The sequence below is a fragment of the Streptomyces sp. NPDC037271 genome, from assembly GCF_055603605.1.
The window spans coordinates 1-99,845 of record NZ_JBVJVN010000001.1 but is presented as its reverse complement, the minus strand read 5'-3'; the positions used below and the strand labels follow the sequence as shown (position 1 = coordinate 99,845).

The 99,845-nt window shown below is 71.3% G+C and carries 97 protein-coding genes and 5 pseudogenes; 38 read left to right on the top strand and 64 right to left on the bottom strand.

All coding sequences use genetic code 11. The features are described from left to right. Positions 1-112: 112 nt before the first annotated feature. Genes nuoN through ACZ7G3_RS00445 form a run of 14 tightly spaced genes read right to left on the bottom strand, consistent with a single transcriptional unit; the run spans position 113 to position 16,261 of the window. Positions 113-1,771 (bottom strand): NADH-quinone oxidoreductase subunit NuoN, encoded by a 1,659-nt coding sequence (gene nuoN, locus ACZ7G3_RS00510; RefSeq protein WP_470922662.1) that lies wholly within the window; start codon positions 1,769-1,771, stop codon positions 113-115. Beyond that, positions 1,768-3,339 (bottom strand): NADH-quinone oxidoreductase subunit M, encoded by a 1,572-nt coding sequence (locus ACZ7G3_RS00505; protein WP_470922661.1) that lies wholly within the window; start codon positions 3,337-3,339, stop codon positions 1,768-1,770. Before ACZ7G3_RS00505 ends, nuoN begins: the two co-directional genes overlap by 4 nt. A 5-nt stretch (positions 3,340-3,344) precedes the next feature. Beyond that, a complete protein-coding gene (nuoL, locus tag ACZ7G3_RS00500) occupies positions 3,345-5,318 on the bottom strand; it encodes an NADH-quinone oxidoreductase subunit L (RefSeq protein WP_470922660.1) in 1,974 nt (657 codons plus the stop codon). A 15-nt stretch (positions 5,319-5,333) separates the two neighbouring features. Next, a complete protein-coding gene (gene nuoK, locus ACZ7G3_RS00495) occupies positions 5,334-5,633 on the bottom strand; it encodes an NADH-quinone oxidoreductase subunit NuoK (protein WP_003974374.1) in 300 nt (99 codons plus the stop codon). Continuing rightward, a complete protein-coding gene (locus ACZ7G3_RS00490; RefSeq protein ID WP_426599852.1) occupies positions 5,630-6,487 on the bottom strand; it encodes an NADH-quinone oxidoreductase subunit J in 858 nt (285 codons plus the stop codon). Before ACZ7G3_RS00490 ends, nuoK begins: the two co-directional genes overlap by 4 nt. After that, positions 6,484-7,125, bottom strand: a complete 642-nt coding sequence (nuoI, locus tag ACZ7G3_RS00485; RefSeq protein WP_470922659.1) for an NADH-quinone oxidoreductase subunit NuoI — start codon at positions 7,123-7,125, stop codon at positions 6,484-6,486. Before nuoI ends, ACZ7G3_RS00490 begins: the two co-directional genes overlap by 4 nt. Beyond that, entirely contained in the window at positions 7,118-8,494 is a 1,377-nt protein-coding gene (gene nuoH / locus ACZ7G3_RS00480; RefSeq protein WP_470922658.1) for an NADH-quinone oxidoreductase subunit NuoH, read from the bottom strand. Before nuoH ends, nuoI begins: the two co-directional genes overlap by 8 nt. Further along, on the bottom strand, positions 8,491-10,995 hold the full coding sequence (locus ACZ7G3_RS00475) for an NADH-quinone oxidoreductase subunit G (protein WP_470922657.1): 2,505 nt from the start codon (positions 10,993-10,995) through the stop codon (positions 8,491-8,493). The genes nuoH and ACZ7G3_RS00475 overlap by 4 nt, the downstream gene beginning before the upstream one ends. Continuing rightward, positions 10,992-12,344: an NADH-quinone oxidoreductase subunit NuoF gene (gene nuoF, locus ACZ7G3_RS00470; protein ID WP_426599856.1), complete on the bottom strand. Its 1,353-nt coding sequence runs from the start codon at positions 12,342-12,344 to the stop codon at positions 10,992-10,994. The genes ACZ7G3_RS00475 and nuoF overlap by 4 nt, the downstream gene beginning before the upstream one ends. After that, a complete protein-coding gene (nuoE, locus tag ACZ7G3_RS00465) occupies positions 12,341-13,213 on the bottom strand; it encodes an NADH-quinone oxidoreductase subunit NuoE (protein ID WP_470922656.1) in 873 nt (290 codons plus the stop codon). Before nuoE ends, nuoF begins: the two co-directional genes overlap by 4 nt. After that, a complete protein-coding gene (locus tag ACZ7G3_RS00460; protein WP_426599858.1) occupies positions 13,210-14,544 on the bottom strand; it encodes an NADH-quinone oxidoreductase subunit D in 1,335 nt (444 codons plus the stop codon). Before ACZ7G3_RS00460 ends, nuoE begins: the two co-directional genes overlap by 4 nt. Beyond that, positions 14,541-15,338 (bottom strand): NADH-quinone oxidoreductase subunit C, encoded by a 798-nt coding sequence (locus ACZ7G3_RS00455; protein WP_470922655.1) that lies wholly within the window; start codon positions 15,336-15,338, stop codon positions 14,541-14,543. The genes ACZ7G3_RS00460 and ACZ7G3_RS00455 overlap by 4 nt, the downstream gene beginning before the upstream one ends. After that, positions 15,335-15,889 carry a NuoB/complex I 20 kDa subunit family protein gene (locus ACZ7G3_RS00450; protein WP_018528252.1) on the bottom strand — a complete coding sequence of 185 codons (555 nt, stop codon included), beginning with the start codon at positions 15,887-15,889 and terminating at the stop codon, positions 15,335-15,337. The genes ACZ7G3_RS00455 and ACZ7G3_RS00450 overlap by 4 nt, the downstream gene beginning before the upstream one ends. 12 nt (positions 15,890-15,901) lie before the next feature. Next, positions 15,902-16,261: an NADH-quinone oxidoreductase subunit A gene (locus ACZ7G3_RS00445; protein WP_003974383.1), complete on the bottom strand. Its 360-nt coding sequence runs from the start codon at positions 16,259-16,261 to the stop codon at positions 15,902-15,904. A gap of 788 nt (positions 16,262-17,049) precedes the next feature. On the opposite strand from ACZ7G3_RS00445, the gene ACZ7G3_RS00440 reads away from it, so the two are divergent. Both ACZ7G3_RS00440 and def read left to right on the top strand, forming a co-directional pair. Continuing rightward, complete coding sequence (locus ACZ7G3_RS00440; RefSeq protein ID WP_470922654.1) at positions 17,050-17,892, top strand: C40 family peptidase; 843 nt, start codon at positions 17,050-17,052, stop codon at positions 17,890-17,892. A 155-nt stretch (positions 17,893-18,047) separates the two neighbouring features. Beyond that, the gene (gene def / locus ACZ7G3_RS00435; RefSeq protein WP_470922653.1) at positions 18,048-18,674 is read left to right on the top strand and encodes a peptide deformylase; all 627 of its coding nucleotides are present in this window, start codon (positions 18,048-18,050) and stop codon (positions 18,672-18,674) included. Positions 18,675-18,683: 9 nt separating this feature from the next. On the opposite strand, the gene ACZ7G3_RS00430 is transcribed toward def, so the two are convergent. Beyond that, positions 18,684-20,018, bottom strand: a complete 1,335-nt coding sequence (locus ACZ7G3_RS00430) for a geranylgeranyl reductase family protein (protein WP_426599861.1) — start codon at positions 20,016-20,018, stop codon at positions 18,684-18,686. Positions 20,019-20,065: 47 nt separating this feature from the next. Between ACZ7G3_RS00430 and ACZ7G3_RS00425 the strand changes: the two genes are divergently transcribed. Continuing rightward, positions 20,066-20,584: a GNAT family N-acetyltransferase gene (locus ACZ7G3_RS00425; protein ID WP_470922652.1), complete on the top strand. Its 519-nt coding sequence runs from the start codon at positions 20,066-20,068 to the stop codon at positions 20,582-20,584. Positions 20,585-20,750: 166 nt separating this feature from the next. Here ACZ7G3_RS00425 and ACZ7G3_RS00420 read toward each other — a convergent pair whose 3' ends face one another. From ACZ7G3_RS00420 to ACZ7G3_RS00405, 4 genes are read right to left on the bottom strand one after another with little or no spacing between them, the layout of a single operon-like run. Next, the gene (locus tag ACZ7G3_RS00420; protein WP_470922651.1) at positions 20,751-21,461 is read right to left on the bottom strand and encodes a demethylmenaquinone methyltransferase; all 711 of its coding nucleotides are present in this window, start codon (positions 21,459-21,461) and stop codon (positions 20,751-20,753) included. A 43-nt stretch (positions 21,462-21,504) separates the two neighbouring features. After that, on the bottom strand, positions 21,505-22,623 hold the full coding sequence (locus ACZ7G3_RS00415) for an acyltransferase family protein (protein WP_470922650.1): 1,119 nt from the start codon (positions 22,621-22,623) through the stop codon (positions 21,505-21,507). After that, a complete protein-coding gene (locus tag ACZ7G3_RS00410; protein WP_470922649.1) occupies positions 22,623-25,001 on the bottom strand; it encodes a bifunctional polysaccharide deacetylase/glycosyltransferase family 2 protein in 2,379 nt (792 codons plus the stop codon). Before ACZ7G3_RS00410 ends, ACZ7G3_RS00415 begins: the two co-directional genes overlap by 1 nt. Before the next feature lie 18 nt (positions 25,002-25,019). After that, positions 25,020-25,544 (bottom strand): hypothetical protein, encoded by a 525-nt coding sequence (locus tag ACZ7G3_RS00405; RefSeq protein WP_470922648.1) that lies wholly within the window; start codon positions 25,542-25,544, stop codon positions 25,020-25,022. 184 nt (positions 25,545-25,728) lie between these two features. Between ACZ7G3_RS00405 and ACZ7G3_RS00400 the strand changes: the two genes are divergently transcribed. Then, on the top strand, positions 25,729-26,772 hold the full coding sequence (locus ACZ7G3_RS00400) for a chitinase (protein WP_470922647.1): 1,044 nt from the start codon (positions 25,729-25,731) through the stop codon (positions 26,770-26,772). A gap of 52 nt (positions 26,773-26,824) precedes the next feature. Here ACZ7G3_RS00400 and ACZ7G3_RS00395 read toward each other — a convergent pair whose 3' ends face one another. The 6 genes and pseudogenes from ACZ7G3_RS00395 to ACZ7G3_RS00370 all read right to left on the bottom strand — a co-directional run. Beyond that, positions 26,825-27,280, bottom strand: a complete 456-nt coding sequence (locus ACZ7G3_RS00395; RefSeq protein ID WP_470922646.1) for an imidazolonepropionase-like domain-containing protein — start codon at positions 27,278-27,280, stop codon at positions 26,825-26,827. A 98-nt stretch (positions 27,281-27,378) separates the two neighbouring features. Continuing rightward, the gene (mqnC, locus tag ACZ7G3_RS00390) at positions 27,379-28,578 is read right to left on the bottom strand and encodes a cyclic dehypoxanthinyl futalosine synthase (RefSeq protein ID WP_426599869.1); all 1,200 of its coding nucleotides are present in this window, start codon (positions 28,576-28,578) and stop codon (positions 27,379-27,381) included. Between the two features lie 78 nt (positions 28,579-28,656). Next, positions 28,657-29,526, bottom strand: coding sequence for a prepilin peptidase (locus ACZ7G3_RS00385; protein WP_470922645.1), 870 nt, complete (start codon positions 29,524-29,526; stop codon positions 28,657-28,659). Positions 29,527-29,576: 50 nt separating this feature from the next. Then, positions 29,577-29,804, bottom strand: a pseudogene (locus ACZ7G3_RS00380) (hypothetical protein); the annotation flags it as partial. Positions 29,805-29,916: 112 nt separating this feature from the next. Next, positions 29,917-30,798 carry a hypothetical protein gene (locus tag ACZ7G3_RS00375; RefSeq protein WP_470922644.1) on the bottom strand — a complete coding sequence of 294 codons (882 nt, stop codon included), beginning with the start codon at positions 30,796-30,798 and terminating at the stop codon, positions 29,917-29,919. 33 nt (positions 30,799-30,831) lie between these two features. Further along, positions 30,832-30,960, bottom strand: a pseudogene (locus ACZ7G3_RS00370) (ATP-binding protein); the annotation flags it as partial. 264 nt (positions 30,961-31,224) lie between these two features. Between ACZ7G3_RS00370 and ACZ7G3_RS00365 the strand changes: the two are divergent. Further along, positions 31,225-31,542 carry a hypothetical protein gene (locus ACZ7G3_RS00365; RefSeq protein ID WP_470922643.1) on the top strand — a complete coding sequence of 106 codons (318 nt, stop codon included), beginning with the start codon at positions 31,225-31,227 and terminating at the stop codon, positions 31,540-31,542. Here the strand turns inward: ACZ7G3_RS00365 and ACZ7G3_RS00360 are convergent. The 3 genes from ACZ7G3_RS00360 to ACZ7G3_RS00350 form a co-directional block, all read right to left on the bottom strand. Next, positions 31,521-33,893: a protein kinase domain-containing protein gene (locus ACZ7G3_RS00360; protein ID WP_470922642.1), complete on the bottom strand. Its 2,373-nt coding sequence runs from the start codon at positions 33,891-33,893 to the stop codon at positions 31,521-31,523. The two genes, ACZ7G3_RS00365 and ACZ7G3_RS00360, sit on opposite strands and share 22 nt — an antisense overlap. A gap of 201 nt (positions 33,894-34,094) precedes the next feature. Further along, positions 34,095-35,831 carry a serine/threonine-protein kinase gene (locus ACZ7G3_RS00355; RefSeq protein ID WP_470922641.1) on the bottom strand — a complete coding sequence of 579 codons (1,737 nt, stop codon included), beginning with the start codon at positions 35,829-35,831 and terminating at the stop codon, positions 34,095-34,097. Positions 35,832-35,918: 87 nt separating this feature from the next. Further along, complete coding sequence (locus ACZ7G3_RS00350) at positions 35,919-36,767, bottom strand: menaquinone biosynthetic enzyme MqnA/MqnD family protein (RefSeq protein ID WP_470922640.1); 849 nt, start codon at positions 36,765-36,767, stop codon at positions 35,919-35,921. Between the two features lie 319 nt (positions 36,768-37,086). Here ACZ7G3_RS00350 and ACZ7G3_RS00345 point away from each other — a divergent pair, with 319 nt between their 5' ends. Together ACZ7G3_RS00345 and ACZ7G3_RS00340 are read left to right on the top strand one after the other, a co-directional pair. Beyond that, entirely contained in the window at positions 37,087-37,290 is a 204-nt protein-coding gene (locus tag ACZ7G3_RS00345) for a cold-shock protein (protein WP_003974443.1), read from the top strand. Positions 37,291-37,433: 143 nt separating this feature from the next. Then, complete coding sequence (locus ACZ7G3_RS00340) at positions 37,434-38,078, top strand: class I SAM-dependent methyltransferase (RefSeq protein WP_426599878.1); 645 nt, start codon at positions 37,434-37,436, stop codon at positions 38,076-38,078. Between the two features lie 45 nt (positions 38,079-38,123). Here ACZ7G3_RS00340 and ACZ7G3_RS00335 read toward each other — a convergent pair whose 3' ends face one another. Beyond that, on the bottom strand, positions 38,124-40,052 hold the full coding sequence (locus ACZ7G3_RS00335) for an AMP-dependent synthetase/ligase (protein ID WP_470922639.1): 1,929 nt from the start codon (positions 40,050-40,052) through the stop codon (positions 38,124-38,126). A 480-nt stretch (positions 40,053-40,532) separates the two neighbouring features. On the opposite strand from ACZ7G3_RS00335, the gene ACZ7G3_RS00330 reads away from it, so the two are divergent. After that, the gene (locus tag ACZ7G3_RS00330; protein WP_470923201.1) at positions 40,533-40,727 is read left to right on the top strand and encodes a hypothetical protein; all 195 of its coding nucleotides are present in this window, start codon (positions 40,533-40,535) and stop codon (positions 40,725-40,727) included. Beyond that, positions 40,727-41,596: a MaoC family dehydratase gene (locus tag ACZ7G3_RS00325; RefSeq protein ID WP_470922638.1), complete on the top strand. Its 870-nt coding sequence runs from the start codon at positions 40,727-40,729 to the stop codon at positions 41,594-41,596. The genes ACZ7G3_RS00330 and ACZ7G3_RS00325 overlap by 1 nt, the downstream gene beginning before the upstream one ends. On the opposite strand, the gene ACZ7G3_RS00320 is transcribed toward ACZ7G3_RS00325, so the two are convergent. From ACZ7G3_RS00320 to ACZ7G3_RS00275, 10 genes are all read right to left on the bottom strand, one after another. Further along, positions 41,584-42,348, bottom strand: a complete 765-nt coding sequence (locus ACZ7G3_RS00320) for a TetR/AcrR family transcriptional regulator (RefSeq protein WP_470922637.1) — start codon at positions 42,346-42,348, stop codon at positions 41,584-41,586. The genes ACZ7G3_RS00325 and ACZ7G3_RS00320 overlap by 13 nt on opposite strands. A gap of 97 nt (positions 42,349-42,445) precedes the next feature. Further along, complete coding sequence (locus tag ACZ7G3_RS00315) at positions 42,446-43,759, bottom strand: dicarboxylate/amino acid:cation symporter (protein ID WP_470923172.1); 1,314 nt, start codon at positions 43,757-43,759, stop codon at positions 42,446-42,448. 314 nt (positions 43,760-44,073) lie between these two features. Continuing rightward, on the bottom strand, positions 44,074-44,373 hold the full coding sequence (locus ACZ7G3_RS00310) for a DUF4229 domain-containing protein (protein ID WP_426522278.1): 300 nt from the start codon (positions 44,371-44,373) through the stop codon (positions 44,074-44,076). A gap of 213 nt (positions 44,374-44,586) precedes the next feature. Continuing rightward, positions 44,587-45,111 (bottom strand): GNAT family N-acetyltransferase, encoded by a 525-nt coding sequence (locus ACZ7G3_RS00305; RefSeq protein WP_470922636.1) that lies wholly within the window; start codon positions 45,109-45,111, stop codon positions 44,587-44,589. A gap of 16 nt (positions 45,112-45,127) precedes the next feature. After that, the gene (locus ACZ7G3_RS00300; protein ID WP_470922635.1) at positions 45,128-45,778 is read right to left on the bottom strand and encodes a UdgX family uracil-DNA binding protein; all 651 of its coding nucleotides are present in this window, start codon (positions 45,776-45,778) and stop codon (positions 45,128-45,130) included. Between the two features lie 76 nt (positions 45,779-45,854). Beyond that, entirely contained in the window at positions 45,855-47,018 is a 1,164-nt protein-coding gene (mqnE, locus tag ACZ7G3_RS00295; protein WP_426599883.1) for an aminofutalosine synthase MqnE, read from the bottom strand. 48 nt (positions 47,019-47,066) lie between these two features. Further along, positions 47,067-47,522: an Lrp/AsnC family transcriptional regulator gene (locus ACZ7G3_RS00290; protein WP_426522274.1), complete on the bottom strand. Its 456-nt coding sequence runs from the start codon at positions 47,520-47,522 to the stop codon at positions 47,067-47,069. Positions 47,523-47,725: 203 nt separating this feature from the next. Beyond that, positions 47,726-48,415 carry a UbiX family flavin prenyltransferase gene (locus tag ACZ7G3_RS00285; protein ID WP_426599884.1) on the bottom strand — a complete coding sequence of 230 codons (690 nt, stop codon included), beginning with the start codon at positions 48,413-48,415 and terminating at the stop codon, positions 47,726-47,728. A 199-nt stretch (positions 48,416-48,614) separates the two neighbouring features. Next, entirely contained in the window at positions 48,615-49,607 is a 993-nt protein-coding gene (locus ACZ7G3_RS00280) for a helix-turn-helix domain-containing protein (protein WP_470922634.1), read from the bottom strand. Continuing rightward, complete coding sequence (locus ACZ7G3_RS00275; protein ID WP_470922633.1) at positions 49,604-50,440, bottom strand: peptidoglycan-binding protein; 837 nt, start codon at positions 50,438-50,440, stop codon at positions 49,604-49,606. The genes ACZ7G3_RS00280 and ACZ7G3_RS00275 overlap by 4 nt, the downstream gene beginning before the upstream one ends. Before the next feature lie 389 nt (positions 50,441-50,829). On the opposite strand from ACZ7G3_RS00275, the gene ACZ7G3_RS00270 reads away from it, so the two are divergent. The 3 genes from ACZ7G3_RS00270 (at position 50,830) to ACZ7G3_RS00260 (ending at position 52,785) form a co-directional block, all read left to right on the top strand. After that, positions 50,830-51,264: a peptidoglycan-binding domain-containing protein gene (locus tag ACZ7G3_RS00270; RefSeq protein ID WP_470922632.1), complete on the top strand. Its 435-nt coding sequence runs from the start codon at positions 50,830-50,832 to the stop codon at positions 51,262-51,264. Positions 51,265-51,457: 193 nt separating this feature from the next. Next, positions 51,458-51,724: a twin-arginine translocation signal domain-containing protein gene (locus ACZ7G3_RS00265; RefSeq protein ID WP_345591181.1), complete on the top strand. Its 267-nt coding sequence runs from the start codon at positions 51,458-51,460 to the stop codon at positions 51,722-51,724. Then, on the top strand, positions 51,721-52,785 hold the full coding sequence (locus tag ACZ7G3_RS00260) for a peptidoglycan recognition protein family protein (protein ID WP_426599888.1): 1,065 nt from the start codon (positions 51,721-51,723) through the stop codon (positions 52,783-52,785). Before ACZ7G3_RS00265 ends, ACZ7G3_RS00260 begins: the two co-directional genes overlap by 4 nt. A gap of 109 nt (positions 52,786-52,894) precedes the next feature. Here ACZ7G3_RS00260 and mqnP read toward each other — a convergent pair whose 3' ends face one another. Further along, positions 52,895-53,800 (bottom strand): menaquinone biosynthesis prenyltransferase MqnP, encoded by a 906-nt coding sequence (mqnP, locus tag ACZ7G3_RS00255; protein ID WP_426599889.1) that lies wholly within the window; start codon positions 53,798-53,800, stop codon positions 52,895-52,897. After that, positions 53,797-55,254 carry a menaquinone biosynthesis decarboxylase gene (locus tag ACZ7G3_RS00250; protein ID WP_470922631.1) on the bottom strand — a complete coding sequence of 486 codons (1,458 nt, stop codon included), beginning with the start codon at positions 55,252-55,254 and terminating at the stop codon, positions 53,797-53,799. Before ACZ7G3_RS00250 ends, mqnP begins: the two co-directional genes overlap by 4 nt. 90 nt (positions 55,255-55,344) lie before the next feature. Between ACZ7G3_RS00250 and ACZ7G3_RS00245 the strand changes: the two genes are divergently transcribed. Continuing rightward, positions 55,345-55,737 (top strand): PLD nuclease N-terminal domain-containing protein, encoded by a 393-nt coding sequence (locus ACZ7G3_RS00245; RefSeq protein WP_470922630.1) that lies wholly within the window; start codon positions 55,345-55,347, stop codon positions 55,735-55,737. Positions 55,738-55,770: 33 nt separating this feature from the next. Here the strand turns inward: ACZ7G3_RS00245 and ACZ7G3_RS00240 are convergent, their stop codons facing one another. Next, entirely contained in the window at positions 55,771-57,669 is a 1,899-nt protein-coding gene (locus ACZ7G3_RS00240; protein WP_470922629.1) for a serine/threonine-protein kinase, read from the bottom strand. A 133-nt stretch (positions 57,670-57,802) separates the two neighbouring features. Then, positions 57,803-59,575 (bottom strand): protein kinase domain-containing protein, encoded by a 1,773-nt coding sequence (locus ACZ7G3_RS00235; protein ID WP_470922628.1) that lies wholly within the window; start codon positions 59,573-59,575, stop codon positions 57,803-57,805. Positions 59,576-59,870: 295 nt separating this feature from the next. Between ACZ7G3_RS00235 and ACZ7G3_RS00230 the strand changes: the two genes are divergently transcribed. Continuing rightward, positions 59,871-60,311 (top strand): peptidoglycan-binding domain-containing protein, encoded by a 441-nt coding sequence (locus ACZ7G3_RS00230; protein WP_470922627.1) that lies wholly within the window; start codon positions 59,871-59,873, stop codon positions 60,309-60,311. A 90-nt stretch (positions 60,312-60,401) separates the two neighbouring features. After that, positions 60,402-60,845 (top strand): peptidoglycan-binding domain-containing protein, encoded by a 444-nt coding sequence (locus ACZ7G3_RS00225; RefSeq protein WP_426599895.1) that lies wholly within the window; start codon positions 60,402-60,404, stop codon positions 60,843-60,845. 46 nt (positions 60,846-60,891) lie between these two features. Here the strand turns inward: ACZ7G3_RS00225 and ACZ7G3_RS00220 are convergent, their stop codons facing one another. Beyond that, positions 60,892-61,299 carry a VOC family protein gene (locus tag ACZ7G3_RS00220; protein ID WP_470922626.1) on the bottom strand — a complete coding sequence of 136 codons (408 nt, stop codon included), beginning with the start codon at positions 61,297-61,299 and terminating at the stop codon, positions 60,892-60,894. A gap of 118 nt (positions 61,300-61,417) precedes the next feature. Here ACZ7G3_RS00220 and ACZ7G3_RS00215 point away from each other — a divergent pair, with 118 nt between their 5' ends. Next, positions 61,418-62,470 carry a helix-turn-helix transcriptional regulator gene (locus ACZ7G3_RS00215; RefSeq protein ID WP_470922625.1) on the top strand — a complete coding sequence of 351 codons (1,053 nt, stop codon included), beginning with the start codon at positions 61,418-61,420 and terminating at the stop codon, positions 62,468-62,470. 9 nt (positions 62,471-62,479) lie between these two features. On the opposite strand, the pseudogene ACZ7G3_RS00210 reads toward ACZ7G3_RS00215, so the two are convergent. Beyond that, positions 62,480-62,974: pseudogene (locus ACZ7G3_RS00210) on the bottom strand (hypothetical protein); the annotation flags it as partial. 187 nt (positions 62,975-63,161) lie between these two features. Between ACZ7G3_RS00210 and ACZ7G3_RS00205 the strand changes: the two are divergent. Then, entirely contained in the window at positions 63,162-63,431 is a 270-nt protein-coding gene (locus tag ACZ7G3_RS00205; RefSeq protein ID WP_470922624.1) for a DUF7848 domain-containing protein, read from the top strand. Between the two features lie 45 nt (positions 63,432-63,476). Here ACZ7G3_RS00205 and ACZ7G3_RS00200 read toward each other — a convergent pair whose 3' ends face one another. After that, positions 63,477-63,851: a MerR family transcriptional regulator gene (locus tag ACZ7G3_RS00200; protein WP_470922623.1), complete on the bottom strand. Its 375-nt coding sequence runs from the start codon at positions 63,849-63,851 to the stop codon at positions 63,477-63,479. A 65-nt stretch (positions 63,852-63,916) separates the two neighbouring features. Here ACZ7G3_RS00200 and ACZ7G3_RS00195 point away from each other — a divergent pair, with 65 nt between their 5' ends. From ACZ7G3_RS00195 to ACZ7G3_RS00165, 7 genes are all read left to right on the top strand, one after another. Beyond that, positions 63,917-64,252, top strand: coding sequence for an EthD domain-containing protein (locus tag ACZ7G3_RS00195; RefSeq protein WP_470922622.1), 336 nt, complete (start codon positions 63,917-63,919; stop codon positions 64,250-64,252). Positions 64,253-64,320: 68 nt separating this feature from the next. Continuing rightward, a complete protein-coding gene (locus ACZ7G3_RS00190) occupies positions 64,321-65,043 on the top strand; it encodes a MerR family transcriptional regulator (RefSeq protein WP_470922621.1) in 723 nt (240 codons plus the stop codon). Positions 65,044-65,175: 132 nt separating this feature from the next. Beyond that, complete coding sequence (locus tag ACZ7G3_RS00185; RefSeq protein ID WP_470922620.1) at positions 65,176-66,576, top strand: condensation domain-containing protein; 1,401 nt, start codon at positions 65,176-65,178, stop codon at positions 66,574-66,576. A 108-nt stretch (positions 66,577-66,684) separates the two neighbouring features. Then, positions 66,685-67,401 carry a tRNA-dependent cyclodipeptide synthase gene (locus tag ACZ7G3_RS00180; RefSeq protein WP_470922619.1) on the top strand — a complete coding sequence of 239 codons (717 nt, stop codon included), beginning with the start codon at positions 66,685-66,687 and terminating at the stop codon, positions 67,399-67,401. 12 nt (positions 67,402-67,413) lie between these two features. Next, complete coding sequence (locus tag ACZ7G3_RS00175; RefSeq protein ID WP_470922618.1) at positions 67,414-68,220, top strand: class I SAM-dependent DNA methyltransferase; 807 nt, start codon at positions 67,414-67,416, stop codon at positions 68,218-68,220. Continuing rightward, positions 68,217-69,251: a squalene/phytoene synthase family protein gene (locus ACZ7G3_RS00170; protein ID WP_470922617.1), complete on the top strand. Its 1,035-nt coding sequence runs from the start codon at positions 68,217-68,219 to the stop codon at positions 69,249-69,251. Before ACZ7G3_RS00175 ends, ACZ7G3_RS00170 begins: the two co-directional genes overlap by 4 nt. Next, positions 69,248-70,096, top strand: coding sequence for an SAM-dependent methyltransferase (locus ACZ7G3_RS00165; protein WP_470922616.1), 849 nt, complete (start codon positions 69,248-69,250; stop codon positions 70,094-70,096). The genes ACZ7G3_RS00170 and ACZ7G3_RS00165 overlap by 4 nt, the downstream gene beginning before the upstream one ends. 37 nt (positions 70,097-70,133) lie before the next feature. Here the strand turns inward: ACZ7G3_RS00165 and ccsB are convergent, their stop codons facing one another. The 7 genes from ccsB to hemL all read right to left on the bottom strand — a co-directional run bounded on the left by ccsB (position 70,134) and on the right by hemL (position 78,295). Then, positions 70,134-71,267, bottom strand: a complete 1,134-nt coding sequence (ccsB, locus tag ACZ7G3_RS00160; RefSeq protein WP_426599906.1) for a c-type cytochrome biogenesis protein CcsB — start codon at positions 71,265-71,267, stop codon at positions 70,134-70,136. Then, positions 71,264-73,054, bottom strand: a complete 1,791-nt coding sequence (gene resB, locus ACZ7G3_RS00155) for a cytochrome c biogenesis protein ResB (protein WP_470922615.1) — start codon at positions 73,052-73,054, stop codon at positions 71,264-71,266. The genes ccsB and resB overlap by 4 nt, the downstream gene beginning before the upstream one ends. A gap of 3 nt (positions 73,055-73,057) precedes the next feature. Next, on the bottom strand, positions 73,058-73,828 hold the full coding sequence (locus ACZ7G3_RS00150) for a cytochrome c biogenesis CcdA family protein (RefSeq protein WP_426599908.1): 771 nt from the start codon (positions 73,826-73,828) through the stop codon (positions 73,058-73,060). Position 73,829: 1 nt separating this feature from the next. Continuing rightward, complete coding sequence (locus ACZ7G3_RS00145) at positions 73,830-74,522, bottom strand: TlpA family protein disulfide reductase (protein WP_470922614.1); 693 nt, start codon at positions 74,520-74,522, stop codon at positions 73,830-73,832. 66 nt (positions 74,523-74,588) lie between these two features. Beyond that, entirely contained in the window at positions 74,589-75,896 is a 1,308-nt protein-coding gene (locus tag ACZ7G3_RS00140; protein WP_470922613.1) for a polysaccharide deacetylase family protein, read from the bottom strand. Positions 75,897-76,193: 297 nt separating this feature from the next. Then, the gene (locus ACZ7G3_RS00135) at positions 76,194-76,907 is read right to left on the bottom strand and encodes a histidine phosphatase family protein (RefSeq protein ID WP_470923171.1); all 714 of its coding nucleotides are present in this window, start codon (positions 76,905-76,907) and stop codon (positions 76,194-76,196) included. 71 nt (positions 76,908-76,978) lie between these two features. Beyond that, complete coding sequence (gene hemL, locus ACZ7G3_RS00130) at positions 76,979-78,295, bottom strand: glutamate-1-semialdehyde 2,1-aminomutase (protein ID WP_470922612.1); 1,317 nt, start codon at positions 78,293-78,295, stop codon at positions 76,979-76,981. Between the two features lie 341 nt (positions 78,296-78,636). Here hemL and ACZ7G3_RS00125 point away from each other — a divergent pair, with 341 nt between their 5' ends. From ACZ7G3_RS00125 to ACZ7G3_RS00105, 5 genes are all read left to right on the top strand, one after another. Next, the gene (locus tag ACZ7G3_RS00125; protein WP_426522246.1) at positions 78,637-79,263 is read left to right on the top strand and encodes a hypothetical protein; all 627 of its coding nucleotides are present in this window, start codon (positions 78,637-78,639) and stop codon (positions 79,261-79,263) included. Between the two features lie 297 nt (positions 79,264-79,560). Next, on the top strand, positions 79,561-80,760 hold the full coding sequence (locus ACZ7G3_RS00120; protein ID WP_470922611.1) for a hypothetical protein: 1,200 nt from the start codon (positions 79,561-79,563) through the stop codon (positions 80,758-80,760). Between the two features lie 11 nt (positions 80,761-80,771). Continuing rightward, positions 80,772-81,362, top strand: a complete 591-nt coding sequence (locus ACZ7G3_RS00115) for a hemerythrin domain-containing protein (protein ID WP_470922610.1) — start codon at positions 80,772-80,774, stop codon at positions 81,360-81,362. Positions 81,363-81,474: 112 nt separating this feature from the next. Further along, positions 81,475-82,446, top strand: coding sequence for a Rieske (2Fe-2S) protein (locus tag ACZ7G3_RS00110; RefSeq protein WP_470922609.1), 972 nt, complete (start codon positions 81,475-81,477; stop codon positions 82,444-82,446). Beyond that, entirely contained in the window at positions 82,430-82,972 is a 543-nt protein-coding gene (locus ACZ7G3_RS00105) for a DUF1360 domain-containing protein (RefSeq protein ID WP_470922608.1), read from the top strand. The genes ACZ7G3_RS00110 and ACZ7G3_RS00105 overlap by 17 nt, the downstream gene beginning before the upstream one ends. A gap of 51 nt (positions 82,973-83,023) precedes the next feature. Here the strand turns inward: ACZ7G3_RS00105 and ACZ7G3_RS00100 are convergent, their stop codons facing one another. From ACZ7G3_RS00100 to ctaD, 3 genes are all read right to left on the bottom strand, one after another. After that, positions 83,024-83,545 carry a hypothetical protein gene (locus ACZ7G3_RS00100; RefSeq protein WP_470922607.1) on the bottom strand — a complete coding sequence of 174 codons (522 nt, stop codon included), beginning with the start codon at positions 83,543-83,545 and terminating at the stop codon, positions 83,024-83,026. Positions 83,546-83,644: 99 nt separating this feature from the next. After that, positions 83,645-84,019, bottom strand: a complete 375-nt coding sequence (locus ACZ7G3_RS00095) for a hypothetical protein (protein WP_470922606.1) — start codon at positions 84,017-84,019, stop codon at positions 83,645-83,647. Beyond that, on the bottom strand, positions 84,016-85,728 hold the full coding sequence (gene ctaD / locus ACZ7G3_RS00090) for an aa3-type cytochrome oxidase subunit I (RefSeq protein WP_470922605.1): 1,713 nt from the start codon (positions 85,726-85,728) through the stop codon (positions 84,016-84,018). Before ctaD ends, ACZ7G3_RS00095 begins: the two co-directional genes overlap by 4 nt. Positions 85,729-86,030: 302 nt before the next feature. Between ctaD and ACZ7G3_RS00085 the strand changes: the two genes are divergently transcribed. Genes ACZ7G3_RS00085 through ACZ7G3_RS00075 form a run of 3 tightly spaced genes read left to right on the top strand, consistent with a single transcriptional unit; the run spans position 86,031 to position 88,382 of the window. Then, complete coding sequence (locus ACZ7G3_RS00085) at positions 86,031-86,495, top strand: hypothetical protein (RefSeq protein WP_470922604.1); 465 nt, start codon at positions 86,031-86,033, stop codon at positions 86,493-86,495. After that, a complete protein-coding gene (locus tag ACZ7G3_RS00080) occupies positions 86,492-87,688 on the top strand; it encodes a zinc-dependent alcohol dehydrogenase (protein ID WP_470922603.1) in 1,197 nt (398 codons plus the stop codon). The genes ACZ7G3_RS00085 and ACZ7G3_RS00080 overlap by 4 nt, the downstream gene beginning before the upstream one ends. Continuing rightward, positions 87,675-88,382, top strand: coding sequence for a phosphodiesterase (locus ACZ7G3_RS00075; protein WP_426556341.1), 708 nt, complete (start codon positions 87,675-87,677; stop codon positions 88,380-88,382). Before ACZ7G3_RS00080 ends, ACZ7G3_RS00075 begins: the two co-directional genes overlap by 14 nt. Positions 88,383-88,741: 359 nt before the next feature. Here the strand turns inward: ACZ7G3_RS00075 and ACZ7G3_RS00070 are convergent. Together ACZ7G3_RS00070 and ACZ7G3_RS00065 are read right to left on the bottom strand one after the other, a co-directional pair. Next, positions 88,742-88,939 (bottom strand): annotated as a pseudogene (locus ACZ7G3_RS00070) (site-specific integrase); the annotation flags it as partial. A 108-nt stretch (positions 88,940-89,047) separates the two neighbouring features. Continuing rightward, positions 89,048-89,869, bottom strand: a complete 822-nt coding sequence (locus tag ACZ7G3_RS00065) for an SDR family NAD(P)-dependent oxidoreductase (protein WP_426522235.1) — start codon at positions 89,867-89,869, stop codon at positions 89,048-89,050. A 115-nt stretch (positions 89,870-89,984) separates the two neighbouring features. Here ACZ7G3_RS00065 and ACZ7G3_RS00060 point away from each other — a divergent pair, with 115 nt between their 5' ends. Next, a complete protein-coding gene (locus tag ACZ7G3_RS00060; RefSeq protein ID WP_470922602.1) occupies positions 89,985-90,584 on the top strand; it encodes a TetR/AcrR family transcriptional regulator in 600 nt (199 codons plus the stop codon). A 381-nt stretch (positions 90,585-90,965) separates the two neighbouring features. Continuing rightward, a complete protein-coding gene (locus ACZ7G3_RS00055) occupies positions 90,966-92,669 on the top strand; it encodes a SpoIIE family protein phosphatase (protein ID WP_470922601.1) in 1,704 nt (567 codons plus the stop codon). Between the two features lie 37 nt (positions 92,670-92,706). On the opposite strand, the gene ACZ7G3_RS00050 is transcribed toward ACZ7G3_RS00055, so the two are convergent. After that, complete coding sequence (locus ACZ7G3_RS00050) at positions 92,707-93,213, bottom strand: hypothetical protein (RefSeq protein WP_470922600.1); 507 nt, start codon at positions 93,211-93,213, stop codon at positions 92,707-92,709. Positions 93,214-93,781: 568 nt separating this feature from the next. Here ACZ7G3_RS00050 and ACZ7G3_RS00045 point away from each other — a divergent pair. The 4 genes from ACZ7G3_RS00045 (at position 93,782) to ACZ7G3_RS00030 (ending at position 96,359) form a co-directional block, all read left to right on the top strand. Beyond that, positions 93,782-94,282, top strand: a complete 501-nt coding sequence (locus ACZ7G3_RS00045) for a DUF5994 family protein (protein WP_470922599.1) — start codon at positions 93,782-93,784, stop codon at positions 94,280-94,282. Between the two features lie 151 nt (positions 94,283-94,433). Beyond that, positions 94,434-94,835 (top strand): DUF6153 family protein, encoded by a 402-nt coding sequence (locus ACZ7G3_RS00040; RefSeq protein WP_470922598.1) that lies wholly within the window; start codon positions 94,434-94,436, stop codon positions 94,833-94,835. Between the two features lie 117 nt (positions 94,836-94,952). After that, positions 94,953-95,606 (top strand): DUF305 domain-containing protein, encoded by a 654-nt coding sequence (locus ACZ7G3_RS00035; RefSeq protein ID WP_426556346.1) that lies wholly within the window; start codon positions 94,953-94,955, stop codon positions 95,604-95,606. 228 nt (positions 95,607-95,834) lie between these two features. After that, positions 95,835-96,359 carry a DUF4396 domain-containing protein gene (locus ACZ7G3_RS00030; RefSeq protein ID WP_426522231.1) on the top strand — a complete coding sequence of 175 codons (525 nt, stop codon included), beginning with the start codon at positions 95,835-95,837 and terminating at the stop codon, positions 96,357-96,359. Between the two features lie 227 nt (positions 96,360-96,586). Here ACZ7G3_RS00030 and ACZ7G3_RS00025 read toward each other — a convergent pair whose 3' ends face one another. The 5 genes and pseudogenes from ACZ7G3_RS00025 to ACZ7G3_RS00005 form a co-directional block, all read right to left on the bottom strand. Next, positions 96,587-97,300, bottom strand: coding sequence for a cation efflux transmembrane domain-containing protein (locus ACZ7G3_RS00025; RefSeq protein ID WP_470922597.1), 714 nt, complete (start codon positions 97,298-97,300; stop codon positions 96,587-96,589). Then, positions 97,300-97,635, bottom strand: coding sequence for an ArsR/SmtB family transcription factor (locus tag ACZ7G3_RS00020; RefSeq protein WP_426522229.1), 336 nt, complete (start codon positions 97,633-97,635; stop codon positions 97,300-97,302). Before ACZ7G3_RS00020 ends, ACZ7G3_RS00025 begins: the two co-directional genes overlap by 1 nt. A 160-nt stretch (positions 97,636-97,795) precedes the next feature. Further along, positions 97,796-98,356, bottom strand: a complete 561-nt coding sequence (locus tag ACZ7G3_RS00015; RefSeq protein WP_470922596.1) for a GtrA domain-containing protein — start codon at positions 98,354-98,356, stop codon at positions 97,796-97,798. A gap of 182 nt (positions 98,357-98,538) precedes the next feature. After that, the gene (locus ACZ7G3_RS00010; protein ID WP_470922595.1) at positions 98,539-99,372 is read right to left on the bottom strand and encodes an ABC transporter permease; all 834 of its coding nucleotides are present in this window, start codon (positions 99,370-99,372) and stop codon (positions 98,539-98,541) included. Then, positions 99,369-99,845 (bottom strand): annotated as a pseudogene (locus ACZ7G3_RS00005) (ABC transporter); the annotation flags it as partial. The gene ACZ7G3_RS00010 and the pseudogene ACZ7G3_RS00005, both read right to left, overlap by 4 nt.

Sequence of the window (99,845 nt, the reverse complement as noted above, 5' to 3'; positions counted from 1 at the left end):
GACGGACACCACACCCCCCCCCCCAGCCAACGGGCGACACCAAAAAAACCGCCCCCCCCCCCCCCCCCCACGGACCCCCCCCCCCCGCTGCCACAGAGGCACGAGCGCCGCGTCAGCGCACGAACACCCCCGCCTGTCCCGCCAGGTCCAGGAAGTACTGAGGCGCGACGCCCAGCACCACCGTGACCGCCACACCCACACCGATCGCCGTCATCGTCAGCGGCGACGGCACCGCGACGGTCGGGCCCTCCGGCCGCGGCTCGCTGAAGAACATCAGGACGATCACGCGGATGTAGAAGAACGCCGCGATCGCCGACGAGATCACGCCGATCACGACCAGCGGGGCCGCGCCGCCCTCCGCCGCCGCCTTGAACACGGCGAACTTGCCCGAGAACCCGGAGGTCAGCGGGATGCCCGCGAAGGCCAGCAGGAACACCGCGAACACGGCCGCCACCAGCGGCGACCTGCGCCCGAGCCCGGCCCACTTCGACAGGTGCGTCGCCTCGCCGCCCGCGTCGCGCACCAGCGTGACGACCGCGAAGGCGCCGATCGTGACGAAGGAGTACGCGGCCAGGTAGAAGAGGACGGACGAGATGCCGTCCGGCGTGGTCGCGATGACACCGGCGAGGATGAAGCCCGCGTGCGCGATCGACGAGTACGCCAGCAGCCGCTTGATGTCGGTCTGCGTGATCGCGACGATCGCACCGGCCAGCATGGTGACGATCGCCACGGCCCACATCACCGGCCGCCAGTCCCAGCGCAGGCCGGGCAGGACGACGTAGAGGATGCGGAGCAGCGCGCCGAACGCCGCCACCTTGGTCGCCGCCGCCATGAAGCCGGTCACCGGCGTGGGCGCGCCCTGGTACACGTCCGGCGTCCACATGTGGAACGGCACCGCGCCCACCTTGAACAGCAGGCCCATGACGATCAGCGCGGACCCGACGAGCAGCAGCGCGTCGTTGCCCATGGTGTCGGCGAGTGCCGGGGTGACGTTCTGCACGGTGCCGTCGACGACCTGCGCGATCGTGCCGTACGACATGGAGCCCGCGTAGCCGTAGAGCAGGGCGATGCCGAACAGGGTGAACGCGGAGGCGAACGCGCCGAGCAGGAAGTACTTGACCGCCGCCTCCTGCGACATCAGCCGCTTGCGGCGGGCCAGCGCGCACAGCAGGTACAGCGGGAGGGAGAAGACCTCCAGGGCCACGAACAGCGTCAGCAGGTCGTTGGCCGCCGGGAAGACCAGCATGCCGGCGACGGCGAAGAGCAGCAGCGGGAACACCTCGGTGGTGGTGAACCCGGCCTTCACCGCCTTCTGCTCGCTCTCGCTGCCCGGCACGGACGCGGCCTGCGCGGCGAAGGAGTCGACGCGGTTGCCGTGCGCCTCCGGGTCGAGGCGCCGCTCGGCGAACGTGAACAGGCCGACCAGACTCGCCAGCAGGATCGTGCCCTGCAGGAACAGGGCCGGTCCGTCGACGGCGATGGCGCCCATCGCCGCGATGCCCGCCTTGGTGGTGCCGTAGCCGCCCGCCGCGAGCGCGACGACCGCGGCGAACGCGGCGACGAGCGCGACGGCGGACACGAACATCTGCACGTAGTAGCGGGACCTGCGCGGCACGAAGGCCTCGATCAGGATCCCGATGATCGCCGCGCCGATGACAATGAGGGTGGGCGACAGCTGCCCGTACTCGATCTTCGGCGCGTCGATCTTCGCGATCGGATCGGCCGCCGTAGCCGCCGTTGTCCACAGGCTGTGGACGGCTGTTGCGCTCACTTGGCCGCCTCCACCTCGGGCTGGGGGTCCTTCTTCTGTACGTCGGACATGGTCTGCTCCACGGCGGGGTTGACGATGTCCGTGAGGGGCTTCGGATAGACGCCCAGGAAGATCAGCAGCGCCACCAGCGGCGCCACGACCACCAGCTCGCGCACCCGCAGGTCGGGCATCGCGGACACCTCCGGCTTCACCGGGCCCGTCATCGTCCGCTGGTAGAGGACGAGGGTGTAGAGCGCGGCGAGCACGATGCCGAAGGTGGCGATGATGCCGATCACCGGATAGCGCGTGAACGTCCCGACCAGGACCAGGAACTCACTGACGAAGGGCGCGAGGCCCGGTAGCGACAGGGTAGCCAGGCCGCCGATCAGGAAGGTGCCGGCGAGGACCGGGGCGACCTTCTGCACTCCGCCGTAGTCGGCGATGAGCCGCGAGCCGCGCCGCGAGATCAGGAAACCGGCGATCAGCATCAGGACGGCGGTCGAGATCCCGTGGTTGACCATGTACAGGGTCGCGCCGGACTGGCCCTGGCTGGTCATCGCGAAGATGCCCATGATGATGAAACCGAAGTGGGAGATCGACGCGTAGGCGATCAGCCGCTTGATGTCGCGCTGGCCGACCGCGAGCAGCGCGCCGTAGATGATGCTGATGACCGCCAGGACGAGAATGACCGGCGTCGCCCACTTGCTCGCCTCCGGGAACAGGCCGAGGCAGAAGCGGAGCATCGCGAAGGTGCCGACCTTGTCGACGACCGCCGTGATGAGCACGGCGGTCGGGGCGGTCGACTCCTGCATGGCGTTGGGCAGCCAGGTGTGCAGCGGCCACAGCGGCGCCTTCACCGCGAAGGCGAAGAAGAAGCCGAGGAACAGCCACCGCTCCGTGCTGGTCGCCATGTCCAGTTCGCCGCTCGCCCGGGCCTCGGCGATCTCGGTGAGCGAGAAGTTCCCGGCGACCACGTACAGCCCGATCACCGCGGCCAGCATGATCAGACCGCCGGCCAGGTTGTAGAGGAGGAACTTCACGGCGGCGTACGACCGCTGCGTCGCCGCCGTCTTCTCACCGTGCTCGTGGGCCCGGTCCCCGAAGCCGCCGATGAGGAAGTACATCGGGATCAGCATGGCTTCGAAGAAGATGTAGAAGAGGAAGACGTCGGTGGCCTCGAAGGAGATGATGACCATCGCCTCGACGGCCAGGATCAGGGCGAAGAAGCCCTGCGTCGGCCGCCACCGGCTGCTGCCGGTCTCCAGGGGATCGGCGTCGTGCCACCCCGCGAGGATGATGAACGGGATCAGCAGGGCGGTCAGCGCGATCAGCGCCACCGCGATGCCGTCCACGCCCAGCTCGTACCGGACGCCGAACTCCGCGATCCAGGAGTGGGACTCGGTGAGCTGGTAGCGGTCGCCGTCGGGGTCGAAACGGATGAGGACCGCGATCGCCAGCGCGAGCGTGGCCAGCGAGACCAGCAGCGCCAGCCACTTGGCAGCGGTACGTTTCGCGGCCGGCACCGCGGCCGTGGCGATCGCCCCGACGGCCGGAAGGGCCGCCGTGACTGTGAGCAGGGGAAAGGACATCGGTATCAGACCGCCCTCATCAGCAGGGTCGCGGCGACGAGGACCGCCGCACCGCCGAACATCGAGACCGCGTAACTGCGCGCGAACCCGTTCTGCAGCTTGCGCATCCGCCCGGACAGGCCGCCGACCGAGGCCGCCGTCCCGTTGACGACCCCGTCGACCAGGCTGTGGTCGACGTAGACCAGGGAGCGCGTGAGGTGCTCGCCGCCGCGGACCAGGACGACGTGGTTGAAGTCGTCCTGGAGCAGGTCGCGCCGGGCGGCCCGGGTGAGCAGCGAGCCGCGCGGGGCGACGGCCGGGACCGGGCGGCGGCCGTACTGCGCCCAGGCGACCGCCACGCCGATCACCATCACGGCGACCGTGGAGATCGTGACCGTCAGGGCGCTGATCGGCGCGTGGCCGTGGTCGTGTCCGGTGATGGGCTCCAGCCAGTGCACGAAGCGGTCGCCGATGCTGAAGAACGCGCCGCCGAACACCGAGCCGACGGCCAGCACGATCATCGGGATCGTCATGATCTTCGGCGACTCGTGCGGGTGGGGCGGCGTGTACGCGCCGCGAGTTTCGGCCGCGGGTTCCACGTCGGGCTTCGCGGGTGACGGCGTCGGGGCGTTGCGCCAGCGCTCCTCGCCGAAGAACGTCATCAGCATCACGCGCGTCATGTAGTACGCCGTGATGGCCGCGCCCAGCAGGGCGCAGGCGCCGAGGATCCAGCCCTCGGTGCCGCCCTTGGCGAACGCCGACTCGATGATCTTGTCCTTGGAGAAGAAGCCGGACAGCCCCGGGAAGCCGATGATGGCGAGGTAGCCGAGGCCGAAGGTGACGAAGGTGACCGGCATGTACTTCCGCAGTCCGCCGTAGCGGCGCATGTCGACCTCGTCGTTCATGCCGTGCATGACGGAACCGGCGCCGAGGAAGAGCCCGGCCTTGAAGAAGCCGTGCGTCACCAGGTGCATGATCGCGAAGACGTAGCCGATGGGGCCGAGGCCGGCGGCCAGCACCATGTAGCCGATCTGCGACATGGTCGAGCCGGCCAGTGCCTTCTTGATGTCGTCCTTGGCGCAACCGACGATCGCACCGAACAGCAGCGTGACCGCGCCGACGATGGTGACCACCAGCTGCGCGTCGGGCGCGCCGTTGAAGATGGCGCCGGAGCGGACGATCAGGTACACGCCCGCCGTCACCATGGTCGCGGCGTGGATGAGGGCCGAGACCGGGGTCGGGCCCTCCATCGCGTCCCCGAGCCAGGACTGCAGCGGCACCTGGGCGGACTTGCCGCAGGCGGCGAGCAGCAGCATCAGGGCGATCGCGGTCAACTTGCCCTCGTCGGCTCCGCCTGCGAGTCCGGCCTCCCCGTGGCCGCCGAGCACCGGCCCGAAGGCGAAGGTGCCGAACCACAGGAACATCAGCATGATCGCGATGGACAGGCCCATGTCGCCGACGCGGTTGACCAGGAAGGCCTTCTTCGCGGCGGTGGCGGCGCTGGGCTTGTGCTGCCAGAAGCCGATCAGCAGGTAGGACGCGAGACCGACGCCCTCCCAGCCGACGTACAGCAGCAGGTAGTTGTCGGCGAGGACGAGCAACAGCATCGCCGCGAGGAACAGGTTCAGGTAGCCGAAGAAGCGGCGGCGGCGTTCGTCGTGCTCCATGTACGCGACCGAGTACAGGTGGATGAGCGAGCCGACGCCGGTGATCAGCAGGACGAACGTCATCGACAACTGGTCGAGCCGGAAGGCGACGTCGGCCTGGAAGCCCTCCACCGGGATCCAGCTGAACAGGTGCTGCGTCAGGGTGCGGTCCTCGGCGCCGCTGCCGAGCATGTCGGTGAAGAGGACGACACCGATCACGAAGGACGCTGCCGCCAGCAGCGTGCCGATCCAGTGGCCGACGGCGTCCAGCCGGCGTCCGCCGCACAGCAGGACCACCGCTCCTAGCAGGGGCGCCGCCACCAGCAGCGCAATCAGATTCTCTGCGTTAGTCACGGTTCTAGCGACCCCTCACAGCTTCATCAGGCTGGCGTCGTCGACCGAGGCCGAGTGGCGGGAACGGAACAGGGACACGATGATCGCGAGCCCGACCACGACCTCCGCGGCGGCGACGACCATCGTGAAGAAGGCGATGATCTGGCCGTCGAGGTTGCCGTGCATCCGGGAGAAGGCGACGAACGCGAGGTTGCAGGCGTTGAGCATGAGCTCGATGCACATGAAGACCACGATCGCGTTGCGCCTGATCAGCACACCGGTGGCGCCGATCGTGAACAGCAGGGCCGCGAGGTAGAGGTAGTTGACGGGGTTCACTTCGGCGCCTCCTCGGACCGCTTGGAGTTGCCGGACTCGACCGCCCTGCGCTCGAGGCGCTCCTCGGACCGCTGCTCCAGCGCCTTCAGATCACCCAGCGCCTCCATCGACACGTCGCGGATCTGGCCCCGTTCGCGCAGCGTCTTGCTGACGGTGAGCTCGGACGGGGTGCCGTCGGGCAGCAGGCCCGCGATGTCGACCGCGTTGTGCCGGGCGTACACGCCGGGCGCCGGCAGCGGCGGCAGGTGCTTGCCCTCGCGGACGCGCCGCTCGGCCAGTTCGCGCTGGGTCGCCGCCCGTTCGGTGCGCTCGCGGTGGGTGAGCACCATGGCGCCGACCGCGGCCGTGATGAGCAGGGCGCCGGTGATCTCGAAGGCGAAGACGTACTTGGTGAAGATGAGGGACGCGATGCCCTCCACGTTGCCGTTCGCGTTCGCCTGGGCCAGGCCGCTGAACTCCGTGACGGACGCGTTGCCGATGCCGGCGACGAGCAGGATGCCGAAGCCGAGCCCGGACAGCAGGGCCAGCCAGCGCTGGCCCTTGATGGTCTCCTTCAGGGAGTCCGCCGCGGTGACACCGACGAGCATCACCACGAACAGGAACAGCATCATGATCGCGCCGGTGTAGACGATGATCTGCACCACGCCGAGGAAGTAGGCGCCGTTGGCGAGGTAGAACACCGCCAGGATGATCATGGTCCCGGCGAGGCAGAGCGCACTGTGCACGGCCCTCTTCATGAAGACGGTGCACAGGGCGCCGATCACCGCGACCGTGCCGAGGATCCAGAACTGGACGGCCTCTCCGGTGGAGGTGCCGGCAGCGAGAGTCGCTGCGGCGGCGAGCTGCCCGGTCATCGGCGGATCACCTCCTCCGACGCCGGTTCGGTCCCGCCGAAGGTCGAGTCGGCCTCCTGGACGACCTCTCCCTTGGAGTGGGCGACCTGCTGGACCGTCCCGGGGGCGGCCTCGGTGACCAGGCCCCGGTAGTAGTCCTGCTCGTCCATGCCCGGGTAGATGGCGTGGGGCGAGTCGACCATGCCCTCCTCCAGGCCGGCCAGCAGCTGCTCCTTGGTGAAGATGAGGTTGGCGCGGCTGGAGTCGGCCAGCTCGAACTCGTTGGTCATCGTCAGCGCGCGCGTGGGGCACGCCTCGATGCACAGGCCGCACAGGATGCAGCGGGCGTAGTTGATCTGGTAGACGCGGCCGTACCGCTCACCGGGCGAGTAGCGCTCCTCGTCGGTGTTGTCCGCGCCCTCCACGTAGATGGCGTCGGCGGGACACGCCCAGGCGCACAGCTCGCAGCCGACGCACTTCTCCAGGCCGTCCGGATGGCGGTTGAGCTGATGCCGCCCGTGGAAACGCGGAGCGGTGGTCTTCCGCTGCTCCGGGTACTGCTCGGTCAGCCGCTTCTTGAACATGGCCTTGAAGGTCACACCGAAGCCGGCCACGGGGTTCAGGAAACCGGGGTCGGTCTCCTTGGGTTCCTCAGCCATCGGACGCCTCCTTTCCATCCGTAGATCCGCCCAGAGATCCGTCACTCTGAGTATCGGTCCCACCACTGACAATCAGCTCCCGCTCGCGGCGCGGACGGCGTCGCGGCACCGGCGGCAGCTCCTGGCCGGGCATCGGCGGTACGGGGAACCCGCCGGCCATCGGGTCGAAGGCGGCCGGCTCCTCCACGGGGTGCTCGGCCTGCTTGCCCTTCTCGCGGTACATGTCGACGACGAAGGACAGCACCAGCAGGGCCAGGACACCGCCGGCGACGTAAAGGGCGATGTCGGTGAAGTCGTAGCCCTCGTTCCTGAGGGCCCGCACGGTCGCGACCAGCATCAGCCAGACCAGGGAGACCGGGATGAGGACCTTCCAGCCGAGCTTCATCAGCTGGTCGTAGCGGACCCGGGGGAGCGTGCCGCGCAGCCAGATGAAGAAGAACAGCAGCAACTGGACCTTGACCACGAACCAGAGCAGCGGCCACCAGCCGTGGTTGGCGCCCTCCCAGAAGGTGCTGACCGGCCACGGGGCCCGCCAGCCGCCGAGGAACAGCGTGGTGGCGACCGCCGAGACCGTCACCATGTTCACGTACTCGGCGAGCATGAACATCGCGAACTTGATCGAGGAGTACTCGGTGTTGAACCCGCCCACCAGGTCGCCCTCGGACTCCGGCATGTCGAAGGGGGCGCGGTTGGTCTCGCCGATCATGGTGACGACGTAGAGGATGAAGGAGACCGGCAGCAGCACGATGTACCAGCGGTCGCCCTGCTGGGCGACGATCTCCGAGGTCGACATGGACCCCGAGTAGAGGAACACCGAGGCGAACGCGGCGCCCATCGCGATCTCGTAGGAGATCATCTGCGCGCAGGACCGCAGTCCGCCGAGCAGCGGGTACGTGGAGCCGGAACTCCAGCCCGCGAGCACGATGCCGTAGATGCCGACCGAGGCGACCGCCAGGATGAACAGCATCGCGATCGGCAGGTCGGTGAGCTGCATCGCGGTGCGGTGGCCGAAGATCGAGATCTCGTTGCCAGCCGGTCCGAAGGGGATCACCGCGATCGCCATGAAGGCGGGGATGGCCGCGACGACCGGCGCGAGGACGTACACCGCCTTGTCGGCGCGCTTGACGATGACGTCTTCCTTGAGCATCAGCTTGATGCCGTCGGCGAGCGACTGGAGCATGCCCCAGGGGCCGTGCCGGTTCGGGCCGATGCGCAGCTGCATCCAGGCGACGACCTTACGCTCCCACACGATGGCGAACAGCACGGTCACCATCAGGAAGGCGAAGCAGAACACCGCCTTGATGACGACCAGCCACCAGGGGTCGGTGCCGAACACCGAGAGGTCTTCAGCGGCGAGGTACGGGCTCATGCCTCCACCTCCTTGGGGGCCTCACCGGCGGACGTCGCCGGACCGATGCGGACGAGGGTTCCGGGCAGCACCCCGGCGTCGGAGGCGACGCCGGCGCCGGCCGAGTTCAGCGGGAGCCAGACCACCCGGTCGGGCATCTCGGTGACCTGCAGCGGGAGTTCGACGGCTCCGGCGGGGCCGGTCACGGCCAGGAGGTCGCCGTCCTTGACGCCCGCCTCGGCTGCCGTGGCGGCCGACACGCGCGCGCGTGCGGCGTGCCGGGTGCCGGCGAGCGCCTCGTCGCCCTGCTGGAGGAGGCCCTGGTCGAGCAGCAGCCGGTGCCCGGCCAGTACGGCCTCCCCGGCGGCAGGCCGCGGCAGCGCGCTCGCGCTCCGCAGCGGTTCACCGGCGCACGGCCCGTCCCAGGTGCCGAGCCGGTCGATCTCCGCGCGCGTGGTGCGCAGGTCCGGCAGACCCAGGTGGACGTCCATGGCGTCGGCGAGCATCTGGAGCACGCGGGCGTCGGCGGGCGCGAGGCGGCGGGTCATCTGGTCGGGCTTGAGCGCGGCCTCGAAGAACCGCACCCGGCCCTCCCAGTTCAGGAAGGTCCCGGCCTTCTCGGCGACCGCGGCGACGGGCAGGACGACATCGGCGAGCTCGGTGACCTCGCTGGGCCGCAGCTCCAGCGACACCACGAAGCCGGCCTCGGCGAGTGCCGCACGCGCGCGTGCCGGATCGGGCAGGTCGGCGACCTCCACGCCCGCCACCAGCAGGGCCTGCAGCTCTCCCCGGGCCGCGGCCTCGACGATCTCGCCGGTGTCACGGCCGTAGCGGTGCGGGAGGTCGGCCAGGCCCCAGACCGCGGCGACCTCCTCGCGCGCGCGGGCGTCGGTCGCCGGTCGGCCGCCCGGCAGCAGAGACGGCAGCGCACCGGCTTCGATCGCGCCTCGCTCCCCGGCCCGGCGCGGGATCCACACCAGCCGGGCACCGGTCGCGGTGGCGGTCCGTACGGCGGAGGTGAGGCCGCCGGCCACGGCCGCCAGCCGCTCCCCGACGACGATCACGGCGCCCTCGGCGCTCAGGGCCTCGGCGGCCCGTGCCCCGTCGTCCTCCAGGCCGACTCCGCTCGCGAGGGCGTCCAGCCACTCGGTCTCGGTGCCGGGAGCGGCCGGGAGCAGGGTGCCGCCGGCCTTCTCCAGACCCCGTGTGGTGTGCGTGGCGAGCGAGAAGACCTTCTGCCCGTGCTTGCGCCAGGCCTTGCGCAGCCGCAGGAAGACGCCGGGTGCCTCCTCCTCGGCCTCGAACCCGACCAGCAGGACGGCGGGCGCCTTCTCCAGCGCGGTGTACGTGACGCCCGTACCGTCGAGGTCGCGGCCGCGTCCGGCGATCCGGGAGGCCAGGAAGTCGGCCTCCTCGGCGCTGTGCACGCGCGCGCGGAAGTCGATGTCGTTGGTGTCGAGCGCCACGCGGGCGAACTTGCTGTACGCGTAGGCGTCCTCGACGGTGAGCCGGCCGCCGGTCAGCACACCGGTCCGGCCCCGCGAGGCGAGCAGCCCCTGAGCGGCGATCTGCAGGGCCTCCGGCCAGGAGGCCGGCTCCAGGTCGCCCTCGGCGTTGCGCACCAGCGGCGTCGTCAGCCGGTCCCGCTGCTGCGCGTACCGGAAGGCGAAACGCCCCTTGTCGCAGATCCACTCCTCGTTGACCTCGGGATCGTCGGCCGCGAGACGTCGCATGACCTTGCCGCGCCGGTGGTCGGTGCGGGTCGCGCAGCCGCCGGAGCAGTGCTCGCAGACGGACGGCGAGGAGATCAGGTCGAAGGGGCGGGAGCGGAACCGGTACGCCGCCGAGGTGAGCGCGCCGACCGGGCAGATCTGGATGGTGTTGCCGGAGAAGTACGACTCGAAGGGGTCGCCCTCTCCGGTGCCGACCTGCTGGAGCGCGCCCCGCTCGATCAGTTCGATCATCGGATCGCCCGCGACCTGGTTGGAGAACCGGGTGCAGCGCGCGCACAGCACGCACCGCTCGCGGTCGAGCAGCACCTGTGTGGAGATCGGCACGGGCTTCTCGTAGGTCCGCTTCCTGCCCTCGAAGCGCGACTCGGCCTGGCCGTGCGACATCGCCTGGTTCTGCAGCGGGCACTCGCCGCCCTTGTCGCAGACCGGGCAGTCCAGCGGGTGGTTGATGAGCAGCAGCTCCATCACACCGTGCTGTGCCTTCTCGGCGACGGGCGAGGTGAGGTGGGTCTTCACCACCATCCCGTCGGTGCAGGTGATGGTGCAGGAGGCCATGGGCTTGCGCTGGCCCTCGACCTCGACGATGCACTGGCGGCAGGCGCCGGCCGGGTCGAGGAGGGGGTGGTCGCAGAACCGGGGGATCTCGATGCCGAGCTGCTCGGCGGCCCGGATGACCAGGGTGCCCTTGGGCACGCTGATCTCGACGCCGTCGATCGTCAGCGATACGAGGTCCTCGGGCGGGACCGCCGCCTCTCCCCCGCCGGAGGGAGCGCTGGTGGTCACAGTCATGCGTTCACCTCCGTACGGTGGTCGGCCCAGGCCGTCGACTTGGCCGGGTCGAAGGGACAGCCGCGGCCCGTGATGTGCTGCTCGTACTCCTCGCGGAAGTACTTGAGCGAGGAGAAGATCGGCGAGGCGGCGCCGTCGCCGAGGGCGCAGAAGGACTTGCCGTTGATGTTGTCGGCGATGTCGTTCAGCTTGTCGAGGTCGCTCATCGAGCCCTTGCCGGCCTCGATGTCGCGCAGCAGCTGGACGAGCCAGTACGTTCCCTCGCGGCACGGTGTGCACTTGCCGCAGGACTCGTGGGCGTAGAACTCGGTCCAGCGGGTGACGGCGCGCACGACGCAGGTCGTCTCGTCGAAGCACTGGAGCGCCTTGGTGCCGAGCATGGAACCGGCGGCGCCCACTCCTTCGTAGTCGAGCGGGACGTCGAGGTGCTCGTCGGTGAACATCGGCGTCGAGGAGCCGCCCGGCGTCCAGAACTTCAGCCGGTGGCCGGGGCGCATGCCGCCGCTCATGTCGAGGAGCTGGCGCAGTGTGATGCCGAGCGGGGCCTCGTACTGGCCGGGGCTCGCGACGTGGCCGCTGAGGGAGTAGAGCGTGAAGCCCGGGGACTTCTCGCTGCCCATCGACCTGAACCAGTCCTTGCCCTTGTTCAGGATCGCGGGAACCGACGCGATCGATTCGACGTTATTCACCACAGTCGGGCAGGCATAGAGGCCGGCCACAGCAGGAAAGGGGGGACGGAGCCGCGGTTGACCCCGGCGGCCTTCGAGCGAGTCGAGCAGTGCGGTCTCCTCACCGCAGATGTACGCGCCCGCGCCCGCGTGCACGGTGAGAGTGAGGTCGAGTCCGCTGCCCAGGATGTTCTCGCCGAGGAAGCCGGCCGCGTAGGCCTCGCGCACGGCCTCGTGCAACCGCCGCAGCACCGGGACGACTTCACCACGCAGATAGATGAAGGCATGCGAAGACCTGATGGCGTAACACGCGATGACGATGCCCTCGATGAGGCTGTGCGGGTTCGCGAAGAGGAGCGGGATGTCCTTGCAGGTCCCCGGCTCCGACTCGTCGGCGTTGACAACTAGATAGTGAGGCTTGCCATCTCCCTGGGGAATGAACTGCCACTTCATCCCCGTCGGGAACCCCGCGCCGCCACGTCCGCGCAGACCGGAGTCCTTGACGTACGCGATCAGGTCGTCCGGCGACATCGCCAGCGCCTTGCGGAGCCCCTCGTACCCCTCGTGCCTCCGGTAGACGTCGAGAGTCCAGGACTCGTCCTCGTCCCAGAAGGCCGACAGCACGGGTGCGAGCAGCTTCTCCGGGCTGGTGCCCTTGATCTCGGCTGCCACGGTCATCACTCCCCCTCCTCGGCGGTAGGCCCTGCCGGGTTGGAAGGGTCGGATGCCGATGTGTCCTGCGGCGCGTCGTGCGAGCTCAGGTGTTCCGCCGGGGACGGGTCGTGCACGGCCCGGTCCTGCGGCGCGTCGTGCGGTCCGCCGTCCCGCGGGTGCACCACGCGCGCGGCGGGCGCCTCGCCCTTGGCCAGCTTGAGTCCGGCCAGGGAGGCGGGACCCGCGCTGCCGCCGGCCGCGACGGCGCCGTCCCGCTCGTCGGGGAAGCCCGCCAGGATCCGGGCGGTCTCCTTGAAGGTGCAGATCGGCGCACCGCGCGTGGGCGTCACCGGCCGTCCCGCGCGCAGGTCGTCGACGAGGCGTCGGACGCTCGCCGGGGTCTGGTTGTCGAAGAACTCCCAGTTGACCATCACGACCGGCGCGAAGTCGCAGGCCGCGTTGCACTCGATGTGCTCCAGGGTGACCTTGCCGTCCTCGGTGGTCTCGCCGTTGCCGACGCCGAGATGGTCCTGGAGGGACTCGAAGATCGCGTCGCCGCCCATGACCGCGCACAGCGTGTTGGTGCAGACGCCGACCTGGTAGTCGCCGCTCGGCCCGCGCCGGTACATGGTGTAGAAGGTGGCGACCGCGGTGACCTCGGCCGTGGTCAGGCCCAGCATGTCCGCGCAGAACCGCATCCCGGTGCGCGTGACGTGTCCCTCCTCGGACTGCACGAGGTGCAGCAGGGGCAGGAGGGCGGACCGGGAGTCCGGGTAGCGGGCGATGACCTCGCGCGCGTCGGTCTCCAGCCGGGCCCGGACGTCGTCCGGGTAGGCGGGCGCGGGCAGTTCCGGCATGCCCAGGCTGACGCCCCGCTCCGAAGAAGAGGTGGTCACCGGTCGACGCCTCCCATCACGGGGTCGAGGGACGCCACGGCGACGATGACGTCGGCGACCTGGCCGCCCTCGCACATCGCCGCCATGGCCTGCAGGTTGGTGAAGGACGGGTCGCGGAAGTGGACCCGGAAGGGGCGGGTGCCGCCGTCGGAGACGACGTGCACCCCGAGCTCGCCCTTGGGCGATTCCACCGCCGCGTAGGTCTGGCCCGGAGGCACGCGGAAGCCCTCGGTGACCAGCTTGAAGTGGTGGATCAGGGCCTCCATGGAGGTGCCCATGATCTTCTTGATGTGATCGAGGGAGTTGCCCAGTCCGTCCGGTCCCAGGGCGAGCTGGGCGGGCCAGGCGATCTTCTTGTCGGCGACCATGACCGGGCCGGGCTGGAGCCGGTCCAGGCACTGCTCGACGATCCGGAGCGACTGGCGCATCTCCTCCAGCCGGATCAGGAAGCGGCCGTAGGCGTCGCAGGTGTCGGCGGTCGGGACGTCGAAGTCGTACGTCTCGTAGCCGCAGTACGGCTGGGTCTTGCGCAGGTCGTGCGGCAGCCCGGTGGACCTGAGGACCGGGCCGGTGGCGCCGAGGGCCATGCAGCCGGCCAGGTCGAGGTAGCCGACGTCCTGCATGCGGGCCTTGAAGATGGGGTTCCCGGTGGCGAGCTTGTCGTACTCCGGGAGGTTTTTCTTCATCTTCTTCACGAACTCACGGATGTGGTCCACCGCCCCGGGCGGCAGATCCTGGGCGAGGCCGCCCGGGCGGATGAACGCGTGGTTCATACGCAGGCCGGTGATCAGCTCGTAGATGTCGAGAATCAGCTCACGATCGCGGAAGCCGTAGATCATGATCGTGGTGGCGCCGAGTTCCATGCCGCCGGTGGCGATGCACACCAGGTGCGAGGAGAGCCGGTTCAGCTCCATCAGCAGGACCCGGATGATCGAGGCCCGGTCCGGGATCTCGTCCTCGACGCCGAGGAGCTTCTCGACGCCCAGGCAGTACGCCGTCTCGTTGAAGAACGACGTCAGGTAGTCCATGCGCGTCACGAACGTGGTGCCCTGCGTCCAGGTCCGGTACTCGAGGTTCTTCTCGATGCCGGTGTGCAGGTAGCCGATGCCGCAGCGGGCCTCGGTGACCGTCTCGCCGTCGATCTCCAGGATCAGGCGGAGGACACCGTGGGTGGAGGGGTGCTGCGGGCCCATGTTGACGACGATGCGCTCGTCGTCGGTGCGGGCGGCGGACTGGACGACCTCGTCCCAGTCGCCGCCGGTGACCGTGTAGACGGTGCCTTCGGTGGTCTCGCGCGCGGAGGCCGCGGACGCTGACTGTGTGCTGCTCACGAGTACGACCTCCGCTGGTCCGGAGCCGGGATCTGGGCGCCCTTGTACTCGACGGGGATGCCGCCGAGGGGGTAGTCCTTGCGCTGCGGAAAGCCCTGCCAGTCGTCCGGCATCATGATCCTCGTCAGCGCCGGATGACCGTCGAAGACGAGGCCGAAGAAGTCGTACGTCTCGCGCTCGTGCCAGTCGTTCGTCGGGTAGACGGGGACCAGTGACGGGATGTGCGGATCGCTGTCGGGCGCGCTGACTTCGAGGCGGATCAGCCGGTTGTGGGTGATCGAGCGCAGGTGGTAGACGGCGTGCAGCTCTCGGCCCTTGTCGTGCGGGTAGTGGACGCCGCTGACGCCGGTGCAGAACTCGAACCGCAGGGCCGGGTCGTCGCGCAGCGTGCGGGCGACGCGGACCAGATGCTCGCGCTCGATGTGGAAGGTCAGCTCGTCGCGGTCGACGACCGTCTTCTCGATGGCGTTGTCGGGCAGGAGTCCCTGCTCCTCGAGCGCGCCCTCGAGTTCGTCGGCGACCTCGTCGAACCACCCGCCGTAGGGCCTGCTCGCCGGCCCGGGGAGCCGGACGGAGCGGACCAGCCCGCCGTAGCCGGAGGTGTCGCCGCCGTTGTTGGCGCCGAACATGCCGCGCTGGACGCGGATCTCCTCACCACCCTGGCCGCGCTGGCCGGGGAGGTTCTCCGCGGAGAGGTCCTTCTCCGGGTTCACCCCGTTCGCGCCGCCCGCCGCGTTGTTGGCGCCACCCGCGGCATTGTTCGCGTCACCCGCCGTGTTCTTCGCGTCGCTCACCGCAGCAGCCCCTTCATCTCGATGGTGGGCAGGGCCTTGAGCGCCGCTTCCTCCGCCTCACGGGCCGCTTCCTCGGCGTTCACCCCGAGCTTGGAGCTCTGGATCTTCTGGTGGAGCTTGAGGATGGCGTCCATCAGCATCTCGGGCCGCGGCGGGCAGCCGGGAAGATAGATGTCGACCGGGACGATGTGGTCGACGCCCTGGACGATCGCGTAGTTGTTGAACATGCCGCCCGACGAGGCGCAGACCCCCATGGAGATCACCCACTTCGGGTTCGGCATCTGGTCGTAGACCTGCCGCAGCACCGGCGCCATCTTCTGGCTGACCCGGCCCGCGACGATCATCAGGTCGGCCTGCCGCGGTGACCCGCGGAAGACCTCCATGCCGAAGCGCGCCAGGTCGTAGCGGCCGGCGCCGGTGGTCATCATCTCGATGGCACAGCAGGCGAGGCCGAAGGTGGCGGGGAAGACGGACGACTTGCGTACCCAGCCCGCGGCCTGCTCGACGGTGGTCAGCAGGAAGCCGCTCGGCAGTTTTTCTTCGAGTCCCATGTCAAAGGCCCCTCAGTCCCATTCCAGGCCGCCGCGCCGCCATACGTACGCGTACGCGACGAAGACGGTGAGCACGAAGAGCAGCATCTCCACGAGCCCGAAAATCCCCAGGGCGTCGAAGGTGACGGCCCAGGGGTAGAGGAAGACGATCTCGATATCGAAGATGATGAAGAGCATCGCCGTCAGGTAGTACTTGATGGGGAAGCGCCCGCCGCCGGCCGGCGTGGGGGTCGGCTCGATGCCGCACTCGTAGGCCTCGAGCTTCGCCCGGTTGTACCGCTTCGGACCGATCAGCGTGGCCATGACCACGGAGAAGATCGCAAAGCCTGCCCCGAGGGCTCCCAGTACGAGGATGGGCGCATACGCGTTCACCGCTCCTCGCTCCTCTCAGTCGGCATTGACTGCATGGGCTCCCCCCTGGTCGAGCGAAGCCGAGACCGGGGAGGTTGCATCGGACTCACCACCGCCCCAGCAACCCCACGAGCCCCGCTCGTCCCGGCGAAGATCGCGAACATGTGAAGCAGGTCACAAGCCCAACTGCCTCGCATCCTATGCCCGCCACTCTGTGATCTGCGACACGGGGTATCGCACAAGCTTTGTGATCTCCACCACCTGACGAAGGATCATGAAGTCGGATGAGCGGTGATCTTCACACAGGAAGCGTTCACCTGATCACCAGAGGTGACATTTTCGCTCATCATCGCTGGCCAGAGGTGGTGATCAGGGTGCGTCTCAATATCAAGATGCTTCCCTTGCATGCAAATTGGCGCTGGACTGGATCACTTGATAGAGGGCGCGTTCACACATCGGAGGGAGGCACCGGGTGCGATGTGGACGCGTGCACGCGTTCACGAGCGCGAGTGACCCGGCCTCGCGCCACGGACGCGACCGACAGGGCAACCGTTCCGTGACGTGCGCCACATCCATGAGAGACGTCTGAGAACCGGGCTTGGCCAACTGTCCCAACAAGTGGTAAGCGCGGGGCAATTCGGGCGTAACGATCAAAGACCGTGATCACAGGCCGGTTACGGGCCGCCCGCAATGTCCGCTAGGGCGTCAATAAGGAGCGACACGCCCGGGATTCGACTCCTGATTGAACAACTGTGGCGCAGCACACGTTTCTTGAAGGTATGGAGGAGCTCCTGATACCGGTTGTCCCTATGTCCCACACCGCTCACATACGCAGCCACCGGAAGCCCCGCCGCAGCGCGTCGACCATCGCGATGCGGGCCGGAGTTGCCGGTGGCGTCCTCAGCACCCTGGCAGTGGCCGGGGCGTCGGGTTCGGCCAACGCGGCCGAACCGGTGACGCAGACCCTTGAACTGCCCACCCTGACGGCCGACCTGGCCGCTCAGATCGCCCAGTCCGCGGACGTCACGCAGCAGGCGGCCGCGAGCTACGAGCTGCAGGCCGAGCGTGACGCGGCCGCCGCGCAGGCCGCCAAGAAGGCCGAGGCGGACCTCGCCGAGGCGAAGAAGAAGGCCGCGGCAGCGAAGCAGCAGGCCGCGGAGGCCGCGCGCGAGGCGGCCGCCGAGCGCGCCTCGCGCAGCGCCGAGCGCGCCACTCTGAGCGCTTCGGTGGACACCGGGTCCTCCGACGGCTCGGGCAGCAGCGTCGGCAGCAGCAGCTCGTCCTCGTCCTCGGCCACCGGTTCGGCCGCCGCGGTCGTCTCCTTCGTGCAGTCCCAGGTCGGCGACGCCTACGTCTCCGGCGGTACCGGCCCCAACTCGTGGGACTGCTCCGGTCTGGTGCAGGCCGCCTTCAAGCAGGTCAACATCGACCTGCCGCGCGTCTCCCAGGCCCAGTCGACCGCCGGCACCCAGGTCGGACTGGACAACCTCCAGCCGGGCGACATCCTGTACTGGGGCGGTGCGGGCAGCGCGTACCACGTGGGCGTGTACGTCGGTGACGGCATGTTCGTCGGCGCGCAGAACTCGTCCACCGGTGTCGTCAAGGCGTCGCTGTCGTACGACCCGCCGAGCGGTGCGGTGCGCGTCCTGTAGTCCACGCACGCACACCCGCGCACCTACGGACACATCCGCACGATCCGCACGAAGGGCCGCAGCCACTCAAGGGGCAGCGGCCCTTCGGCCTCTCCTGGCATGCTCGGCGCGGGCCGGTTCCCCGTCGGCCCGTCCACGAGCCGAAGGAGAACGTCATGCCGAGTGTGTTCGTACAGGGCCGGCCCGCCGCCGCTTCCTACCCACCGCTCGCGCCCGAGGCCCGGCGCGGGTCGGTGCGGCGTGTCACCGAGGTCGGCGAAGGAGTGCTGCACAGGCCGTGCCGGGACGTCACCGAGTTCGGACCCGACCTCGCCGCGCTCGTCGACGACATGTTCCGCACGATGTACGTGGCCGAGGGGGCCGGACTGGCGGCGAATCAGGTGGGCGTGGAGCTGCGCGTGTTCGTCTACGACTGCCTCGACGACGACGGTGTCCGACATGTCGGGCACATCGTCAACCCGGTGCTGGAGCCCCTCGCCCCGGCCGCACGCCGGCTGCTCGACGAGGGTGAGGGGTGTCTGTCGGTGCCGGGCGCCGTCATGGCCGTGCCCCGGCCCGACCGGGCCGTCGTACGGGGCCTCGACCGGGACGGCGCCCCGCTCGTCGTCGAGGGCACCGGCTACTTCGCGCGCTGCCTCGCCCACGAGACCGACCACGTGAACGGACGCGTCTATCTGGACCGTCTCTCCGGCCGGGACCGGAGGGCGGCGCTGCGGCAGTCGGCGGACCGGCGGGACGAGGTCCTCGCGCGCCGGGCCGCCAACGCCGCGGCCCTCGGCTGACCCGCCCGATCAGGCCTTCGGTGCGACCTTGCTCAGTCCGTTGATGATGCGGTCCATCGCGTCGCCGCCCGTCGGGTCCGTCAGGTTGGCGAGCATCTTGAGGGTGAACTTCATCAGGATGGGGTGGGTGAGGCCGCGCTGGGTCGCGATCTGCATGACCTTCGGGTTGCCGATGAGCTTCACGAAGGCGCGGCCCAGGTTGTAGTAGCCGCCGTAGGTGTCCTTGAGGACGCGCGGGTAGCGCTGCAGGGCGATCTCGCGCTGGGCCGGCGTGGCCCGCGCGTGCGCCTGGACGATGACGTCGGCGGCGATCTGGCCGGACTCCATGGCGTAGGCGATGCCCTCGCCGTTGAAGGGGTTCACCAGGCCGCCGGCGTCGCCGACGAGGAGGAGGCCCTTGGTGTAGTGGGGCTGGCGGTTGAAGGCCATGGGGAGGGCGGCGCCGCGGATCGGGCCGGTCATGTTGTCCGGGGTGTAGCCCCAGTCCTCCGGCATGGAGGCACACCAGGCCTTGAGGATCTCGCGCCAGTCGAGTTCCTTGAAGGAGGCGGAGGTGTTCAGGACGCCCAGGCCGACGTTCGAGGTGCCGTCGCCCATGCCGAAGATCCAGCCGTAGCCCGGCAGGAGGCGGTCCTGGGCGCCGCGGCGGTCCCAGAGTTCCAGCCAGGACTCCAGGTAGTCGTCGTCGTGGCGCGGCGAGGTGAAGTACGTACGGACCGCGACGCCCATCGGACGGTCCTCGCGGCGGTGCAGGCCCATCGCCAGGGACAGCCGCGTGGAGTTGCCGTCGGCGGCCACGACCAGCGGGGCGTGAAAGGTGACCTCGCGCTTCTCCTCCCCCAGCTTGGCGTGCACGCCGGTGATGCGGCCGGTGCGGTCGTCCACGACCGGGGCGCCGACGTTGCAGCGTTCGTACAGGCGCGCGCCGGCCTTCTGGGCCTGCCGGGCGAGCTGTTCGTCGAAGTCGTCGCGCTTGCGGACGAGTCCGTAGTCGGGGAAGGAGGCGAGATCCGGCCAGTCCAGCTGGAGGCGGGAGCCGCCGCCGATGATGCGCAGGCCCTTGTTGCGCAGCCAGCCGGCCTCCTCGGAGATGTCGATGCCCATGGCGACGAGCTGCTTCACCGCGCGCGGGGTGAGTCCGTCACCGCAGACCTTCTCCCGGGGGAAGGCGGTCTTCTCCAGCAGGAGGACGTCGAGCCCTGCCTTGGCCAGGTGGTAGGCGGTGGTGGAGCCGGCTGGCCCCGCGCCCACGACGATCACATCGGCGGTGTTGTCGGAGAGGGGCTCGGTCACGGCGGGATCTCCCCAGAGTTCGGAATCTGCGTGCCGACGGGCACTGGACATGGGCAGTCTATTCAGCGTCACCGACCACCCGGCTGAAGGGCTGCCCAGTGAAGCGACCTCTCCCCGCTGTACGGTTGCGCGTCCCCACCGACGAGGACGCCGTCGCCTGGCACCGGATCTTCGACGACCCGGACGTCATGGAGTTCCACGGCGGGAGGCCCGCGGAACTGTCCGTCTACGAGGAACTCACCGCCCGCCAGCGCCGGCACGACGCCGAGCGCGGCTTCTGCCTGTGGTCCGTCGTGGACGAGGACGGCCGGGTCATAGGCTTCACCGGCGCCCAGCCGTGGCCGCAGGACTGGGGTCCCCAGGGCGAGATCGAGATCGGCTGGCGCCTCGGGCGGGCGCACTGGGGCAAGGGGTACGTCACTGCGGCGGCCCGGCAGACGCTGGAGCGGGTTCGGGCGGCGGGTGTGGCGGAGGTGGTCGCGATGGTCGACGCCCGCAACGCGCGGTCCATCGCGGTCACGGAGCGGCTGGGCATGCGACTCGCCGAGGTCTTCACCACCCCGCTCTCGCAGCAGCGGGGGCACTGCTACCGGCTCCCTCTGCGCAACGGGTCATAACGGGCGGTAACGGGTTGGCACGGTGATGCTTCCGGGCGGTGCGCGACGGAGCTGCTCCGCCGGGTACCGCTGGGGAGGGGCGATGTCCGTGCGCCCGGTGACCGAGAAATCCGACGTTCGCGTACCGCGCCCGGTCGGCCTGGTGCCCAGCCCGCCGCGAACCTCCTCAGCGCTCCTCGGACCCGCTCTCCTTGTAGCCCCGGTGCAGCGCCACCACGCCGCCCGTCAGGTTCCGGTACGCCACCTTGGTCCAGCCGGCCTTGCCCAGTCGCTGGGCGAGCGCCGGCTGGTCGGGCCAGGCACGGATGGACTCGGCGAGGTAGACGTACGCGTCGGGGTTGGACGACACCGCGCGGGCCACCGGCGGCAGGGCGCGCATCAGGTACTCGGTGTAGACGGTGCGGAACGGCGTCCAGGTGGGGTGCGAGAACTCGCAGATGACGACCCGCCCGCCGGGTCGCGTCACCCGGTACATCTCGCGCAGCGCGGCGTCCGTGTCCTGCACGTTGCGCAGCCCGAAGGAGATGGTGACGGCGTCGAAGGTGTCGTCCCGGAACGGCAGCCGGGTCGCGTCGCCCGCGGTGAACGGCAGCCAGGAGTGCCGCTCCTTGCCGACCTGGAGCATGCCGAGGGAGAAGTCGCAGGGGACGACGTAGGCACCGGTGCGGGCGAAGGGCAGGGAGGAGGTCGCGGTGCCGGCCGCGAGGTCCAGGATCTTCTGCGCGGGGCGGGCGTCGACGGCCCTGGCGACCTCCTTGCGCCAGGCCCGGTCCTGGCCGAGCGACAGCACGGCGTTCGTCAGGTCGTACCGTTCCGCGACGTGGTCGAACATCGAGGCGACTTCGTGCGGCTGCTTGTTCAGGGAAGCGCGGGTCACGGGCCCATTGTTGCAGCACGCGTCCCTTCCGGCGCGGACGGGCTCACGGCAGCAGGCGCGGCCTCCTGCGCGCGGCGACATCCTCCACCCACCCGAACAGGAGCACGAACGCCGCGATCAGGGCCCACCCCACCCCCAGCAGGAACCACTGGCTGTCCAGCGGCAGGTACGCCTCGAACGCCGGCACCTCCCAGAACCGGTCGATCAACGGCACCGCCAGGACGAGGGCGAGCTCGTGCCAGAGGTAGACCGTCACCGCGCGGGCGTTGAGGACGGTCACCAGCCTGTCGGGCCACGGGAACCGGGCGAGCCCCGTGAAGCCGATACCGAGCCGCTCCTTGGCGTACATCAGCAGCGTCACGAACCCGGCCGACCAGAAGGCCTGGGCGAGCGGGATGTCGTCGAGGTCGTACGTGCCGTACTCGGCCTGGTGCGCGAACGCGTACCAGGCGCCGTAGGCGAGTGCGCCGAGCGACAGGGTGACGACCGCGGCCGGCTTCGGTCGCCGCAGCACGCCGTCGCGGTGCGCGAAGCCCAGGAGCCAGCAGAAGAGGTACGTCGCCAGGTCGAGCAGTCCGGCCCCGAAGCGGTTCTCCGGCGGCTGCCAGGCGAACCGGAGGGCCAGGACGGGGGCGAGGGACAGCAGCAGCACCGGCACGGGAGCGAGCCGGAACACGCGCAGCAACAGCGGGGAGAGCAGGACGAACCACAGGTACGTACGCAGGTACCAGAGGACCTCCCAGGCCTGTTCGCCCCAGGCACTGCCGGGCGGATCGCCGAGCGGCACGATCCAGAAGACGAGCTGCCACCCCGGCATCCACCCGCGCACCAGCATCGCGCCCACCACGACGACGCCCCAGCACCAGAACGGTGGGAGCAGGCGGCGCAGCCGGTTCCGGATCACCGTCGGGGCCGGGCGCCCGAGCGACTTGGCCATCAGGGTGCCGGCCAGGCCGAACATGACCCCCATGGAGGGGAAGACCAGCCCGGCCCAGGGCCAGCAGAAGACGTGGTACGCGACGACCCGGACCAGGGCGAGCGCGCGCAGGGTGTCGAAGTACCGGTCGCGCGCCGGCGATACGCCCGCGCCCACCGTGGGAAGCGTGCTCCCGCGGTGCGCCTCGGGAGCACGGCGCACCGCTCCCTTCCGGTGCGCGCCCATCAGCCGGTCCCCGTGGTCTCCGTGGGCCCGAGGGGCCCCGTGGTCTCCGTGGGCCCCGTGGTCTCCGTGGGCCCGGTGGGCCCGCTGGGCTCACTGGGCCCGGTGGGCCCGGTGGTCCCCGTGGTCTTCGTGGACCCCGTGGCCCCCGTCGGCGTCCCCACCTCGCCCGTCCGCTTCAGTTTCTGCCAGCGCAGCCGGCCGCCGGTGAGGGCGGTGACGCAGGAGTGGATGAGGACGAGGTACATCATCTGCCGGTAGGCGAGCTGCTGGAGCGGCATCATCAGCAGGTACCGGTACTTCTCCCGGTCGAGCCGGAAGGCGTAGGCCGCGCACACGAGCTGGACGCCGAGCACCGCCAGCCACGCGAGCAGTGCCGACCGGAAGTCGACGAAGACCATCGAGTAGACGGTGAACACGTCGATGAGCGGGGCGAAGACCGGCGTGACCACCTGGAAGAGCACGACCAGTGGCATGCCGACCCGCCCGAAGCGGCCCGAGGGCCCCTTGTCCGTCAGGGAGCGGCGGTGCTTCCACAGCGCCTGCATGGTGCCGTAGGACCAGCGGTAGCGCTGCGACCAAAGCTGTCCCAGCGAGCCCGGCGCCTCCGTCCAGGCCCGGGCGTGCTCCTCGTACACCACCCGCCATCCGGCCCGGTGCAGGGCGATGGTGATGTCGGTGTCCTCGGCGAGCGTGTCGTCGCTCATGCCGCCGACCTCCAGGACCGCCTCGCGGCGGAACGCGCCGATCGCGCCGGGGATGGTCGGCATGCAGCGCAGCAGGTCGTACATGCGCCGGTCGAGGTTGAAGCCCATCACGTACTCGATGTGCTGCCAGGCGCCGATGAGGGTGCGCCGGTTGCCGACCTTGGCGTTGCCCGCGACGGCGCCGACGCCGGGGCCGGCGAAGGGCTGCACCAGGTGCCGTACGGTGTCCGGTTCGAAGACGGTGTCGCCGTCCATCATCACGACGATGTCGTACCGGGCGTGCCGCACACCGTTGTTGAGGGCGGCGGGCTTGCCCGCGTTGGCCTGCCGGACGACGCGGACGCCCGGCAGGCCGAGGGACTCGGCGATCTCGGCCGTGCCGTCCGTCGAACCGTCGTCCACGACGATGATCTCGATCGGGTGGGTGCTGCGGGCCAGCGACCGGAGCGTGTTGGCGATGCACTCCTTCTCGTTGTACGCCGGGACGATCACGCTCACCGGGCCGGTGACGGGCGGCCCCCAGCTGAAGCGGCGTCTGTTGCGCTGTCGGTGGTGGCGGCGGGCGAGGATCAGCATCATCCCGAAGCGGCCCATGACGGCGACGCCCACGACCATGAGTCCCACCGACAGTGCCGGCACCGTCCACTCGGCGACGGCGACGGCCGCGATGAGTGCCTTGCCCTCGTAGAGGGTCGTGCCGGTGGCCTTGTGGTGGGCGGCCTGGAGCCCGCCGGTTCCGGTGCCGGACGCCTGGGCCGGGGCCCCGGGCCCGTCGGAGGGCTGCTGCTCGGCCATGACGCCGCTGATGGTGGTGAAGGTGTAGCCCTTCGCCTTCATCTTCTCGATGTACTTCGGCAGCGCCTCGATCGTCTGCGACCGCTCGCCACCGGCGTCGTGGAAGAGGACGGAGGCACCCTCGTCGTCCTCCGGCGTGGCCCACTCGACGATGTTCGAGACGCCGGGCCGCTTCCAGTCGTCGCTGTCGGTATCGATGAAGACGCTCGTGTAGCCGTCCTCGCCGAGCTTCTCGTAGACGGGCCAGCTGTAGTTGTCGATGGCGTCCGTCTCGGAGGAGTACGGCGCCCGGAACAGCGTCGTGGTGATGCCGGCCGCGCCCGCGAGGGCGAGCTGCGTCTGTTCGATCTCGCGCGTGACGCGAGCGTCGCTCTGGTAGGAGAGGTCGACGTGGGTGAAGGTGTGGACGCCCACCTCGTTGCCCTGCTCGACCAGGCCCCGAACGATGTCCGGGTAGCGGGAGACCATCGAGCCGACCAGGAAGAACGTGCCGGGCACGTCGTACTCCTCCAGGATCTCCAGCACCTGCGGCGTCCAGGTGGGGTTCGGTCCGTCGTCGAAGGTCAGGGCGATCGTCTTGTCCGGGACGGAGACGGTGGTGGCCTGTCCGCCGCGGAAGGTGAGGATCGGCCCGCCGTCGAGGACCTCGTCGGGTACGTCGCTCGCGCTCGCGCCGGTGCGGACCCGCTGGTCGCCGCCGACCTCCGCGCGCAGGTAGCCGTCGAGGAGCAGCACGCAGGTCAGCGCGAGCAGGAGCAGCAGGGCGAGCAGGACCCGCGGGCGCTGGAGGGCGGCGGCGCGGCCGGCGGCCCGCTCGATGCGGGTGGGGGCTCGGCGGCGTCCGCGGGCGGGCGGGGAGGGGGACGTGGTCGTGGTCATGGAGGTGGGGAAGTCCGGTCAGTCGGTGGTGGCGGCGCTGGGAGCGGTGGCGCCGGAGGAAGCGGTGGGGGCGGGCGTGGAGGGGGCGGCGGAGCCTGCGTCGGAAGGGGCGGCGGCGGGGGCGGTGGAGGCGGGCGCGGAGGGGGCGCCGGACGCTGCGTCGGTGGCGGGCGCGGAGGAGGCGCCGGAGGGCGGGGCGCCCGTGGGCAGGACGCCGCCCTGTGGTCCCGCGCCACCGCCCGGTCCGGGGCCGCCACCGCCCGGTCCGGGGCCGCCGCCGTCCTGTCCGCCTCCGAAGGGCAGCAGCGAGGACGGGTTCAGCGAGGTGCCGACGCCCATGAAGGCCAGGCCCAGGACGGCCGCGTAACCGACGCAGACCGCACCGACCAGGAGGCCCAGGCGGCGCGACAGCCGCGCCCGGCGTCCGGAGTTGTCGACGAACACGGGCCCTTCCGCGGACCCGTTGCCGCGTTTGCGACGCCGTCCGCGCGCGGGCGTCTCGCCGGCGGCGGCGCGGGATTCGAAGGCAGGCTCGGAATGCATTCCCCGGACGTTAGGGACCCTTGCCTGTCGCGAACTCGGACCGCGATGTGAGATTCCGATGAAAGGCACCGCAGCCTGTCCGCGTCCTGTGAGACGAGGGGGACGCGGCCCCTTTCCTCAGGAAAGCCCCAGCAACACGTGAGAGGTTCACTCGTCCGACGACGAGAACGGGAGCGTGCTGCACATGAGGGCTTACCGGAAGGCGGCGGCCGGGTGCGCCCTGCTGCTCGCCCTCGCCCTGGCCACCGCGGGCTGCGCCGGGCAGGACGACGGCACGGGCGACGGCACGGGCGACGCGGGCGGCACGGGGGACAAGGCCACCACGGCACCGTCCGAGTCGTCCGCGCCGGTCACGGCCTACGCCCCCTACGTCAGCGCCACCACGGCCTCCGCGACCGACTCCGGCGGCTCCCCGGCGACGTACAACCTGGCGTTCGTCATCTCCTCCGGCGACGACTGCGTCCCGCGCTGGAACGGCGTCCAGGACATCGACGACGCCTCCGTCGCCTCACGCATCGCGGGACTGAAGGAGTCCGGCGCCACCGTCCGCGTCTCCTTCGGCGGCGCCTCCGGCACGGAACTGGCGGCGGCCTGCGACAGCGCCCCGGACCTGGCCGACGCGTACGGCGCGGCCCTGGACGCGGCCGGTTCCATGCGGGCCGACTTCGACATCGAGGGCGACGAGCTGACGGACGCCGGCTCCGTCGCCCTGCGCTCGGAGGCGATCGCGCTGCTCCAGGAGGAGCGGAGCGACCTGGAGGTCTCCTTCACGCTGCCGGTGATGCCCTCCGGCCTGGACGCCGACTCCCTGGCACTGCTGGCGTCCGCCAACGACCACGGCGTACGGGTCTCCACGGTCAACCTCATGACCATGAACTACGGCGAGTCGTACGACGGTGACATGGGCGACTACGCCCTCGCCTCGGCGAAGGCCGCGCACACCCAGCTGACGGAGACCTTCGGTACCTCGGACGCGGACGCCTGGCGGGGCATGGCGCTGACGTCAATGCTCGGCGTCAACGACGTCGCCGGTGAGACGTTCACGCTCGCGGACGCCGCCGAGGTCCGGGCCTTCGCACAGGAGAAGGGGATCGCCTGGGTGTCGATGTGGGCCGCGTTCCGCGACCGGCAGTGCGAGGACGGCGACGAGGACGCGGACGACGCGGCGACCGACTGCAGCGGCGTGACGCAGGAGGCGGGGGCGTTCGGGGAGGCGTTGGGGGGCTGACGGATGGCGTTCGAGGGCTGACGGGTGGCGTTCGGGAGCTGACGGGCGCTGGTCAGCGGCGCCGGTGCACCAGGCGTCCCGCGCACACGGTGGCGACGCACGCACCGCTGTCGTCGAGTACGGCGAGGTCCGCCCGGCCGAGGCCGACGAGGGCGGTGGGACGGGGCCGGGCGAGGACCACGACGTCGTTGCGCTCGGCCGCCGCCCGCAGTCCGGGCGCGTCGGCGTGCTCCGCCAGGACCGCCACCGCGCCCAGCTTCAGCACGGCGTGGATCCGCTCGCGCGGCGTGGGCGCGTCCGGCAGCGGGCCCTCGTGGACCCGCCCGGGACCGAGGACACCGGGCCAGCGCCGCACCCGCGCGGCCGGGAACCGTTCCGCCAGTTCGGCGAGCGGCCCCACGGCGGCGATCCGGCCGCCCTCGACGGCGACGGCACCGTCCTCGATGTCCTCGGCCGGTGCGGAGCCCCAGGTGTACCGCACCCGGTCGGCGGCGTGAATCGTCAGCACGGTGAAGTCGGTCGCCCGTAGTCGGTCGTCGGTTCTCGGTCGGTTCTCGGTCGGTTCTCGCTGGTCGGCCTGGTCGGTCTCGTCGGTCTGGTCGGTCCTCAGTTGGAGGCGAGCAGCTTCAGTTCCGGGTGGGCGGTGCCGCCCTCGATGGCCGTCGACGAGATGTGGGAGACGACGCGCTCGTCGACGGGGTCGTTCGCCGGGTCGTCGTGCACGACGAGGTGCTCGTACGTCGTGGCGCGCTGCGCCGGTACGCGTCCCGCCTTGCGGATCAGGTCGATGATCTCCAGCCGGTTGGAGCGGTGCTTGGCACCGGCCGACGACACCACGTTCTCCTCCAGCATGATCGAGCCGAGGTCGTCGGCGCCGTAGTGCAGGGAGAGCTGGCCGACCTCCTTGCCCGTCGTGAGCCAGGAGCCCTGGATGTGGGCGACGTTGTCCATGAACAGCCGGGCGATGGCGATCATCCGCAGGTACTCGAAGAGCGTGGCCTGCGTGCGGCCCTTCAGGTGGTTGTTCTCGGGCTGGTAGGTGTACGGGATGAAGGCGCGGAAGCCGCCGGTGCGGTCCTGCACGTCCCGGATCATGCGCAGGTGCTCGATGCGCTCGGCGTTGGTCTCACCGGTGCCCATGAGCATGGTGGAGGTCGACTCGACACCCAGCCGGTGCGCGATCTCCATGATCTCCAGCCAGCGCTCGCCGGACTCCTTCAGCGGCGCGATGGCCTTGCGCGGGCGCTCCGGGAGCAGTTCGGCGCCGGCGCCGGCGAAGGAGTCGAGCCCGGCCTCGTGGATCCGGGTGATGGCCTCCTCGACCGACACCTTCGAGATCCGCGCCATGTGCTCGACCTCGCTCGCCCCCAGGCTGTGGATGACGAGCTGCGGGAACTCCTTCTTGATGGCGGCGAAGTGCTTCTCGTAGTACTCGACGCCGTAGTCCGGGTGGTGGCCGCCCTGGAACATGATCTGCGTGCCGCCCAGTTCGACGGTCTCCGCGCAGCGGCGCAGGATGTCGTCGAGGTCGCGGCTCCAGCCCTTCTTGGTGTCCTTGGGGGCCGCGTAGAAGGCGCAGAACTTGCACGCCGTGACGCACACGTTCGTGTAGTTGATGTTGCGCTCGATGATGTACGTGGCGATGTGCTCGGTGCCGGCGTACCTGCGCCTGCGTACGGCGTCGGCGGCGGCGCCGAGCGCGTGCAGCGGGGCGTCGCGGTAGAGGGCGAGCGCCTCTTCGGGGGTGATCCGCCCACCGGCGGCGGCGCGGTCGAGGATGGGCTGAAGGTCGGCCTTCTCGGTCACCGGCGTCCCTTTCGCAGAGTTCGTAAGGGTTGTGGACGGACCAGGCCAGCCTACGCCAGCCCTTTTCGGCGCTGGTCCTCAGGCCGCGCAGGCGCCCGCGAGGACGCCGAGGAACGCGCCCGCGATCAGGAACGGCCCGAACGGGATGGCCGTCCTGCGCCCCGCCCGCCGGGTGACGACGAGGGCGCCGCCGTAGAGCGCGCCGAGCAGGAACCCGGCGAAGGTGCCGAGCATCACCGTCGGCCAGCCGTACCAGCCGAGGACCGCACCGGCGCCCAGCGCGAGCTTGACGTCGCCGAAGCCCATGCCGGCCGGGTTGATGAGGAACAGCACGAGGTAGCCGGCGCCGAGGGCGAGGGCGCCCAGCAGGGCGGTGGTCCACTCCCCGGCGTGCTCGGGTACGAGGGCGGTGAGACCGAGGAGGACGAGCGCGGCGCCGGCGAGCGGCAGGGTGAGGGGATCGGGCAGGCGCCGTACCCGCAGGTCGACGACGGCCAGCAGCACGCCGGCCGGCGCGAGCAGCAGCCAGACGGCCAGCTCGGGCCGGGTACCGGTGGCGGCGGCGAGGGCGACGCAGACGAGAGCGGTGACGGCGGCGAGGGGTGCGGTACGGGGGCCGTACCGGGCCGGCCCGCCCGACTGCCCGTGCGCGACCGGCCCGCCCGACTGCCCGTGCGCGACCGGCCCGCCCGACTGCCCGTGCGCGGCCGGCCCGCCCGCGACCGCCCCACCCGGCTCCCCGCCCGCGACCGCCTCGGCCGCGCACGGCCCGCACCGCGCCCGCCCGAGCCAGCCCCGGACGGGGTGCGCGCCGGGGCACCGCTCGCGCCACGCCTCTCCCGAGGGGGCGGAGAAGCGGTAGGCGGCCCGCGGCAGCAGCGCTCCCGTCACCGCGCCCCACACCGCGGCGACGACGATGACGATGACGTCGAGGTGATCGAGGCTCATCCGGCGGCTCGGCTCAGCCCGCTGCCGCGACGCCGTCGCGGCAGGTCGCGCAGCAGGGCGGCGACGAGCTGCCGCACCGGCAGCTGACTGGGCCCGGCACCCGGCACCCGCCCCGGCACCCCGACGCCGGACAGCGCGGCCAGGGCGACGAAGGCGAGGAACGCCTTGACGAAGTCCCCGAACGACCGACGCCGCACCCGCACCGGCTGAGGCGTCCGGTTCCTCGGTGCCGGGGCAGCCGTCAAGCTTGCGGAGCTTGAGGTACGGCGTCGCGGCATGGCGATGTCCTGGGTCGTGGGCCGTGTCGGAGAAGACACGGGAGCGTCCGGTATGAGGGATGCGCTGAGCCTACAGAGATCCAGGACATGGAGGTCCAGGAGATCCGGTCCATCAATCGCTGAGCAGGTCCTCGGCCCGCTCCGCGGTCATGGCACGCCGAGCCCAGACTTCGAGCTGGTTCAGATCCGAGCAGGCAAGCACACGCTCCCGCACTGCATCGGACACCGGGATGTCCCGCCACTCCAGGATCCGCAGGGTCATCTCGGCCCGGTCCTCTACGCGCCCCTCCACCCGGCCTTCCTCGCGGACCTTCTCGGCCACCGGGTTGTTGAAGAAGTAGCGGATCTCCGACATCAGGTCCCTCCAGATCTCCTTGGCCCGGGAATCCGCCAGGCACGATTCGATGAGCTGTCCGAACACCGCCGCACTCTCGGCATCGACAGTCCGCAGAGCGAAAGCCAACGGCTCCAGTATGGCGGCGGCCTTGGCGCCCCGCCCATGCGTCATGGCCGACAGGACGGCGAGCGGAATGTCCCTCTCGGCCTCCCGCTCACTCGCGATCACCGGCACGTTGTCCGGGCCGATCACGAGCGGGCGCACCGTCATCGAGTGCCAGCCGGGCAGGCCCCGCCGAATCGGCTGCGCCGCCCAGCGCGCCGTCGCGCTGTTCTGTGTGATCACGACGAGCACAGGCTCCCAGCCGTACTTCGCGTACAAGTACGAGAGGTAGTAGGGCCAGCTGCCGCGCTTGCCCTCGTCCTGCTTCCCCTGCGCCTCGACGACGAGGAGGTACGTGCCTTCGTCCGTGTCGACCCGCATCAGCGTGTCCACACGCCGTTCGACGGGCTCGATCTCGGTGACGTCGGTGTTCAGGACCGCGAAGTCACGCGGTTCCGGGAACGGAACACGCAGCACGCTCTGAAACGCCCGCGTCAGCAGCGCGGGGTCCTTCTGGAAGACCCAGTGCAGCGCCTCGTGCGACGAGCTGACCATCAGCTCTCCTTCCTGTACAACGCGATCAACGCGCTACGCCGCGACGAGGTCACACCACACGTACTTGCCCCGGTTCCCACCCCTGGCCAGCGGCTGCCACCCCCACACGTCGGCACACGCACGCACCAGCGCGAGCCCCCGCCCCTCCTCCGCATCGGCGAGCGACGCCCACCTCCCCGGCGGTTAGCCTTCACCGCACTCGTCCAGAACCTCAAGACGGCAACCCGCTGAACCTCCCCACCCCTGCGACAAGTTCCTACGCACGTTCCAGGCAGTAGGCATCGCTGGTGCACGGGGGAGAACACGGCGTCGCACAGGCCGACCGACTGGCACGTACGCGACCCACCGGGCGACCCGCAACGCGAACTCGCCGGAACCCTGAACGACTTCGCCGGCGATGTCGCGGATGCCCTTCGTGACGGCCGTATGGCGCGCGGCGAACTCACCACCGCACAGACCGCGCTGTCCGGAGCGCACGACTGGGTCCGCACCGCCACCGAGAAGGTGGACTCCCACGACCCGGCCTGGAACGGCGGCAAGGACGTACCCGAGCCCGACGAGGCCGACGTGCGCCGCGCCACCCGCGACGCCCGGCACGCGAAGGCCCGCCGGGCCGCGGCCGAGCGGAACGTCACGTGCGACGCCGATGCGACGGGCATCGGCCGACCGGAAAGGATGACGGGCCGCGGGATTGAGGGGGTTCCCGCGGCCCGTCGCCCTCGTTACACCGCCGGCAGCGCGTAGATCTCGTGGCCGTGCGTCGCCATCAGCCGGTTCCCCGAGCGGGCGACCTGCCACGGCTCGCCGACGGCCTTGCTGTCGGTGTACGTCCAGCGGAGCTTGCCCGTCCGCGTCTCCAGGGCGACGATGCCGCCGTCGAGGGAGCCGGTGGCGCCGTACAGGGCCGAGCCCACGCGGAGGAACGACTCCGGGCCCTCGACGTCCAGTTCGTCGCAGAGCCAGGTCCGCTTGCCGGTCTTGACGTTCACTGCCCATACGCCGTCGTCGTGGTCGCTGACGTAGAGCACGCCGTCGAAGACCGTCGGGTTGTCGAAGCCCCGGCGGCCGGCCGGGTCGAGCGTCCAGACCGTGCGGCCCTTCTCCACGTCGACGGCCTCGAGTGCGTCGCCCGGGAGGAAGACGAGGCCGTTCGCGACCGTGGGCCGCCAGGACCACTCGTCGCCTATCTTCCGGGTCCACACCTGGCCGCCGGTGGCGGTGTCCCGGACGGTGAGGTTGAGGTTCGAGTCGGCGTAGACCAGGTACTTGCCCGAGGCGGTGCCCTGGACGTCGTAGTCCTTCGTGCCCCAGTCCCGGTGCTGGACCCACGCGGTCTTCCCCGTGGTGTGGCTGATGGCCGCGACGGCCGTGCGGTACTCGGTGGCGCTCTTCGACTGACCGTGGTCTTTCGCCGTGACGTAGACGTTCTTGTCGTCGATGGCGATCGTGTCCTCGACGGACAGCTGCTTGCCGAGGCGGCTGCGCCAGGCCTCTTCGCCGGTCTTGACGTCGTAGGCGACCAAGGCGCCCTCGTAGTCGCCGTCGGCGAGGAACGCCTTGCCGCCGTGGAAGAGGAGCAGGGCTCCGGGCCGGCAGATGCCCGCCTTGGTCCAGCGGGCCTTGCCGGTCTTCACGTCGTAGGCCACGAGCGGGTCGCCGCTGACCAGGAGCAGTCCGTCGTGTGTGAGGAGCGGTACGCGCGGGTGGGTGCTGTCCTTCTCGGCCGACTTGTGCCACAGCGGCTGCGGGGCCACCCCGGCGGGCGGGGTCGTGAAGTTCTCGTCCACGGGCTCGGCCGACCCGCCCTTGCCCGGAGCGTCCGTCGCGTCGTCGGAGGCGCCGTCCCCGTCCCCGGAGGCGAGCAACCACCCGCCGCCGACTCCGGCCACCGCGACCGCCGCCGCGGCGCCGAACGCCAGACCGAGCGCCCGCCGCCGGGAGCGGTCCGGCGCCGACGCCCCGCCCGCGCCGACCTGCACCGTGCCGGGGAGGGGAGCGCCGGGGACGGGCGTGCCGGGGAGGGGAGCGCCGTACCCGGGTGACGGTGGCGGCGTACCACCGGGCGGCGTGCCGTATCCGGCCGACGGCGTACCGGCCGGTGGGGTCCCGAGCTGCGGCGTACCGGCCGACGGTGTCCCGGCCGGCATCGTCGGCGCCGGACCGAACGCGGAGGCTGCCTGCGCCGGCGAGACGTTCGGGGGTGCCTCCAGGTCGAGGATCCCCGCGGCGTGGGTCGCGATCGTCGAGGCCACCGCCGAGGGCAGCCAGTCGTGCAGGGCGGCGTCGATACCCTGCCCGGCCAGTGCCGTGACGATCTCCCCGGGCGCCGGGCGCTGCGCCGGGTCCTTCATGAGGCAGGCGCGGATCAGCCCGAGCAGGGACGGGGGTACGCCCGTCAGGTCGGCCTCGCCGTGCACGACCTGGTAGAGCAGCGCGGCGTGCGACGCCGTGCCGTCGCCGAAGACGCTGCGCCCGGTCGCCGCGAACGCGAGCACGGAACCCAGCGAGAACACGTCGCCCGCCGTGCCGACGTCCTTGCCCATGGCCTGCTCCGGCGACATGTAACCGGGCGAGCCGACCACCACTCCGGTCTGCGTCATCCGGCTGCCGTCCACCGCCCGCGCGATGCCGAAGTCGATGAGGCGCGGTCCGTCGGCGGCCAGCAGGACGTTGGAGGGCTTGAGGTCGCGGTGGATCAGTCCCGCCGCGTGGATGTCCTTCAGGGCCGCGGCGAGCCCGGCGGCCAGCGCGCGGACCGTGTGCTCCGGCAGCGCTCCGTGCGCCGCGACCACGTCCGTCAGGTCGGGACCGAGGACGTACGAGGTGGCGAGCCACGGCAGGGAAGCGTCCGGGTCGGCGTCCACGACGGGGGCGGTGAACCGGCCGGAGACCGCCCTCGCGATCTCCACCTCGTGCCGGAAACGGGCACGGAAGTCACCGTCCGCCGCGAGATCGGGGCGGACCACCTTCACGGCGACGGTGCGGCCACCGGGCGAACGGGCGAGGTAGACGCGGCCCATGCCACCGGCACCGAGTCTGCGCAGGAGGCGGTAACTGCCCAGCTGCCGCGGATCGTCCGAGTGCAGTGTCTCCATGGCCGGCCTTCCCCGTCGTGACGCGCCGCCGACCAACAGCTGGCTCCTGCGGCGGTGTTCGTTGTCGCAGTCACCCTAGTGACAGGGGTGGCCGGCCCGGTTGCAGGGGCACGACGGGCCCGCCGGTGCGACGCCTCGGTTACTCGGCTACTCGGCCTGCTCGGCCTGCTCGGCCTGCTCGGCCTGCTCGGCCTGCTCGGGCTACTCGACCTTCGACAGGCGCGCCTTCGGCCGCCCCGAGTCCTTGCTGTCGGACTCGTACTGGAGGTCGTCGCCGACCGGTGTGAGGCGGACGGTGTGGAGGGCCTGGTTGCAGACGTCGCGGTTGCCCTCGGCGCCCACGGCGCTTGTGACGATCTGTTTGTCCGTCACCTTTTTCAGGGTCAGTACGTCGTCACAGGTGCCGCCGAAGATGTCGGTGTGGCGCAGGGTGCCCAGGCGCTCCCCCACGTCGGCCTTCCCGACCGTCAGCCGGAAGGTGCCGAGCGGCAGGCTGCCCTCGGCGGCAGCGACCGCCTGGCCCTCCCAGGTGCCGAGGTAGCGCCCGGGAACGGCGCGGGGGGCGGCGGGCGACTGCGTGGCGGTGTCCTTTCCGCCGGGGGTGGTCTTGCCACCGTCGCCCGGCAGCACGTCCAGGACGAACACCGACCCGACCGTCACCGCCGCCACTGCTCCCGCCACCGCGAGTGCCACGGTGCAGCTGAGCCGGCGGCCGCGTCCGCCGGTGCCCCTGGTGGCGGTCGCGGCCACGGAGAGGGCGAGCCCGCCCGGTGCGGGGTCGTCGCCTCCCGGCCGACCGCCGTTCCCCGGTCCCTCGCCGCCCCTCGGTCCGGGGAACGGAGGGGCCGGTGGAGCAGCCGGTGAAGTGGCCGGTGGCGGCATCACCGGTGGCGGGCCGAAAGCGCCTTCGGCGGCACCCGCGTCGGCCGCCCCCGCCGTCACCGACGGCCGGCTGAACCCCACCGGCCCCGACGGGTGCCCCGGGACCGGCGTCCCCGCCTCCAGGTTCAGCAGCTCTACGGCGCTCCGGCTGACCTGCTCCACCAGCGGCCCCGGCAGCCAGCCGCCGGACACGAGCCGGGCCGCGCCCTCGGGTGCGAGACGCCGGGCAACCTCCCCGGGGGTCGGCCGGGCCGCCGGGTCCTTGGCCAGACACGCCACCACCAGGTCCCGCAGAACCCCTCCCGTCTCCCCTCCCGTCTCCCCGTCCGTCTCCCCGCCCGCCTCCTCCTCCAGGGCGTCGAGCTGGGGCTCCTCGTGGACGACCTTGTAGAGGAGCGCGGCCGAGGAGTCCCCGGGGAAGGGCGGCGCGCCCATCGCCGCGAAGGCGAGGACGGCGCCCAGCGAGAACACGTCCGCCGCGCCCGTGACGCCCCTGCCGAGGATCTGCTCGGGCGACATGTAGCCGGGCGAGCCGATGGAGACGCCGGTGGAGGTCAGGGACGCCGTGCCGTCCGTGGCGCGGGCGATCCCGAAGTCGATCAGGAGGGGGCCGTCGAGGGTCAGCAGGACGTTGGACGGCTTCACGTCCCGGTGGACGAGGCCCAGCTCGTGGACCGCCGCCAGGGCCTCGCCCAGTCCCGCGCCGAGCGCCCGCACCGAGCGGGCCGGCAGCGGGCCGCCGTCCGCGACGGCCGCCGTCAGGGACGGACCCGCCGCGTACGCCGTGGCGACCCACGGCACCCGCGCCTCGGGGTCGGCGTCGAGTACGGGCGCGGTCCAGGCGCCGCCCACCCGGCGCGCGGCGTCCACCTCGCGCCGGAAGCGGGCCCGGAACTCCTCGTCGAGGGCGAAGTGCGGGTGCACGATCTTCACGGCGACCGTGCGGCCGCCCGCGCTGCGGCCCAGGTAGACGCGGCCCATGCCGCCGGAGCCCAGTCGGCCGAGCAGCCGGTAGGGCCCCACGGCGGTGGGTTCGTCGACTTCGAGCGGCCGCATGGCGTCCACCCCTCCCCCGTACGCCAGTACCTGCGAGCAGGGTAGTGGGCGGGGGTGGCGGGCGGCCCGCGAAAAGCCCGCCGCGGATCAGGCCTGGAGCAGGTCCACCTTCACGTCCGCCGGGAAGCCGGTGCTCGGGCCCACGCGCCGGGCGAACTCGGTGACCGCCTCCAGCTGGGGGGCGCCGAAACGGAAGTCGAGGGTGGTGAAGTACTTCGCGAGGGTCTCCTCGTCGAAGGCCTCCCAGCGGGCCGCCTGCTCGGCGACCTTGCCGACCTCCTCGAGGGAGAGGTTGCGGGAGGCGAGGAAGGCCTCGTGCACCTTGCGGGTGAGCTCCGGTTCGCGCTCCGCGTAGTCCTTGCGCGCCGCCCAGACCGCGAAGACGAACGGCAGGCCCGTCCACTCCTTCCACAGCGCGCCCAGGTCGTGCACGTCGAGGCCGTAGCGCGGGCCGTCGATCATGTTCGCGCGCAGGGCGGCGTCGCCGATGAGGACGGCCGCGTCGGCCTCCTGCATTATCAGGCTGAGGTCCGGCGGGCAGGTGTAGTAGTCGGGCTGGACGCCGAACCGCTCGGCCAGCAGCAGCTGGGCGAGGCGGACGGAGGTGCGCGAGGTCGACCCGAGGGCGACCCGGGCGCCGTCCAGCCGGTCCAGGGGGACCTGCGAGACGATCACGCACGACATCACCGGACCGTCGCAGCCGACGGCGATGTCGGGGAAGGCCACCAGGTCGTCCGCGTTCTTCAGGAATTCGATCAGGGTGACGGGACCGATGTCGAGATCGCCCTGCACCAGCTGCTCGCTGAGCTTCTCCGGGGTGTCCTTCGTCAGCTCGAAGTCGAGGAGCGTACCTGTTCTCGCGAGCCCCCAGTACAGAGGCAGGCAGTTCAGGAACTGGATGTGGCCGACGCGCGGCCGGGTGCGAGAATTGTCCACATCGCGAGGCTAGCCCTCCCCCGGTATCCGCCCGCTGCCGACCCCCGTCGGCCCCGTCGGCCCCCGCCGACTCCGGCGTCAGCCGAACGGTCGAGACGTTCAAACATTCGGGTGAAGTGATCTTGGCCTCTGTTGCGCTCGGGGCCCTGCGTGCTAGGCTCACAGCAAGTTGCAGTTTGGTTTCCCTTGCAGTACAGAGCCTGCGGAGCATGTGACCGCGGGCTCTCGTCGTTCTCAGACGTATGCAGTTGTGCGGAATTCCCGTCTTCACACTTGCTGGTTCTGGAGCAGGGCAACCCTTTGGGCCCAAGGAGGGCTTATGGCTACCGGAACCGTGAAGTGGTTCAACGCCGAAAAGGGCTTTGGTTTCATCGCCCAGGAAGGCGGCGGCCCGGACGTCTTCGTCCACTACTCCGCGATCAACGCTCAGGGATTCCGTTCCCTCGAGGAGAACCAGCAGGTGTCCTTCGACGTCACGCAGGGTCCGAAGGGCCCGCAGGCGGAGAATGTCACTCCTGTCTGATTGACAGCAGTACCCAAGGAGCCCCGCGCCGACTTCGGCGACGGGGCTCCTGCCCTTTCCGGCGGCCGTTTCTGAATTCTTCGTGAAATCCCGCCGTCAGCGGCCACCGCCGGCCACCGCCGGCCACCGCTAGGGTCCCCGCCATGACTGACGACACCGGCTTCCTGGACACCACCCGGACCTTCTACGACACCATCGCCGAGGACTACGCCGACCGCTTCCGGTCCGCCGGCGCCGGCACCCCGCTGGACCGGGCGCTGATGAGCGCCTTCGCCGAGCTGGTGGGACCGGAGGGGCAGGTGGCCGACCTGGGCTGCGGGCCCGGCCGGGTCACCGCCCACCTCGCCTCGCTCGGCCTGCGGGTCTTCGGCCTCGACCTCTCCGCCTCGATGCTCGCGATCGCGCGCCGCGAGAACCCCGGCCTCCGGTTCGAGCAGGGCTCCATGCTGGAGCTGGACCTGCCCGACGGCGCCCTCGCGGGCGCGGTCTCCTGGTACTCGTCGATCCACACGCCGTGGGAGCGGCTGCCGGACCTCTTCGGGGAGATCCGGCGCGTGCTGGCCCCCGGCGGGCACCTGCTCCTCGCCTTCCAGGCCGGCGACGAGCCCCTCCGCCTCGACCGGCCCTTCGGCCACCCCGTCGCCCTGGACTTCGAGCGGCGGCGTCCCGAGCCGATGGCGGAGCTGCTGGAGAAGGCCGGGTTCACGGTGCTGTCCCGTACGGTGCGCGTACAGGAGGAGGACACCTCCTCGAAGGTCCCGCAGGCCTGCCTCATCGCCCGCCGCTGACCGCCCGGCGGTGGCGGCCCCGCGCACGACCGCCCGGCAGGGGGCCTACGTCTCGTACAGCCCCTCGACCGCATCCGCGAAGTCCCGCATGATCTCCTCGCGCCGGAGCTTCATCGACGGCGTCAGATGGCCCTCCCACTCCGTGAAGTCCCTCGGCAGGACGGCGAAGCGGCGGATGGACTCCGGGCGGGAAACGAGCTTGTTGGCCTCGTCGACCGCCCGCTGGAGCACCGCCAGGACCTCCTCGTCGTCGGTCAGCAGCTCCGGCGGCACGGGGTGCTTGCCGTTCATGCGACGCCAGTGGGTGACGCCGTCGGGGTCGAGGGTGAACAGGGCGGCGACGTAGGGGCGGCGGTCGCCCAGGACGATGCACTGGGAGATCAGGGGGTGGGAGCGCAGCCAGTCCTCCAGCGGGGCCGGGGCCACGCTCTTGCCGCCCGCGGTGATCAGCAGTTCCTTCTTGCGTCCGGTGATCGTCAGGTAGCCCTCGTCGTCCAGGCTGCCGATGTCGCCGGTGGCGAGCCAGCCGTCGGGGGCGGCCGGGACGACGCCGCCCGCCTCGGTGTCCCAGTAGCCGTGCAGGACCTGGTCGCCGGCGACGAGGATCTCGCCGTCGGCGGCGATGCGGACGCGGGTGCCGGGCAGCGGCCAGCCGACCGTGCCGAGCCGCGGCTTCAGCGGGGGTGTCACCGTCGCGGCGGCCGTGGTCTCGGTGAGGCCGTACCCCTCGAAGATCTCGATGCCGGCCCCGGCGTAGAAGGCGGCCAGGCGGCGGCCGAGCGGGGAGCCGCCGCAGATGGCGTACCGGACCCGGCCGCCCATGGCGGCCCGGATCCTGCGGAAGACGAGGGGGTCGTAGAAGGAGCGGGCGGTCTTCAGGGCACGGCCCGGGCCGCCGCCCGTGCCCGCCTGGCGGGCCTCCATGGCCTCGCCGTAGCGCACCGCCACCGAGACGGCGCGGTCGAAGGCCGAGGCCCGGCCGCCCGACTCGGCCTTGGCGCGGGCGCTGTTGAAGACCTTCTCCAGCATGTACGGGATGGTGAGGAGGCAGGTCGGGCGGAAGGCCGCCAGGTCCGGCAGCAGGTTCTCGGGTTTCAGGCTCGGCGCGTGGCCGAGGCGGACCCGGGCGCGGACGCAGGCCACGGCGACCATGCGGCCGAACACGTGGGACATCGGGAGGAAGAGCAGGATCGACGGCTCCTCGCCCGTCTGCGCCTTGAAGACGGGGTAGAGCAGCTCGATGGCGTTGTCGACCTCGGCGAAGAAGTTGCCGTGGGTCAGCGCGCAGCCCTTGGGGCGGCCGGTGGTGCCCGACGTGTAGACCAGGGTGGCGAGCGTGCTCGGGCTCAGCATGCCCCGGCGGACGTCCACCTCCGCGTCCGGCACCCTCGCCCCCAGCTCCGCCAGCCGCTCCACGTGCCCGTTCTCCATGACCCACAGGTGCTTGAGGTCGGGGATGCGGTCCAGCTCGGGGCCGAGGGCCGCGGCCTGCGCGGCGGTCTCGGTGACCAGGGTGACCGCGCCGCAGTCCTGGAGGATCCAGCGGGTCTGGAAGAGGGAGGAGGTCGGGTAGACGGGGACGGTGACCAGGCCGGCCGCCCACGCGGCGAAGTCCAGCAGCGTCCACTCGTACGTCGTACGGGCCATGATCGCGACGCGGTCGCCCGGCGCCAGACCCTCGGCGATCATGCCCTTGGCCACCGCCAGCACCTGCCCGGCGAACTCGGCCGCCGTCACGTCGGACCAGCCCCCGTCCGGTGACCTGCGGCTGAGGACCACCTGGTCCCCGGCCGCGGCCGCGTTGTCGAAGGGCAGGTCGGCGAGCGAGCCGCGGCGCACCGGCGGCGCGAACGGCGGTACGTACGCCTCCCGTACGGCCCCGTCCAGCCGCCGCGTCTCGGGCGCCACCAGGGTGGGGCCGGGCGAGTCGGCGTAGGCGGCGGACGCGGCGAAGGAGGGAAGCGGGGTGGACACGGGCGGCTCCTGGGACGTGCAGCGGCGGGACTGCTTCTGCTGTCACTGCTCTGCTGTCACTGCTCTGCTGTCACTTCTGTAACTGCTGCATGGCTGCAACTGCGGCAAGTGCGGCAAGTCCGGCAACTGTTCTGCTGCTTGACGTACGTGCCTCGCGCGCCGAGGTGTTCATCTCCGTGCGCCGAGGCGTGCATCGCCGGGTTCCTCGGACGTGGGTCACCGGCGGTCGGTCCCGGGATCGTACGGGCCCCTCGTGGGGAGTTGGTGCGGGTTCCGGGATGGTCCTGCGGCGGGGGTGTGCAGTCTCGGGGGTTACCTGCCAGTAGGTCATGTTCGTCCCGCTATGGCCACGTCGTCCCGACCATCCGCCCGCCGAGGACCTCACCTCGACCCGCTTCCCGTTCACAACCTTGTCTTACCACCGGTAACTTAACTCCAGAGTAAGGCAGTCCGGAGCAGTCACGAAGCTGGGAGTCACCCATGGCCGACCGCTGTCCGAGCTTCACCGGCACCGCGCCCGGCCGTTTCCTCACCCGCCGCCTCGGCCTGCCGGCCGACGTCGCCGAGACCACCGCCCGGCTCGCGCACCCGGCCTCGGGCGCGGTCAACGGCCAGGTCGTACGGGTCTGCGCCCAGGTCGTACGGGTCTGCGGCCAGAGCCTGTTGGAGGCCTGATGACCACCGCGGCCCCCACGACGCGCACGCTGTCCCGCGTCCCCGCCCTCCCGCCGCTCCTCGCACGCGGCGCTCTGCTGTCGCCCGTCAGACGGCCCCGCCCGGACGCCGGCGTCCCCCGCACCCGGCTGGTGCTGCCCGGTCTGCGCGTCGACCTCGCGCGGCTGGCGGCCTACGAGAGGTTGTGCGGCTTCCCGACCGGGGCGGACGCGCTTCCGGTGACGTATCCGCACGTGCTGGCCTTCCCGATGACCATGCTGCTGATGAGCGGCCGGGACTTCCCGCTGCCCCTGCTCGGCCTGGTCCACACCTCGATCGGCATCACCCGCCGGGCCGTCATGCCGGCGACCGCCGCGTACGAACTCACCACGTACGTCGAGGGCCTGGCCCCGCACCGGCGCGGTACCGAGGCCTCGGTCGTGACGCAGGTACGGGCCGGCGCGGAGCCGGTGTGGGAGTCCCGCAGCACGTACCTGGCACGCCACCGGACGGACGGGCGGACCGCCCCCGAGGGCGCTCCCGCCGAGAGCCCGGGGCCCCTCCCCACCCGCGCCGCGTGGCACCTGCCGGGTGACATCGGGCGGCGCTACGGTGCCGCGTCCGGTGACCGCAACCCGATCCACCTGCACCCGCTCACCGCCCGCCCGTTCGGCTTCCCGCGGGCCGTCGCGCACGGCATGTGGACCGTGGCCCGGTGTCTCGCCCAGCACGGGACGCCGGACGCGGCCGTGGTGCGGGCGGAGTTCCGGGCGCCGGTGCTGCTGCCGGGGACGGTGACGTACGGGGCCGGGGACGGGCGGTTCGAGCTGCGCGGCGATGAGGGGCGGCGGCTGCACCTGTCCGGCGAGGCCGGGCCCTACCCGGCCTGAACCGGGGCCGCCTGGGCCGGGGTCGCCTGAACCGGGGCCGCCTGGGCCGGGGCCGCCTGAGCCGGGGCCGTCTGAGCCGCGGTCTCCCGGGCCGGGGGCTCCGGCCCGGAGTCCTCCGGCGGGGACCAGGGGCGGCCCGCCATCAGGTCGCCCAGGCCCGCCCAGGCGAAGTTCATCAGGGTCGCCGCCGCCTGCTTCGCGGTGACGCCCTCGGTGGCGCCCGCCCAGTCGGCGAGCGATTCGGCGGCGCCGACCAGCGCCTCGGCCAGCCCGGCGACCTCACCCGCGGGCAGGCGCGGGTCCCGGTGCGCGTCCCGCGCCGCGGCGGCGATCAGCTGCGTCACGAACACGACGATCTCCTCGCGCATCGCCGCCACCTCGGACGCGAACCGCTCACCATGGGTACGGGCGTGGAGGTGCAGCACCCGCCAGGCGTCGGGGTTCTCCGCGGTGTGGGTGAAGAACGCCCGCAGTCCCGACCAGAGTTGCCCGTCGGCGGGCAGCCCCGGACACACACCGGCCCGGACCGCCCCGGTGAGGGCCCGGGCCTCGCGGCGGATGCAGGCGGTGAAGAGGTCGTCCTTCGAGTTCAGGTACAGATAGACCAGCGGCTTGGAGACGCCCGCCAGTTCGGCGATCTCGTCCATCGACGCCGCCATGTACCCGCGCTGCCCGAAGACGCGCACGGCGGCGTCCAGCATCTGCTGCTCACGGACCGCGCGCGGCATCCGCTTGGTTTTCCCAGCACCCATGCGCATCAGCGTACGGTCCGTGCGGCGGTGGTCAGGACGCCGACGCCGTCCCGACGCGAGGGTCGGGACGGCGTGGACGTGACGGACGGGACGACGGTCAGGCAGCGACCGGGACCGGCTCCGAGACCTGCTTCTCCTGCTCCGGCTCGTCGATCGGCGAGCTGTGCGCCGAGTCGTAGGCCTTGCGGTCGAGCAGCCCCTCGCGGGCCGAGACGATCACCGGGACGAGCGCTTGGCCTGCGACGTTCGTAGCCGTCCTCATCATGTCCAGGATCGGGTCGATCGCGAGGAGGAGGCCGACGCCCTCCATGGGCAGGCCCAGCGTGGACAGGGTCAGGGTCAGCATGACCGTGGCGCCGGTGAGGCCGGCCGTGGCGGCGGAGCCGACCACCGAGACGAAGGCGATCAGCAGGTAGTCGCCGACGCCGAGCTGGATGTCGAAGATCTGCGCGACGAAGATCGCGGCGATCGCCGGGTAGATCGCGGCGCAGCCGTCCATCTTGGTCGTCGCGCCGAACGGCACGGCGAAGGACGCGTACTCCTTCGGCACGCCGAGGCGCTCGGTGACCTTCTGGGTCAGCGGCATGGTGCCGACGGAGGAGCGGGAGACGAAGGCCAGCTGGATCGCGGGCCAGGCGCCCTTGAAGAACTGGAGCGGGCTGGCCTTGGCGACGGTGGCGAGCAGCACCGGGTAGACCACGAACATCACGATCGCGCAGCCGACGTAGATGTCGGCGGTGAAGGTGGCGTACTTGCCGATGAGGTCCCAGCCGTAGGTGGCGATGGCGTTGCCGATGAGGCCGACGGTGCCGAGCGGGGCGAGGCGGATGACCCACCACAGGGCCTTCTGGAGGAGTTCGAGGACGGACTCGCTCAGGTTCAGGATCGGCTGGGCCTTCTCGCCGAGCTGGAGGGCGGCGATACCGGCGACGGCGGCCATGAAGACGATCTGGAGCACGTTCAGCTCGGTGAACGGCGTGATGACGTCGGTGGGCACGATGCCGGTCAGGAAGTCGATCCAGGAGCCGGTGTTCTCGGGCTTCGCGCCGTCGGCCGGCGTGAGGCCGGTGCCGGCGCCGGGGTTGGTGACGAGGCCGATGGTCAGGCCGATGGCCACCGCGATCAGCGACGTGATCATGAACCAGAGAAGGGTGCGGGACGCCAGGCGGGCCGCGTTGTTGACCTTCCGCAGGTTGGTGATCGACACCAGGATCGCGAAGAAGACGAGCGGTGCGACGGCCAGCTTCAGCAGGCCGATGAAGGTGCCGCCGACCTTGTCGAGAGTGGTGACCAGCCAGGAGACGTCCTGGCTGCGGGCCAGCCAGCCGAGTAGGACGCCGAGGACGAGACCGGCGAGTATCTGGGCCCAGAAGGGCACCTTGAAGTACTTCGTGACGGAAGACACGGACAGGCTCCGTAAGGGGACGGGACGCGGGGACGGACGCGCTGGGCTGACGTGGAGAACGACGGATGAGGGGGAACGTCAGGGGCGACAGTTCGCGGACGCGCACCGACAGAGGTCCACGTGCAGGCGCGCCACGAGCGCGAGGCTCGGTGGGGTGTGGGGCGCGGCTGCGTGCTTCATGCACACGACTTTAACACCTGCGCTTTGGGACCCCCAAAGCCTCGCTTTGAGAGGCAGGGAGCGCGTACTGCCCGCAAAACGCAGAAGGCCCCGGTTTCCTGTGCTTTGGGAAACCGGGGCGTGCGGGTGCGTGACGTGCGTTACGAGGTCTGGCCCTGCGCGCGTGCCGCGTCGTCGGCGGTGTCCTCCTGGCCGCGGTTGGCCTCGAGGTTGGCCTTCATGCGCTCCACGCGGCCGGCGACCTGGACGGAGGCCCGGTCCCGTTCCTTGCGCAGCGCGATGTAGCTGATGGGGGCCGAGAGCAGCAGGGAGAGCAGGAGGATCCACATGCCGTTGGAGTCACCGAGACCGCGCGGGAACACGCCGGCGTAGACGAGCCCCCAGACGGCCACGAGGCAGCCCACGAAGATCCCGAGGCGCATCAGCGTGTAGCGGAGCATCTCAATCCACTCTTCCGTTTCTGGCACAAAGAGGCACTGTCCAGTGAAACATGCCGGGATGCCGTCCTTGCAGCGGGGTGGGGTCCTGCCGGCAGGGTGGGGGCCTGCCCGGCGGGGTGGGGGCCTGCCCGGCGAGGTCGGGTCCCGCCCGGCGGGCGGCAGGCGTGCCGGGCGGGCGGCAGGCGTGCCGGGCGGGCGGCAGGCGTGCCGGGCTCAGGTCAGCGGCAGCAGCAGGAAGACGTCGTCGCGGTCGTCGCCCGGCGCCACCCGGATCGCGCCGGGTACCCGGCCGACCTCCTTGTAGCCGCAGGACTCGTAGAACCGCTCCAGGCCGAGGCCGCCCCGGCAGGTGAGCCGGATCGCCTCGATGCCGTCGACGGTGCGGGCGGCGTCCGCGGCGGCGGCCATCAGGTCCCGGCCGTAGCCCCGGCCCTGGTGGCGCGGGTGGACCATCACCGTGTAGAGCCACAGCCAGTGGGTCATCAGCCGGTGCGTGTTGCGGGTGAGGAAGGCGGTGGCGGCCACCTGCCCCTCCTCGTCGTGGCCGACGAGGAGGCGGGTGCGGCCCTCGGCCATGGCCACCATGTGCTTGACCAGTTCGGGGCGGATGTCCTCCCTCGTCACCGGCGGTACGAAGCCCACGGAGCCGCCCGCGTTGGAGACGTCGGTCCACAGGTCGAGTACGCCGTCGCACAGTTGGGGAGTGACGGGCGGGTCGAAGGTGAAAGTAAGGGACACACCAGCATCGTAACCATTACGCGAGTGTCCGTGCCGCCACCTGGAGGTCCGAGACCAGCCCCCGGTACGCCCCGTCCCGGTCCTCGGCCCGCAGCACCGCCGAGGGGTGCACGGTGGGCACCAGCCGTTCCCGGCGGCCGTGGATCTCCTCCTCCAGCACCGTGCCGCGCACCCGCGTGACGCGGAACGAGGAGCCGAGCAGGGCCTTGCCCGCCGTGGCGCCGAGCACCACGATCAGTTCGGGTTCCACGCGGGCCAGCTCGGCGGCCAGCCAGGGCCCGCAGGCGGTCGTCTCACGCAGGGTGGGCGCCTTGTGGATACGGCGCTTGCGGGGCTCGGACCGCGTGAACTTGAAGTGCTTCACGGCGTTGGTGACGTACGCGTCGCCGGGATCGATCCCGGCCTCCTCCAGGGCCCGGTCCAGCAACCGGCCGGCCGGTCCGACGAAGGGCTCCCCCTCACGGTCCTCCTGGTCGCCGGGCTGCTCGCCGACCAGCATCACGCGGGCGTCCGCCTTTCCGGCGCCGAACACCGTCTGGGTGGCGGCCGCGTGCAGGGGGCAGCCCCTGCACCCGGCCGCCGCCTTGCGCAGGGCCGCGAGTCCGCCGCGTTCCGGGACGAAGGGGGCGGCGGTGTAGGCGTCCTCGGGAGCCTTGGTGGTGGCCATGCCCGCCGGGTACCCGGGGGCGTGGGCTGCGAACGAAGGGGCGGTCCGGGGGGCCGGGGGGTGGTCCGGGAGGGGGTCAGACCCGCATGGGCTGCGGCGAGTCCCTGCGTGCCGCGTCGGGTCCCTCGAACTCCCGGATGATCTCGTACCGGGTGTTCCGCTCGACCGGCCGGAACCCGGCGTCCCGGATCAGGTCGAGCAGGTCGTCCCGGGTCAGCTTGTTCGGCGTGCCGAAGTCGTCCGCGTCATGCGTGATCTTGTACTCGACGACCGAGCCGTCCATGTCGTCGGCGCCGTGCTGGAGGGCGAGCTGCGCGGTCTGGACGCCGTGCATGACCCAGAAGACCTTGACGTGCGGGACGTTGTCGAAGAGCAGCCGGGAGACCGCGAAGGTCTTCAGCGCCTCCGCTCCGGTCGCCATCTGAGTGCGGGCCTGGAGCCGGTTGCGGACCTTGCCGTCCTTCATGTCCACGAAGTCGTGCTGGTAGCGCAGCGGGATGAAGACCTGGAAGCCGTTCGTCTCGTCCTGCAGCTCGCGCAGGCGCAGCACGTGGTCCACGCGGTGGCGCGGCTCCTCGATGTGGCCGTAGAGCATGGTGCACGGGGTCTTGAGCCCCTTCTCGTGCGCCAGGCGGTGGATGCGCGACCAGTCCTCCCAGTGGGTGCGGTGGTCGACGATGTGCTGCCGCACCTCCCAGTCGAAGATCTCGGCACCGCCGCCGGTCAGGGACTCCAGGCCGGCGTCGATCAGCTCGTCGAGGATGTCGGAGGCGGACATCCCGGAGATGGTCTCGAAGTGGTGGATCTCGGTGGCGGTGAACGCCTTGAGCGACACGTTCGGCAGCGCGGCCTTCAGCTCCCGCAGGGAGCGCGGGTAGTAGCGCCACGGCAGGTTGGGGTGCAGGCCGTTGACGATGTGCAGCTCGGTGAGGTTCTCGCCCTCCATCTCCTTGGCGAGCTTCACCGCCTCCTCGATGCGCATCGTGTACGCGTCCTTCTCCCCCGGCTTGCGCTGGAAGGAGCAGTACGCGCAGGAGGCGGTGCACACGTTGGTCATGTTGAGGTGGCGGTTGACGTTGAAGTGGACGACGTCGCCGTTCTTCCGCGTCCGCACCTCGTGCGCGAGGCCGCCGAGCCAGGCGAGATCGTCCGACTCGTACAGCGCGATGCCGTCCTCGCGGGTCAGCCGCTCACCGGAACGGACCTTCTGCTCCAGCTCCCGCTTGAGCCCGGCGTCCATGCGATACCTCTTTCTGAGACAGACTCCGTAAACCGTACGCCCCGGGGGCTACACCTCTTCGGGCAGCTCGCCCACCCGGTTCTCCCACTTGGTGGAGAGCACGATGGTGGTGCGGGTCCGGGACACGCCCTTCGTGCCCGACAGCCGGCGGATGATGCTCTCCAGGCCGTCCACGTCGGCCGCGCGCACCTTGAGCATGTAGGAGTCGTCGCCGGCGATGAACCAGCAGTCCTCGATCTCCCGCAGCTCCTTGAGCCGCTGTGCCACGTCCTCGTGGTCGGCGGCGTCGGAGAGCGATACGCCGACCAGGGCGGTGACGCCGAGGCCGAGCGAGGCGGCGTCGACGGTGGCCCGGTAGCCGGTGATGACGCCGGCCGCCTCCAGCCGGTTGATGCGGTCGGTGACGCTGGGTCCGGAAAGTCCGACGAGGCGCCCCAGCTCCGCGTAGGAGGCCCGGCCGTTCTCCCTCAGGGCCTGGATGAGCTGCCTGTCCACCGCGTCCATGCGATCGAAGCCTTCCACTGAAGAGTTCTGGAGATGTGGGTAACAAACGTGTGGGGGGAGGTGGTGCTCGGGTGGTGCTCGATGGTTCTCGGGTGGTGCTCGATGGTGCTCGGGTGGTGCTCGATGGTTCTCGGGTGGTGCTCGATGGTGCTCGGGTGGTGCTCGATGGTGCTCGCCGGTCTCGCTGATGTCCGGGGTGGTGCTCAGTCGGTGGGGCGGGCCCCGCCGAGGTCGCCGCGCCAGCGGCGGTAGAGGTCGTGTCCGACGCCCGCCGCGTCGAGGACGCGTCCGGCGACGAAGTCCACCAGGTCCTGGATGTGCGTCGCCCCCGCGTAGAAGGCCGGCGAGGCGGGCACCACGGTCGCGCCCGCGTCGTCCAGTGTCACCAGGTGCCGCAGCGTCCGGCCGTCCAGCGGGGTCTCCCGCACGGCCACGACCAGCTTGCGGCGCTCCTTCAGGGTCACGCTCGCCGACCGCTGCAGCAGGTCCTTCGACAGCCCGAGCGCGACGCCCGCGACGCACGCCGTCGACGCGGGCACGATGAGCATGCCCTTGACGGGGTACGACCCCGAGGACGGCCCGGCCGCGAGGTCGCCCGCGCTCCAGTGCCGTACCCGGTCGCCGTCGAGGTCGACGTCGAAGGTGCCGGGCTTCCCGTCGGCGCCCCGGGACAGCCACGCGCGCAGGTCGGTCCGCCAGTGGGCGTCCCGGAAGGAGATGCCGGTCTCGTCGAGCAGCGTGAGCCGCGAGGCCCGGCTGACCACCAGGTCGACGCTCTCGCCCGCGGCGAGCAGTGCCCGCAGCACCGAGGCGGCATACGGAGTGCCGGAAGCGCCGGACACCCCCACGATCCAAGGCCGGCGCGGCGTCTCTCCTGGCTTGACTGGGTTCACGGGACCGAGCCTATCCGGCGCCGCGGAGTGGGAACCCGCCAAGGGTGCCCGGCCGTACCGGACGGGGTCGCCCTGCTGTGCCTTCCGGGCCTGGGCGACGTGACACGGGCGTCTTTTCCGAGGCGCCCCCGACCCCGAGGCGCTCCCCGCATCGAGGCGCCCCCGCCCCACGGCGCCCCGGCCCCGGGGTGGGCCCGGATCAGGTTCCGAAGCACTGCTCCGGCCCGCCGTCCGCGGGCAGCAGGCAGGCCTGCGCATTCGTCGGGTCGCCGCCGGTCATCAGGGTGTAGACGTAGCCGTCGGCGTCGTGCCGGTCCCGGATCGACGCGTGCCGGGTGGGACGGCCCGGGACCCTCAGCTCGATCCGGTCCCCGACCCGGCCCAGCCAGACCCGCGCCCAGAACGCGTCACAGTGCTCACTGTGCCGGATCTCCATGCGGGCCCCGCCGGGGAAGCGCGCCTCCGCCACGGCGCCGAATTCGGAGCCCGGCTCGGTACAGCCCTGCGACTCGGAATTCTCGCCGTCGCACGCCGTGCCCCGGCAACCGGGCTGTGCCGGGACCGGCTCGGCGGGTCCCCGGATCAGCGGAACGGCGGCGAGTACGACGGCGGACAGCAGGGCGGAGACCCCGACCGGCCACCAGCGGTGCACGATCCGGCGCCAGTGGCTCCACCGGCGCCACTGGCCGGGCGCCACCGCGCTCGGTCCCGGGTCCGTCACCGCGGCGCACTCGGAGCGCTCGGGTGCCCGCGGCGTCCGTGTCACCCCCGGCCATGGCTTCCAGGGCGTCAAGGGCTTCCATGGCGTCGGGAGGGTACGGTCCGTCTCCTCGTCGGCCGCCCGCCGCGGTGCGCGGTGCGGTGGGCGGTGCGGTGGGCGGTGCGGTGGGCGGTGCGTCTGCGGCGCGTCGGTGCCCCGCTCGCTCCCGTCGCCGCGCTGCCGCCTGCCGCTGCACTCGGTCTCGGCCACTTCCCACAGGGCCATCAGGCGCGCGGGCGGCTCGTCGGCCAGGGCGCAGAATTCGGCGACCGTTTCACGCGGCGGCAGATTGCGCCCGGTGAGATAGCGGTGCCAGGCCGACTTGCTGGCCGAGGTCCGGTCGGCCAGCGCCCCCAGGCTGAGCCCGGTCCGCTTCTTCAGCGCCACCAGCTCCGCCGCGAGCCCGGCCAGCTCCTCACGCCGCCCGCTCATCGGCGCAGCTCCTCCCAGGTGTGCTCGCCGATGACCCCGTCGACGACGAGACCCCCGCGGTCCTCCTGGAAACGCTTGACCGCTCGTTCCGTCATCGCGTCATAGGCGCCGTCGACTTCGGCCACCGGGTAGCCGTGGTACTCCAGCAGGCACTGGGCCTCCACCACGTCCCAGCTGATCACCAACTGGTGCAGGTAGGTCCGCCGGGTGTCGCTGTATCCGGCGGTGAGCAGGGCTCCCTTCCGCTCCACCGGGCAGTCGTAGGTGGTACCGGCCTCGAAGACGAAGTCGTCCGGCCGTTCCCGGTGGCTCACCCCGCCACGGTCCCAGGTCGCGGCGACGGTGACGGCCGTACTGGCCATGATCAGCAGCGATATCAGGTAGGGCGCCCGGTACCGGGCCCACGCCACAGGTCCTCGCCCGCCCTGCCGGGCCGCCCCGCCGTCCGGAGGCGTTCCGCCGTCCGGAGCCGTGCCGTCGGCCGGAGGCGTGCCGTCGGCGGGCACCGCCCCGTCGGCCTCCTCCCGGCCCGGGGCGGCCGGTAAAGAGGCACCCGAGGGAGGGGAACGGAGCCAGTCACCGGCCGCGAGCGCGTGCAGTGCCCGCAACCGGTCGCCGTCCTCGCCCGCCAGCGCGGCCAGCTCCGCGACCGCCTCGCGTGGCGGGAGCTTCTTGCCGTTGAGGTACCGCTCCCACGACGACCTGCTGTAACGGGTGCGCCGCTCCAGCGCGGCCAGACTCATTCCGGTGCGGTCCTTCAGCTCCCGAAGCCCGGTCACCAGGCGCCGGGCGGGCGGGCTGAGTTCCTCGGGCAGAGATCTCCACGGCGCCATGGCAGGAGGAAATCCTCTCGTTGCGGGCGTACTCCAGGGCCTTCTTCCCTTGTGTCCTCTCCCGTGTGGACCGCTTCCTCCGGAAGCGTCCCGGACCGTGCCCCGGAACAGAGCGCCCGGGCCGTGTCCCCGCAGGTGAGCGGCGGGGACGTCCCGGGGACACCCGGGACGTCCCGGATCATAGCGCTGCCGGGAAAACTGCCGACAGGCTGGACCGCGTCCGAACGAACCCGCTGGCGCGATCCGACGGGCCGTCAGCTTCCGTCGCGCAGAGAGCAGTTGCGATGCGCGCTCACCAGAGGACGGCTCTGCTGGCCGCGGCCACGGCGCTGGTCGGCGGAACGGCCGCGATCACCCGCACCCCCGCCACGACGACACAGGAGTGACTCGTGCACCTCGTACGAAGCAGCCGCCGCGCACGGCGATGGACGACAGTGCTGGCCGGTGCGACGGCCACCGCCGCACTGGTTCTGCTCCCCCTCGGCAACGCGCAGGCGGCGACGAACCACGTCCCGCGGGCGACCGCCCTGGCCGACTCCTGCCGCGGCGTCAGCACGGTCGGCCTCTACTGCGGCTATCACACAGGCACCGCCTGGGCCGAGCGCGGCAGCACCGGCGCCCATGTGAAGGAGATCCAGGCGCTGATCAACGAAACCACCCGCTACCCGCAAGCCGGCGGCGGCAAGCTGGCCGTGGACGGCGTCTACGGGCCCGCCACGGAGTCCGCCGTCACCTGGTTCCAGTGGTACTACATCGGCGAGAGCGCCTCCGACGGCATCGTCGGCCCCCAGACCTGGGACGAACTGCGCTACGGCAACCGCTGACCGCACCACAGGCACAGCGCACAGCACGCAGCACGCAACGCGCAGCACACGGCACACGGCACACGGCACACCACCACAGCACACCACCACAGCACGCAGCGCGGGGGTGCGGTCCGCCGGCCGACCGGCCGACCGCACCCCCGTGCTGCCGCCGAAGACGCGCCACCACCGAAGACCCGAAGAGGAGACAGCGTTGCCCCCCGAGCACACCACGCGCCGAGGCTTCATCGGCATGGCGGGCCGGACGGCCGCGGCCGTCACCGCGGCGGCCGCCCTGCCGGTCATCTGTACCGGTCCGGCCCACGCAGTCGGCGAGGACGAACTCTCCTTCGTCCTGAGCCACGACCACCCCGACGCGATCATCCCCGACGTGTCCGACGCCGACTACGCGGCGGGCGTCTCCCGCGAGCCGCTGAACGCGACGTGCGGCTGCGCGCTGCCCGGAGGTGAGGGCGCGTGAGTATCCCCCGTTTCGTTCCCCGCGCCTCCTGGGGCGCCCGGTCGGCCACCAAGATCAGCACGAACATCTCCCCGGAGCTCGGGGGCGTCGCCATCCACCACACCGGAGGGTTCCGCTTCGCCGCCGCCGACCACCGCGACTGCGCGGGCCAGGTCCGGGGCATCCAGCGGGACCACATGGACGGCAACGGCTGGTGGGACATCGCCTACACCTACCTGGTGTGCAATCACGGCTACGTGTTCGAGGGCCGGGGCGTGGGGCTCCGCTCGGCCGCCAACGGCTCCGACTTCGGCAATCAGCGGTACTACGCCATCTGCGGCCTGGTCGGCGGCTTCATCGTCTACGACGAGATCACTCCGCAGCTCGTCTACGGCTTCCGCAGCGCCATCGCCCACCTGCGCAGCGTCGGCAACGCGGGCACGGGCACGGAACCGCACGGCATCTTCGTCTCGACCGACTGCCCGGGGTCGCGCCTCTACAGCCTCATGCCCGACATGGAACCGGGACCGGGCAAGGGCAGCGGCGGCTGGGTGCCGAAGCCTCCCCCGCCCATGGACTCCTCGTACCCCTCGGCCCCCGTCTTCCCCGGTGTGTTCCTGCACTACCCGCCCGCGACGGTGCACTCGAGCGCCCGCACGTGGCAGCAGCGCATGGCGGCCCGCGGCTGGTCGATATCGGTGGACGGCGTCTACGGCGAGCAGTCCCGCCGGGTCTGCCTGGCCTTCCAGCAGGAGAAGGGACTGACCGTCGACGGCGTGGTCGGCGCCCGTACCTGGTACGCGGCCTGGAACACGCCCGTCACGAGCGGCGGCTCCGACCCGTCCGCGGCCCCGGCGTGGCCCGGCACACTGTTCAGCTACCCGCCGGCCACCGTCCACCCCGGCGTCCGCACCTGGCAGCAGCGCATGGCCGCGCGTGGCTGGAACATCGGCACCGACGGTGTGTACGGGCCGCAGTCCCGCACCGTGTGCCTCGCCTTCCAGCGGGAGAAGGGGCTCACCCCCGACGGCATCGTCGGCCCTGCCACCTGGCAGGCGGCTTGGGCCTCACCCGTCACCTGAGGCGCACCGTCACGCGACCGGTCACGCGACCGGTCACGCGGCCGGTCACGCGGCCAGGCCGTCACACGGTCGAGCCGTCACGCGGCCAGGCCCTCACACGGTCGAGCCGTCACACCGTCAGGCCCCGCACCAGCAGATCCAGCAGCGCGCACACGAACAGCGCGATGCCGATGAAGCCGTTGACGCTGAAGAACGCCCTGTTCAGGCGGGTCAGGTCATGGGGGCGCACGATGGTGTGCTCGTAGACGAAGGCGCCGGCGACGATCAGCAGGCCGAGCCAGAAGAAGACGCCGGCGTCGGTGGCGACGGCGTACCAGGCGAACAGGGCCGTGGTGACCGTGTGGCAGGCGCGGGCGCCCCAGATGGCCGCCGGGATGCCGAAGCGGGCCGGGACCGACTTCACGCCGACCTGCCGGTCGGTCTCGACGTCCTGGCAGGCGTAGATCAGGTCGAAGCCGCCGATCCAGATGCCGACCGCGAGGCCGAGGATCACGGCCTCCCAGGACCACTCACCGGTGATCGCCAGCCAGCCGCCGATGGGGCCCATCGCCTGGGCGAGGCCGAGGATGGCCTGCGGGAAGTTCGTGAACCGCTTGCCGTACGGGTAGACCACCATCGGGATCACGGCGACGGGGGCCAGGGCGAGGCAGAGCGGGTTGAGCAGGGCCGCCGCGCCCAGGAAGACGACGAGGGCGATCAGCGCGCCGGTCCAGGCGTGCTTGACCGACATGGCGCCGGTGACCAGTTCGCGGTGGGCGGTGCGCGGGTTGCGGGCGTCGATCTCGCGGTCGATGATCCGGTTGACCGCCATCGCGAAGGTGCGCAGGCCGACCATGGCGACGGTGACCAGGAGCAGCCGGCCCCAGTGGATGTTCTCGTCCCACTCGTACATCGCGGTCAGCGCGGCGATGTAGGCGAAGGGCAGCGCGAAGACCGAGTGCTCGATCATCACCAGGCGCAGGAACGCCTTGGTGCGCCCCGGCTGCTGCGGCAGCGCGGCGGAAGCCGACGTCACAGTCCGTACTCCTTCCAGCGGCGGTCGACCTTCGCCGCCGTCTCCGGGTCGGACAGCACCATGTCCGGCCAGCCCCCGTCCCGCGTGTACCCCTCCTCGGGCAGCTTCTTCGTGGCGTCGATGCCGGCCTTGCCGCCCCAGAACTGCTGGTAGGAGGCGTGGTCGAGGTGGTCGACCGGGCCTTCGACGACGGTGAGGTCGCGGCCGTAGTCGGTGTTGCCCAGCGCCCGCCAGGCGACCTCGTGCAGGTCGTGGACGTCGCAGTCGGAGTCGACGACCACGATCAGCTTGGTCAGGGACATCATGTGGGCGCCCCAGATGGCGTGCATGACCTTCTGGGCGTGCTTGGGGTACTTCTTGTCGATCGAGACGATCGCGCAGTTGTGGAAGCCGCCGGCCTCGGGGAGGTGGTAGTCCACGATGTCCGGGACGATGATCTTGAGGAGCGGGAGGAAGAACCGCTCCGTGGCCCGGCCCAGCGGGCCGTCCTCCGTCGGGGGCCGCCCGACCACGATCGACTGGAGCAGCGGACGCTTCCGCATCGTCACGCAGTCGATCTTCAGGGCGGGGAAGGGCTCCTGCGGGGTGTAGAAGCCGGTGTGGTCGCCGAAGGGGCCCTCGGGGAGCATCTCGCCGGGCTCCAGCCAGCCCTCGATGACGACCTCCGCCTGCGCCGGTACCTGGAGCGGGACGGTCTTGCAGTCGACCATCTCGATCCGCTTGCCCTGGAGGAACCCGGCGAAGAGGTACTCGTCGATGTCGCCGGGGAGCGGGGCGGTGGAGGCGTACGTCACGGCGGGCGGGCAGCCGAAGGCGATCGCGACGGGCAGGCGCTCGCCGCGCCGGGCGGCGACCTGGTAGTGGTTCCGGCTGTCCTTGTGGATCTGCCAGTGCATGCCGATGGTGCGCTTGTCGTGGCGCTGGAGGCGGTACAGGCCCAGGTTGCGGATGCCCGTCTCCGGGTCCTTGGTGTGGGTGAGGCCCAGGTTGAAGAAGGAGCCGCCGTCGTCGGGCCAGGTGAAGAGGGCGGGGAGCCGGTCGAGGTCCACGTCGTCGCCGGTGAGGACGACCTCCTGGACGGGGGCGCTGTCGCCCTTCACCTTCTTCGGCGGTACGTGCGTCATCGCGCCGAGCTTGCCGAAGGCCTCGCGGATGCCGACGAAGCCCTGGGGCAGCTCGGGCTTCAGCAGCCCGCCGATCTTGTCCGAGATGTCGGCGTACGACTTCAGGCCGAGGGCCTTGAGCAGGCGCCGGTCGGTGCCGAAGACGTTCATCGCGAGGGGCATGTCGGAGCCCTTCACGTTCTCGAAGAGAAGGGCGGGGCCGCCGGCCTTGTTCACTCGGTCGACGATCTCCCCGATCTCCAGGTGGGGATCCACCTCGGCCTTGATGCGCTTGAGGTCGCCGTCGCGCTCCAGGGCCCTGAGCAGGGAGCGAAGATCGTCGTAAGCCATGCCGTCCAGTATCCCCGAGCGGCTACCCTGGCCCTGTACCTGGGGGCCGTGACGCGTCCCCGCCCATCGCTTCCGCTGGAGAGAGGCCCCATGCTCCGGGTGCTGATGTTCGTCGTACCACTGGCGTTGAGCGTCTACGCGTTCATCGACTGCATCAGCACGAAGGACGCCGACATCCGCCACATGCCCAAACCGCTGTGGGCGATCCTCGTACTGCTCTTCCCGCTGGTCGGCTCGATCTCCTGGCTCATCGCCGGCAAGAAGCGGCAGCCGGCGGGCGCGTCGCCCCGGCTGGGCGGCGGCCGGCGGCAGTGGGTCGCGCCGGACGACAATCCCGAGTTCCTGAAGTCCCTCGGCAAGGACGAGGAGAAGCGCGGGCACGAAGACCGGGGCGACCGTGGCGAGGGCGGCCCGTCGGACACCGGCCGGAGCGGCCCCGAGGACGACGAGGACCGCAGGGGCGGCAGGCGGGACGAGGCCTGACGCTCCTCCGCGTCAGGCCCTGGTCCAGCTCCGTCAGATCCTGGTCCAGCGCTGGGAGGCGGAGCCGGTACACGTCGTGGTCGTCAGGCCGACCATGGACGCCCGGCGGTTGAGATCGAGGCAGCCGCCCGTGGTGAGGCTCCTGATCGAACCGTTCGCCCCCTCCCGCCACTCTCCGCCCGCCTGGCCGCAGGCGGCCCTGACGAGCCAGGCGTTCGCACTCCTGGCGTGGACGCACTGGGCTGTCCCCACGTTGAGGATCCTGAAGGCCCCGCCCGAGGTGCTCTGGAAGCGGAAGACGGCCATGTCGCCCGAGCAGTCGCCGTCGTCGATGGGGTAGCCGACGTACATGCACTTCCCGCTCGACCCGTTCTTCAGCATGAAGCTGTCCGACGTGGACCCGCCGCCGCCCTCCGAGCCGCCGTTGCCGGACCCGCTCGCCCCGGACCCGCTCGCCCCGGACCCTCTTCCCGAGCCGGAGGCACCCGAGCCGGACGACTCTCCCGCACCGGAGGATCCATCCGCTCCGGAGCCCGAGCCGCCGGAGCCCGAGTCGCCGCCGGACGCTCCTGCCGCGGCAGCCGCGTCCCCGCCCCCGCCGGGCGCGGTGCCGTCGCCGGCCTGGCCTCCGCCCTCCTCCCCTTCCCCGCTCTTGTCCTGCGTGTCCTTCGCGTCCTTCTTCCCGTCGTCGGGACTGCCGGAAGCGGAGGCGCGCGGGCCGGTAGGACCGGTCGAGCCGGTGGCGGAGTCCGCGGGGCCCGGGGTGGCGGTTCCGGTGGCCGCGGGCGGCGCGCCCGCGGCCCGGTCCTTGTCCGATTCGCTCATCACGTACGGCAGCAGCGTGACGCTCAGCGTCGTCCCCGTCACCACGACCGGGACCACGAGCGCCAGCACCTTCGTACGCCGCCGCCGCTCACGCCTCTCCGGCTGCCCGCCGGTGACCACGGGGACGGACGGTACGGAAGGGGCCGCCTCGTCCGGCTCGGGAAGCTGCGCGGGCTCCGGGACCGTCGAGGCGAAAGCCGCCCGCTCGGCCAGCGGACCGCTCACCGTCCCGGGCCACAGGGGCGGAGCGAACGGCCCGTGCCGCTCCGCGATCTCCACCAGCTCGGCCGCCGTCGGCCGGCCCTCGTGGTCCTTGTCCAGGCAGGACGCGACGACGTCGGCGAGTTCGGCGTCCAGCTCCCGCAGCGGCTGGAGGTCGGGTTCCTCGTGCACGATGCGGTACAGCACGGCGTGCCCGGACTCGTCGCCGAAGGGCGGCCGGCCGCTCGCCGCGTACGCGATCACCGAGCCGAGCGCGAAGACGTCGACGACGCCGCTCGACGCCCGTTTCCCGGAGGCCTGCTCGGGCGACATGTACGCGGGCGTGCCCACCACCATGCCGGTCTGCGTCAACTGGCTCTGCTCGGCGGCCCGGGCGACCCCGAAGTCGATGAGGGTGAGGCCGTCGAGGGTCAGCATGACGTTGGACGGTTTGAGGTCGCGGTGGACCATGTCCAGCGCGTGCACCGACGCCAGTGCGGTGGCGGCCTCCCGCAGGACGAGCCACAACGCCTCCGCGGGCAGGGGCCCGTGCAGGTCGACGGCCTCGCGCAGGGTGATGCCGGGCACGTAGGCGGTGGCGAACCACGGCGGCCGGGCGTCCCGGTCACCGGCGAGCAACGGCGCGGTGGCCTCCTCGGGCAGACGCGCGAGGTTGTCCAGCTCGTGCCCGAAGCGGCGGAGGAAGTCGTTGTCCTCGGCGATCGCCGTCGGCAGCACCTGTTTGACCGCCGCGTACCGGCCCTCGTGGACACCGAGGTAGACGCGGCCCATACCGCCGACGCCGAGCCGGCCCAGCAGCGGGATCGGTCCGATCCGGCGCGGGTCGTCATCCTCCAGCGGCTCGGCGCCACTGCCCGTGAGGCCGCTTCCGGCTTCCCCGCTCAACTCTCTCCCCGTTCACCGGCTGCCGCGAGCCCCGGTGTGGGCGGCCACGGCCACAGATCGAAAGCTACATCTTTAGCACGTCCACCCCAAGTGCCGCTCTGAGAACACCGTGTGAGGGAGCGTCAGGTGGATGTCAGGCGGACCGCGTCAGCGACTCGATCCGGGCGGCGGTGAGTGCCCGGTCGAAGGCCCGTACGTCCCTGATGGCGCCGGGGAAGAAGTCGCGGGGCTCCCCTTCGTAGGAGGCCCGGCCGATCATGAAGGCACCGGTGGCGGGGACCGGGCCGGTGTCCTCGACGACCGCCTCCTGGACGCCGTTGACGTACAGCCGCAGCTTGCGGGCCTGGCCGTCGCAGACGCCGGCCAGGTGGGTCCAGACGTTCGGGACGGGCTCGGTCCGGCCGACGGCGCGCAGGTCGGGGCGGGCGAAGGCCCAGCCGTTGTCCGCGCTGGAGTACTGGAGGTAGAAGCCGCTGGCGGTGCCGCCGTCCTGGCTGACCGCGGTGGCGAAGACATCCGGCACGACGGACAGCCGGACCCAGGCCGCGACCGTGAAACTCCGGCCCGCTCCCGTCTGCAGCACCGGTCCTGCGGTCACCATCTGACTGCCGGTCCCGTCGAAGGCGGCACCACCGCCGCCGGGCTGCCATACGACGCCGGTCGCGGTGGCCTCGTGCCCGCCGGCGGTGTCCCGCGCGACCGCCCCCGACGCCTCGTCGAGGGGCCAGTGCCCGACGGGTCCCGGGGGGAGCGGGGTGGCGGCGGGGGGTGAGGACGAGGGCGCCGGCGCGGCGCCGGGGCCGTCCGAGGTCCCCGACCGGTTGAGCCAGAATCCCGTTCCGACACCGAGCGCGGCGACCGCTCCCGCACCGGAGAGCAGGAAGGCCCGGCGGCTGCGGCCCCCGCGCTCACCCCGCGCGGTCGGGCGTACGTCCGGGGGGCCGGGCGTCGGCGGCCGCCTGGTGTCCACCCGGGTGGCCGGGTGCGCCAGGGGCGTCGCGGGAGGAGGCGGGGCGACCAGGGTGGGCACCGCGTCCGTACCGGTCGGGCGGAGGGACGGCGTCCACTGGCCGGCGCAGGGCAGGGCCGTGGCGCTCTCGTCGCCCGGCGGGCCGACCCGGGCGAGGATCTCGCGCGGTGTCGGACGGCGGGCGGGGTCCTTGGCCAGGCAGTCGCCGATCAGGGCGCGCAGCGCCGGGTCGGTGACGGCGTCCACGTCGGGGGCGTTGTGCACGACGCGGTAGAGGAGCGCGGGGGTCGGCCCGCCGCCGAAGGGGTTGGCGCCGGTCGCCGCGAAGGCCAGGACCGCGCCCAGGCAGAAGACGTCGCTGGCCCAGGTGACCTCGTCGCCGTTGACCTGCTCGGGGGACATGAATCCCGGGGAACCCGCCATGTGGCCCGTTCCGGTGATCGACTCGGCGTCGACGCTGCGGACGATCCCGAAGTCGATGACGCGCGGCCCGTCCTCGGCGAGCAGCACGTTGGAGGGTTTGAGGTCGCGGTGGACGAGGTTCGCGGCGTGGATCGACACCAGCGCCTCGGCCAGCCCGGCCGCCAGCGCGAACACCGCCCGCGGGTCGAAGGGCCCCCGTTCGGCGACCGCCTGGTCCAGCGACGGTCCGGCGATGTAGCTGGTGACCAGCCACGGCAGGGCCGCGTCCGGGTCGGCGTCGACGACGGGTGCGGTGAAGGCCCCGCTGACCCGCCTGGCCGCCTCGACCTCACGGCGGAAGCGGTCGCGGAACTCCGGCCGGCGCAGCAGTTCGCCGTGCACCACCTTGACCGCGACGAGCCGTCCGCCCGGGGAACGGCCGAGGAAGACCCGGCCCATGCCGCCCGCACCCAGCCGGCTCAGCAACCGGTACTCCCCGACCGAGCGCGGGTCGTCCGGCTCCAGCGCTGACACAGATGCCTCCCGGCGTGCGGTCTCCGCCCGTCCTCTCCCCGTACGGGCAGGCCAAGCATAGGGGCAGCCGCACCTCGTTCCCCGAACCGGACATCGTCCCCCCGTCCCAGCTCCGCCGGAATCGGCGCAGGTCATCAGGCGGGACGTCCCTGAGAGCCCCCGGGACGTCCCGGAGTCTCCCGAGACGTCCCGGAGTGCTTGCCCATCGGTGGGCGCGAACCCAGGATCGACACCGCCGGGCGAGGCCCCGTCCACCGGCCGGGCCCTCGACGCAGGAGCAGGAGTCTGGAGACGCATGAACCTCAGGAAAAAGCTCGTCGGTGCCACCAGTGTCCTCGCGGTCTCCGCGGGCCTTCTCGGAGCGGGCGTCGTCACCGCGCCCGCCGCGCACGCCGCTTCGACCTGTACGACGGCGGTGCTGACGAACATGGGCGGCCACTACTACGCGAACCAGCCGTCCACGAACAGCTGGTCCACGAACTGCCTCCTCTCGCAGGGCAACCAGGGCTACGCGGTGGAGGCCCTCCAGCGGTCGTTGAAGAGGTGCGTGAACTCGTGGACGCAGAACAACGTCGTCGTGGACGGCATCTACGGACCGAAGACCGCACAGGCCGTGAGGTACGCGCAGGCGAAGTACGGCGTCGCGGTGGACGGCGTGTACGGGCCCGACACCCGTGACGCCATGCGCTGGTGGTCGGAGAACTACGGCAGCGGCGGCGACGCGTGCCGTAGCTGACGGGACCGCCCGCACGGGCCGTCCACCGCCGCGGCCCCGCCCACCGCGAGGCGGGCCGACACCCATTCCGTTCCCGATGGAAGGAACCCCATGAACATACGCCGTACCGCGGCTTCCCTCGCCACCCTCGGACTGGTCGCCACCGGCGCGGTCGTCGGCACGGCGGGCACCGCCCAGGCCGCCACCCACTGCCAGGGAACCTCGACGTACTCCAACCAGTACGGCGACTACCTGAAGCCGACCACGACGAACGGCAGCCGCAACGTCAACTGCCTCCTCTCCAGCGGTGACGGCTTCGACGGTGGCGGTCAGAACGCGGCCGTCAAGCAACTCCAGCGGTCGCTGAACAGGTGCTTCGCCGGCGCGGACCTGGACGTGGACGGCATGTACGGGCCTGCCACCGTCAACAAGGTGAAGGAGGCACAGCGGAGCAAGGGCATCGCCGCGGACGGCGTGTTCGGCCCGGAGACCTCCCGGTACATGAACTGGGCGATGAAGGGCGCCACCGGCTGCACGTACGGCGGCGTCGCCTAGCCGACAGCTCGTGGCGGCCCGCCGACGGGGGTGGCGGGCCGCCACATCAGCGGGCGTACGCGGCGAACTTCTCGATGGCGGCCGGGGTGACCGGAGTGAAGAAGTTGACCAGGTTGCCGTCGGGGTCGCGGACCAGGAGCGCGCGGTTGCCCCAGGGCATCGTCGTGGGCTCCTTGACGAAGTCCGCCACGAACCCGGTCAGATTCCGGTGCACGCTGTCCACGTCCTCGACGAGGAACTCGATGATGACGCTGCGGTTGTCGGCCGGGGCGGCGGAGCCGGGCGCGAACAGCGGAACGGTCCGGGTACCGCCGATCGCGAGGGTGCCCGACGCGGTGCGCAGCTCGGCGAAGTCCTCGGTGGGCCGGCTCGCCCGCACTCCGGTGGCACGCTCGTAGAAGTCGACGAGGCGGGCGACGTCGTCCGTGATGACGCGGATCGAGACGAGGTTCATGGGTTCACTCCTGGTCGTTCGTTCGGCCGTTCGGCCGTTCGGCCGGTCTCGCTGATGACCGCACGCTACGAGCGATACCGGACAGAATCCGACCGGTATCCGCGGCAGACTTCCAGGCATGTCCCGCCCCGTGTCCCGCGTGCTCACCCTGCTGGAACTCCTCCAGGCGGGAGGCACCCGCACCGTGGCCGAACTCGCCGACCGGCTCGGCGTCGGCGAGCGCACGGTGCGCCGGTACGTCGACCACCTCGTCGACCTCGACATCCCCGTGGAGTCGGTGCGCGGCCGCTACGGCGGCTACCGGCTCGGCCCCGGCCACCGCATGCCTCCGCTCATGCTGACGGACGACGAGGCGCTGGCCGTGCTGCTCGGCCTGGTCGCCGGCCGGCGGACCGGGATCACGGCGGCGGCGGGCACGGCGGGCGAGACGGCCACGGCCAAGGTCCGGCGAGTCCTGCCGGAGCGGCTCCGTCGCCGACTGGACTCCGTACTCGACTCAGTCACCTTCACGGCCTCGCCGGGCGGGACGGCCGCTCCGGAGACCGCCGTCCTGCTCCCCATCGCCGACGCGGTGCGCCATCACCGGCCGGTCTCGATCCGGTACACCACCTCCGGTGGCCGGCGCAGCGAACGCACCCTGTACCCGTACGGGCTCGTCGCGCACTCGGGCAGGTGGTACGTGACGGGAAGGGACCTCTCGGTCGGCGAGGACCGGACGTTCCGCCTGGACCGCGTCGCCGACGCCCGGGTCCTGCCCGGCTCGTTCGAACCGCCCGACGGCCACGACCCGGCGGAGCGCGTCCTCACGACGCTCGCCACCGCCCCGTACCGGCATGAGGTGACTCTGCGGGTCCAGGGAACCGCCGAACAGATCCGCACCCGCCTGCCGGGCAGCGTCGCGAGCGTGACGGAGGCGCCACCCGCGAGCGTTACGGGTCCGGAGACGGAGGCGGATCCGGAGCCAGGGGCGGCGACGTCAACGGGGGCAGGGACAGGAACGGAGACGGGGCGCTGGTCGCGGGTCGAGATCCGCGCCGAGCGCCTCGACTGGCTGCCCGGCGCCCTCGCGTCGCTGGACCTCCCGTTCGTCGTCGAACGACCGGACGAGCTGCGCGACCTCGTCGCGGCCCTCGCCGGCCGGCTCATGGACGCGGCCCGGCACCGAGCGTGAGGCGCCGGGTCACCCGTCCTGGAAGACCGCTTCGGCCGTTGACGCGGTGACCGCGCGGGCGAGCCAGTGCCGGAGGACCTCGGGGTCACCGCATTCCATGATGCGCGTGCGCACGTCGTCGGAGACGTCGAGACCGCGCTGTTCCAGGACCAGCAGGACATCCAGGGCGCCCTGCTGCGCGCAGCCCTGCTCACGGCCCTGCTCACGACCTTCGTCGCGGATTTCTTCGGAGATGTACGACTTGTAGAAGGAGAGGTCCACGGCCACCAGGTTCCTCCAGAGGCGCTTGGCCGGGCGGTTGCCCATGCCCTGAGCGGTGAATTCGATGATGGGGGACGCGACGTCTTCGGGCGCGTCCTGCAACGCGGTGGACAGGGCCTTCAGCATCCCATTGATGACCGGTTCGGCGGCGTGTGTGATGGCCGCCAGACTGGCCGGCGCCAGGTCGGCTCGGGCCTCGTCCGGGTCGGTGATCACCGGCATGTTGTGCGGGCCGGCGACCAGAACGGCTGAGCGCCGGCGTCTGGGCGGCCAACAACCGTTTTCTCACCGGCGTGTTGACAGCCGAACCGCTGGTCAAGGCCGGACCGCCGCCCGAGCCGGTCACCGGCTGTGCCACCTTGCCCGGCTGGCCGAGCGGCGCGCACACGCGCGTGCCACCGGTGACGGCAGCGCGGAGACCGACGCCGATGTGCTGCTGGCCCGGCACCAGCGGCATGAGCACCGTGGCCGTCGGCTCTTCCGCTACGTACCGTTCACGATCGTCCAGGACCCCTCGGCGCTCCCCGAGTACCAGGCGCACCGCGTGTCCGGCGACGAAACCGACTGCGGTGCCACGTCCGGCCCGTGCCCCGCCCCGGCGGATGTCGAGGAGTGGCAGCGCGGGCACACGCAGGAGACCCGGCACACCCGCTACCGGCGCTGCTTCGCCGACTACGCGGTACTGGAGTGCCGCGCCTGAGCCGGGCGGCGTCCTCTGGTCCGCACGCTGGTCCGAACCCCCGGTTCACGCATCGTCGTCCGCCGACCGTGTCAGGTACGCGTGGTTGTCCTGGATGAGGCGGTCCAGCGCGTCCCTGGCGGCCGCGAGGCCGTCGATGGCCCCGGACAGCCGGGCCCGCTCGCGGGCCATGATCTCCAGCGCCTGCCGTGCCCCGTCCTCGCTCGGCTCGGACATGCAGGGCACCATCTCGGCGATGGTGCCGCTGGAGATGTCCGCCGCCAGGAAGGCCCGCACCAGGCGCACCCGCTGGACGTGCTCCTCCTCGTAGTGGCGCTGTCCGCTGGGCGAGCGGGAGCTGACGAGCAGGCCCTGCTCCTCGTAGTAGCGCAGCGAGCGGCGGCTGGCTCCCGTCCGGGCGGACAGTTCACCGATCCGCATGCCGAACTCCCCCATACGTTTGACCACTTGACCCTGACATTGATGTGAGCTTTTAGGTTAACTCCATGCTGAAGCTCATCTTCATGATCAACCGGGCCGAGGGAATGCCGTACGAGCGTTTCGTCGAGCACCACCGGGACCGGCACGCGCCGCTGTTCACCTCCATCCCGGAGGCGGAGCGCCATGTGCGCAAGTACACCGTGTCCCACCCGGTCCCCGCCGAGAACTACCCGGACCGGGCCTACGACGGCCTGACGGAGATCTGGTTCGAGGACTGGGAGAGCCACGACGCCTTCTTCGCCTCCGACAACTACCGGACACTGGTCCACCCCGACGAAGCACGCTTCATCGACATGGACTCGGTGGCCGTGATGGTCACCGAGGAGAAGCAGATCATCTGACGGACGACTCGACGGACGGACACGGACTCGGACCCGGCTCTCGCGGTGGCTGTCCTAGGCTGCGGGCCGTGACGCCAGACGACCGCCGTCTCCGCACCGTCGACCTGGCCCGGTCGGCCGGTCTCTCGACGCAGCAGATCCGCAACTACGAGGACGCCGGTGTCCTTCCCCCGGCCGGGCGGACCGAGTCCGGTTACCGCGTCTTCGGGGAGGTGCACCGGCACGCGCTGCTGACGTACCGGGCGTTGCGCAAGGGGTACGAGCCGCTGACGGCGACGCGGATCATGCGGGCGGTGCACGACGGGGACGTGCCCGGTGCGCTCGCCCTGGTGGACGCCGCGCACGCCGCCCTGCACGAGGAGCGCGTGTCGCTGCGGGCCGCGAGCGACGCGCTGGAGGCGCTCGCCCGGGGCGAGCCCGAGACGCTGACCCGCCCGGGCGGCGGCCTGCGCATCGGCGAGGTCGCCGCGCTGATCGGCGTACGGACGTCCGCGCTGCGGGTGTGGGAGGCGGCGGGGCTGCTCGCGCCCGGCCGGGAACGCGGCACCGGGTACCGCGTGTACGGTCCCGCCGACGTGCGCGACGCACGGGTCGTGCGCACGCTGCGCCGCAGCCACCACCTCTTCGACCAGATCCGCCCCGTCCTGGCCGGGCTGCGGCGCGAGGGCGGCGGCGAGGCCCTGCGGGCGGCGCTCGGGGCGCGCGGGCAGCTGCTCACCGCGCGGACCCGGGCGATGCTCGCGGGAGCGGGTGCCCTCCACGCCTATCTGGAGCGCACCGGCTCCGAGTGAACGACAGCACTCCGAACCGCCGTTCGAGAAGCCATCCGTTCCGTTGAACCGTGGCGACACATCACGTGCGCGGTCGCGGCCACGGCATTCCCTTGGTCGGGTCTGTTACACCTGCGAACGGAGACTCCCCTCGTGCGAATGACCGACATCCAGCGCTGCGAGATCCGGCCGGGGCGCCTCGTCGAGTGGACGCTCAGTCCCAGGACCCTCGACATCGCGGCGTCGTTGCCCGAGGACACCCGGCCACCGGCGTACATCCAGGAGTCGCACATCCGCACCGCCCGGTCGGTCCGCGAGGGCGGCCTGTCCGTGCCGACCTGGCTCGGCACGGCCTTCGACATCCCGGGCACGGTCGATCTCGACGTACTCCAGGAGGCGCTGCGGGCCTGGACCCTCCGGCACGAGACGCTGCGCAGCGGCTTCCGCTGGAGTGGTGCGGCCGGTGACCCGATGCGGCGTTTCACCCTCGACGCGGACGCCGTCTCCCTGCACCGCGAGGACGTCGGCGACTTCCCGGACGCCTCCGGTCTGGCCCGCCACCTCCAGGACCGCTTCGACCACGTCGCGGACGCGCTGCGCTGGCCGAACCTGATCTACGCGGCGGTCGTCCGCGACGACGGGGTCAGCGTCTACATGGCCTTCGACCACAGCAACGTAGACGCCTACTCCATCTACCGCATCCCCGCCGAGATCGACGAGTTGTACACGGCGGGCGTCGAGGGCCGGACCGTGCCGCGTCCGCCGGTCGGCAGCTACGTCGACTTCTGCGAGGCCGAACGGGCCGACGCGGACCGGATCGACGGCTCCCACGACATCGTCGCCCGCTGGCGGGAGTTCATCCGGCGGTGCGGGGGGCGGCTGCCGTCCTTCCCCGTCGACCTCGGCGTGGAGCCCGGCGGCGCGCTGCCCGAGCAACGCCTCCTGCGTGAACCGCTGGTGGACGCCGCCGACGCCGCCGCCTTCGAGGCGTACTGCCGTCCCTACGGCGGCAGCCTGATCGGCGTGCTGGCCGCCACCGCGCTCATCGTCCACGAGATCGGCGGCGCGCCCGTCTACCGCACGGTCGTGCCGTTCCACACCAGGTCGCGGTCCCAGTGGTCCCAGTCCGTGGGCTGGTACGTCGGCGGCGCACCGATCGAGATCCCCGTGGCGGGGGGCCAGGACTTCCCGAGTACCCTGCGCACCGTACGGGCCGAACTCCAGGCCAGCCGGCGGCTGTCCCGCATGCCGATCGACCGGGTGCTGCGCCTGCTCGGCACGGACTTCCGGCCCACGTCACCGGACCTGTACTCGATCGTGTCCTACGTCGACGCCCGCGACGTCCCCGGCTCCGGCCGCTGGCCGGACCGGACGGCGTACGCCCTGCTCAGGGTCTCGTACGGCGACCAGATGTGCGCGTGGGTCACCCGGCTCCCGGAGGGCCTGTGGTTCGCGAGCCGCTACCCGGACACCGACATGGCGCACAAGAACCTGCGCCTGTACGTCGAGCGGCTGCGGGACATCGTCACGGGCGTCGCACGTCCACGTCCCTAGGAATGCCGGCCGCCTTTTCGCACCTCTTATTGCGCCGCGCCATTACCTCTCTCACCCGTCAGGCTCGGCCAGAGTTTGCGAACCGCATCGGATGTGTAATGCTCCAACGTGTCGGAACCCGCAACCTTTTCCCTCGAGCCATTGACAAATCAATGTGCTTCGATTTGCGCTCGCAAGGAGCATGTAGTCCTCGGCGTCAGCCCGGGAAACAGCTATTTCCGGGTCGCTCTGCTCACTGATCTGCTTCGCTGGCTCAGCGACAATTTCGCGCGGGTGGACGTCGTCGTCCCGGACGCGGCACTGATCCACACCTTCACCGCTCTCGGCTACGCGCCCGAGCGGGCGGCCGGCAAGGTACGGGCCGAGATCAACGTGCTGCGCAACCGCGTCGTGCGTGCGTGGGCCGCCTCGGGCGGCCCACGCGGCGGCGACGGCGTCCACCTGATGTCCGAGCTCACCGACCGGGTCGCGTACCGGAACGCGCTGGCGCGGTGCGAGGCGGCGGTGCGCACGGACCCGGAGCTGCGGAGGGCCTGCCGGACCGCCAGCCGGGAGGTGCTGCTGTCCCGGCGTCCCGCGCGGGAGCCCGTCGACGAGGAGGTCGAGACAGGACTGCGCTATCTGCTCGCGGAACTGCCGTTCTTCGTCGCCTCGGCGGACATCTTCGACGTGCCGTCCTCCCTGACCTTTTACCACCGCCCCTTTCCCCTCGCCAATCTGATCTTTTCGAGACGCACACGACTTGCGGTCTCGGAACGGCAGGCCTATGCGCTCGTCCGGCCCGTCGACCTCTCCCCCCTCCCCCTCAGAACCACGACACGGTAAGGGAATCCACCCATGAGCATCGAGGCGCTCACCCACCCCGATCCCTACGCCAATCTCGCGGCGTCGTACGACCGGCTGGCCGAATGGGCCGTCACCGAACAGCAGGAATCCGCGCGCGGCCACATGGCCGATTTCCTCCAGGCGTTCTGGAAAACCAAGCCCGGCCCGGTGCACCGGGTGCTGGAACTGTGCTGCGGTACCGGCCTGATGCTCGCCGAACTCACCCGGCGCGGCTACGCCATGACCGGTCTCGACCGGTCACCGGCGATGCTGGAACAGGCCAGGCGGCGGCTGGGCGAGGACACCGTCCTGATCCGGTCCGAACTGCCGGAGATCCCGGACGGCATCGGCGGGTTCGACGCCGTCATCAGCGCCGCCGGAGGGTTCAACTACCTCTCGGAGCGGCGGATCGACGCCACCCTCGCCGCCGTGGCCCGCCTGCTCCCGCCCGGCGGGACGTTCGTCTTCGACGTCTACGGCCAGGGGTTCTTCACCAAGCTCTTCGACCCGTCCGCACCGCGCGTCATGGCGCTGGAGATGGAGGACACCTCCTACATCTGGACGTTCACCACGGCGGCCGGCGACGCCCACTACGACATGGCCTACAGCCAGTTCCACCGGGACGAGAACGGCACCGGGGACTCCTGGGTCCGCACGCGGGACCTGCACCGCTTCTACAAGCTGCCGCACGACACCGTCCGCCGTCTGGCCGCCGAGCACGGCTTCACCGAGGCCGAGGTCCACGACAACTACACGTCCGCACCCTCCGGCCCGCACACGCTGTACGACACCTGGACCCTCACCCGGGGCACCGGATGACCGCCGCGGACATCCGGGCGGCGAACCTGGGCGACCCGGAGCTCCGCCGCGCCTACGCGGCGTGCGAGTCCTTCCTCCGGCGCAACTTCGTGAAGCACTACTTCCTGCTCCGGCAGTTGCTGCCTCCCGGAAGACGCCCCTACTGGGACGCGGTGCTCACGTTCTCCATCCACGTCGACACCCTCATCGACGACGCCCGTGTGCCGGTCGCGGAGCGCGTCACCCGCTACGACGCCTACCTCCGCGACCTGTTCGCCCTCCTGGACGGGGAGGACCCCTGGACCGGCCCGCCGCAGTCACGCCAGGACGACCTCGGCCGGACCTCCGCCCGCGCCTTCGCGCACTTCACCCGCGTCTGGGACATCCCCCGCAGCTCCGTCCAGCTGGCCGCGACGAGCATCGCCGCCGATCTGCACGTCACCGAATACGCCTCGTTCCCGGATCTGGAGCGGCACATCCGCAGGACCGGCGGCGAGTACAACCTGTGGCTCAACGCGCTGCTCGGCCCCCGCGCCCACCACAGCGAGGAGGCCAAGGAACACGCCATGGCCGCCATCCTCGGCCTCCAGCTCACGGACAACCTCCGCGACCTCCGCGAGGACCTCGCGGACGGCCGGCTCTTCCTCCCCCTCGCCGACCTCCGGGCGTTCGGGATCGACCGCGCCGAGCTGGAGGCGGCGGCCCGGGACCGCCGCATGACCGACAGACTGCGCGACCTGGCACGCTTCGAGGCCGAACGCGCGCGTGGCTACCTGGACAGAGCCGCCGACTGGTGGCGCTGGGCGGACGCCGGCGCCCGGGAGCTGCCCCGGCAGTACGTGCGCATGGCCGGGTACATCCTGCGCCAGGTCGCCCACTCCCGCCACGACGTCTTCCACGCCCCCGCCCTCCGAGGGCGGCTGGCCTGCATGACCTCCTCGGGCGCCAGCCTCACCCTCGGCTACGCCCGCAGGGCGGCCGGCCGCCGCTTCACGTCCCCCGGGAACACGGCGGGCCGCACGCACACCCCGGAAGGGAACCGCCCGTCATGATGCCGGACCAGCTGGACACCATCGGGGACTACTACGACTCCCACGCCGGGCTGGCACACGCGGTGCTGGGCACCCGGGCCATGCACAAGGGCTACTTCACCGGCGCCGGGGACCCCGCCACGTACGCCGAGGCCGCCGACCGCCTCACCCGGACGGCCGGACGACGGCTCGGGCTCGGCCCGGACCACGCCCTGCTCGACATCGGGTCCGGCGCGGGCCAGCCGGCGGTGCTCCTGGCCGAGGAGACGGGGTGCTCCGTCACGGGCGTCGACGCCACCCCCGGCCAGGTGGCCGCCGCGCGGCGACTGGCGGCGGGCGCGACGGCCCCGGACCGGATCTCCTTCGAGACCGGTGACGCCAGGCAACTGCCCCTCCCCGCGGACTCCTTCGACCGCGTCCTGATGATGGAGGTCGTCTCCCACCTGCCCGACACCCTCGCCGAGGGCAAGGCGGCGGCGTTCGCCGAAGCGGCCCGCTGCCTGCGCCCCGGCGGCCTGCTGGCCCTGGTGGACATGGTCCTGCCGCCCGGGGACGGTGAGCCGGAGGGCGGGGGCTGGATGGACGACGTACCCTCCGTGCACCTCAGCACCCGGCGACGACTCCTCGGACTCCTCACCGCGGCCGGGTTCGACATCCTCGAAGTCGAGGACCTCGACCGGAACACGTGCCACAGCGGCCCCCGGGCCCGGCGGGAGTTCGACAGCCGCCGCCCGGTCCTGGCCGACACCTACGGACCCGACGCCGTCGAGCGGATCGCCCCGGTCATGGAGCAGGTGGCCGAGGCCGACGAGCACCTCGGCTACGTCCTGATCACCGCCCGGGCACGACCGAGGCCGGCCCCCTGACACACGTCGGGGAGACCGGCCTCGGATGCCGCCCGGTTCAGAAGCCCACGGACTGGAGGGCGCCCAGGCCCACGTCCGCGTAGGAGTGCTTGCCGGAGACGAAGATGTTGACGCCGTAGTAGTTGAACAGCCAGCAGGCGAAGGCGGCCAGCGCCAGGTAGGCGGCCTTGCGGCCCTTCCAGCCGGCGGTGGCGCGGGCGTGCAGGTAGCCGGCGTAGGCGACCCAGGTGATGAACGACCAGGTCTCCTTGGGGTCCCAGCCCCAGTAGCGGCCCCAGGCGTCGCCCGCCCAGATCGCGCCCGCGATGATCGTGAACGTCCACAGCGGGAAGACGGCGGCGTTGACGCGGTAGGCGAACTTGTCGAGCGAGGCGGCGGCGGGCAGCCGGTCCAGGACCGAGCTGGCGAAGCGGCCGGGGGTGCCGCCGTTCGCGAGCTTGTTCTCGAAGCTGTCCTTGAACAGGTACATGATCGTGGCGACCGCGCCGACGTAGAACACCGCGCCGCAGAAGATCGCCGTGGAGACGTGGATGTACAGCCAGTACGACTGGAGCGCGGGCACCAGCTGGTCGCTGGCGGTGTAGAGGACCTTGACGGCGATACCGAGGTCGAGGAGGACCGTGGTGATCAGGGGGAGGCCGAGCCAGCGGACGTTCTTCTTCAGGGCCAGCAGCAGGAGGTACACGCCGACGGCGACCGTCGTGAACGTGATGTTGAACTCGTACATGTTGCCCCACGGCGCCCGCTGCACCGACAGGGCGCGGGTGAGCACGCCGCCGGCCTCGATCGCGAAGGCGAGCACGGTGAGCGAGATGGCGATCCGGCCGTAGAGGTCGCCCTTCTCGGTGCCGCCGTGCGCTCCCGGCCCGTCGGGCACGTCGCGGGTGCCGGTCGCGGCACGGACGACGACCTTCGGCCGCTCCAGTACGGCGGTGCCGCCGGCCTTGTTCACGGTGACGGCCGGGGCGGTCTTCGCCTTCGCCTCACCGTTCGCGGTGAGCGCGGCGGCGGTGCGGCCGACCTTGCTGCGGCTGCCGAAGGTCCACTCGGCGATGTACGCGAGGAAGGCCAGCGTGTAGACCGCCATCGCGGAGTAGATCAGCGTGTTGCTGGTGTTCGCGAGGTTCTCGTTGGTCGCGGCGGCCAGCTCGGTTGCGGCGGCGAGAGTCACTTCTCAGCCCCTTCGGCAGGTACGACGTGGGTGTCGGGGGAATCGGGGGTGTCGTCGTCGTTCATCGGCGCGTCGGGTGCGTCGGGCACGTCGGGCGTGTCGGGCGCGTTTGGCGCGTCGCCCGGTGCGTCGGGGGCCCGCTCGTACAGGATCCCGGCGAGGTCGCCGAGCTCCTCGGGGACCTTCGCGGACTCGCTGCGTCCGAGGCCGGCCATCTCGACGACCGTGACACCGTCGGCGCCCTTGACGGCCCGCACCCAGACGCGGCGGCGCTGGATGAACAGGGAGCCGGCGAGGCCGAGGATGGCGGCGACGGCACCGGCGAGCGCCCAGCCGCTGGCGGGCTGCTGGGTGACCTGGAAGCCGGCCCACTCCTGGACGCCCTCGAAGGTGACCGTCCCCGCGCCGTTCGGGAGCGTCATGGTCTCGCCGACCTTGAGCTGCTTCTTGAACAGCTCGCCGTCGGAGTCCTTGAACTCCTCCAGGTTGGTCTTGTCGAGCTGGTAGATGCTCTTCGAGAAGCCCGCGTCGACGCCGAGGTCGCCGTGGTAGGCGGAGAGCGCGAGCATCGGGTTCACCAACGCCGGGAACGTCGAGAGCATCGTGCTGCCCTCGCCGCCGTAGGTCGGCAGGAAGAAGGCGTTGAAGCCGAGCTGTTCCCGCTCGCCCTCGGCGTTGCGGTAGCCGTCGCGGACCATGACGGCGCCGGAGGAGGTGACGTTGGAGTCCAGCGGCAGCAGGGCGGTCGCCTCCTTGTCCATGACGACCTTGCCCCTGGCGTCCCTGACGGTGAGGACGGGCGCGTAGCCGTGGCTGACGAGGTAGACCTTCGAGCCGTCGATCTCCAGCGGCTCGTTGACCTTGATGGTGGTCGCCTTGTCCGTGCCGTAGGCGCCTTCGGCGTAGTCGACCGTGGCCTCGTAGATGCGCGGGGTGCCGCGGTTCGGGCCGGTCGGCTCGTAGGTGCCGTGGAAGTCCTTCAGGGTGAAACTGAAGGGGGCGAGGTCGTGGTCCGGGTCGAAGAGGTTGCCGGACTTGAAGTCGTCGTACTGGGTGAGCGTGTTGGAGAAGCCGTCGCCCTCCACGATCAGCTTGTTGCCCTCGTACTTGAACAGCTGGCCCCAGGCGAAGGCGATCAGCATCACGATCAGCGCGATGTGGAAGAGCAGGTTGCCGGCCTCGCGCACGTAGCCCTTCTCGGCGGCGACGGCGTCGCCGACGGTGTGGGCGCGGAAGCGGCGCTTCTTCAGCAGCGCGAGCGCGGCCTCGCGGACCTGCTCGGGCTCGGCCCCGGTGCGCCAGGTGGTGTACGCGGGCAGCCGGGTCAGGCGCCGGGGGGCGCCGGGCGGCCGGCCGCGCAGCTGGCCGACGAACTGCCAGGTGCGCGGGACGATGCAGCCGATGAGGGAGACGAACAGCAGGATGTAGATCGCGGAGAACCACACCGAGCTGTAGACGTGGAAGAGGCCGAGCTTGTCGTAGAGGGGCCCGAGGAGGTCGTGGTTCTCACGGAACTCCTCGACCTTCACCTCGTCGACGCCGCTCTGCGGGATCAGCGAGCCGGGGATCGCGCCCAGCGACAGCAGCAGGAGCAGCAGCAGCGCCACCCGCATCGAGGTGAGCTGCCGCCAGAACCAGCGGGCCCAGCCGACGACGCCCAGGGAGGGGAGGCTGGGGGCCTCCTCCTTGGGGGCGGTGGAGAGCTGGGAGCCGGCGGCGCCGAGGTCCTGGTCCTCGCCGGTCGCCGGGGTGTCCGTCGGGGTCTTGCCCGTGGTGGTCTTGCTCATCGGTCAGATCCCTACAGTGAAGCCGTTGGACCAGGTCTGCATGTCCTGCACGATGCTGTCCCACACGCCGGTCAGCAGCAGCAGTCCGGTCGCGATCATCATGACGCCGCCGATCCGCATCACCCACACATAGTGGCGCTTGATCCAGCCGAAGGCGCCGAGCGCCTTGCGGAAGGCGACCGCGGCGAGCACGAAGGGCAGGCCGAGGCCGACGCAGTAGGCGACGGTCAGTACGGCGCCGCGGCCGGCCGTTCCCTGGTCGGCGGAGAGCGCCAGCACGGAGGCGAGGGTCGGGCCGATGCAGGGCGTCCAGCCGATGCCGAACAGCGCGCCCAGCACGGGGGCGCCGATCAGGCCGTTCACGGGCTTCTTGTGGAAGCGGAACTCGCGCTGGGTGAACCAGGGCAGCAAACCCATGAAGAAGACGCCCATGAGGATCATGAGCACGCCCAGCACCTTGGTCAGGACGCCCTGGTTCTCCTGGAGCGTCTGGCCGAAGTAACCGAACAGCGCACCGCTGGAGACGAACACGGCGGTGAACCCGAGGACGAAGAGCGACGCGCCCGCGACCATCCGGCCGCGCCGGGCCTCGGCCAGATCGGTGCCGGTGACCCCGGTCACGTAGGAGAGGTAGCCGGGGACGAGCGGCAGGACGCAGGGCGAGAAGAAGGAGACGAGGCCGCCGAGCAACGCGATGGGCAGGGCCACCAGCAGGGCGCCGTTGAGCACCGTGCCGTTGGTGCCCGCCACGGCGAGCGTGGACAGTGCGCTCACGTCACTTCTCCGACTCGCCGGACCCGCCGGACCCGCCCGACTCGCCCGTGAGGAACGGGTCGAGCATCTTGCGGAGCTTCTCCTCGCTCAGCGCCTGGAGGGTGCGCGCCGCGACCTTCCCCTCCCGGTCGATGATGAGCGTGGAGGGGATGGCCTGCGGGTTGAGGGTGCCCTTCTCGAAGCGGAGCATCAGCTTGCCGGTCGGGTCGTACAGGCTCGGGTAGCTGACCCCGAACTCCTCCTCGAAGGCCTTCGCCGGGCCGGTGGAGGTGTCGCGGGTGTTGATGCCGACGAACTCGACGCCCTGGTCCTTGACGTCCTGGTAGACCTTCTCGAAGTTCTTGGCCTCGGCGCGGCAGGGCGGGCACCAGGAACCCCACACGTTGAGCACGACGACCTTGCCCTTGTAGTCGTCGACGTCCAGGTGCCCCCCGTCGACCGTCTCGCCGGACAGGTCGGGGGCGTCGGCCCGCTCACCCTTGTCGGCGGTGGAGATGCCGTCCGCACCGGTGACGAAGCCCGTCTGGCCGCCTCCGCCGGACGTCCCTCCGGAACCGCAGGCGGACACGAACAGCGCGACCGCGGCGGCGCCCGTGGTCAGGGCGACACGGCGACGGGCGCGGGCGGTGGTGCGGGCGCGGTTCGAGCGGTTCGAGCGGTTCGAGCGCAGGGGGGCGCTGCTGGCGGCACTCATGTGAAAAGTTTCGCATGTCCGTTCCGGGGATCTTGCGCGCCCCCCTCACGGGCGGAAACCCGCATTTCAGGCGGCGTTTGCGGCAGGTGTCGAGGCGCTCGCGCCGGTCTCCTTGAGAAAGGCGTTCCAGCCGCCGGCCGGCCGCTGCCCCACCTCGACGGTACGGAGTTTGGCGAGCACCTCGGGCTTCTGCACGTCCAGCCAGTCGGTGAACTGGCGGAAGGAGACGAGCCTGATGTCCTGGCCGCTCCCCTTCTCCTTCTCCCGCGCGATGTGCTCGAGGGTGTTCTCGACGGCGTCCATGTAGATGCCGCCGTTCCACTCCTCGAAGTGGTTGCCGATGAAGAAGGGCGCCCGGTTCGACTCGTACGCCCGCTTGAATCCCGATATGTACGCCTGGGTGGCCTGTTCGCGCCAGCCCGGGTAGTTGTGCGCGGGCGCCTTGGTCGAGTTGACCGACTGGTTGGCGAGGATGTTGTAGTCCATGGACAGCACCTCGAAGGAGTGGCCGGGGAAAGGTATCTGCTGCAACGGCAGGTCCCAGATCCCGTCCTTCTTCGCCGGCCACACCTGGCGGCCGCCGGGCGAGGAGGCGTCGTAGCGCCAGCCGAGCTCGCGGGCGGTGGGCAGCAGGTTGTCCTGGCCGAGCAGGCAGGGCGTACGTCCCCCGACGAGCTCCTTGTCGTAGTCGAAGGGCAGCGACGGCAGGTCGGTCCAGCCGGTGTTGGTCCGCCACTCCTTCACGAAGGACTTCGCCTGGTCGATCTCGCTGCGCCACTGCGCCGGCGTCCAGTTGCCGACCGTGCCGCCGCCGCCGCAGAAGTGGCCGTTGAAGTGCGTGCCGATCTCGTGGCCGTCCAGCCAGGCCCGGCGCACTCCCGCGAGCGTGTCCTTGATGTGGGCGTCGGTGAGGTAGCCGATGTCGGAGGCGCCGCGCGGGTTGTTCGGCGGGTCGTAGAGGCGCTTCTTCGACTCGGGCAGCAGATACAGGCCCGAGAGGAAGAAGGTCATGTGCGCGCCGTGCTCCCGGGCGAGGTCGAGGAAGCGCGGGAAGAGACCGTTGCCGACCTCCCCGGCCCCGTCCCAGGAGAAGACGACGAACTGCGGCGGGGTCTGACCGGGCTCCAGCGGCACGGGCGCGTCCGGCTGGTGGGGCTGCTTGCCGGTGTACGACGTGGAGCCGTCGCCGATGGGTTTCGCGGGGGCCTTGTCACTGCCGGAAGGCGAGGGCTGTCCGGAACCGCCGGCCCGGCGGGAGCCGCCCGGCGATGTGTCGGAGCCGGAACCGCAGCCCGCGAGCCCTGCCGCGGCCGCGGCGCCCGCGCCGAGTCCGAGCATGCCCCTGCGGGTGAGAGTGCGGGGGGAAGTGCGCATCGCAACCTCGTTCGTCGCGTCCTCTGGTGGTCACTCGGTCAGAGGACGGGACGAACGTGCGGGTTCCGGAAATTCGTGCGGATTCCGTAACGGGTGTCCCGTACAGCCGGTTGTGCGGCCGTACGGGACGGACGGGATGCGGCGGGCGGGGCGGTGTGCAGTGGGCGGGCGTCGGCCGAACCCGGCGGCCGTGTGGGGTGGGCCGCCGACCCACCGGGTGGGCCGCCGACCCACCGGGTGGGCCGTCGACCCACAGGGGGGCGTCGACCCACGGGGGGCGTCGATCCGCGGGGGCCTTCAGGCCCCGTAGGCCTTGCCCTGCCCCTTGACCGGCTTGGCCCCCGCGAGGAGGTGGGCCGGGACGAGGTCGCGGGCGGGCTCGGTGTAGCCGACGGAGACGATCCGGTCTCCCTGGTACGTGAACGTCGTCAGCGACGCCAGCGTGCACTGCCGCTTGCGCGGGTCGTGCCACAGTCGCCGCCGCTCGACGTACGACCGCAGGATCCAGATCGGCAGCTGGTGGCTGACGACCACGGCCTCGTGCCCGCGGGCCCGGTCCCTGGCCGCGTCCAGCGCGCCCATCATCCGCACGACCTGGTCGACGTACGGCTCTCCCCAGGACGGCTTGAACGGGTTGACCACGTGCCTCCAGTTGGCGGGCCGGCGCAGCGCGCCGTCGCCGATGCCGAAGGTCTTGCCCTGGAAGACGTTGCCGGCCTCGATGAGCCGTGTGTCGGTGGCGAGGTCGAGTCCGTGCGCCTTCGCGATCGGCGTCGCCGTCTCCTGCGCCCGCTCCAGCGGGGAGGCCACGACGTACGTCACGTCACGGGGGGCGAGGTGCTCGGCGACCCGGTCGGCCATGCGCCGGCCCAGGTCGGAGAGGTGGTAGCCGGGCAGGCGGCCGTAGAGGACGCCGGAGGGGTTCTCCACCTCTCCGTGCCGCATCACGTGGACGACGGTGATGTCGTCCTTCGCCCCGGCCTTCGCGCCGCCCTCCGTCTCACCCTTCATCTCGTCCTTCACCTCACCCTTCTCCGCGTCCTTCTCCGCGTTACTCTTCTCGTCCTTCTTCTCCCCTGCGCTCACGCGGTCGCCTCCGCCGCCGCGCGGGCCGCCGCGGGAAGGGCGTCGGCGATGCGCTGGACGGCGCGCTCGTCGTGCGCGGTGGAGACGAACCAGGACTCGAAGGAGGACGGCGGCAGGTAGACGCCGTTCTCCAGCAGCGAGTGGAAGAAGGCGGTGAAGCGGAAGGACTCCTGCGCCTTCGCGTCCTCGTAGTTGCGCACGGGCCCGTCCGTGAAGAAGACGGAGAACATGTTGGAGGCGGTCTGCAGCGTGTGCGCGACGCCCTCCTTGCTCAGCGCCTCGGTGACGAGGCCCTGGATCCGCGCGGACACGGCGTCGACGGTCTCGTACGCGGCATCGTCGAGGAGCCGCAGCTGGGCGAGACCGGCGGCGGTGGCGACCGGGTTCCCGGAGAGGGTGCCGGCCTGGTAGACGGGCCCGGCCGGGGCCAGGTGCGCCATGACGTCGGCACGCCCGCCGAACGCGGCGGCGGGGAACCCGCCACCCATGACCTTGCCGAAGGTCATCAGGTCGGGGACGACGCCCTCGACCCCGTACCACCCGGCACGGCTGGTCCGGAACCCGGTCATGACCTCGTCGGAGACGAACAGCGCACCGCCCGCCGCGCAGGCGTCCTTCAGCCCCTGGTTGAACCCGGGCAGCGGTGGCACGACGCCCATGTTGCCGGGCGAGGCCTCCGTGATCACGCAGGCGATCTCGCCGGGGTGGGCGGCGAAGGCGGCGTGCACGGCGTCGATGTCGTTGTACGGCAGGACGATCGTGTCGCTCGCCTGCGCGCCGGTGACGCCGGGGGTGTCGGGCAGCGCGAAGGTGGCGACGCCGGAACCGGCGGCGGCGAGCAGCGAGTCGACGTGACCGTGGTAGCAGCCGGCGAACTTGATCACCTTGGTGCGCCGCGTGAACCCGCGGGCGAGCCGGATGGCCGACATGGTGGCCTCGGTCCCGCTGGACACCAGCCGCACCTGCTCCAGCGGGGCGACCCGCTCGACCATCGCCTCCGCGAGCGCGACCTCGCCCTCGGCGGGCGTGCCGAACGACGTCCCGCGCGCGACCGCGTCCTGCACGGCGGCGATCACCTCGGGGTGGGCGTGCCCGAGGATCATCGGCCCCCAGGAGCAGACGAGGTCGACGTACTCCCGGCCGTCGGCGTCGGTCAGGTACGGCCCGGTGCCGGACACCATGAACCGGGGCGTTCCGCCCACGGCCCGGAAGGCCCGCACCGGAGAGTTCACGCCGCCCGGCGTGACGGCCGCCGCACGGTCGAACAGAGCCTGCGAGGCCGGTGCTTCGTATGGATATGCCAGTTCGCTCATGACCTGCGACTTCTCCGACCTTCTCGACCTTCTCCGACGTATCGGACCCTTGCGGCGGACCCTGCCCGGGCCCCACTCGGGCCCCGCTCGGCCTCCGGTTGCCCAGGGTGACCTCATCAGGGTAGACAACCCGCCCGACCGCTGCGCCGTCTGCCAGACTGGAGCCCATCCACGCAGCTCAAGCGGGCGGCGCGGAGAGGGGCTGCCGGCGTCCTGCGGACATATGACGGACATATGTTTCACCGCACGTTTCGGCGAGCGGCCGTGGGGGAGGTCACTGACACGATGATCGGGTTGCGCGGCGGGGGCCACGCGTCCTAGAAAAGCAGTCGGGTGGAGATATGCATCGCGGTGGCGGACTGGGCGAGGGGACCGACGACCTGGGTCCTCGACGTGCCCGGCGGGGAAGGCACCGACGCGAGGCGGAGGAAGCGACCGAAGCACGTCAGACACACGGCACACCGAGCGAGCCCGACGGGCTCGGCCGACGCGCCGACCGGCTGGGGGCGGGGAGCAGGAATGGTGGTCGGGTGGGGGTGACCTACAAGTACTTCGGCGCGCCCGACGGCGCGACCGCGGCCCGCGTCCCGATCTCGATGCGCCCCGAGGAGCTCGGCGGCGACGAGCTCGGGATGAACGGCATGTTCACCAAGATCAAGCCGGAGACCATGGCCGCCATGGTCCTCACCGGCATCGAGGGCGTACCCCTGCACAAGGTCCCCCCCCTGGAACTGGTCGTCCTGCACCCCGACTACGCGGTCGTGAAACTCCCCATGACCGTCGTCGACCCCCTGCGCGGCATCGGCGAGGAGGCGGTCGGCGCGGCGGCCTTCATCTGGTCGACGGTGCCGGACCGGGGCGGGCCGCGGGACGCGTTCAACGTGTACCAGTTGCTGCACGAGTGGCAGGACTTCTCGCACCGGCTGCATGAGGCGGGGCATCAGCCGTACTGCCTGGTGTGGCCCTGAGCTGGGGTTTCGAGGGTTTCGGGCGGGGTCTTCGGGCCTCGCCCTTTTGCTTGCCGGGGAGGGGGCCGTCAGGCGGCCAGGGCACATTGGTTTTGTTGGGGGCGCTGATGTGCCCCGGGTGGCGGCCGGTCCGCTCGCTCGGTTGACCCACCAGAGGGAACCATGCGGCCTGCGGGCGTGAGCGGTGGCTGGAAAGCACCGACGCTGAACAGACTGGGAGCCACGTCTGCGCTCGTCGCCCGAGAACGGGGTACCCCGGCGGCGCGAGTCCCCCCTCGGCCCCAGGAGGCACGCCCCATGACGTTCAATCCGCTGGAACAACGGGGTATCCCGTTGGACCGCCAAGTTCGCAGCTGGCGTGAGCTGAACGTGGCTCCGATCGACCCGGACCACTGCGACCCGTACACCCGGTGCCGGATCATCACGATGAACGGGATCGAGGTGGAGGCGATCCTGTTCAGTCACCAGCTCGCCCGGCACACGGTCGATCCGGAGATCAAGCGTCAGCTGGCGCGGGTGCGCTACATCGAGGCGCAGCAGCAGAAGGTCGTGAACTGGCTGCTGCCGGGTGTCTCCTCGGTGCTGGAGACGACGATCGCGTACGAGCAGGTGGCGGTGGACCTGACGGCGTGGGTGGCGCGGATGGAGCCGGATCCGTACCTGAAGCAGGCGTACCAGTTCGGGGTGCTGGAGGACTTCGACCACCTGTACCGGTACGCGAACCTGTACGAGATGATCGAGCACCGCAAGGCGGAGTCGATCGTCGACGGCCTGACCGAGGTCATGCCGGGAAGGCCCACCCGGTTCCACCACCGCGACCCGGTCGACAACGTCCGCGACCCGTACGCCAAGGACGAGACGGACCCGCTGTCGAAACTGCACGCGCTGACGATCATGTCGGCGGAGCAGCAGACCATGAACTTCTACATGAACACCGGCCCCACCTACATGGAGCCGATCGCCCGTCAGCTCTACCAGGAGATCGGGCTGATCGAGGAGGAGCACGTCACCCACTACGAGTCCCTCGTGGACCCGGGTGAGACGTGGTGGGAGCAGCTCGTCAACCACGAGTACAACGAGTGCTACCTGTACTACTCCTTCATGGAGCAGGAGAGCGACCCCAGGGTCAAGGCGATCTGGGAGCTGCACCTGAACATGGAGCTGGAGCACCTGCACGCCGCCTGCGACCTGATGCGCCGCCACGACGGCCGCGACCCCGCCTCGGTGCTGGCCCCCGAGCTGCCCAACGTGCTCACCTTCGAGCCGAACAAGGGTTACCTGCGCGAGCTGCTGGACACGCAGATGGACCTCACGACGCTTGGTGCCGGCTACGTGCGGGAGGCGCACGAGCGGTTCGAGAAGATGCAGGAGCAGATCCACGGCGGCGAGGCACCGCCGAGCGACCGGGTCATGACCGAGCACGATGAGATGTTCGGCCGTGAGTACCGCGTCCAGACCGAGGGCGAGCACCCCGACCCGACGCAGCGCGAGAAGTAGGGGAGGCCGAGATGTCCGAACTGCACACCCCCCACGCCGGGGACGACATGGCCAAGGACGACGACGTCGTCTCCCTGCTGATGCGCCAGCACGGCGACATCCGCAACCTCTTCGACGAGGTCGAGGCGGCCACGGGCGAGGAGCGCCGGGATGCCTTCCGGCGGCTGGTGCGGTTGCTGGCCGTGCACGAGACCGCCGAGGAGGAGGTCGTTCACCCCTTCGCCCGCAAGGGCTTCCCCGGCGGCGAGCAGGTGGTGAAGGACCGTCTCGCCGAGGAGAAGGCGGCCAAGGAGACGCTGGCCGCCCTCGACGAGATGGACACCGACGACCCGAAGTTCATGCCGCAGCTGCTCAAGCTGCGCAAGGACGTCCAGGAGCACGCGCGGGCCGAGGAACGGTACGAGTTCACCCACATCCGCCGCAGCACCGACGTCACCAACCTTGCCGCGATGGCCAAGGCCATCAAGGCCGCCGAGGCGATGGCACCCACCCGGCCCCACCCGGGCGTGGAGTCCGGGGCGAAGAACATGGCCCTCGGACCGGTCGCCGCGCTCATGGACCGCACCAAGGACACCGTCCGTAGGGCCATGGGCAAGGGCTGACTCCGCGCCCTCCTGGCCAGCCGGGGCATCCACCCGGGCGGCCGGGGGGGGCGGAGCCGGCGTCCCGACCCGGCCGCTGTTTGCCCCCTGCCCCCCGGGGGACCCTGCGCCCATGAGCCAGAAGCCAGGTCGTCGCCGTATGGGCCAGAACCGGATGCTGTGGCTGCTCGACGTCCTGGAGCGTGATCCCAGGGCGGACGCGGCGATCGACAAGCTCACCAAGGGCGTGCGGGCGCTTCCGCTGGGCCGGGCCCGAGACGCGTTGCACGGCAGGTGGCTCGGCCATCCCGTGCACCCCCTGATGGTCCAGGTGCCGGTCGGCAGCTGGATGTCCGCCGCCGTGCTCGACCTGTGGCCCGGCCGCACCCGGGAGGCCGGCCTCCTGGTGGGGGTCGGGCTGGCGGCGGCCGTTCCGGCCGCGTTGGCGGGCGCGGTCGACTGGGCCGAGCTGCACCGGCAGCAGACCCGGGTGGGGCTGGTGCACGCCGTGGCCAACACGGCGGCCGTGGGACTGTACGGCGCCTCGCTCCTGTGCCGCCTCACCGGACGGGCCACAGCGGGCCGCGCCTACGGCTTCCTCGGGCTGACGGCGGTCGGCCTGGGCGGCATGCTGGGCGGCCACCTCGCCTACCGGCAGGCTTCCGGAGCCAACCACGCCGAAGAGGTACCGCACGTCGTCAGCGAAGGCTGGCACCGGGTCGGCACGGTGGACGAGTTCCCCGCCGGCCGGCCCGTGCGGCGTGCCGTGGACGACGTGCCGGTCCTGGTGGTGCGCGAGACCGGCGGCACCTTCCACGCACTGGCCGACCGGTGCAGTCATCTGGCGGGCCCGCTGTCCGAGGGCACGGTCGCCGACGGGTGTGTCGAATGTCCCTGGCACGGCAGCGTCTTCCGGCTCTCGGACGGCTGGAACGTCCGGGGCCCCGCCACCGCGCCCCAGCCCGCCTTCGACACCCGTGTCGTCGAGGGACGCGTGGAGATCAGGCTGTGCGGTGAGGGTGAGACGGAGGGACCGGACCCGGATCGAGCGGCCGTGGCGCAGGAGCGGACAGGAGAGAACGAAGGTCATGGACACGGCATCTGACGGCCGTCTCACGGAGCGGCTGAGGCGACGGCTGCGACGCACCGAACACACCTACTCGGCGGGAGAGGACCGCCCGCTGCGCGGCTACGCGGCGGCCATGACGGCTTTCGGTGTCTACACGGCGGGGTGGGCGGCGGTGGTCAGGATGCGCGGTCGTCCGCTGCCGGACCGGCCCGAGCTCTGGGACGTGGCACTGACGGCGGTGGCGACGTTCCGGCTGAGCCGGCTGCTGAGCAAGGCGTCGGTGACGAGTCCGCTGAGGGCTCCCTTCACCACGTTCCAGGGCCCTGAGGGACCGGCCGAGCTGCACGAGGAGGCGCGGTCCGAGGGGGCCAAGGACACGGTCGGCGAGCTGGTGACGTGCCCGTTCTGCATGAGCGTCTGGGTGGCCTCGACCCTCACCGCCGGACAGCTGCTCTGGCCGCGCGCCACCCGCACCGCCATGGGGGCGCTCACCGCGCTGGCCGGCGCGGACGCCCTGCACCTGGCGTACAGCGCGCTGGTGGCCAAGACGACCGGCGACTGATTACACCGCGCCCGCCCGACCGCCTCGCGGCCGCGCGAGCGCACGTGGCGGTCACCGCCCCCGGGGCAGAGGTCCCACGTCGGATCGGCGGCCGGGGCGCATCGCCGCGTGCCGCTGCCCGGGACCGGGGCCCGACCGGGCGGCCAGGGCGTCGGCGACCGCGCCGGTGACGAAGGCGTACACCGTCTTGTGCAGCAGGTCGACGGCGAGTTCGCGGCGGGGCCAGGTCTGGGGCGGGGCACCGACGCCGGTGGCGTTCTCCAGGATCTGGTCGGAGGTGACCCGGACGACGGCGAACTTCCCCGACGACCAGGGCCCGCGCAGCCCGGCCTGCGCCATCACCGACCGCAGGACCCCGAGGAGGGCGCCCTGCCCCGCGTGCATGGCCAGGTTCACCAGCACCGGCTGACGCCCGGAGTACTCCCGCATTCCGGTCAGGCGTTCCAGTGTGCGGGCGGGGACGTGGGAGTCGGGCCGGTCGGTCAGCCGTTGCTCCGCCTTCTCGCCCAGCGTCATCACCAGCACTCCGGTCGTACCGGCCAGCAGTCCCTGCCACAGTGCGCGCTTCATCATGTGGCGGCGAGTACCCAGCGCGCCTCGGCTCACCTGCTCCCCGGCCTCGGGCGGAGACGGGCCGTCCGGGTCCGCACAGCGGGGGGCGGCCGGGTCCGCTCAGCGGGCCACCGTGCACAGCGCACTGCTGACGGCGGCCGCGCAGGCCAGCAGGGCCGATGCCCAGGCACCGTGGCGTCTGAGCAGGTCGCGTCGCAGCCGCAGGTACCGGGCCTCGTACTCCCGGCCAAGCTCATCGGCACGGCACAGGGTCGCCTCGAACATCTCGCGGGAAAGGCGGAGACGGTGGGCGACGTAGTGCCGGGTGAGGTCCTCCGCCTGCGCGGTGGTCAGCCAGGGGAGGGCGTCGCAGAGCGCTTGCGCCTCCCGGTGTGCGTCTTGCCGGTGTTCCCGGGCCAGGAGGAAGCCTTCCGCTTCCGCCGCGATGCCCGGGGCGGCACCGGGGACTGGACCGTGGAGGTGCCCGTCCGTCATCTCCGGTCGCCCTTGTGGCCGCTCGTGTCGAGCGCGTCGCGTTGTCCGGTGTTCTCCGCCTGGTCGAGGCCGGCGAGCGCGGGGTGGTGCAGGTCGAAGGCGGGGGACTCGGAGCGGACGCGGGGCAGGGTGACGAAGTTGTGGCGGGGCGGCGGGCAGGAGGTCGCCCATTCCAGCGAGCGTCCGTAGCCCCAGGGGTCGTCGACCTCGATCCGCTTGCCGTGCTGGGCGGTCTTCCAGACGTTGTAGAGGAAGGGCAGCGTGGACAGGCCCAGGAGGAAGGCTCCGATGGAGGAGATGGTGTTGAGCGCGGTGAAGCCGTCGGCGGCCAGGTAGTCGGCGTAGCGGCGGGGCATGCCCTCGGCGCCGAGCCAGTGCTGGACCAGGAACGTGGTGTGGAAGCCCACGAACAGCGTCCAGAAGTGCACCTTCTCCAGGCGGGTGTCGAGCATGGTGCCCGTCATCTTCGGCCACCAGAAGCTGAAGCCGGCGAACATCGCGAACACGATCGTGCCGAAGAGCACGTAGTGGAAGTGCGCCACGACGAAGTAGCTGTCGGTGACGTGGAAGTCGATCGGCGGCGAGGCCAGCAGCACGCCCGTCAGTCCGCCGAACAGGAACGTGACCAGGAAGCCGGCCGCCCACAGCATCGGCGGTTCGAAGGACAGCGAGCCCCGCCACATGGTGCCGATCCAGTTGAAGAACTTCACCCCGGTGGGCACGGCGATGAGGAAGCTCATGAACGAGAAGAACGGCAGCAGCACGGCGCCGGTGGCGAACATGTGGTGCGCCCACACCGTCACCGACAGGCCGGTGATGGCGATGGTGGCACCCACCAGCCCCATGTAGCCGAAGATCGGCTTCCGCGAGAAGACGGGGATGATCTCGGTGATCACCCCGAAGAAGGGCAGGGCGAGGATGTAGACCTCGGGGTGGCCGAAGAACCAGAAGAGGTGCTGCCACAGGATCGCCCCGCCGTTCTCCGGGTCGAAGACGTGCGCACCGAACTGGCGGTCCGCCTCCAGCACCAGCAGGGCGGCGGCCAGCACGGGGAAGGCCAGCAGGACGAGCACCGAGGTCAGCAGCACGTTCCACGTGAAGATCGGCATGCGGAACATGGTCACGCCGGGCGCCCGCATGCAGATGATCGTGGTGATGAAGTTGACCGCACCGAGGATGGTGCCGAAGCCGGAGAGCGCCAGTCCCATGATCCACAGGTCACCGCCGGTGTACGGGGTGCGCTCACCGCCGCTGAGCGGTGGATAGGCGGTCCAGCCGAAGTCCGCGGCGCCCTGCGTGGTGAGGAAACTGCCGAGCACGATCAGGCCGCCGAAGGCGAACAGCCAGTACGACAGCATGTTCAGCCTCGGGAACGCGACGTCCGGGGACCCGATCTGCAGCGGCATGATCGCGTTGGCGAACCCGGCGAACGTCGGAGTGGCGAACAGCAGCAGCATGATCGTGCCGTGCATCGTGAAGGACTGGTTGTACTGCTCCGCCGACACGATCTGGAGACCGGGCCGCGCCAGCTCAGCCCGCACCACCATGGCCAGCGCTCCCCCGATCAGGAAGAACGCGAACGACGTGATCAGGTAGAGGTGGCCGATCTTCTTGTGGTCGGTCGTGGTCAGCCAGGTGACCACGACGTGGCCCCGGCCACGGCGTTCGGCCACGGGGACGGGAGCCACCGGCTCGGTATGGGTCGCCATCACGTTCCTCACTCGGCGGAGCGCCTGGTGGTCGGCCGTTGGACGGCGACGGTCCCGCCCCTCCGGCCGTGTGTCTCGGGCAGCGTGTGTCCAGCCCTCGTGGAAGGTAGTTCGCTCCGGTACGGGACCGCGCCCGCATCCAGCCGATCGCGGGCCGAACGGGCCCCATGTTCCAGTCGGACGGGTGACGACGGGGGAGCGCCGGGCACCGGCCGCGGTGACCGTGGCCGTTTCGTCCGCGGGGCCACGGAAACCCGGCGCCGGACGGTGGCCGCCGGGACACCGGAAGCGGAGGGCGTTCGATGAGGAAGCTGTGGTGGGCGGTTCCGGTCGCGGCCGTCGGGGCGGCGGCCGTACGGCGGTCCCGGCCGGCGCACCGGGCCGACGAGCGGGCGGGCGACCGCTGGCTCACCGTGACGGTCAACCGGCCGCCCACGGACGTGGGGTCGGAGGGGAAGCTGCCGCCGCCCCTGGACGAGCTGGCGGAACGGATCGATGTGCGGATCCGGCCGGCGCCGGGCGACCGCGGCACGGAACTGGCCGCGCGCTTCAAGGAGCCCGTGCCCGCCGCGTCCACGTCCGCGCCCGCGCGGCTGGCCGGGCAGGACCCCAGGCAGGAGCTGCGGCGCGCGTTGCGGGACGCGAAGTCTTTGCTGGAGGCGGGCGAGGTACTGCGGCCCGACGCGCCGCCCACGACCCGCTCCACGCCGGGCGGAAAGCTGGTCGAACTGTTCACCCGTCGCTCCGGTGGGGAGGGAGTGCTGTGAAGGCGCTGTGCTGGGAAGGCGTGAACAAGCTGTCCGTCGAGCAGGTCCCCGATCCGGAGCTGCGCAACGACCAGGACGTCATCGTGCGGCTGATCGCGGGCACCACCTGCGGCTCCGACCTGCACCTCATCGGCGGCTACATCCCGGCGATGCGCGCCGGTGACGTGATCGGCCACGAGTTCGTCGGCGAGGTCGTCGAGACCGGCTCCGCCGTGCGCAGGCACAAGGTCGGCGACCGGGTCGTCGTCTGCTCCTTCGTCGGCTGCGGGCGCTGCTGGTACTGCGCCAACGACCTGTGGTCCCTGTGCGACAACACCAACACCAACCCGGGCATCGGCCAGGCCCTCTTCGGCTACGAGACCGCCGGGATCTTCGGCTACTCGCACGCCATGGGCGGCCTGCGCGGCAGCCACGCCGAGTACGTCCGCGTGCCCTTCGCCGACTACGGCGCCTTCAAGGTCCCCGAGGGCATCGACGACACCAGCGCCCTGTTCGTCTCCGACTCCGTGCCCACCGGGTGGATGGGCGCCGACCTGGCCGGGGTGAAGCCCGGTGACGTGGTCGCGGTGTGGGGCTGTGGCGCGGTGGGGCAGATGGCCGCCCGGGCGGCCGTCCTCAAGGGCGCGGAGCGGGTCATCTCCATCGACCGCATCCCCGAGCGGCTGGCGATGGCCGAGCGGTACGCCGGCGCGGAGACCATCGACTACACCGCCACGGACGTCGCCGCGGAACTGCGCGAGCGCACCGGCGGACGCGGCCCGGACGTGTGCATCGAGGCCGTGGGCATGGAGGCGCACAGCGACGGGCCGATGCACCTGTACGACCAGGCCAAGCAGCAACTGCGCCTCCAGACCGACCGGCCCACCGCCGTACGCCAGGCCATCCACGCGTGCCGCAAGGCCGGCACCGTCTTCGTCCTGGGGGTCTTCGCGGGTGCCGTCGACAAGTTCCCGCTCGGTGCCGTGATCAACAAAGGGCTCACCGTGCGCGGCGCCCAGATGCACGGCCAGCGCTACATCCCGATGCTGCTCGAGCGGATGGCCGCCGGCGAGATCGAGACGGCCCACCTCGCGACCCACACCGTCTCGCTCGACCAGGCGCCCACGGCGTACGACATGTTCAAGGAGAAGACCGACGGCTGCGTACGCGCCGTCATCCGCCCCAGCCCTGAAGGACCGCGTGATCACCAGTAGGGTCGCCCACGGACTCGCCCGGCGCCTGGCCCGGTGGCGGTCGGCGCCGGCCCTGCACCCCCACGGGGTGCTGTGCACGGGGACGCTGACCGTCACCGCCGGCGCGGGGGCCCGGTGGGGGGTCCCGTGGCTGGACGGGTCCGGCTCCTACCCGGTAACGGTGCGCTGGTCGCGGGCGCTGGGCCTCCCCCGAGGGCTGCCGGACGGTCTGGGACTGGCTGTGCGCGTCGAGGGCGCCGACGGTCCGGGCAGCGCGCTCGACCTGCTGTTCACGTCCAGCCGCCCCGGCCGGTTCGGCCGCCACCTGCCTCTCCCCCGGTCCGACGCCCTGAAGGGGCCGTACTCGACCCTGTTGTCGTACCGGGTGGGTGATCGCGAGCGGGTGCTGGCGGCCTTCCCGGTGCACGAGCCCGACGCACGCCGAGAGGACGTGCGGCCGACTCTGTGGCAGGAACTCGCCCGCCGGCCCGTCCGGTTCGCCCTGCGGGCGGCGGCACCAGACGAGCCCTGGCGCACCTTCGCCACCCTGAGCCTGGAGGCGGTGCGCCCCGCTCCGGCCTCCCGCACCGTGTCCTACGACCCCTACGCGCACAACCTGCCCCGCCTGCACCCCACCGAACGGCTGCGACGCCTCCGCGACGCCGCGTACACCGGTTCCCGCCACGGACGAACCGCCGACGATCGCGACAAGTGAGGCGGTCGCTCCGGCGGCGGTGCCGACGACCGGCAGACGACAGGAAGCGCCCGCCATCAGCCGCAGCCGCAGCCGCAGCCGCAGCCGCAGCCGCAGCCGCAGCCGCAGCCGCATGAACGGCGTCAGCGGCCCTTCGGACGGCGGGTGGCACGAACCACGCGGGATACGGCGGCCGCAGCTCCTGCGGCAGCGAAGGCCGTGAACGCGACGCGGCGGGCGGCGGAGCCACCGGCCGGTGCGAGGTCACGGAGCCGGTCGAAAAGGCTCAGGGGGACACCTCGCACAGCGTTGCCCGGCGGGCGCCGCGGGACGCCGGGGTGGGGGCGAGTCGGAGCGGTCGCCCGAACCGCTTCCCACACAGCGGCGGCGGGCGGGTCGCCGTTGCCCTCCGCCTCTGTGCAGGCGTGGTCGATCGCCTTGCGGGTGCGGGTCTCACTGGACGGCAGCAGGTGCGTGTACGTCCGGAGCGTGAAGCCGGGATCCGAGTGGCCGAGGTACTCGGAGAGCGCCCCGACGCTCTCTCCCCACTCCCCCATCCCGTTCGCCGAAGCGGGTCTGGACGGGCGCCGGTCCATGATGACCGGCGCCTCCGCCACCCAGTCGACCGACCGGAGGTCGCGTTCCACGAGGTGTGGGAGTCACCGCCCGCCGCAGGGCAGGCCCGGTCAGCCTGGAGCGACGCGGCTGAGATCCTCCCAGGACCGGTACAGATCCGTTCGGGCCCGGTCCATCTCCAGGACATGGTCGAAGGACTGGCTGCCCACTATCAGCCGTCGGGGCGGGTTCGGCAGTGCCGCCAGCTGCATGATGACCGGGGCGGCGGTGTCCGGCTCGGGGGCGACGGCGTCGCCCCACATCGCCTCCATCTCGGTGCGCAGCCGCTGGTAAGGGGGCAGGGGTTCGGTGTTCGTGGTGCCGGCGGTGAACAGGCCGGTGTTGTAGCCGCCCATCTGCACGATGGTGACCTTGATGCCGAACCCTTCGACCTCCATCGCGAGTGCCTCGCTCACCGAGTCCAGTGCCGCCTTGCCCGCGCCGTAGTAGCCGACCGTGGCCATGCCGCCGCCGCTGCCCATCGAGGTGACCTGAAGAAGCCGCCCGCCGCCCTGGGCACGCAGGTGCGGAAGGACCGCCTGAGCCACCCACACGGCGCCGAAGAAGTTCACATCCATATGGGCCCGGATCTGCTCCTCCGTGGCCTCCTCCACCATGCCGTAGAGCATCGCTCCCGCGTTGTTGACAACGACGTCCAGCCTGCCGAAGGCGGCCGCCGCGTGCTCCACCGCGTCGAACACCACCCTGCGGTCGGCCACGTCCAAGGGCAGCGGGACCAGGTGGTCGGGGTACTCCTCGGCCAGTTCCTCCAGGGGCCCGATGTCACGGGCGGCAGCCACCACGCGGTCGCCACCTGCCAGGGCGGCCACGGTGAAAGCGCGCCCCAGGCCACGGGATGCGCCGGTGATGAGCCAGACCCTTGTGCCCGTCATGATGCGTCACCTCAAGTAAGTAAACGAGCCGTCTCGGTTCGCTATGACCGTAGAGCATGAGAGCAATCACAGCAATACGGTTCGTCTCGTTTCCTTTCCTGGGTAGGCTGGCCGCATGTCCACGGAGAGAGGGCCCGACCATTCCCGGCGCAAGGAGCGGTCCCGGCAGGCGATCCTCGCGGCTGCCCGCGCCCTGGTCACCGAAGAGCCGTACGAGAAGGTCACGCTCGAAGCCATCGCCGCGCGCGCCGGCGTCGGCAAGCAGACGATCTATCGGCGGTGGCCGTCGAAAAGCGCGGTCGTCGTCGCCGCCCTTCTGGCTCTGAGCGAGGATGCGGACGGGCAGTCGGTCACGCTGCCGGACACCGGTGACCTCCGAGCCGACCTGGGGCTCGTCATGCGCGCCACGGTCGAGGAGTTCGCCGACCCCTCCTTCGACAAGCTGATCCGCGCCCTGAACACCGAAATCGCCAATGACGCCGCGCTGGCAGCCGAGTACCGCGCGAAGCTGGCCGGGCCGCTGGACGAGGCGAAGAAGGCACGCCTGCGCAGCGCCCAGAAGGCGAGCCAGCTCGCCCCTGACGCCGACCTCGACCTGGTGCTCGAAATGCTTTACGCGCCGCTCTTCCTGAGGTGGCTGCACCGTAGCGGTCCGCTGACGACCGCGTACGCGGATTCGCTCGTGGACGCGACACTCAGAGCCTTCGGCCCCTGAAGAACGGGAGTGGCCGGCTGGGTGCGGGGACGACGTCCGGAGGAGCCGGAGGCATCCGAACCGGAGACGTGGCGGAAGCGGTGCACGGCCGGCAGTCGGTCGCCTGCACCTCCTCGCCGGGCCGTGAACGCTGTGCCCTGTGGCGAACCGACACACTCATGAGCATCCCAGTGCGGCGAACAGGGCCCGAAGGCCGCCCGCCGGGCCACGGCCCGAGGCGCCGTCCCACCGCCTCGGGCCGGCGCCGTCCCGCGCGCCGCTCCACGTGCCGACGATGCGGCCCGCGTCTCGGCGGGAGACCATCGGTGTACTGGTGTTTTCCGGGTTCGACGGCGCGCCCGCGATCCCGCTCGCGACCGTGTCACGGGTTGGAGGGGCAGCATGACGGACGGTGTGAGTCGCGGAGCGGGGGACGGGCCGGGTTTCTGGCAGCAGGTCGTCGAGCAACTGGAAGTCGCCGTGACCATGGCGGACCCGACCGGACGGATCCTCATGGTCAATCCGGCCGCCGAGCGGCTGCTGGGCCGTACCGCGGCGACGATGCGCGGCAGGGACATCCACGACCTGCTGCACCGGGATGCGGACGGCGGCACGATCCCGCGTGAGAGCTGCGCACTGTTGCGGACACTGGCCGAGGGAACCGCGGCGAGCGGGGAGAGCGAGACCTGCCTGCGGGGCGACGGCCGCCGGCTCTCGCTGTCCTGGTCCGCTTCTCCCCTGCCGTCCGGAGGACCGGTCCGGGGCATGACCGTACTGCTCACCGACACCACCAGTGACCGCACCGCGCATCAGGAGCGTGTCGCCTACACGAGCGCCCTGGAGGACCTCACCGGACGACTGACCCTGGTGGCGGAGATCACCGATGTTCTCGGCCAGACCCTGGAGACCGACGAGGCCCTCACCCGGCTCAACCGGCTCCTGGTACCCCGGCTCGCCGACTGGGCCGCGGTTGATCTCCTGGTCGGCGCCGATCAGGTCCACCGGGTCGCGGTGACCGGCCCGGAGGGGCGGGACACCGGCCAGGAGGACTGGCGCGGGCGTCTCCCCCCGGCCGGTGAGGCCGCCTCCTCTCCGCTGGTCCACGTGCTGCGCGGGGGCGAGCCCGTACTGCAGAGCCCGTCAGAGGCGAGTGCTCCGCCCGCCTCTCCACTGGCCGCGGTCCACAACGGCTTCCTGCGGGCGGTTCGAGCGACGTCCGCCATCTCCGTACCGCTGGGAACCTCCCGCCGGGTCGCCGGCGCCCTGACGCTGGCGCGCCTCAGTCCCGACCACCCGTTCGACGACGCTGATCTGAGGATCGTGGGCGACATCGGCCAACGGGTGGGGCTGGTCATCGACAACGCCCGCCGCTTCGGCCGTCAGCGCGCGGTCGCCGAGGCCATGCAGCGCAACCTGCTCGCTCCGCTGCCCCGGCACGGCCGGCTGCGGCTGGCCGCGCGCTATCAGCCGGCCCCGGCGGGTTCCCAGGTCGGGGGCGACTGGTACGACGCCTTCGAGCAACAGGACGGCGCGATGGCCCTGGTCATCGGCGATGTCGTGGGGCACGATCTGACCGCCGCCGCCGGCATGGCCCAGCTGCACGGCATCCTGCGTTCGCTGGCGTGGGACCACGCCGGTTCTCCCGGCGCCGTCGTCGACCGGCTCGGCATCGCCATGCCCGCCATCACCACCGTCACCATGGCCACCCTCGTCCTGGCCCGCGTCGAAGGCCCGGACACCGGTCCATGGACCCTGCGGTGGTCCAGCGCCGGTCATCCGCCGCCCCTGCTGGTGACCCAGGACGGGCAGGCGCGCTATCTGGAAGCCGGACAGGGGCTCCTCCTCGGCGCCGACCTGGAGACCGGGGAGCCCAGGCCCGACGGAACCGAGCCCCTGCCACCCCGCTCCACTCTCCTGCTCTACACCGACGGCCTGGTCGAAGTCCCCGGCAGTGACCTGGACACCGGACTCGGCCGACTGCGCCGTCATGCCCTCGCGCTGGCCGACGAACCCCTGGACACGTTCTGCGACGAGCTGCTCTCCCGCACACCGCCCGGCAGCACCGACGACGTGGCCCTGCTCGCCCTGCGGCTGCCCCGGTCTTGAGGCCACCGCCACGACACGGGACGTGGTGCTCGGATGCTCAGGTCTCGAGGACCAGGACACGGAACGGGCCGAGCGGCGCCGTACGAGGTGTGTCACCCTCCACGTACCGCCACCCCCAGGACCGCAGCGCCTCGACGGTCCTGGGGTCGGAGCGCTCCACCAGCGTGACGGCTACCGCGACGCCCTGGTCGGTGAGCAGCCGCTTCTGCAGCCGCCGGGCGAGGTTCCAGGCACGGTCCGGGTTCTGCCTGCGTACGCGGGGCGGAACGTGGATCCCGGAGATCACGAAGAGGCGCCCGGCGGCGGCGAGCCGGAGGAGTCTCCCCGGCAGGTACCCGTCGAAGCCGTCCCACCAGGGACCGTCGCCCCGCACGGGGAAACCGTAGGCGCACCCGGTCATTCCGGTGCTCTCCGCGATCAGCAACTCGAATCCCGGTCGCCGTACGTCGGTCGTCAGCCGCCGCAGGAAGGCGCCGCGGGCCTGGTTCCACGCCCAGGGGCCGCCGCCGGACGTCTCCGCGTACAGGTCGCCCAGCTCTTGCAAATGGTCCTCGACCTGACGCCGGGACAGCGGACGCAGGCGTTGCCCCTCGCGGGGCGAGGAGCCTCGTTCCGGCCGTGACGCGCCAGGGGTCTCCGCAACGCGTCGGCGTCGGTCCGGGGCGGCGGGGCGCCCGAGGAGCTGTGTGGTCGTCGGCGGAACCGGGGCGTTCGAAATCATGAGACGAGCCCTGCCCCGGGCGGATCCGGCCCGGTGTCGTCGGTCGCCGAGAGCGGCGCCGGTGTCGGAACCGGTGCGCGAGGTGCCCTCGGTGTCCTCAACCGTACTCCCGGGACCTCGCCGCTCGAACGGAGTGGCCCGGTCCGCGGCACCCGGCCGGGTGTCCGTCGCCAACGGTGTCGTACGGCTGGGGCGGAGACCGCCGTGCACACCCCGGACACAGTCGTCCCGCTCGCCCCCCGGCCCACAGCCCCTGGGACCTGTGGGCCGGGCCGCCCGGCACAGCCGAGGAGGCGGCCGGACCGGTCACGACCGCCGCGCTCGGCGATGCGCCCGGCACGCCGGGAGTAGCGTGGACACGAGGGGTGCCCCGAACAGGCAGGTGAGCAGGATGCCCGATCTCGATTCCCCGCCTCCGACAGGTCTCCTGGCAGACGGTGCCCACGAGTCCATGCGTCCTGGAACGGCGCTCCTGCGGCTCACCACCACGCACGAACGCGCCGGCATCCTGGACGGTGCGTGGTGGCCCCGTTCCAGGACTCTCACCGCCGAACTGCCCGGCCTGGTCAGCGCGCTGACCGAACGCCTCGGCCCGATCACACGAATCGGCCTGGACTCCGCGGCCTGGGACGAGCTGCCGACGCGCCTGACCGTCGACGACCGTGTGGTGCACATCGACGCCTTCACCGTGGGAGACGGCACCGTGCTCGTGACCCGAGGGCACAACGATCACTTTTCCCTGCTGGTGGTCCCCCCGGACACCCCCCGCGAGACGGCGCGGGCCGCGATGACCGCCGCGGTCCGTACCGGCAACCCCGGGCAGGCCCAGCAGATCCTGATCGACACCGGCTCGCATCAGACCCCGGGCGGCCCCCGGCGGGATGGCCGGTGACCCCGGGTGAACCACACCGGACAGGCGCTCCGACCAGTCACCGAGGGTACAAGCCAGGGCATATGAACCCGGTAAACGGTGTGCCCAGGCCGGCAGGCGGGACGGCTGACCGGCGAGAGGCGTGCCCGCGGCCCGCTCGTACGATGGGTGCGTGACCAGGAGCACCCGAGCAAGCAGCCGCCCGGCCGGGCGGCTGTTCGTGCTGCTGGTGATGGCGGTGCTGGCCGGCGTGCTGGGCATGCACGGCCTGGCCCCCGGGGCGACGCCGGCTGCGCAGAAGGGCGCAGATCACGCCATGGTGAGGGACGCGGCGGACGGTGTTCCGCATGCGGGCGGGGGTTGTACGCACACGGATGGCGGATCGAGCCACCTCGATCACGCAGATGGGACGTGTGCGGCTGCCGGTACCGGTTCGGCGTACACGCCGCCCGCGTTGACCGGCGCCTTGCTGGACCCGCCACCCGCCCCTGCGCCCGCTGCCGGGTTGTCGGGGTCGCCGCACGACGGCCGGGCCCCGCCCGATCTTTCCGAACTGCAACTCCTGCGGATATAGAGCGGCCCGCTCGGCACCCCTGTAGCCGGTGCTTCCCGGTGACGGTGCCGTGCTTCCGCACGCCCTGACATCCCTTCCACCGCGCGCCGTGACGGCGCGTCAAGGAGTTGCACCACCATGATCCGCAAGCGTTCCCTCATCCGCCGTACCGCCGCCGTTGCTGCCGCGAGTGCGGCAGCGCTCGTCCTGGCCGCCTGCGGCGGAAACGGCGACGGCGACAGCTCGGCCGGACACGACGGCCACAATGCCACCGCTCCCTCGTCCGCCCCGGCGTCGGCATCGGCCCCGGCCTCGGCATCGCAGGAACAGCACAACGCTGCCGACGTCGCCTTCGCGAAGGGGATGATCCCCCACCACCGCCAGGCCATCGAGATGGCTGACCTCGCGCCCGACCGTGCGCAGTCGGCCGAGGTGAAGAAGCTCGCCGCAGACATCAGGAAGGCCCAGGACCCGGAGATCAAGACGCTCTCCGGCTGGCTGACCTCCTGGGACGAGGAAGTGCCCGCCGAGGGCGCCATGGACCACTCCACGCACGGCATGGGCGGCATGATGTCGGCCGAGGAGATGACCGAGCTCGGGAATGCCTCGGGCAAGGCGTTCGACACCGCCTTCATGGAGTTGATGATCAAGCACCACGAGGGCGCGGTCGAGATGGCGGAGACCGAGCAGTCCGACGGCGTCTACGGGCCGGCCACGAAGATGGCCGGAGAGATCATCGCCTCGCAGAGCGCGGAGATCGAGCAGATGAGCATGCTGCTCGGCAAGAGCTGACCGCATCACGTCAGCGCGGGGCGGGCACCACCGACGCCCGCCCCGCGCGTGCCCGGGCCCGTCGTCTCTCCTCCGCGTCACTCTCCTGTCTGCCGGCGCCGGGCACTGGCTGCTCCTTTACCGCCCGGCGCAGGGCCGTACCAAACCTGGGAATATACCCCTGGGGGGTACAGTTTTGGTGGTGAGACCTCCAGGGTCCCTGTGGAACGCCGAAGGGAGATGACGGTCATGGACCACGGCACGCACCAGTCCGGCACCGCGCACGGCCACGGCACCCGTACGGGCGGCCACGGCGGGCATGGCGGAGATCACGCGCACGGCGCGACCTGGGCGACCGCGATGAAGGCGACGCTGCACTGCCTCACCGGGTGCGCCATCGGTGAGATCCTCGGCATGGTCATCGGCACCGCCCTGACGTGGGGCAACGTGCCGACGATGGCCCTGGCCATCACCCTGGCCTTCGTCTTCGGCTACTCCTTCACCCTCTTCGCGGTGGTGCGCGCCGGGGTGTCCCTGAAGGCCGCGATCAAGGTCGCGCTGGCCGCCGACACCGTCTCCATCGCCGTGATGGAGCTGGTCGACAACGGCATCATCGCGCTGACGCCGGGAGCGATGGACGCTCACCTCTCGGACGGACTGTTCTGGTACGCCCTGCTCGGCGGCTTCGCCGTGGCGTTCGTGATCACCACGCCGGTCAACAAGTGGATGATCGGCCGCGGCAAGGGCCACGCCGTCGTCCACGCGTACCACTGACCCGGACCGTCGCACCGCCGGCACGCTCGGCGCAGAAGCGGCAGTGCCCGTGCAGGTCCGCGTGGGCGGCGTACCTGGGGTCGCGAACAGCGCATCCGTCCGTCGACGTCAACGCCCGGTCCATGGGCGGCGGGTGCGCCCTGGCAGCAGAGACGGGACCGTTCCGCACTGACGATGCCGGCGCGGAACGGTCCCGGCATGTCCCACCACTCGCCGGCCGTGGGCGGTCAGTCGCAGCAGTCGCAGTCGGCGCGGCAGCCGCAGCCGCCCGCCCCGGCGTCGGCGGCCGAGGCCGCCAGGGTCGCAGAGGGTGCGCAGCATCCCTTGCCCTGCCAGGCGTCGTGGCCTTCCTTGAGGGCGAGGGCGGCGATGACGAGCGCGGCGATCGGGTCGGCCCAGGTCCAGTCGAGGGTGGCGTTGAGGACCAGGCCGGCCAGGAGGACGGCCGACAGGTACGTGCACAGGAGCGTCTGTTTGGAGTCGGCGACCGCGGAGGCGGACCCGAGTTCGCGGCCGGCCTTGCGCTGGGCGGCGGACAGGAACGGCATGATCGCGAGGGAGAGGGCGGCGATGACGATGCCGGGGACGGAGCGTTCGGCCTCGCCGGTTCCGGTCAGGGCGCGGACGGCGTCGACGGTGACGTAGGCGGCGAGCGCGAAGAAGGAGACGGCGATGATCCGCAGGGTGCGTTGCTCGCGGGCCTCGCGGACGGCGTGGTCGCGGGCGGAGAACTGCCAGGCGACCGCGGCGGCGGAGGAGACCTCGATGACGGAGTCGAGGCCGAAGCCGATCAGGGCCGTGGAGGAGGCGAGGGCGCCGGCGGTGATGGCGACGACCGCCTCGACGGCGTTGTAGGTGATCGTGGCGGCGACCAGCAGGCGTATGCGCCTGGCGAGGGCCTCGCGGCGGACCGGGGAGGGGCCGAGCGATACCGCGGCCATCAGCAGCAGCCCTCGTCGTCGGCGTCCGGGCAGGTGCGGTCGCTCTCCACGGCGAGCACGGCGGTGCGCAGGTCGTCCAGCGCGTGGCCGAGGCGCGGGTCGGCGAGTTCGTAGCGGCTGCGGCGGCCTTCGGGGACGGCGACGACCAGACCGCAGTCGCGCAGACAGGCCAACTGATTGGACAGCCGGGTGCGGGAGATGCCGAGGGCCTCGGCGAGGTCGGAGGGGTAGGCCGGCGCCTCGCGCAGCGCGAGCAGCAGGCGGCAGCGGATCGGGTCGGCCAGTGCCCTGCCGAAGCGGGTCAGGGCGTCGAGGTCGGTCGCGAAGGTCAGCACCCTCCAACAGTACACATAATCTTGAATTCAAGAATTCTTGAATCATTCGGTGCTCCCACGCCCCGCAGCGCGATGCCCGTGTTCGTACGTGTCGCGTTCGCCGCCGAGATGACCAACGCCCGCTGCCCGGGCGCGCTGCGCCGGTAAGCCGCGGTGACGGTCAGTACGCCGAGGCGGACACCGCCGGCCAGCGGTACGGTCGCCGGGTGCAGCCTGTACGGGCGCTCAGCCCTGATCGGCTTGCGGGCTCGGTGGCCGCCTCGGTGGCCGTGCCACCCGTGTCGGCCACGGTCCGCGAGCGGTTGCGCGCGAAGACGACGAGACGCAGGACCGCGAACCGCGCGACACCGGCGAGTGCGGACGCGGACAGGTAGACGGCCTGCTCGAGCACCGCACCGGCCGTTGCCACCAGTTGGTGCAGGGCGAACATCGCCGCGCAGGTCACCGCGTACGCGGCCGCCGCGGATCCGGCCGACTGCGCGTGCTGGCGCCAGGTCGCGTGCCTGCCCGCCCCGAAGGTGAACCGGGCGTGCAGCTCGGTGGCGAGCAGCGTGGAAACCGCGGTGATCAGGGCGTTGGCCAGGGCCCAGGGGAGCCAGGAGGCGAGGGCCGCCACGGCGAAGCTGGAAACCAGCCCCACCCCGCCGCCGCAGAGCACGAAGCGAGCGAAGGCGGTGAAGGCGCCGGGTGCCGCCTGCTGCCGGTTCTGTGCTGTGTCCATGATCCGCCCCCTTTTTTTCGTCCGGCCCGCTCCGTGAAACGCGCGCTCCTCGGCTCCGCGGCCGAGAAGCGCGCCATACAGTGGTGCCATGATGACACATCCATGGCACCACTGTGAATCAAATTGGCAGCACCGGTGACTGTGGTGGCACCACCGACGGTCAGAGGCCGCGTCCGCGCCGGCTACCGCGGATCGCGGCCGAAGGACGCCTTCGACCAGAAGTAGCCGAGCGCGGTGAGAGCCAGGCACCAGGCGACCGCGAGCCAGCCGTTGTGGCCGATCCCGGTACCGAGCAGCAGGCCGCGCAGGGTCTCGATGGCCGGGGTGAACGGCTGGTACTCGGCGACCGGCTGGAACCAGCCCGGCATCGCGTCGACCGGCACGAAGGCGCTGGAGATGAACGGGAGGAAGATCAGCGGCATCGCGTTGTTGCTCGCCGCCTCGGCGTTCGGGCTGACCAGACCCATGCCGACCGCGATCCAGGTGAGCGCGAGAGTGAAGAGCACCAGCAGTCCGAGTGCCGCGGCCCACTCCAGGGCCGTGGCGTCCGTGGACCGGAAGCCGATGGCCACGGCGACGGCGCCGACGAGGACCACGCTCAGGACCGACTGCACCACGCTGCCGATGACGTGCCCGATCAGCACGGAGGGCCGGTGGATGGCCATGGTGCGGAAGCGGGCGATGATGCCCTCGGTCATGTCCATGGAGACGGACACCGCGGTGCCGATCGTGGTGCTGCCGATGGTCATCAGTAACAGGCCCGGCACGAGGTAGGCGATGTACGCGGAACGGTCCGCGCCACCGTCCCCGATGCCGGCGCTCATCGCGTCGCCGAAGATGTAGACGAAGAGCAGCAGCAGAACGACCGGCGTGAGCAGCAGGTTCAGGGTGAGGGACGGGTAGCGGCGCGCGTGCAGCAGGTTGCGGCGCAGCATCGTGGACGAGTCGCGCAGGGCGAGGGAGATCCGGGCCGGGCGGGTGGGGGCCAGGGGGGTGGGGGCCAGGGGGGTGCTCATCGGACAGCCTCCTCGGGCTGGCTGGGCTGGGTGGGCTGTGCGTCGGTGCTGCCGGTCAGGGCGAAGAAGACGTCGTCGAGGTCGGGGGTGTGGACGGTCAGTTCGTCGGCTTCGATGCCGGCGGTGTCGAGCCGGTCGAGGAGGGAGCGCAGTTCGCGCTGGGTGCCGTCCGAGGGGATCTGCAGGGCCAGCGCTTCGTCGTCGCGGGTGGCTTGGTGCAGGGCGGTGGCGGCGGACCGGTACGCGGCCGGGTGGGTGAAGCGGAGCCTGACGTGTCCGCCGGGGATGAGCCGCTTGAGGTCTTCGGCGCTTCCCTCGGCGGCGATCGTGCCGTTGTTCAGTACGGCGATGCGGTCGGCGAGTTCGTCGGCCTCCTCCAGGTACTGGGTGGTGAGGAAGACGGTGACGCCGTCGGTGACGAGTTCGCGGATGATCTGCCACATGTTGTGGCGGGAGCGGGGGTCGAGGCCGGT

Bases quoted from the DNA above. Each gene is read 5' to 3' on its own strand.
- ACZ7G3_RS00505 (WP_470922661.1), bottom strand. From the start codon at position 3,339: ATGTCCTTTCCCCTGCTCACAGTCACGGCGGCCCTTCCGGCCGTCGGG.
- ACZ7G3_RS00490 (WP_426599852.1), bottom strand. From the start codon at position 6,487: ATGACCGGGCAGCTCGCCGCCGCAGCGACTCTCGCTGCCGGCACCTCC.
- nuoI (WP_470922659.1), bottom strand. From the start codon at position 7,125: ATGGCTGAGGAACCCAAGGAGACCGACCCCGGTTTCCTGAACCCCGTG.
- nuoH (WP_470922658.1), bottom strand. From the start codon at position 8,494: ATGAGCCCGTACCTCGCCGCTGAAGACCTCTCGGTGTTCGGCACCGAC.
- ACZ7G3_RS00475 (WP_470922657.1), bottom strand. From the start codon at position 10,995: ATGACTGTGACCACCAGCGCTCCCTCCGGCGGGGGAGAGGCGGCGGTC.
- ACZ7G3_RS00450 (WP_018528252.1), bottom strand. From the start codon at position 15,889: ATGGGACTCGAAGAAAAACTGCCGAGCGGCTTCCTGCTGACCACCGTC.
- ACZ7G3_RS00440 (WP_470922654.1), top strand. From the start codon at position 17,050: ATGTCCCACACCGCTCACATACGCAGCCACCGGAAGCCCCGCCGCAGC.
- def (WP_470922653.1), top strand. From the start codon at position 18,048: ATGCCGAGTGTGTTCGTACAGGGCCGGCCCGCCGCCGCTTCCTACCCA.
- ACZ7G3_RS00430 (WP_426599861.1), bottom strand. From the start codon at position 20,018: ATGTCCAGTGCCCGTCGGCACGCAGATTCCGAACTCTGGGGAGATCCC.
- ACZ7G3_RS00415 (WP_470922650.1), bottom strand. From the start codon at position 22,623: ATGGGCGCGCACCGGAAGGGAGCGGTGCGCCGTGCTCCCGAGGCGCAC.
- ACZ7G3_RS00410 (WP_470922649.1), bottom strand. From the start codon at position 25,001: ATGACCACGACCACGTCCCCCTCCCCGCCCGCCCGCGGACGCCGCCGA.
- ACZ7G3_RS00405 (WP_470922648.1), bottom strand. From the start codon at position 25,544: ATGCATTCCGAGCCTGCCTTCGAATCCCGCGCCGCCGCCGGCGAGACG.
- ACZ7G3_RS00400 (WP_470922647.1), top strand. From the start codon at position 25,729: ATGAGGGCTTACCGGAAGGCGGCGGCCGGGTGCGCCCTGCTGCTCGCC.
- ACZ7G3_RS00385 (WP_470922645.1), bottom strand. From the start codon at position 29,526: ATGAGCCTCGATCACCTCGACGTCATCGTCATCGTCGTCGCCGCGGTG.
- ACZ7G3_RS00375 (WP_470922644.1), bottom strand. From the start codon at position 30,798: ATGGTCAGCTCGTCGCACGAGGCGCTGCACTGGGTCTTCCAGAAGGAC.
- ACZ7G3_RS00365 (WP_470922643.1), top strand. From the start codon at position 31,225: ATGGCGCGCGGCGAACTCACCACCGCACAGACCGCGCTGTCCGGAGCG.
- ACZ7G3_RS00360 (WP_470922642.1), bottom strand. From the start codon at position 33,893: ATGGAGACACTGCACTCGGACGATCCGCGGCAGCTGGGCAGTTACCGC.
- ACZ7G3_RS00355 (WP_470922641.1), bottom strand. From the start codon at position 35,831: ATGCGGCCGCTCGAAGTCGACGAACCCACCGCCGTGGGGCCCTACCGG.
- ACZ7G3_RS00345 (WP_003974443.1), top strand. From the start codon at position 37,087: ATGGCTACCGGAACCGTGAAGTGGTTCAACGCCGAAAAGGGCTTTGGT.
- ACZ7G3_RS00340 (WP_426599878.1), top strand. From the start codon at position 37,434: ATGACTGACGACACCGGCTTCCTGGACACCACCCGGACCTTCTACGAC.
- ACZ7G3_RS00330 (WP_470923201.1), top strand. From the start codon at position 40,533: ATGGCCGACCGCTGTCCGAGCTTCACCGGCACCGCGCCCGGCCGTTTC.
- ACZ7G3_RS00325 (WP_470922638.1), top strand. From the start codon at position 40,727: ATGACCACCGCGGCCCCCACGACGCGCACGCTGTCCCGCGTCCCCGCC.
- ACZ7G3_RS00320 (WP_470922637.1), bottom strand. From the start codon at position 42,348: ATGGGTGCTGGGAAAACCAAGCGGATGCCGCGCGCGGTCCGTGAGCAG.
- ACZ7G3_RS00310 (WP_426522278.1), bottom strand. From the start codon at position 44,373: ATGCTCCGCTACACGCTGATGCGCCTCGGGATCTTCGTGGGCTGCCTC.
- ACZ7G3_RS00300 (WP_470922635.1), bottom strand. From the start codon at position 45,778: ATGGCCACCACCAAGGCTCCCGAGGACGCCTACACCGCCGCCCCCTTC.
- mqnE (WP_426599883.1), bottom strand. From the start codon at position 47,018: ATGGACGCCGGGCTCAAGCGGGAGCTGGAGCAGAAGGTCCGTTCCGGT.
- ACZ7G3_RS00290 (WP_426522274.1), bottom strand. From the start codon at position 47,522: ATGGACGCGGTGGACAGGCAGCTCATCCAGGCCCTGAGGGAGAACGGC.
- ACZ7G3_RS00280 (WP_470922634.1), bottom strand. From the start codon at position 49,607: ATGAGCGGGCGGCGTGAGGAGCTGGCCGGGCTCGCGGCGGAGCTGGTG.
- ACZ7G3_RS00275 (WP_470922633.1), bottom strand. From the start codon at position 50,440: ATGGCGCCGTGGAGATCTCTGCCCGAGGAACTCAGCCCGCCCGCCCGG.
- ACZ7G3_RS00250 (WP_470922631.1), bottom strand. From the start codon at position 55,254: ATGGCTTACGACGATCTTCGCTCCCTGCTCAGGGCCCTGGAGCGCGAC.
- ACZ7G3_RS00245 (WP_470922630.1), top strand. From the start codon at position 55,345: ATGCTCCGGGTGCTGATGTTCGTCGTACCACTGGCGTTGAGCGTCTAC.
- ACZ7G3_RS00230 (WP_470922627.1), top strand. From the start codon at position 59,871: ATGAACCTCAGGAAAAAGCTCGTCGGTGCCACCAGTGTCCTCGCGGTC.
- ACZ7G3_RS00225 (WP_426599895.1), top strand. From the start codon at position 60,402: ATGAACATACGCCGTACCGCGGCTTCCCTCGCCACCCTCGGACTGGTC.
- ACZ7G3_RS00220 (WP_470922626.1), bottom strand. From the start codon at position 61,299: ATGAACCTCGTCTCGATCCGCGTCATCACGGACGACGTCGCCCGCCTC.
- ACZ7G3_RS00215 (WP_470922625.1), top strand. From the start codon at position 61,418: ATGTCCCGCCCCGTGTCCCGCGTGCTCACCCTGCTGGAACTCCTCCAG.
- ACZ7G3_RS00200 (WP_470922623.1), bottom strand. From the start codon at position 63,851: ATGCGGATCGGTGAACTGTCCGCCCGGACGGGAGCCAGCCGCCGCTCG.
- ACZ7G3_RS00195 (WP_470922622.1), top strand. From the start codon at position 63,917: ATGCTGAAGCTCATCTTCATGATCAACCGGGCCGAGGGAATGCCGTAC.
- ACZ7G3_RS00175 (WP_470922618.1), top strand. From the start codon at position 67,414: ATGAGCATCGAGGCGCTCACCCACCCCGATCCCTACGCCAATCTCGCG.
- ACZ7G3_RS00170 (WP_470922617.1), top strand. From the start codon at position 68,217: ATGACCGCCGCGGACATCCGGGCGGCGAACCTGGGCGACCCGGAGCTC.
- ACZ7G3_RS00165 (WP_470922616.1), top strand. From the start codon at position 69,248: ATGATGCCGGACCAGCTGGACACCATCGGGGACTACTACGACTCCCAC.
- resB (WP_470922615.1), bottom strand. From the start codon at position 73,054: ATGAGCAAGACCACCACGGGCAAGACCCCGACGGACACCCCGGCGACC.
- ACZ7G3_RS00145 (WP_470922614.1), bottom strand. From the start codon at position 74,522: ATGAGTGCCGCCAGCAGCGCCCCCCTGCGCTCGAACCGCTCGAACCGC.
- ACZ7G3_RS00140 (WP_470922613.1), bottom strand. From the start codon at position 75,896: ATGCGCACTTCCCCCCGCACTCTCACCCGCAGGGGCATGCTCGGACTC.
- ACZ7G3_RS00135 (WP_470923171.1), bottom strand. From the start codon at position 76,907: ATGAAGGGTGAGACGGAGGGCGGCGCGAAGGCCGGGGCGAAGGACGAC.
- hemL (WP_470922612.1), bottom strand. From the start codon at position 78,295: ATGAGCGAACTGGCATATCCATACGAAGCACCGGCCTCGCAGGCTCTG.
- ACZ7G3_RS00125 (WP_426522246.1), top strand. From the start codon at position 78,637: ATGCATCGCGGTGGCGGACTGGGCGAGGGGACCGACGACCTGGGTCCT.
- ACZ7G3_RS00120 (WP_470922611.1), top strand. From the start codon at position 79,561: ATGACGTTCAATCCGCTGGAACAACGGGGTATCCCGTTGGACCGCCAA.
- ACZ7G3_RS00115 (WP_470922610.1), top strand. From the start codon at position 80,772: ATGTCCGAACTGCACACCCCCCACGCCGGGGACGACATGGCCAAGGAC.
- ACZ7G3_RS00110 (WP_470922609.1), top strand. From the start codon at position 81,475: ATGAGCCAGAAGCCAGGTCGTCGCCGTATGGGCCAGAACCGGATGCTG.
- ACZ7G3_RS00105 (WP_470922608.1), top strand. From the start codon at position 82,430: ATGGACACGGCATCTGACGGCCGTCTCACGGAGCGGCTGAGGCGACGG.
- ACZ7G3_RS00100 (WP_470922607.1), bottom strand. From the start codon at position 83,545: ATGATGAAGCGCGCACTGTGGCAGGGACTGCTGGCCGGTACGACCGGA.
- ACZ7G3_RS00095 (WP_470922606.1), bottom strand. From the start codon at position 84,019: ATGACGGACGGGCACCTCCACGGTCCAGTCCCCGGTGCCGCCCCGGGC.
- ctaD (WP_470922605.1), bottom strand. From the start codon at position 85,728: ATGGCGACCCATACCGAGCCGGTGGCTCCCGTCCCCGTGGCCGAACGC.
- ACZ7G3_RS00085 (WP_470922604.1), top strand. From the start codon at position 86,031: ATGAGGAAGCTGTGGTGGGCGGTTCCGGTCGCGGCCGTCGGGGCGGCG.
- ACZ7G3_RS00065 (WP_426522235.1), bottom strand. From the start codon at position 89,869: ATGACGGGCACAAGGGTCTGGCTCATCACCGGCGCATCCCGTGGCCTG.
- ACZ7G3_RS00060 (WP_470922602.1), top strand. From the start codon at position 89,985: ATGTCCACGGAGAGAGGGCCCGACCATTCCCGGCGCAAGGAGCGGTCC.
- ACZ7G3_RS00055 (WP_470922601.1), top strand. From the start codon at position 90,966: ATGACGGACGGTGTGAGTCGCGGAGCGGGGGACGGGCCGGGTTTCTGG.
- ACZ7G3_RS00045 (WP_470922599.1), top strand. From the start codon at position 93,782: ATGCCCGATCTCGATTCCCCGCCTCCGACAGGTCTCCTGGCAGACGGT.
- ACZ7G3_RS00035 (WP_426556346.1), top strand. From the start codon at position 94,953: ATGATCCGCAAGCGTTCCCTCATCCGCCGTACCGCCGCCGTTGCTGCC.
- ACZ7G3_RS00030 (WP_426522231.1), top strand. From the start codon at position 95,835: ATGGACCACGGCACGCACCAGTCCGGCACCGCGCACGGCCACGGCACC.
- ACZ7G3_RS00025 (WP_470922597.1), bottom strand. From the start codon at position 97,300: ATGGCCGCGGTATCGCTCGGCCCCTCCCCGGTCCGCCGCGAGGCCCTC.
- ACZ7G3_RS00015 (WP_470922596.1), bottom strand. From the start codon at position 98,356: ATGGACACAGCACAGAACCGGCAGCAGGCGGCACCCGGCGCCTTCACC.
- ACZ7G3_RS00010 (WP_470922595.1), bottom strand. From the start codon at position 99,372: ATGAGCACCCCCCTGGCCCCCACCCCCCTGGCCCCCACCCGCCCGGCC.